The 115,343-nt window shown below is 41.9% G+C and carries 95 protein-coding genes (2 of these 95 only partly in view); 31 read left to right on the top strand and 64 right to left on the bottom strand.

The features are described from left to right. Both METVE_RS0106525 and METVE_RS0106520 read left to right on the top strand, forming a co-directional pair. Nucleotides 1-382 carry the 3' portion of a family 2A encapsulin nanocompartment shell protein gene (locus tag METVE_RS0106525; protein WP_020167656.1) on the top strand. Its footprint begins 536 nt before the window's first position, so 382 of the gene's 918 nt are visible here — the last part of the coding sequence; the start codon falls outside the window, past its left edge; the stop codon is at nt 380-382. Beyond that, nucleotides 369-2,267 carry a family 2A encapsulin nanocompartment cargo protein cysteine desulfurase gene (locus METVE_RS0106520; RefSeq protein WP_020167655.1) on the top strand — a complete coding sequence of 633 codons (1,899 nt, stop codon included), beginning with the start codon at nt 369-371 and terminating at the stop codon, nt 2,265-2,267. The genes METVE_RS0106525 and METVE_RS0106520 overlap by 14 nt, the downstream gene beginning before the upstream one ends. Nucleotides 2,268-2,504: 237 nt before the next feature. On the opposite strand, the gene METVE_RS0106515 is transcribed toward METVE_RS0106520, so the two are convergent. From METVE_RS0106515 to METVE_RS0106495, 5 genes are all read right to left on the bottom strand, one after another. After that, entirely contained in the window at nt 2,505-3,185 is a 681-nt protein-coding gene (locus METVE_RS0106515; protein WP_020167654.1) for a peroxiredoxin, read from the bottom strand. A gap of 156 nt (nt 3,186-3,341) precedes the next feature. After that, nucleotides 3,342-3,659, bottom strand: coding sequence for a DUF2325 domain-containing protein (locus METVE_RS0106510; RefSeq protein ID WP_020167653.1), 318 nt, complete (start codon nt 3,657-3,659; stop codon nt 3,342-3,344). A 141-nt stretch (nt 3,660-3,800) separates the two neighbouring features. Next, nucleotides 3,801-4,808 (bottom strand): sulfate ABC transporter substrate-binding protein, encoded by a 1,008-nt coding sequence (locus METVE_RS0106505; protein ID WP_020167652.1) that lies wholly within the window; start codon nt 4,806-4,808, stop codon nt 3,801-3,803. A gap of 27 nt (nt 4,809-4,835) precedes the next feature. Continuing rightward, a complete protein-coding gene (locus tag METVE_RS0106500; RefSeq protein ID WP_020167651.1) occupies nt 4,836-6,551 on the bottom strand; it encodes an alginate export family protein in 1,716 nt (571 codons plus the stop codon). A gap of 117 nt (nt 6,552-6,668) precedes the next feature. Beyond that, nucleotides 6,669-6,995 (bottom strand): YezD family protein, encoded by a 327-nt coding sequence (locus METVE_RS0106495; protein WP_020167650.1) that lies wholly within the window; start codon nt 6,993-6,995, stop codon nt 6,669-6,671. Nucleotides 6,996-7,298: 303 nt separating this feature from the next. Between METVE_RS0106495 and moaA the strand changes: the two genes are divergently transcribed. From moaA to lplT, 9 genes are all read left to right on the top strand, one after another. Further along, nucleotides 7,299-8,297, top strand: a complete 999-nt coding sequence (gene moaA, locus METVE_RS0106490; protein WP_020167649.1) for a GTP 3',8-cyclase MoaA — start codon at nt 7,299-7,301, stop codon at nt 8,295-8,297. 8 nt (nt 8,298-8,305) lie between these two features. Continuing rightward, nucleotides 8,306-8,899: a molybdenum cofactor guanylyltransferase MobA gene (gene mobA / locus METVE_RS0106485; RefSeq protein WP_232415417.1), complete on the top strand. Its 594-nt coding sequence runs from the start codon at nt 8,306-8,308 to the stop codon at nt 8,897-8,899. Between the two features lie 8 nt (nt 8,900-8,907). After that, on the top strand, nt 8,908-9,459 hold the full coding sequence (mobB, locus tag METVE_RS0106480) for a molybdopterin-guanine dinucleotide biosynthesis protein B (RefSeq protein WP_020167647.1): 552 nt from the start codon (nt 8,908-8,910) through the stop codon (nt 9,457-9,459). A gap of 9 nt (nt 9,460-9,468) precedes the next feature. After that, nucleotides 9,469-10,752 (top strand): molybdopterin molybdotransferase MoeA, encoded by a 1,284-nt coding sequence (moeA, locus tag METVE_RS0106475; RefSeq protein ID WP_020167646.1) that lies wholly within the window; start codon nt 9,469-9,471, stop codon nt 10,750-10,752. A 161-nt stretch (nt 10,753-10,913) separates the two neighbouring features. Continuing rightward, a complete protein-coding gene (locus METVE_RS0106470; RefSeq protein WP_020167645.1) occupies nt 10,914-11,666 on the top strand; it encodes an energy transducer TonB in 753 nt (250 codons plus the stop codon). Between the two features lie 50 nt (nt 11,667-11,716). Next, a complete protein-coding gene (locus METVE_RS0106465; RefSeq protein WP_020167644.1) occupies nt 11,717-13,159 on the top strand; it encodes a sensor histidine kinase in 1,443 nt (480 codons plus the stop codon). Between the two features lie 188 nt (nt 13,160-13,347). Beyond that, nucleotides 13,348-13,803: a peroxiredoxin gene (locus tag METVE_RS0106460; protein ID WP_020167643.1), complete on the top strand. Its 456-nt coding sequence runs from the start codon at nt 13,348-13,350 to the stop codon at nt 13,801-13,803. A gap of 27 nt (nt 13,804-13,830) precedes the next feature. Next, nucleotides 13,831-15,309: a PhoH family protein gene (locus METVE_RS0106455; protein WP_020167642.1), complete on the top strand. Its 1,479-nt coding sequence runs from the start codon at nt 13,831-13,833 to the stop codon at nt 15,307-15,309. Between the two features lie 47 nt (nt 15,310-15,356). Next, complete coding sequence (gene lplT, locus METVE_RS0106450) at nt 15,357-16,523, top strand: lysophospholipid transporter LplT (RefSeq protein ID WP_020167641.1); 1,167 nt, start codon at nt 15,357-15,359, stop codon at nt 16,521-16,523. Nucleotides 16,524-16,614: 91 nt separating this feature from the next. Here the strand turns inward: lplT and METVE_RS0106445 are convergent, their stop codons facing one another. From METVE_RS0106445 to METVE_RS0106425, 5 genes are all read right to left on the bottom strand, one after another. Continuing rightward, nucleotides 16,615-17,937 (bottom strand): NAD(P)/FAD-dependent oxidoreductase, encoded by a 1,323-nt coding sequence (locus tag METVE_RS0106445; RefSeq protein WP_020167640.1) that lies wholly within the window; start codon nt 17,935-17,937, stop codon nt 16,615-16,617. An 87-nt stretch (nt 17,938-18,024) separates the two neighbouring features. Then, nucleotides 18,025-18,567: a c-type cytochrome gene (locus tag METVE_RS0106440; RefSeq protein WP_026362039.1), complete on the bottom strand. Its 543-nt coding sequence runs from the start codon at nt 18,565-18,567 to the stop codon at nt 18,025-18,027. 121 nt (nt 18,568-18,688) lie between these two features. Continuing rightward, nucleotides 18,689-19,204, bottom strand: a complete 516-nt coding sequence (locus tag METVE_RS0106435) for a c-type cytochrome (RefSeq protein WP_020167638.1) — start codon at nt 19,202-19,204, stop codon at nt 18,689-18,691. Nucleotides 19,205-19,464: 260 nt separating this feature from the next. Then, nucleotides 19,465-20,352 carry a quinoprotein dehydrogenase-associated putative ABC transporter substrate-binding protein gene (locus METVE_RS0106430; RefSeq protein WP_020167637.1) on the bottom strand — a complete coding sequence of 296 codons (888 nt, stop codon included), beginning with the start codon at nt 20,350-20,352 and terminating at the stop codon, nt 19,465-19,467. A gap of 290 nt (nt 20,353-20,642) precedes the next feature. Further along, on the bottom strand, nt 20,643-22,520 hold the full coding sequence (locus METVE_RS0106425; protein WP_020167636.1) for a PQQ-dependent dehydrogenase, methanol/ethanol family: 1,878 nt from the start codon (nt 22,518-22,520) through the stop codon (nt 20,643-20,645). Nucleotides 22,521-22,808: 288 nt separating this feature from the next. On the opposite strand from METVE_RS0106425, the gene pip reads away from it, so the two are divergent. From pip to METVE_RS0106390, 6 genes are all read left to right on the top strand, one after another. Further along, nucleotides 22,809-23,795 carry a prolyl aminopeptidase gene (gene pip / locus METVE_RS0106415; protein ID WP_020167634.1) on the top strand — a complete coding sequence of 329 codons (987 nt, stop codon included), beginning with the start codon at nt 22,809-22,811 and terminating at the stop codon, nt 23,793-23,795. 49 nt (nt 23,796-23,844) lie between these two features. After that, complete coding sequence (locus tag METVE_RS0106410; RefSeq protein WP_020167633.1) at nt 23,845-25,206, top strand: YhjD/YihY/BrkB family envelope integrity protein; 1,362 nt, start codon at nt 23,845-23,847, stop codon at nt 25,204-25,206. A 116-nt stretch (nt 25,207-25,322) separates the two neighbouring features. Continuing rightward, entirely contained in the window at nt 25,323-26,861 is a 1,539-nt protein-coding gene (locus METVE_RS0106405; protein WP_020167632.1) for a tetratricopeptide repeat protein, read from the top strand. Nucleotides 26,862-27,124: 263 nt separating this feature from the next. Continuing rightward, nucleotides 27,125-28,195 (top strand): HD-GYP domain-containing protein, encoded by a 1,071-nt coding sequence (locus METVE_RS0106400; protein ID WP_020167631.1) that lies wholly within the window; start codon nt 27,125-27,127, stop codon nt 28,193-28,195. Between the two features lie 28 nt (nt 28,196-28,223). After that, nucleotides 28,224-28,664: a response regulator gene (locus tag METVE_RS0106395; protein WP_020167630.1), complete on the top strand. Its 441-nt coding sequence runs from the start codon at nt 28,224-28,226 to the stop codon at nt 28,662-28,664. A gap of 9 nt (nt 28,665-28,673) precedes the next feature. Further along, nucleotides 28,674-30,911: an ATP-binding protein gene (locus METVE_RS0106390; RefSeq protein WP_020167629.1), complete on the top strand. Its 2,238-nt coding sequence runs from the start codon at nt 28,674-28,676 to the stop codon at nt 30,909-30,911. Between the two features lie 42 nt (nt 30,912-30,953). Here the strand turns inward: METVE_RS0106390 and METVE_RS0106385 are convergent, their stop codons facing one another. Then, nucleotides 30,954-31,853: a crotonase/enoyl-CoA hydratase family protein gene (locus METVE_RS0106385; protein ID WP_020167628.1), complete on the bottom strand. Its 900-nt coding sequence runs from the start codon at nt 31,851-31,853 to the stop codon at nt 30,954-30,956. A gap of 288 nt (nt 31,854-32,141) precedes the next feature. On the opposite strand from METVE_RS0106385, the gene METVE_RS0106380 reads away from it, so the two are divergent. Further along, on the top strand, nt 32,142-33,377 hold the full coding sequence (locus tag METVE_RS0106380; protein WP_020167627.1) for an OmpP1/FadL family transporter: 1,236 nt from the start codon (nt 32,142-32,144) through the stop codon (nt 33,375-33,377). 83 nt (nt 33,378-33,460) lie between these two features. Here the strand turns inward: METVE_RS0106380 and METVE_RS0106375 are convergent, their stop codons facing one another. The 29 genes from METVE_RS0106375 to epsA all read right to left on the bottom strand — a co-directional run bounded on the left by METVE_RS0106375 (nt 33,461) and on the right by epsA (nt 77,732). Then, nucleotides 33,461-34,951: a choice-of-anchor I family protein gene (locus METVE_RS0106375; RefSeq protein ID WP_020167626.1), complete on the bottom strand. Its 1,491-nt coding sequence runs from the start codon at nt 34,949-34,951 to the stop codon at nt 33,461-33,463. 135 nt (nt 34,952-35,086) lie between these two features. After that, nucleotides 35,087-36,193: a glycosyltransferase family 4 protein gene (locus tag METVE_RS0106370; protein ID WP_020167625.1), complete on the bottom strand. Its 1,107-nt coding sequence runs from the start codon at nt 36,191-36,193 to the stop codon at nt 35,087-35,089. Between the two features lie 4 nt (nt 36,194-36,197). Beyond that, a complete protein-coding gene (locus tag METVE_RS0106365) occupies nt 36,198-37,445 on the bottom strand; it encodes a glycosyltransferase family 4 protein (protein WP_020167624.1) in 1,248 nt (415 codons plus the stop codon). 10 nt (nt 37,446-37,455) lie between these two features. Continuing rightward, nucleotides 37,456-39,768, bottom strand: coding sequence for a cellulase family glycosylhydrolase (locus METVE_RS0106360; protein WP_020167623.1), 2,313 nt, complete (start codon nt 39,766-39,768; stop codon nt 37,456-37,458). Further along, a complete protein-coding gene (locus METVE_RS0106355; protein ID WP_020167622.1) occupies nt 39,765-40,685 on the bottom strand; it encodes a glycosyltransferase family 2 protein in 921 nt (306 codons plus the stop codon). The genes METVE_RS0106360 and METVE_RS0106355 overlap by 4 nt, the downstream gene beginning before the upstream one ends. Before the next feature lie 25 nt (nt 40,686-40,710). After that, nucleotides 40,711-41,922 (bottom strand): glycosyltransferase, encoded by a 1,212-nt coding sequence (locus tag METVE_RS0106350; RefSeq protein ID WP_020167621.1) that lies wholly within the window; start codon nt 41,920-41,922, stop codon nt 40,711-40,713. Continuing rightward, a complete protein-coding gene (locus METVE_RS0106345) occupies nt 41,923-43,461 on the bottom strand; it encodes a hypothetical protein (protein ID WP_020167620.1) in 1,539 nt (512 codons plus the stop codon). Beyond that, entirely contained in the window at nt 43,458-44,585 is a 1,128-nt protein-coding gene (locus tag METVE_RS0106340) for a glycosyltransferase (protein WP_232415415.1), read from the bottom strand. Before METVE_RS0106340 ends, METVE_RS0106345 begins: the two co-directional genes overlap by 4 nt. Before the next feature lie 26 nt (nt 44,586-44,611). Beyond that, a complete protein-coding gene (locus tag METVE_RS0106335) occupies nt 44,612-45,664 on the bottom strand; it encodes a polysaccharide pyruvyl transferase family protein (RefSeq protein ID WP_020184207.1) in 1,053 nt (350 codons plus the stop codon). Continuing rightward, nucleotides 45,661-47,238, bottom strand: a complete 1,578-nt coding sequence (locus METVE_RS0106330) for a lipopolysaccharide biosynthesis protein (RefSeq protein WP_081621896.1) — start codon at nt 47,236-47,238, stop codon at nt 45,661-45,663. Before METVE_RS0106330 ends, METVE_RS0106335 begins: the two co-directional genes overlap by 4 nt. Before the next feature lie 36 nt (nt 47,239-47,274). Then, nucleotides 47,275-47,988: an exosortase-associated protein EpsI, B-type gene (gene epsI / locus METVE_RS0106325; RefSeq protein ID WP_020167616.1), complete on the bottom strand. Its 714-nt coding sequence runs from the start codon at nt 47,986-47,988 to the stop codon at nt 47,275-47,277. Beyond that, a complete protein-coding gene (xrtB, locus tag METVE_RS0106320) occupies nt 47,985-48,875 on the bottom strand; it encodes an exosortase B (RefSeq protein ID WP_020167615.1) in 891 nt (296 codons plus the stop codon). The genes epsI and xrtB overlap by 4 nt, the downstream gene beginning before the upstream one ends. Further along, nucleotides 48,876-49,829 carry a polysaccharide biosynthesis tyrosine autokinase gene (locus METVE_RS0106315; protein WP_020167614.1) on the bottom strand — a complete coding sequence of 318 codons (954 nt, stop codon included), beginning with the start codon at nt 49,827-49,829 and terminating at the stop codon, nt 48,876-48,878. A 4-nt stretch (nt 49,830-49,833) separates the two neighbouring features. Beyond that, on the bottom strand, nt 49,834-51,279 hold the full coding sequence (gene epsF, locus METVE_RS0106310) for a chain length determinant protein EpsF (RefSeq protein ID WP_020167613.1): 1,446 nt from the start codon (nt 51,277-51,279) through the stop codon (nt 49,834-49,836). A gap of 55 nt (nt 51,280-51,334) precedes the next feature. Continuing rightward, a complete protein-coding gene (locus tag METVE_RS0106305) occupies nt 51,335-52,426 on the bottom strand; it encodes an SLBB domain-containing protein (RefSeq protein WP_232415413.1) in 1,092 nt (363 codons plus the stop codon). A 100-nt stretch (nt 52,427-52,526) separates the two neighbouring features. Next, nucleotides 52,527-53,576 carry an EpsD family peptidyl-prolyl cis-trans isomerase gene (locus METVE_RS0106300; protein ID WP_020167611.1) on the bottom strand — a complete coding sequence of 350 codons (1,050 nt, stop codon included), beginning with the start codon at nt 53,574-53,576 and terminating at the stop codon, nt 52,527-52,529. Nucleotides 53,577-53,787: 211 nt separating this feature from the next. Next, complete coding sequence (epsL, locus tag METVE_RS0106295; RefSeq protein WP_020167610.1) at nt 53,788-55,002, bottom strand: XrtB/PEP-CTERM-associated polysaccharide biosynthesis outer membrane protein EpsL; 1,215 nt, start codon at nt 55,000-55,002, stop codon at nt 53,788-53,790. Beyond that, nucleotides 55,002-55,673: a CAAX prenyl protease-related protein gene (locus METVE_RS0106290; protein WP_020167609.1), complete on the bottom strand. Its 672-nt coding sequence runs from the start codon at nt 55,671-55,673 to the stop codon at nt 55,002-55,004. The genes epsL and METVE_RS0106290 overlap by 1 nt, the downstream gene beginning before the upstream one ends. A gap of 96 nt (nt 55,674-55,769) precedes the next feature. Further along, complete coding sequence (locus tag METVE_RS0106285) at nt 55,770-56,465, bottom strand: hypothetical protein (RefSeq protein ID WP_020167608.1); 696 nt, start codon at nt 56,463-56,465, stop codon at nt 55,770-55,772. 87 nt (nt 56,466-56,552) lie between these two features. After that, a complete protein-coding gene (locus METVE_RS0106280) occupies nt 56,553-58,166 on the bottom strand; it encodes a putative porin (RefSeq protein ID WP_020167607.1) in 1,614 nt (537 codons plus the stop codon). A gap of 62 nt (nt 58,167-58,228) precedes the next feature. Next, nucleotides 58,229-58,942 (bottom strand): TonB C-terminal domain-containing protein, encoded by a 714-nt coding sequence (locus METVE_RS0106275; RefSeq protein ID WP_020167606.1) that lies wholly within the window; start codon nt 58,940-58,942, stop codon nt 58,229-58,231. A 46-nt stretch (nt 58,943-58,988) separates the two neighbouring features. Then, complete coding sequence (locus METVE_RS0106270) at nt 58,989-59,393, bottom strand: ExbD/TolR family protein (protein WP_020167605.1); 405 nt, start codon at nt 59,391-59,393, stop codon at nt 58,989-58,991. A gap of 124 nt (nt 59,394-59,517) precedes the next feature. Further along, entirely contained in the window at nt 59,518-59,928 is a 411-nt protein-coding gene (locus METVE_RS0106265; RefSeq protein WP_020167604.1) for an ExbD/TolR family protein, read from the bottom strand. 3 nt (nt 59,929-59,931) lie between these two features. Further along, nucleotides 59,932-61,581: a DUF2341 domain-containing protein gene (locus METVE_RS0106260; protein ID WP_026362037.1), complete on the bottom strand. Its 1,650-nt coding sequence runs from the start codon at nt 61,579-61,581 to the stop codon at nt 59,932-59,934. A 261-nt stretch (nt 61,582-61,842) separates the two neighbouring features. Then, nucleotides 61,843-72,072: a filamentous haemagglutinin family protein gene (locus tag METVE_RS0106255; RefSeq protein WP_020167602.1), complete on the bottom strand. Its 10,230-nt coding sequence runs from the start codon at nt 72,070-72,072 to the stop codon at nt 61,843-61,845. A 123-nt stretch (nt 72,073-72,195) separates the two neighbouring features. Further along, nucleotides 72,196-73,926 carry a ShlB/FhaC/HecB family hemolysin secretion/activation protein gene (locus tag METVE_RS0106250; protein ID WP_020167601.1) on the bottom strand — a complete coding sequence of 577 codons (1,731 nt, stop codon included), beginning with the start codon at nt 73,924-73,926 and terminating at the stop codon, nt 72,196-72,198. Nucleotides 73,927-74,160: 234 nt separating this feature from the next. Beyond that, on the bottom strand, nt 74,161-75,633 hold the full coding sequence (locus METVE_RS0106245; RefSeq protein ID WP_020167600.1) for a hypothetical protein: 1,473 nt from the start codon (nt 75,631-75,633) through the stop codon (nt 74,161-74,163). A gap of 92 nt (nt 75,634-75,725) precedes the next feature. Next, nucleotides 75,726-76,535, bottom strand: a complete 810-nt coding sequence (locus METVE_RS0106240) for a PEP-CTERM sorting domain-containing protein (protein ID WP_020167599.1) — start codon at nt 76,533-76,535, stop codon at nt 75,726-75,728. Between the two features lie 375 nt (nt 76,536-76,910). Beyond that, nucleotides 76,911-77,732, bottom strand: a complete 822-nt coding sequence (gene epsA / locus METVE_RS0106235) for an XrtB/PEP-CTERM-associated transcriptional regulator EpsA (RefSeq protein WP_020167598.1) — start codon at nt 77,730-77,732, stop codon at nt 76,911-76,913. A gap of 215 nt (nt 77,733-77,947) precedes the next feature. Between epsA and METVE_RS0106225 the strand changes: the two genes are divergently transcribed. Beyond that, complete coding sequence (locus tag METVE_RS0106225) at nt 77,948-78,568, top strand: lytic transglycosylase domain-containing protein (protein ID WP_232415411.1); 621 nt, start codon at nt 77,948-77,950, stop codon at nt 78,566-78,568. 11 nt (nt 78,569-78,579) lie between these two features. On the opposite strand, the gene METVE_RS0106220 is transcribed toward METVE_RS0106225, so the two are convergent. The 23 genes from METVE_RS0106220 to METVE_RS0106110 all read right to left on the bottom strand — a co-directional run bounded on the left by METVE_RS0106220 (nt 78,580) and on the right by METVE_RS0106110 (nt 101,397). Further along, nucleotides 78,580-79,335: a type II secretion system protein gene (locus tag METVE_RS0106220; RefSeq protein ID WP_232415552.1), complete on the bottom strand. Its 756-nt coding sequence runs from the start codon at nt 79,333-79,335 to the stop codon at nt 78,580-78,582. After that, complete coding sequence (locus METVE_RS0106215; protein ID WP_020167595.1) at nt 79,271-79,681, bottom strand: prepilin-type N-terminal cleavage/methylation domain-containing protein; 411 nt, start codon at nt 79,679-79,681, stop codon at nt 79,271-79,273. The genes METVE_RS0106220 and METVE_RS0106215 overlap by 65 nt, the downstream gene beginning before the upstream one ends. Next, nucleotides 79,668-80,171, bottom strand: coding sequence for a type II secretion system protein (locus METVE_RS0106210; protein WP_020167594.1), 504 nt, complete (start codon nt 80,169-80,171; stop codon nt 79,668-79,670). Before METVE_RS0106210 ends, METVE_RS0106215 begins: the two co-directional genes overlap by 14 nt. After that, nucleotides 80,168-82,153, bottom strand: a complete 1,986-nt coding sequence (locus tag METVE_RS0106205) for a secretin N-terminal domain-containing protein (RefSeq protein WP_020167593.1) — start codon at nt 82,151-82,153, stop codon at nt 80,168-80,170. Before METVE_RS0106205 ends, METVE_RS0106210 begins: the two co-directional genes overlap by 4 nt. 48 nt (nt 82,154-82,201) lie before the next feature. Beyond that, entirely contained in the window at nt 82,202-82,888 is a 687-nt protein-coding gene (locus METVE_RS0106200) for a hypothetical protein (RefSeq protein WP_020167592.1), read from the bottom strand. After that, nucleotides 82,879-83,511, bottom strand: a complete 633-nt coding sequence (locus tag METVE_RS0106195; protein ID WP_020167591.1) for a hypothetical protein — start codon at nt 83,509-83,511, stop codon at nt 82,879-82,881. The genes METVE_RS0106200 and METVE_RS0106195 overlap by 10 nt, the downstream gene beginning before the upstream one ends. Continuing rightward, nucleotides 83,511-84,062, bottom strand: coding sequence for a hypothetical protein (locus METVE_RS0106190; RefSeq protein WP_020167590.1), 552 nt, complete (start codon nt 84,060-84,062; stop codon nt 83,511-83,513). Before METVE_RS0106190 ends, METVE_RS0106195 begins: the two co-directional genes overlap by 1 nt. Beyond that, complete coding sequence (locus METVE_RS0106185) at nt 84,059-84,907, bottom strand: hypothetical protein (RefSeq protein WP_020167589.1); 849 nt, start codon at nt 84,905-84,907, stop codon at nt 84,059-84,061. Before METVE_RS0106185 ends, METVE_RS0106190 begins: the two co-directional genes overlap by 4 nt. Next, nucleotides 84,888-86,630 carry a GspE/PulE family protein gene (locus METVE_RS0106180; protein WP_020167588.1) on the bottom strand — a complete coding sequence of 581 codons (1,743 nt, stop codon included), beginning with the start codon at nt 86,628-86,630 and terminating at the stop codon, nt 84,888-84,890. Before METVE_RS0106180 ends, METVE_RS0106185 begins: the two co-directional genes overlap by 20 nt. Beyond that, entirely contained in the window at nt 86,630-87,811 is a 1,182-nt protein-coding gene (locus METVE_RS0106175; protein WP_020167587.1) for a type II secretion system F family protein, read from the bottom strand. The genes METVE_RS0106180 and METVE_RS0106175 overlap by 1 nt, the downstream gene beginning before the upstream one ends. Before the next feature lie 54 nt (nt 87,812-87,865). Next, complete coding sequence (gene gspG / locus METVE_RS0106170; protein WP_020167586.1) at nt 87,866-88,303, bottom strand: type II secretion system major pseudopilin GspG; 438 nt, start codon at nt 88,301-88,303, stop codon at nt 87,866-87,868. Between the two features lie 120 nt (nt 88,304-88,423). Beyond that, nucleotides 88,424-89,563, bottom strand: a complete 1,140-nt coding sequence (locus METVE_RS0106165; protein WP_020167585.1) for a sugar phosphate nucleotidyltransferase — start codon at nt 89,561-89,563, stop codon at nt 88,424-88,426. Nucleotides 89,564-89,748: 185 nt separating this feature from the next. Continuing rightward, nucleotides 89,749-90,309, bottom strand: a complete 561-nt coding sequence (locus METVE_RS0106160) for a DUF4114 domain-containing protein (protein ID WP_020167584.1) — start codon at nt 90,307-90,309, stop codon at nt 89,749-89,751. A gap of 172 nt (nt 90,310-90,481) precedes the next feature. Further along, nucleotides 90,482-91,870, bottom strand: a complete 1,389-nt coding sequence (locus METVE_RS0106155; RefSeq protein WP_020167583.1) for an undecaprenyl-phosphate glucose phosphotransferase — start codon at nt 91,868-91,870, stop codon at nt 90,482-90,484. Nucleotides 91,871-92,022: 152 nt separating this feature from the next. Further along, nucleotides 92,023-93,396, bottom strand: coding sequence for a glycosyltransferase family 4 protein (locus METVE_RS0106150; RefSeq protein ID WP_020167582.1), 1,374 nt, complete (start codon nt 93,394-93,396; stop codon nt 92,023-92,025). A gap of 143 nt (nt 93,397-93,539) precedes the next feature. Further along, the gene (locus tag METVE_RS0106145) at nt 93,540-94,301 is read right to left on the bottom strand and encodes a hypothetical protein (RefSeq protein ID WP_020167581.1); all 762 of its coding nucleotides are present in this window, start codon (nt 94,299-94,301) and stop codon (nt 93,540-93,542) included. Between the two features lie 175 nt (nt 94,302-94,476). Further along, nucleotides 94,477-96,021: an alkaline phosphatase gene (locus tag METVE_RS0106140; protein WP_020167580.1), complete on the bottom strand. Its 1,545-nt coding sequence runs from the start codon at nt 96,019-96,021 to the stop codon at nt 94,477-94,479. Nucleotides 96,022-96,081: 60 nt separating this feature from the next. Further along, nucleotides 96,082-96,861 carry a PEP-CTERM sorting domain-containing protein gene (locus METVE_RS0106135; RefSeq protein WP_020167579.1) on the bottom strand — a complete coding sequence of 260 codons (780 nt, stop codon included), beginning with the start codon at nt 96,859-96,861 and terminating at the stop codon, nt 96,082-96,084. Between the two features lie 233 nt (nt 96,862-97,094). After that, complete coding sequence (locus tag METVE_RS0106130; RefSeq protein ID WP_020167578.1) at nt 97,095-98,432, bottom strand: sensor histidine kinase; 1,338 nt, start codon at nt 98,430-98,432, stop codon at nt 97,095-97,097. After that, nucleotides 98,429-99,121, bottom strand: a complete 693-nt coding sequence (locus tag METVE_RS0106125) for a response regulator transcription factor (protein WP_026362035.1) — start codon at nt 99,119-99,121, stop codon at nt 98,429-98,431. Before METVE_RS0106125 ends, METVE_RS0106130 begins: the two co-directional genes overlap by 4 nt. Before the next feature lie 17 nt (nt 99,122-99,138). Next, nucleotides 99,139-99,417 (bottom strand): PepSY domain-containing protein, encoded by a 279-nt coding sequence (locus tag METVE_RS0106120; protein WP_232415407.1) that lies wholly within the window; start codon nt 99,415-99,417, stop codon nt 99,139-99,141. A 106-nt stretch (nt 99,418-99,523) separates the two neighbouring features. Next, complete coding sequence (locus tag METVE_RS0106115; RefSeq protein ID WP_020167575.1) at nt 99,524-99,865, bottom strand: PepSY domain-containing protein; 342 nt, start codon at nt 99,863-99,865, stop codon at nt 99,524-99,526. A gap of 158 nt (nt 99,866-100,023) precedes the next feature. Beyond that, nucleotides 100,024-101,397, bottom strand: a complete 1,374-nt coding sequence (locus METVE_RS0106110) for a diguanylate cyclase (protein WP_020167574.1) — start codon at nt 101,395-101,397, stop codon at nt 100,024-100,026. A 449-nt stretch (nt 101,398-101,846) separates the two neighbouring features. Between METVE_RS0106110 and METVE_RS0106100 the strand changes: the two genes are divergently transcribed. Then, nucleotides 101,847-104,648 carry a YadA family autotransporter adhesin gene (locus METVE_RS0106100; protein ID WP_020167572.1) on the top strand — a complete coding sequence of 934 codons (2,802 nt, stop codon included), beginning with the start codon at nt 101,847-101,849 and terminating at the stop codon, nt 104,646-104,648. Between the two features lie 42 nt (nt 104,649-104,690). Beyond that, the gene (locus tag METVE_RS0106095; protein ID WP_020167571.1) at nt 104,691-105,605 is read left to right on the top strand and encodes an OmpA family protein; all 915 of its coding nucleotides are present in this window, start codon (nt 104,691-104,693) and stop codon (nt 105,603-105,605) included. Nucleotides 105,606-105,706: 101 nt separating this feature from the next. Here METVE_RS0106095 and METVE_RS0106090 read toward each other — a convergent pair whose 3' ends face one another. Further along, entirely contained in the window at nt 105,707-105,916 is a 210-nt protein-coding gene (locus tag METVE_RS0106090; RefSeq protein ID WP_020167570.1) for a hypothetical protein, read from the bottom strand. A gap of 270 nt (nt 105,917-106,186) precedes the next feature. On the opposite strand from METVE_RS0106090, the gene METVE_RS0106085 reads away from it, so the two are divergent. From METVE_RS0106085 to METVE_RS0106040, 10 genes are all read left to right on the top strand, one after another. Then, the gene (locus METVE_RS0106085) at nt 106,187-106,453 is read left to right on the top strand and encodes a phosphopantetheine-binding protein (protein WP_020167569.1); all 267 of its coding nucleotides are present in this window, start codon (nt 106,187-106,189) and stop codon (nt 106,451-106,453) included. Between the two features lie 60 nt (nt 106,454-106,513). Continuing rightward, nucleotides 106,514-107,221, top strand: coding sequence for a hypothetical protein (locus METVE_RS0106080; RefSeq protein WP_020167568.1), 708 nt, complete (start codon nt 106,514-106,516; stop codon nt 107,219-107,221). 62 nt (nt 107,222-107,283) lie between these two features. Further along, complete coding sequence (locus METVE_RS0106075; RefSeq protein WP_020167567.1) at nt 107,284-108,666, top strand: AMP-binding protein; 1,383 nt, start codon at nt 107,284-107,286, stop codon at nt 108,664-108,666. A 6-nt stretch (nt 108,667-108,672) separates the two neighbouring features. Beyond that, nucleotides 108,673-109,038, top strand: coding sequence for a hypothetical protein (locus METVE_RS0106070; RefSeq protein WP_232415551.1), 366 nt, complete (start codon nt 108,673-108,675; stop codon nt 109,036-109,038). After that, nucleotides 109,035-110,036, top strand: coding sequence for an LpxL/LpxP family acyltransferase (locus METVE_RS0106065; RefSeq protein ID WP_020167565.1), 1,002 nt, complete (start codon nt 109,035-109,037; stop codon nt 110,034-110,036). Before METVE_RS0106070 ends, METVE_RS0106065 begins: the two co-directional genes overlap by 4 nt. Before the next feature lie 79 nt (nt 110,037-110,115). Then, on the top strand, nt 110,116-110,682 hold the full coding sequence (locus METVE_RS0106060; protein ID WP_232415406.1) for a LolA-related protein: 567 nt from the start codon (nt 110,116-110,118) through the stop codon (nt 110,680-110,682). Nucleotides 110,683-110,711: 29 nt separating this feature from the next. Then, nucleotides 110,712-113,129 (top strand): MMPL family transporter, encoded by a 2,418-nt coding sequence (locus METVE_RS0106055; protein WP_020167563.1) that lies wholly within the window; start codon nt 110,712-110,714, stop codon nt 113,127-113,129. After that, nucleotides 113,129-113,848 carry an alpha/beta hydrolase gene (locus METVE_RS0106050; protein WP_020167562.1) on the top strand — a complete coding sequence of 240 codons (720 nt, stop codon included), beginning with the start codon at nt 113,129-113,131 and terminating at the stop codon, nt 113,846-113,848. Before METVE_RS0106055 ends, METVE_RS0106050 begins: the two co-directional genes overlap by 1 nt. Beyond that, nucleotides 113,841-114,653: a polysaccharide deacetylase family protein gene (locus METVE_RS0106045; protein WP_020167561.1), complete on the top strand. Its 813-nt coding sequence runs from the start codon at nt 113,841-113,843 to the stop codon at nt 114,651-114,653. Before METVE_RS0106050 ends, METVE_RS0106045 begins: the two co-directional genes overlap by 8 nt. A gap of 52 nt (nt 114,654-114,705) precedes the next feature. Then, nucleotides 114,706-115,343, top strand: partial view of a beta-ketoacyl-[acyl-carrier-protein] synthase family protein gene (locus tag METVE_RS0106040; RefSeq protein WP_020167560.1) — the 5' portion only. The gene runs 589 nt beyond the window's last position; 638 of the gene's 1,227 nt are visible here — the first part of the coding sequence; its start codon is at nt 114,706-114,708; its stop codon lies off the right edge, out of view.

Raw genomic sequence — 115,343 nt, 5'->3', positions numbered from 1 at the left:
GCATCCACAAGCGATTGCAGCGTTCGGTCGTGAGTGCACACGTCGTGGCGTGCCACCACCAACAGTCGCATTATTTGGCTCACAATTCATCACTTGGCGCGGCGTTCCTATTATTCCTTGTGACAAATTAAAAGTGACTAAAGGCAAAACCAACATCTTGCTATTACGTACAGGCGAAAGTCGTCAAGGCGTGGTCGGTTTGTATCAACCAAATCTACCAGGTCAACAAACTATGGGCTTGTCAGTACGCTTCATGGGCATTAACCACAAAGCCATTGCATCTTATTTAGTCTCACTTTATTGCTCTCTAGCAGTGTTAACAGATGATGCGATTGCAGTATTAGAAAACGTCGATGTAGGCAACTACTATGACTACAAATAATATTAATCAGAGCAATGGTTTTAATTTGGCCAGCGCACATGATTTATCTTCATTTGAACCAGAAGCTATTCTAGCGGCTATTCCAGGCGAGCATCCGCGTGCAGGTACAGCATTGGCATTAGGGCGCGAAGCGAGTCAAACTGGCCATTTAGATGTGGCTGAATTGTCGCGTATTGCCAGTGAGATTTATGCGGAAGGTTTCCCTGCAGGTGCTTTTGGTAATCCATCGACAGAGATTCCTTCTACGGCTTCACTTTCAGATGCACGCGAGTCAGAAGCAAGAATTCCTGTCAACAAAGTGCATCCTTATGCTGTGCCTGATTTAAAATCATTTGGGATTACGCCAGATGTTGAAGCATCGCCTTTTAATCGGAATGTAACGCAAGCGCTGGATCATGCAGGCTTAGCAGATTTAAGTGCGGCTTATTTGCAAAATGCGCCAAATTTGCAGAATCAAGTGGAAGTCAGTCAATTGTTAGGTGGTATCGATGTCCCATATCAGTCGCAACTGAATGGCTTATTAGCTAATATTAATACCAGTTCGGCAGGTAGCAAGCAACCTGAAAATAGTAGCTATTACTTTCTGCAAGGTTTGCCTTCAGCTGATTATAGCCCTGCCACGCCTAATCAAGCATTTGCGACATCGGCGCATCCAGCTTTTAATGCCGACTTGGTACGCAAAGATTTCCCTATCTTAAACGAGCAGGTCAATGGTCGTCCGCTGATTTGGTTTGATAACGCGGCGACTACGCAAAAGCCACAAGTGGTGATTGATAGATTGGCCTACTTTTACGCGCATGAAAATTCTAATATTCACCGCGCTGCGCACGAACTTGCAGCGCGCGCGACGGATGCTTATGAAGATGCACGCGAAACTGTGCGCAGGTTTATTAATGCACCTTCAGTGGATAACATTATTTTTGTGCGTGGTACGACTGAAGCGATTAACTTAGTTGCAAAAACTTGGGGCAAAAAGCATTTAAGCGCTGGCGATGAGATTGTGATTTCGCATTTGGAACATCACGCCAATATCGTGCCTTGGCAGCAACTTTGCCAAGAAACAGGCGCCAAGCTAAAAGTAATTCCAGTCGATAATAGTGGACAAGTGTTGCTGAATGAATATCAGAATATGCTGACCCCAAAAGTCAAATTGGTGTCATTCACGCAAGTGTCTAATGCATTGGGAACAGTCACACCAGCTGCACAAATGATACAGATGGCACATAATGCAGGCGCGAAAGTGCTGTTAGACGGCGCGCAATCTGTTTCGCATATGCGTACCGATGTACAAGGTTTAGACCCTGACTTTTTTGTGTTCTCAGGCCACAAAGTTTTTGGCCCAACTGGTATTGGTGTGTTGTATGGCAAGCCAGAAGTATTGAATGATATGCCAGCCTGGCAAGGTGGCGGCAATATGATTCAAGACGTTACTTTTGACAAAACCGTGTATCACGAAGCGCCAGCCAAGTTTGAAGCCGGCACTGGCAATATCGCAGATGCTGTTGGTTTAGGAGCTGCACTGGAATACGTTGAGCGTATTGGCATTGATAATATTGCACGTTATGAACACGAGTTATTAGTGTACGCAACGGCAGCATTAAGCAAAGTGCCAGGTTTACGCTTGATAGGCACAGCGCAAGACAAAGCCAGTGTGTTGTCTTTTACGTTGAACGGTTATAAGAGTGAAGAAGTCGGCGCTGCGTTGAATCAAGAAGGTATCGCGGTACGTTCAGGCCATCACTGCGCGCAGCCTATTTTGCGTCGTTTTGGTGTTGAAACCACTGTGCGTCCTTCGTTAGCGTTTTACAACACTTATGCTGAGATTGATGTGCTGACCAATGCGCTGTTGCGTTTGAGTTCGCACAAAACGCCTAACGGTTTATAAAGCGACATTTTATAAACTAGCAGTAAGTAAGTTAAAAGACTTGTAAGTTAACCGCTTACAAGTCTTTTTTTGATTTTTTATTCGAACCTGTAAAAAATCCGGCTCCTTTTTAAAGGTCGCCGGAAAGAGGAGAAGTTGTTTTCAGCTAATTAATCTTTAGAATTACTTACGGTATTAATCGTTTGAAATAAATAGCCTTGAAATATTAAAAAGAAATTTGATAAGTTTTATTTAATATCATTTTTCAGTTGGTAATGATTTTTTGCTGAAATACCAATCTGTCGTTTCATAACCTTCACTGGCACGCGATTCAGCATCTTTTTGCGTTGTTGGCGCAGGCACAATGACTTTATCGCCTTTTTGCCAGCCTTCTGGCGTGGCTACTTTATATTTATCTGAAACTTGCAACGCCTCAACGACGCGCAGAATCTCTTCAACAGAGCGACCAGTCGTCAGTGGATAATAAACAAAAGCGCGTATCAAACCTTTGTCATCGATAATAAATACCGCGCGCACTGTAGCGGTTTGTGATTCACCTGGATGAATCAGGCCGAATTTAGCTGCCACATGCCCTGCGCGGTCATCAATTACTGGAAATGGAATGCTGACGCCAAAATTTTGTTTGATATTAGCGATCCATGCCAAATGACTGAAATTACTGTCTTCAGAAATGCCCAATAATTGCGTGTTAAGTTGTGCAAAATCGTCCGCTTTTTTGGCAAAGCCAATAAATTCGGTAGTACAAACGGGCGTAAAATCTGCTGGATGCGCGAATAAAACTACCCATTTCTTACCTATGTAGTCAGAAAGCTTGATAACACCCTGCGTAGAATTTGCCTCAAAATCTGGTGCTAGCTCATTAATTCTTGGAATACGGGGTAACGATTCCGCCGTATTATTTAACGCTGTGTTACTCATAAAAATACCTTCAATCAATTTAACTTAAAATATAAAAATTAGTGCTGGAGTTGTATTTACAAAAACAGAATCTGTTACTAAAAACTGGTTAACCTAATTAATCAACTAAAATTTAGACAACTTGAATTGGATTAAGTTAATAATATTTTACCGTTGCTAATGAATCGCCTCAATACTCAGTAAGCGATTATGCAAAGCAGCAGAACCATTTGGCGTGTAAATCACTTTGATACCACGCTTCATCGCGTTCTTTTTTACCTTGTGGGTAATCGAGTGGCTGATCCAATTAGTAATCAACACAATAAATTTCGTGTCATGCGGAATCACTTTATTACTGTCACCCACTTTGCGGCCAGACCAATGATTGATTTCTGTAATACCGTGGTTATTTAAGACTTGTTTGATGCCGTCAATCTGGTCACCACCGACAATTAAAGCGGAATTTTTTAACTTTGAACTATCTACTGAACTCATGATAAGAGCCTCCTTTAGTATTGCAGAACCAGATTTTGTCTGGCCCTGCAAAGTTTTAAACTGAACAATTAGTAAAACGGTATAACTTTAAAACTCAAACTATTTAACTTAACGAACAAATTAGGTTAATAAACAAAATATTTACTTTTGGTAAATTTTGTCGAAAGTACCACCATCAGAAAAATGCTCTTTCTGTGCTTTTGCCCAACCACCAAAATCTGTATCAATCGTCACCAATTTAACTTTTGGAAATTGATGCTCATATTTCTTAGCAACAGACTCTAAAGTTGGACGGTAATAGTTTTTAGCCGCAATCTCTTGGCCTTCTTCGCTATATAGGTAATCTAAATACGCTTTAGCAACTTTTTCAGTACCGTGTTTTTTAGCAAACTTATCAACAACGGTCACTGACGGCTCAGCCAAAATAGATAATGAAGGCACAACGATTTCAAATTTACCAACGCCTAATTCTTTTTGTGCTAAAAATGCTTCATTTTCCCAAGCCAACAACACATCACCAATACCGCGCTCGACAAAAGTAGTAGTCGATCCGCGTGCACCAGTGTCTAAAACCGGTACATTTTTAAATAACTTGGCGACGAACTCTTTCGTTTTCGCTTCATCATTACCGTACTTTTTCTGCGCAAATGCCCAAGCAGCCAAGTAATTCCAACGTGCGCCGCCTGAAGTTTTTGGGTTTGGTGTAATCACAGCAACACCTGGTTTAATCAAATCATCCCAATCTTTAATACCTTTTGGGTTACCTTTGCGCACCAACAAAACAATTGTAGATGTGTAAGGTGAGCTGTTATGCGGCAAGCGTTTTTGCCAATCAGCAGGGATTAACTTACCCTTTTCAGCAAGCTGATCAACGTCATAACCCAAAGCCAGTGTCGCTACATCCGCATCTAAGCCGTCGATAATCGCACGCGCCTGTTTACCAGAACCGCCATGAGAGGCTTTAACTGTGACTTTATCACCAGTTTTTTCTAGCCAATATTTACTAAACGCCGCGTTAAAATCTTGATAAAGTTCACGCGTTGGATCGTAAGATACGTTTAGCAGATTAATATCTGCTGCCCAGCTGGCTAGCGGCACTAACAGCGCGCTAATCAGCAAGGTTTTCTTTAATAATTTCAATGTTTTCATGATGTTATTTTCTCTAATTTCTAAGGATTAAAAGCCTAATAAAGTTAACTCTGTGTAGAAGAAGTTGGATGAATCTGAACGAGTAGCATCGTTGTTGTTAGCTGGCAGTTTAACGGCGTCTTTTACAAAGTCGCCTGCCCAAAAGTGTGCGTACCCAATGTTCAGTGATGCATATTGGTTGATTGGGAAGCGCACACGTACATCGATCTCTTTACCCAAATCGTTGCCACTTTTACCTGTTCTATCACGTAAGTTAGAACCTGCCTGCCAGCGATCTGACGCGTCGTCTAAACGGTACCAACTAAAGCTTGTGTCTACTTTAACGTTTTCCAAGAAAGCTACTTTCGGCTCAAATTCTAAGTGTAGTTTCGGTGTTCTGATGTTTTCCATCTGAATATAATCGTTGTTTGACCAAGGACGTGCAAAGCCGAATAAACGCTCAAAACGCTGGTTATCAGTACGGTCTGTTCCAGTTGCAGGTGTGCTATCACCGGTAGCGACACCATAGTAAGCGCTGACTCTGGTTTTCCAAGAATTCTTAAATGTGTAACCGAGCTCTGCACCATAAGAATAGGCATCGTGGTCAACATTAATTTTACCCAGTGCATTACTTAAGAAACGGTCTTGATCACCCCATTGTTTGGCATAGCTTGTGTCATAGTCCCAACCGGAATTAAATGCACCATAAGCACGTAAACCTGCGGTATGGATTTCACGATCGATTTGCACTGCGCTAAGCGCTGCACCTGTTAGCTCTCTACCATTGGAATCATATTTGACCTTGCCTCCGTCTTGCTTCAGCAAGAAATAATATGGTTGCAAAGTGACATACTGAGACCAACCGCGCCAGTCACCAATCACGCCATAGAAATCTTGTGAGTGATCAACTTCATCTAATCGTGTGGTGAAGCGTTGCACTGGTTTTACGGCAAAAGCTTCTAACTGCCAGTCATTCTTTTTCTCACCAATGTTTGCGCGTACGCCTTGAAACGAGTTAGTCGTGTTACGCCATTCATTACGTGCAATCAAACGACGATCTAAAGATTCCCATGCTAAGCGACCAGCTCTTACCCAGAATGGACGGTTATTACCTAAATCATCTTTACCAAAAGGCGTCTCTTTAAAATACAACTCTGCATAACCTTGTACCACATCAGTCTGGTCAACATCGCGTGTATCAAACTCACGCGTGTAATCACTGTGATTGCGGCGTGAATCCTGCACCTCAATCGCTAAACGCAATGGATCCAGAATTTCTTTAATGCCAACGTAAGCACGTGTGCGTATTAAAAATGGCTGATCAACATTTTCAGTGTTACGACGGAAGTCATTATCACGTATTTCATAACGTGCACGATATTCAAGACCTAAGTCCAACCAATCCACATCGGCAAAAGCATCGTAATCTTTTAACCATGTTTTGTTCGCTTGTTTAACGTAACGTGGCGGTTCGGTTTCTTTTTGCGTACCATAACTTTTACGCTCCACGTAATAACCATTTTTAGCAACGTCAGCAGCTTTTGCTGCCGCTTTTGCTTCTGCATCAATTTCTTTTAAACGTGCCGCAACTTTTTCTTGTTGAATCCTATCTTCTTCTGATAATTCTTGTGTAGGTGCACTCAAGGTCGCTTCTGCTTCAGCTGCGTACGTAAAACCGCTAGACAGAAACAGACTTCCCATTATTAATGGATAAGCTAGTTTTTTCTTATTGAATAATTGTTGGTGTAGTTTCGCTTTTTTCACGTTTTTTCCCTTGAACCTAATAGTTAATTTTGATTTTTAAATGTAATTGCGTGCTGGTTGTCCAAAACAATTACATCTATTTAAATTGATGGTCGCCTTCTTTTTATTGCTGCAAAGTTAATTGTGTAAGGCGGTAGACAATTCGCTTTTTTGTTTATTGATACTGAGAGTTTCTAAACTTTGTTTATGTGAACTTTGCTTTTCTAGATTTTGTCTATCTAAGTGATGCTTATCTAAACCTTGTTTTTCTGACTTATCGTGCGTTATACGAATTTTTTCCCGCTTCTCAATTTGAGTCACGCGGCCTTCATGTACTGTAATCTCAATAGAGCCAAAACCCGTTTCGCGTTGTACCGATATCACCGCACGCAGAATAGCTTGAAGCGTTTCATCATCGTTATCTAACTGCTTGTTATCTAGCGATTTGTGTTTAATTTGGCTCATGCATTGACTCGATACGTTTCTGAGGAATGTGTGCACTTTATCAAAGCGCTTAAATAATTAAAAAGAATTTGTAATTATATTTAAATCACTTTTAATTATATAAAAGTCATCATTAACAAAACTGCTACAAGATGCAAAAAATGCATGCTAAAAATCGGTTAAGTGTTTGCAATCAAATGGTTTTTTAAGCGGATTTTTATCCTGCGCTCAATTAGCTACTATTAATTTTGTAATCAATCGAATGAACGAAGAGTTTGTATAGATTTGATTGTTAACTCACGTTATAAGACTTAGAATTAGAAGATGCCTGTGAATCAAAAATTAATAGACCAATTTGGTCGGACAGTCGATTACATTCGACTCTCGATTACGGATCGTTGTGACTTCCGTTGCGTGTATTGCATGTCTGAAGACATGACTTTTTTGCCGCGTGATGAAGTATTAAGTCTTGAAGAATGCGCGCGATTGGTGAAAGTATTTGTCAATTTAGGCGTGAGCAAAGTACGCATTACTGGCGGTGAGCCGCTGGTGCGTAAAAACGCTTTATGGCTATTTGAAGAAATCGGCCAATTACCAGACTTAAAAGAGTTAGTACTTACTACGAACGGCAGCCAATTAGAAAAACAAGCAACAGCGCTTAAAAATGCAGGCGTCAAACGCATCAATGTTTCAGTAGATAGCTTGCAACCCGAACGATTTAAAAGAATCACCCGCACTGGCGATTTAGCCAAAGTGTTAAATGGATTGCAAGCCAGCATTGATGCAGGCTTTGAAGGTATTAAGTTAAACACCGTTTTAATGCGCGGAAGTAATGAAGATGAAGCGGTCGACTTAGTACAGTTTGCTATTAATAAAAAAATCGACATCAGCTTTATTGAAGAAATGCCGCTGGGTGAAGTAGATCACACACGCGATTCCACCTTTGTGAGCAACACCGATACGCTTAAATTATTGCAAAGTAAGTATTTACTGACACCCAGCTTAGAAAGCACAGGCGGCCCAGCGCGTTATTGGCGTGTGGCTAATTCCGCTACCAAAATCGGCTTTATTTCGCCGCATTCACACAACTTCTGTGAATCGTGCAATCGCGTGCGTATCACCTGCAAAGGCGAGCTGTATTTATGTTTAGGGCAAGAAGACAAAGTCGACTTAATGCCACTTTTGCGTGAATATCCCAACGATGATGCGCCATTGATTGCCGCTATTCTAGGCAGCATGGCGATTAAACCTAAAGGTCATGACTTTGATCTAAAACGCGCACAACCAGCCGTGATAAGGTTTATGTCGCATACGGGCGGTTGATTTTTCAATTGGCAATATCCAGCATTATTCTTTCTGGCGGTCGCGCTACGCGTATGGGCGGCGTTGATAAAGGTTTGGTCACATTGCAAAATCAGCCATTGATCCAACATGTGATTAAGCGCTTAACACTTCAAGTAGATGAAGTTTTGATTAATGCCAATCGTGAGACACTTCAATATCAGGCTTTTGGTTTCCCCATTTTACAAGATGTGCATGCCGATTTTATCGGACCTTTAGCAGGTTTTAGTTTGGGTTTGCAGCACGCCAAACACGATTACCTATTAACTGTGCCATGCGACTCACCTTTATTGCCGCTAGATTTAGCGCAACGTTTATTGACACATCTAACCGAAAAAAATGCGGATATTGCCGTTGCAAGCAGCGATGGCAACGCGCATCCTGTTTTTTGTTTGTGCAAAAAAAACGTGTTTCCATCATTGAATCAGTATCTGGCATTAGGTGAGCGTCGCGTGAGTGCTTGGCAAAAAAGCCTTGCTTATATTGAAGTTGATTTTAGCGATAATGCAGACGCGTTTATTAACTTGAATACGCTTGAAGATTTGGCTGCGCTTGAAGTTAAGTTAACCACATATTCAAGTTAAAATCAGGCATGCAAAAAATAATTCCGATTTTGGGCATCGTTGCCAGTGGCAGTAATGCAGGCAAAACCACATTAATCACGCAACTTATTCCCGAATTGGCAGCGCGCAATATTCGCGTTTCAGTGATTAAACATGCGCATCATGCATTTGATATTGACCATGTTGGCAAAGATAGTTACAAAATTCGTGAATCAGGCGCAATACAAACGCTGATTGCCAGCGGCAAGCGCTGGGCATTGATGACTGAAATGCATCGCTTATCTGAAGTAGAGAATGAGGCAAATTTGGTCGACTTAATTGCGCAAATTAACCCCAATTATGCCGATTTGATTCTGGTCGAAGGCTTTAAAAACGCAGTGATTCATCAAAGGTCGTTTCCCAAAATTGAGGTTTACAGATCTAGTCTTGATTCACCTCTGCTAGCGTCAACCGACAGTAGTATTATTGCGGTTGCCTGCGATGAAGATTTAGCGCTTAAGATTCCCACACTCAATTTAAATAATATTAAACAAATCGCCGATTTTATTGTCCATAAATTGATGGCAGTTAACCCGAATTAATCTCTAAAAATGACCAAAACGACGCTTACGCAAATTATTTCCGACCCTTCTTGCATGGATGATTACGATCCAAATGCCATGTCTGTGATACAGGCTAGGGCTTTTATTCAACAATTTTTAACGCCAGTTATCGAAACTGAGCAGTTAGCTGTGATGCATAGTTTAGGGCGTGTATTGGCAGCCGATATCGTATCACCCAGCAATGTGCCAAATCACGATAATTCTGCGATGGATGGTTATGCATTTAAATTTATTGATGCAAATGAAAGGTTAACTATCATCGGCACTGCATTTGCGGGTAGACCGTTTGAGCAGGAAGTTAACGCTGGAGAATGCGTAAAAATCATGACCGGCGCAGTTATACCGAAAGGCGCAGATACAGTTGTGATGCAAGAACGTATTAGTTTGGCCGATGGAAAAATTACGCTTACTGATGCAACTTCAATCACACATGGCGCCAACGTACGTTTAGCGGGTGAAGACTTACAGCTAGACCAAACTGTTTTGGCAAAAGGTCACTTATTGCGCCCTGCTGATTTAGGTTTGATTGCGTCTTTAGGCATTGGCAAAGTACATGTATTTCGTCAATTAAAAGTAGCTTTTTTTAGCACTGGCGATGAGTTAATTAGCGTTGGAAAACCATTAGCATCAGGCCAAATTTACGATAGCAACCGTTACACACTTTTTGGCATGTTAAGTAGACTAGGCGTTGTTATTAGCGATTTAGGTGTAGTGCCAGATGATCCAGCATTATTAGAATTCACATTATTAAAAGCTGCCAGTGAAAACGATGTAGTGATTACCAGCGGCGGCGTTTCAGTGGGCGAAGCGGATTATATGAAAGATTTATTGACCAAACATGGCCAAGTGCTATTTTGGAAAATCAATATGAAACCTGGCAGACCGTTAGCTTATGGGAAAATAGGTAATAACGGCCGCGAGGCGCATTATTTCGGGCTGCCTGGCAATCCCGTTGCTACCATGGTCACGTTTTACCAATTTGTGCGCGAAGCGTTAATCACATTAATGGGCGGCGCGCCTAAACCGTTGCCATTATTTAATGTGGAATGTACAGAGCCGATTAAAAAAGCCACAGGCCGCACCGAATTTCAGCGCGGCATTTTATATATGATAGAAGATGGAAGCTGGAAAGTGAAGCCGTTGGCGAATCAAAGTTCAGGCGTTTTAAGCAGCATGAGTGCCGCCAATTGCTTTATTGTATTGGACGACACTGTGGGCAACTGTACCAGTGGTGAAATGGTGCAAGTGCAATTATTAGAAGGCTTGGTTTAACGCGTTTATTTAACAAACCATTTAATAAGCAATTTAATAAATATATTTAACATAACATTGAATTAATGGTTTAATTCAGCCAAAATCAGCTAATACCAATTCAATTAAACCTATAGTATAATCAAGAGCTTAGCTTAATATGTTTCCTTATTGATCGCATTTTGGACGTCTCTATTAAAAAATCTAACTTTAACGAAAGCACGCTTATTTGGGCGATTATTTGCTCTATTTTATTGCATGCATTATTGGCGATCACCTTACCCAATCTAAAGTTTGACACACTTAAAAAACCCGTTCCGTTAGAAATTGAACTACAAAAACCCGCCGCGCCAGAGCCAGTTGCAGAAGTTCAGCCGATTCAACCACCAGAACAACCTAAACCCGAAGTTAAAAAACCTGAGCCGATTAAAAAAATAATCGAGCCTAAGCCAATCACTAAAACCGTAGAAGCGCCAAGCCCGGTGACAGAAGTAGAACAAGCAGCGCCACCAGTTGAAATGCAGCCAGCACCTACTGTTATTGCAGTTCAACCTAAAACAGATACTGCGCCAGTGGCTGTTGTTGTTGCGCCGCCCGCACCAGAAGTGGCTAAAGCACCAGAACGCAGCCCCGCTGAAGTGGATAATGCGCTAGGTGAATATGGCAATTTATTAGGTCGCGCGATTGCGAAACACAAACAATACCCAAGAATTGCGCAAACACGCGGCTGGGAAGGCGAAGTATTATTGGATTTAAAATTGGATGGTAACGGAAAAGTGTTATCTGTGAGCATTAAGCAAGGCAGTGGTTACGATGCCTTAGACAAACAAGCATTGGAAATGGTACGCAAAGCTTCCCCCTTCCCCGCGCCGCCCGAAACGCTTAGAAACCGCACCTTTAATATCACAGTGCCTGTTTCGTTTAAACTCGAATAATCGACTCAATCGATTTTTGATTTCGCATCCTAATTTAAAAAATATTTGCCATGCGCACCACTAAAACGCTACGTGATTTACTGTTAGTGCATGAACTGATCTTTATCGCGCTTATTCTTCTCGCCTTTGCCAGCGGCCTTTATGGCATTCACATTTGGGATAAAGCATCTAATGAATCGCAACGCATCAATTTATTAGTGCGTGAAATCCAGCAGACGCGCGGTGACTTATATCGGCAAATGAAAGAGTTATTTGACTCGTTTTTTTTGCAAGATAATGAAGCGTTAACCGAGTACAACACCTATACACAATCCATATTAAAACACTTTGCTGAACTACAATCTTTAGCGGTAGGCGTACAAGAAAAACAGGCGATTAATGAGTTGGAAAACAACTACCGTATCTTTGTGAATGAGGCCCCCAACTTGTTTTATCGCTATCAGGCCAAGCCAGACAAAGATTCACAAAAATCGCTGTATAAAGACATCGAAACAGGTATTTTCAGCCATTACGAAAGTGTATCGAAACGGGCAGAAGATTTACTGACCTTAAAACAAATTGAGTTAAAAACGCGTTTAGTGGAAGCAAAAGAGTCTGCGATTGCGGTATTGATCATTCCGATATTGTTGGCTGGATTATTATTATTTTTGTCACGCATTTTCTTAAAACGCGCCATCGTTAGTCCGATTAATGCCGTGATGAAAGCAACCGCTGAGATTAGCGCCGGTAATCTACAGCACAAAGTGCCAGAAACTGGCGCAGCTGAGTTGGTGACTTTATCAAGAGAAATCAACAAGATGGCAGATGAGTTACAAACCAGCCGCGATGCGCTGGTGCGAACGGAGAAACAAGCTGCTATGGGATTGTTAGTGCCAATGTTGGCACACAATATCCGCAACCCTCTCGCCAGTATCCGCGCTACCGCGCAAGTGGTCGATGTGCCGAGTCATGATATTGAGACACGCGAATCGCTGAATGGCATCATCAATACCGTAGACAGGCTTGAGCGTTGGACTGGATCATTGTTGGCTTATCTATTACCGATTAAACCACAGTTAAAACTAGTGAAGTTTGCGCCTATTTTAGACGGCGCACTGTTGCCATTAATGCAAAAAATACGTGATAAAAATATTCAAATCATCAAAAAAATAAGTACTGATATCATGGATATTCGAACAGATGAACATTTATTAGAGCAAGTTTTTTATAATCTAATATTAAACGCTATTGATGCATCACCTAAAAATAGCCAAATTACCATTACCGCGCAGATTATAGAGGGTATTTTCAGTAGCAATATTCTTGATGAAGGCGCTGGCATGCCTTTTATACCAGACCCTCACGCCGCTAGCGCTGGCCCTAGCACCAAGCGTTTTGGCACTGGCTTGGGCATCCCTTTTGCGTTTAAAGTCTGCGAAGTATTAAGCGGCACCATTCTGTTTGAAACCGTTAAGCCAAAAGGCACATCCATCACCCTTACTTTGCCGCAATAAACAGTCAGAAGCATTTTTGGCATTTTTCGCACGTTAAGTATTCATGCTTGTCTCAAATACCTGTCTTAAATATTAGTGCAATTTAAGCTTGCCTTAATGCCGTTTTTTTACAACAATAGGAACGTAGTTAAATAACTCTTATCCGCACGATAATTAACACGTTAAACCAATATACTAAACCACCAAATATGTTAAACCAGCCCGTTACTGATTTTGAATTACCTGCCACTAGTGGAAAAACTTTTAAACTATCTGACTATCTAGGTAAAACGCTGGTTATTTATTTTTACCCAAAAGATTCCACACCAGGCTGTACTACGCAGGGCATGCAATTTCGTGATCACTATGCGGATTTTCAGGCAGCGAATACTGAAATTGTTGGTGTTTCGCGTGACAGCTTAAAATCACATGAAAACTTTAAAGCTAAATTCAGCTTTCCGTTTGAATTATTGGCAGATACAGAAGAATTGGCCTGTAGCCTTTTTAGCGTGATGAAAATGAAAAACATGTACGGCAAGCAAGTGCGCGGCGTAGAACGCAGCACATTTGCGATTGATAAAAATGGTGTTTTGGTAAAAGAATGGCGTGGCGTAAAAGTAGACGGGCACGTGCAACAAGTGCTGGATTTTATTCAAACTTTATAATTAATTTAAAAGACTATTTTAAAAACTATGGCGAAAAAATTAGCAGAAAACGCATCATCCACTTCAAGCACTGGTTTGAAATCAACAGCTTCTAAATCGGCTGGTTCCAAATCAGTCAGCTCTAAAACCAGTACTAAGCTTTTTGTACTGGATACCAATGTATTGATGCACGATCCTTCAAGCCTATTTAGGTTTGAAGAACATGATATTTACTTGCCAATGGTTACGCTTGAAGAACTGGATAACAACAAAAAAGGCGTGACCGAAGTTGCACGAAATGCACGCCAAGCCAGCCGTTACTTAGAAGAGATTGTCGGCACTGATTTGACGAATTTGGAATTAGGCTGTCCTCTAGCCATTAATGGCAATAAACATCTAGCCGGCCGCTTATTTTTACAAACGTCACAAGTAGATATTGAGCTGCCCGGTTTGGCTGGTAGCAAAGCTGATAATCAGATTATCAGCGTCGTATTAGGACAACAAAAACAGCAACCTAATCGCCAAGTTATTTTAGTCAGCAAAGACATCAATATCCGCATTAAAGCTCGTGCAATGGGCGTGATGGCACAAGATTATTTTAATGACAAGGTGCTTGAAGATACCGATTTACTTTATAGCGGCATGCGTGAATTGCCGCAAAATTTTTGGGATACGCACAGTAAAGCGATGGAATCTTGGCAAGAAGCTGGTCGTATGTTTTATCGCATCACCGGCCCGTTGGTCAAAACGTTTTTAATCAACGAATTCGTTTTTTATGAGTTCGATAAACCTTTTCACGCCATTGTGCGTAAGCTAGAGAATAATCATGCTGTATTGCAAGTTGTGCATGATCACATGAATCCTAAACATAATGTTTGGGGCATTGTTGCGCGTAATCGCGAACAAAATTTTGCACTTAACTTGTTAATGAACCCTGATATTGATTTTGTGACGCTGTTAGGCCAAGCGGGTACAGGTAAAACCTTATTGACCTTAGCTGCAGCATTAACACAAACATTGGACAAAAAAATCTATTCTGAAATCATCATGACGCGTGTAACAGTTCCAGTTGGCGAAGACATTGGCTTTTTACCTGGCACTGAAGAGGAAAAAATGGCGCCATGGATGGGCGCGCTGGAAGATAATCTAGACGTTCTGAATAAAACCGATGAAGATGCTGGCGAATGGGGTCGTGCTGCGACGCAAGATTTGATTCGCACACGTATCAAAGTAAAATCACTTAACTTTATGCGTGGCCGTACTTTTTTGCATAAATTCTTAATCATTGATGAGGCACAAAACTTAACACCGAAACAAATGAAAACGCTAATTACACGCGCTGGCCCTGGTACTAAAGTAGTCTGTTTAGGCAATATTGCCCAAATTGATACACCTTATCTAACTGAAGGTAGCTCTGGTTTAACGTATGTGGTTGATCGCTTTAAAGGCTGGGAGCATAACGGTCACATTACACTCGTGCGTGGTGAACGTTCTCGCTTGGCAGATTTTGCGGCAGAAGCTTTGTAATAGCGCTCGATTTAAATCACTCATCAAAATTAAATGCTTACGCGTTAATGTCTAAAGGTTTTTACACCCTTCTAGTTGCTCAGTTTCTGTCAGCGCTAGCCGATAATGCATTGTTATTTACAGCGATTGCTTTGCTGCAACAAATGCATGCACCTGAATGGCACGAGCCTCTGCTTTTACAATTTTTTGTGATTTCTTATATCGTACTCGCGCCATTTGTCGGCTCATTTGCCGATGCGCTGCCAAAAGGCCGTGTGATGTTCATTGCCAATGGCATCAAATTTTTTGGCAGTATGGCGATGATATTTGGCATGCCGCCACTCTATGCTTATGGCATTGTAGGCGTTGGTGCTGCTGCGTATTCCCCCGCTAAATATGGCATTTTAACTGAGCTATTACCGCCTGAAAAATTGGTCAATGCCAATGGCTGGATGGAAGGTTCTACCGTTATTGCGATTATTTTAGGTGCAATTGTTGGCGGAAAAATGGCCAGCATAAGCCCACAAGGCGCAATGATTGCAATCGCGTTTATGTATCTAGCCGCTGCCGCATTTAATATGTTTATTCCTAAGTTGCCGATTGATCATGCCATTGAAAAGAAAGATCCTTTATATATATTAAGTGATTTTTATCGTTCATTTATTGCACTTTGGCGTGATCCACAAGGGCAAGTGTCCCTTTCAGTGACTACACTTTTTTGGGGCGCTGGCGCCACCTTAAGATTAGTGGTGATTGCCTGGGCTGGTATAGTGCTGGGCTTTGGCTTAGACCATGCGACACAATTAACTGCTACAGTTGCAGCCGGTGTAGCGTTAGGCTCAATTATTGCTGCCCGTTACATTACACTTGAGAACTCGGTAAAAGTACTGCCAGCTGGGATTGTGATGGGGATTCTAGTTATCATAATGGCGTTTATAACAGAATGGCATTTGGCCGCTTTCTTGTTGTTTATTATTGGCGTACTAAGTGGTTTCTTTGTCGTACCGCTCAACGCATTACTACAACACCGAGGTCATTTACTTATTGGTGCAGGCCATTCGATTGCCGTACAAAACTTTAATGAGAATTTGGGTATTTTATTGTTAAGCGGTGCTTATACGTTGATGGTGAAAGCGAATTTACATATCAACCATATCGTGGTCATCTTTGGCTTGTTTGTGATTGTTTCAATGAGTTTGATTAATCGACTTTATCGCCGACAGATACAAGCTTAATTATAGATTTCAATAAACGCATATAAAAAAGCCTCGACATATCGAGGCTTTTTACTTTAATGTGAACCTAATTTATATTTAATGTATTGAGTTAATGTAGCTTTACTTGCGCTTCTGTTCTACGTGTAATCAATCTAGCGACCGTCTGCAAGATCACTTCAAATACGCCATGCAAGGTCATTAAATGCATTTTATATAATGATTGATACATTAATCTAGCAAATAAACCCTCAATGTACATGCTGCCGCCAGAAAGCGTACCCATTAAGCTACCCACCGTAGAATAGCGACCTAAGTTAACTAACGATCCATAATCAGTATAGTGATAATCAGGTAAATTCGTTTTATTCGCTACGCGTTTTTTCATCGTTTTAAACAAAAGCGATGCTTGCTGGTGTGCTGCTTGTGCTCTCGGTGGCACGTTACCATCGTGACCAAGCCAAGGGCAAGCAGCACAGTCACCGAAGGCAAAAATACTATCATCAATGGTCGTTTGCAACGTTTGCTTAACTAATAATTGATTAATTCGATTTGTTTCCAAACCGCCTAGATCTTTTAAAAAGTCTGGCGCTTTAATACCAGCGGCCCAAACAACCAAGGCTGAAGGAATAAAACGACCGCTATGTGTATAAACGCCTTTATCTGAAACTTCTGTTACACGCTCACCAGTATAAACATGCACACGTAATTTTCGCAATTCTAAATCGACAGATTGAGAAAGTTTAGGCGGTAATGCTGGCAATACACGCTCACTGGCTTCAATAATTGAAATCTTAATATCGCGATCGGCATCAATCTTATCTAGGCCGTACGCCGCTAATTCACGCGTCGTATTATGTAACTCTGCTGCCAACTCAACACCTGTCGCGCCTGCACCAACAATAACCACCTCTAGCTGACCAGCCTGCACTGGTGTAACTTGCGTTTGTGCGCGCACTAAAGCGTTATGCAAGCGGCGATGAAATTTTTCTGCTTGGTCTTGCGTATCCAATGCAATTGAATACTCGCGGGCACCTTTAATACCAAAATCATTCGTGGTACTGCCGATTGCAATCACCAAACTATCATATTGAAAAGTACGCCGCGAGATAACCTCAATGCCATCTTCATCAAAATAAGGTGCAATCGTCACCTCTTTTTTAACTCTATCTAAGCCATCCATTCGACCAAGCCTAAAATTAAAATGATGCCAATGTGCTTGCGCCAAATATTCCAATTCATGTTTGTCCGGGTTCATACTGCCAGCGGCAATCTCGTGCAGTAATGGCTTCCAAACATGCGTTCTAGTGCTATCGATAAGGGTAATAATGGCCTGTTTCTTCTTGCCCAGCGAGTCACCTAAACGCGTCGCAAGCTCTAACCCGCCTGCGCCACCGCCTACGATAACGATATGATGTAAATTTTGTGTGTTCATTCTAAATTTTACTTAATAATTAAATACATGTTTTTAAAATAAAAACGCGCCTGCTGAAACCAGCAAGCGCGTTAAATCGATACAAAATCACTCGTTTCCAGTAACGCTACTCATGCTACGTACCCAAGCAATAATCTTTAGCAATTCATCTGGTGAAATACCATTTTTAGGATCGGTAGGATCCATTAAACCAATACCTTTTGCGCCCATACCGCCATTTGTACCATGCCAAACAGTTTCAAACATACCTTTATTAGTTGCATCCTTAGGATATTTGTAATCAGGGCCTGTTAAACCAGGACCTACTTGACCTTTTGCTTCTGGACCATGACATTGTGTACATGAATAAAGCTGGAATACTTTTTTACCTTTAGCAATTGCGTCTGCATTGCCAATATAGGTATTTTTACCCGTCGCTAAAAACTCCTTTGCGGCTGGTGTATCGAATAAAGCCGCATCAATCACTAAAGGCTTGCTGTCTTGCGTAGTGACAAACTCTATCGCTTTACCTGCACTTACTGCAGGTGCTGCAGCTGTGCCACTTGCAGCAGCTTTATCATCTGATTTGTTACAAGCTGTTAGGCTAGCTGCTAGTAAAACAACTGCTAAACTCAATTTAATGCGATTCATTTTTATCTCCATGAATATATTACTTTTAGTTTTTTGTATTTTAATCTGTAAAAAAGGCTACTGCAATTATACAGTAGCCTTTTGATTTTTTGACTTTTTAGTTAAATAACAAGCTTTTGGCTTATTTTAACCAAGGTGTCTCGCCGCCGCCTTTATATTGCGTACGCAACCAGCCGATTACTTTCAAGATATCATCGGTTGATAAATTTTCTGGGTTACCTAATTGTTGATGCCATGCAAACATACCGCCATTTGAACCATGAGCAATAGTTTCGAACATGCCTTTATCTGTTACATGTTTTGAATACTGCCAAGTACTGTCAGTAATAGCTGGGCCTACTTGACCGCCACCATTAGGACCATGACATTGTGTACATGAATAGTAACCAAATTTCTTTTTACCTGCTTTTGCTGCTTCTGGATCTTTTGCATACGCTTTTGTGTATGGATTGATACATGTCTCTAGAAACTCTTTCGCTTGTGGCGTATCTGCTTCAGTTGCTTTAATTACGAATGGGCTGCCATCTTGTGTTGCAACAAAATTACAAGCAGCGCTTGCCTGAGATGATAGTGTAAGTCCTGCTAATGCCAACATACCAACAAATAAAGTTGATTTTAATGCTTTATTGCCTAACATGTTTTCTCCTAATTTATAGAATATGAGCAACGTCCTATTTGCATTCTTTTACTTAATTGCAACAATTAATTAACACCTTGATGTTCAATTAATCCTGTTAAATCGCAGTTAATTTCAGTGCAGTTTAGAACATATGACCAATTAACGAATACTATTTCTACTTGGTTGACATAATTTACTTGCGTCATTCTGCCATCAAACGAACGCGTGATTCTACTTGCTTTTGCAAATTATGTCACCCTTGTGACAAGCGTTTTTAGTTATTTCTTAAAGACGGTATCACCTGCTAAAACTGGGACAGTAGGAATGCCGTAATCCGCTAAAATTTGTGCGATTTTGTCTTTATTTCGGGCTAAAGCAGCATTAATCACTTCCATACGCTCTTTGTCTTTTTTGCGCACTCCCACAGAAATATTCCAATATTCCTTACCCTGTAAATTAACTTTATTGTATTCAGGAACAAAAGCCATTTCTAATGGCACTTTAGACTGTTTCATATAGTAACCAGCTATTGGTCCCCACATAATCGCCACATCAATATCGCCTTTGGCTAAGTCGTCAATCAGGAAGCTAGTAGGTAAATTCAAATCACGCTGTAAGCGATATGGTCTTGCATTTGCCATTAAATCATTATCATTAAGTGGCACTGTTGCTGGACTTTTATCCACTATGCCGATAATGCCTTTACGCAAGTCTGGTGACTTCCAATCAGTGATTTTAAAGTTACTCTCTTTACGCCAAACAAATACATGACCTGATCTGTAATAAGGTTCTGACGTTCTTAATGCGTCGAAGTCGGATGTTGTGCCAATAATTACATCGCAGCGGCCAGCATTAATCGTATTTCTTAAAAAACCTTGGCGATTATAGGCATAGGCATAGCTTAATTTTTTACCAATATCTTTAGCCAATACTTCTGCAATTTTGTCTTCAAAACCCTCACCTCTAATATTTGAATAAGGCATGTTGTCAGGGTCTGCACAGACTTTAAATTCGGTCCCGTCATCTACTCGACGCACCTCACCAACACGGCCTTCATCAGCACTTAATGACGGAACATCCTTTATATCAACCGGTTCTCCTGCAGCTGATGCATAGCCAGACACTAATGCAAGGCACACAGCCAACCCTTTTAATTGTTTTAACATTTTTTATTTCCTTATTTAAAAACGGGACAAATTCTCACTTGGTTCGCTCAACTTACTATGGTAAGAGTAACTCAAACTGGCAAAAGTTCTTTAATGAAAACCATGAAACTTTCCTATTGTAACTAAATTGTAATTGTTTCGTTTAGCTATCTGGATATTTCTGTCTGTACATAGCTATTACAATTTGATTAAGCTGCGCACAAATAAAAACACCTCGCCGAAGCGAGGTGTTTCTTTTGACATTAACTAACAGTTAACTGGTATTTTCTTACAACTAATCTTCCGATTAATTATAGTGAGAATACTGTTAATGCACCGCCGCCAGGAGCAGCATTGTATTTAGTTAACTCTTTGTAACCACCAGCAGCACCAAGTGCGTCTGTGTCGTTAGTCATACCAAGGTTCATCGCCACACCAGCCCAGCCACCAATACCTGATAATACACCAACGTATTGTTTGCCTTTGTTGCCGTATGTGAATGAGTTACCAATCACGCCAGAACCCACTTGGAATTTCCAAAGTTCTTTACCTGATTGTGCATCAACCGCTTTTAACCAGCGATCTAATGTACCGTAGAACACTAAATCAGTTGCAGTTGTTAAAGCACCACCCCAAGCAGAGAATTTCTCTTTGTTGTACCAAACTTTTTTGTTAGTCATTGGGTTGTAAGCGCCGAAGCCACCCATTACGCCGTCAGGACCAGCAAACATCGTTAAAGTAGCACCAACCCAAGGTTGACCAGCCACGTATTTAGACTCAACTGGCTCGTATGTCATACAAACGTGGTTCAATGGTGTGTACACTAAACCTGTTTTTGGTGAATACGCAGCAGGTTGTTGGTCTTTAGTACCCAATGCAGCTGGGCAGATGCCTTTTGCATTGTAGTCTTGGTGAGTAGAATACTTACCATCTTTAGCTGGAACGCCTGTTTTTAAATCAACACCAGTTGCCCAGTTAACGAATGGATGTACTTTCTCAGCAGCAACTAATGTACCGTTACCAGCTTGCCATGTATAAGCGAAACCGTTACGGTCATGATGCCAAGCGTATGTTTTACCGCCTTTGTCGAACAAGATCACTTCGTTAATACCATCGTAATCCCACTCATCATGTGGCGTCATTTGCATGCCCCATTTAGCGATACCAGTATCTAAATCACGAGCGAAAATAGTCATTGACCATTTGTTATCGCCTGGACGGACATCTGGGTTCCAAACTGATGGGTTACCTGTTCCGTAGTAAACCAAGTTTGTACGTGCATCATACGGCCACCAGCCCCATACAGAGCCACCACCATGTTGCCAACCATCTTTAACTGCTTGTGGTTTCAACCATGTACGTGTGCCCAATTCTTTTTCGCCACCTTTGATCGATGCAGCATCAAGTGTTTTGAAAGAACCGCCTTGTTTGTTACCACCATTTACATCAGCGTAAACTGATAGTGCATTGTATAGTGGGTTTGCTGAGTTGAAATCAGAACCAAGCATAACTTCAGCATCAGGACCTGTTGAGTAAGCTTTCCATGCCAATGAACCGTCTTTTAGGTTGTAAGCAGCGATAAAGCAGCGAACACCGAATTCAGCACCAGAACAACCTGTTAATACTTTGTCTTTGATTACGTGTGGTGCGTTAGTGTTTGTCGCGCCAACTTTTGGATCGTTAACCAATACTGACCAAGCTTTAGCACCTGTTTTAGCATCTAAAGCAACCAAGTTACCATCATTTTGTTGTAGATAGATTTTGCCGTCGCCGTAGCCTAAGCCACGTGAAACGTTATCGCAACATAGTACAGCTTGTACTGATGGATCTTGTTTTGGGAAATAAGACCAAACGATTTTTTGGTTATCGTTTAAATCTAATGCGTATACATTGTTCGGGAATGCAGTGTGTAGATACATCATGTTACCAACAACAACTGGTGAACCTTCGTGACCACGGTTTACACCGGTTGCGAATGTCCAAGCTGCTTTAAGGTTTTTTACGTTACCTTTGTTGATTTGTGAAAGTGTGCTGTAGCCTTGGTTATTGTGTTGGCCACGTGGATGTGCCCAGTTATTTGCATCTTTCATTGCCGCTTCTTGATCTGCTGCTGCTGATGCAACCATTGGCATTGCCAATGTAGCGCCTGCAACTAGACCTAGAGCCAGCTTGATTGTATTGAATTTCATTTTTATCTCCAAAGTGATATTACTAAGGGTTAATTAAAAGTAAACTCTAACTTTAAGTATTTATGCACAATTATTTTAATAACCGCTGCGCACTGAATACAAAAATTAAACTTTAATTTCTCCACATTTTTCATGTGAGATGTGCAATATAAAACAACTAAATCTTAATTGCAACAATTTAGTTACAATCTGTTAACAAATGTTCAAATTATTTTATAACTGTTGATTAATTTTTTTAGTTTTAAATAAAATACTTAACAAAATCAAATAGAAAGAATGTAAATCTAAATGTCAGAAACTCTTTACAATTTGTATCCAGAATTAGAGCCTTTTAACAAAAACTGGCTTAAAGTAAATGATTTTCACCAGATATACTATGAAGAATGCGGAAATCCTCATGGCATACCTGTGATTTTTTTACATGGTGGACCAGGAAGCGGCTGCAACCCAACGCAGCGGCGTTTTTTTGATCCTAAACATTACCGCATCGTTCTGCTTGACCAGCGAGGTTGTGGTCGCAGCTTGCCGGTTGGCGAAGTAAAATTCAACACCACAGATGATTTAGTCGCTGATATTGAAAAATTGCGCAGCCATTTAAGCATTGATACTTGGCACGTATTTGGCGGCTCTTGGGGCAGCACTCTGGCTTTGGCATACGCAGTTAACCATTCAAAACAGGTTATTTCTTTAGTGCTACGTGGCATCTTCTTAAGTCGCCCATCTGAATTAAATTGGTTTTTGGGTGATGTACAACATTTCTACCCAGAGGTTTGGTACAAGCTCATCAGCTATTTGCCTATTGAAAAACAGAATGATGTGTTGAATGCGTATGCAGAATTGATTTTTAACGATGATATGCATATTAATACAGCGGCGGCAGTGCAATGGAATGCTTTTGAAAGTGCGATTATGCGGCTGAAACCTGCAACGAACGATTCGCCAAAAGAGGATGTCATTAAAACCAAAGAACAATTGCAGCAAGAACAAGCGACAGAAGTCGCAAGGGCGCGCGTGCAGATACACTATATACAGCACCGATGTTTTATTGATGGCGAAGCACTATTAAAGCAAACGGCAATATTGGCAAATATTCCGACCATCATTGTGCAAGGGCGTTATGATATGGTGTGCCCGCCGCAAACCGCTTGGGCGTTGCATCAAGTAATGCCGCACGCACAATTGACGATGGTGGCAGATGCAGGACACTCTGCCATGGAACTTGGCGTGACTAGCGCTTTAGTGGCAGCTACAGAGCAGTTTAAATCGCTTAAATAAGTGAATTAACTCGATACAAACTATATTAATAATTTTAAAGAAAGTTTAATTGGCTAAACCTTTACCGCAAGACTTTAAACCCGCTTCAGCTGAAAAAATTTCAGTTGAAGATAATCTTGCATTGAATAAAGCCATGGCAAACAAGTTATCCAGAATTAAAAATCTAGCGCAGCATCCTGCTTTTTTAAAGCCACTGGCCGCCTATTCTAACCATGAATACGCGACACCTTTATTTGTATTACGCGAAACACTCGGTGGATTTACGCGTCACAACATATTAAGTTTATCGGCTTCGCTATCGTTTTATGCGCTGTTCGCGTTAATACCGTTAATTCTGTTAATTTTCTTCTTGTTAAGCCATCTGGTTTTTTCTTCCGATTACGCCATTGTCAAACTGGCGATTCTTACTGGTAATTTAGTGCCGGAATTCAGTAATAAAATCATGACCGAAGTTTATAGCGCGACGCAAACAAAAGCCGCTTGGGGGGCGCTGGGCGTATTTGTGCTGTTATGGACCATCACACCGCTAGCATCCAATATGCGCTCCGCCTTTTATACCATTGCCACAATGGTAGAAGCGCCCTCTTACTTTAGACGAAAAATTAAAGATGTTTTGTCGGTATTAGGCATCTTGTTATTGTTTTTTCTATTTACCTTTGCTGGATTTATGATTGAAAAAATCGTGCGTTTTTTAGCGCTGCATTTACCTGTCTTAGAAATCAATATTGTCGGCTCAATCAGCACGTTGTTATTGATTACGCTTTTAATCGCCGTGTTTTATAAAATATTTTTTCCGATGCGCATCGCTTTTACGCACCTGTTTTTAGGCGCCAGCTTAACCGCTTTATTATGGCTATTAATGCGCCCTGCATTTGGCTTATTTTTATCCATCAACGAAAACTATGGTGCGATTTTTGGCAGTATGAAAGCCATGTTTGTGTCTATTACTTGGCTGTATATCAATTTTGCGGTATTTTTATTGGGCATAGAACTCATCGCCACCTTGCGTAAAAAAGATGTGTTGTTATTGAAAGGCCTATTTAATGGCATGCCCAACAAATCCAATTATATTGAAACCTTAATGCGCCGTTATGGACATACATTACGCCAAGGTGAAACGATTTATGCACGCGGCAATACTGAGCGCAACCTATATTATGTGGTCGACGGCAGCGTTAATCTGGTTGATAACGGTAAAGTTGTGCGTGAATTAAACGCTGGCGACTATTTTGGCGAAATGGCTATGTTAAGTGAAAAGCCAACCATGGCGGATGCGATAATCGCTTCACCCGAAGCGCGTATCATCGTGATTTATGCGGAATATGTTGATACGATGATGTCCGACGAACCAAGAGTGGCGGTGCAATTATTAAAACGCATGGCGGCAAGGTTACAAAATAGCTTTAATTAAACTAAGGTCTAAATTAAACAAAGACTTAACCCCTTAAATGACACAAAAAATAAGACCAAAATTACTTAACCCACTCTAACTTAAAGCAACTTAACACAATAAAACAGCGCAAAAGTATGGCAAATTCAGGCAAATCTGCATTCAACTCACAACCGACACAACAAGAAATCCAACAATTGATTGGCTTGCTTAACAACAATCAATTGGTGCAGGCAGAAAGCATCGCTAAAAAATTAATCAGCAAATACCCCAATATTTTCATCTTGCATCATGTATTAAGTTTGGCTTTAGATGGTCAACAAAAGTTTGCCGAATCAGTCGCCAGTTATAAAAATTCACTTAAATTACAACCCAATACGCCGGATTTGCTTTTTAACTTAGGCATTGCCTTAACGCATATTCAGCAATTTGACGACGCGATTGCGACTTATCAAAAAGCCATTCAACTTAAGCCAGATTTTTTTGAAGCTTATGGCAATTTAGGTACGGTTTTACAAACGCAAGGGCAATTAATCGCCGCGATTGAAAGCTACCAAAAAGGCTTAAAAATCAATCCGCAAGATGCGCGTGGTTATTTTAATCTGGGCACTGCTTTACGCGATAACGGCGCATTAACTGAGGCAGTTAGCAGTTATAAAAACGCTATTTCTCTATTCCCCAATTACACAGATGCACACAATAATTTAGGTGAAACACACCGCGATTTAGGCGATATGAATGCGGCCGTAAAGTGTTATCAAGCAGCACTGGCGTTAAATCCCAATCACGCACAAGCCAATTACAATATGGCGGAATTCTGTTATTTGGCCAAACGCTATTTGGATGCAATTCCTTATTTTGAAGCGTCACAATTAGATGACTGGCAAGAACGGCGCTTGTATTGCTTATATAAAGCAGAAAAATTCGAGGATTTTAAAAGCCAAAGAGATGCGCTAATTATTAACAGTAAACATACGTCACCTTTTTTGGCCACTTTATCCACCCATTACAGCATTAACTTTCATGAGCTAGATCCGTATAACTTCTGTAAAAACGGTTTAGATTTTGTCTATCGAAAATCCATTCCAGAGTTGGTTAATACGGATTTATTGCAAGCATTATTGAATGACATTAATACGGCTGATATTGCTGAGCGCAAACAAGGCCGACTGACTAATGGACAGCAATCCGCCGGCAATTTATTTAAACGCAATGAAGCCTCCTTTCAAACATTAGCAGGCCTGATTAAACAACAGTTTTTAGCCTATAAAAACCATTTCATCGATGCCGATTGTGAGCTGATTGAATCATTCCCGGATGAATTGGAATTCACCAGTTCTTGGTATGTAAAAATGCAGCAAGGCGGACATTTAAGCGCGCATATTCACGAACTTGGCTGGATAAGTGGCGCAGTCTATTTGGCGATGCCCAGCATCAATGGGCTTGAAGGTGCATTTGAGTACGGCACGCATGGCGACGATTATCCCATCATGGATATAGTAAATCACACGCAATTTCCCACCGCACAGATTATCCCGAACGTAGGGGATATTGTGCTATTTCCGTCTTCGCTTTTCCATCGTACCATCCCTTTTAACAGCAGACATAACCGCATTTGTATTGCGTTTGATTTAAAGCCAGCGGTTCAGAATAATCCCAACAAAAAAGCAAAATAGTGTTATTAATTGTTGATGTAGTGTGTCAAAATTAATGACTTAGTTGACGAAGTTTGACCATCAAATTTCAATACAAACAACAAAAACGTCCAACTATAAAAATGCAACTGTGTTTAACGCAATTAAAAATTTCTTAACGATTGATTTTATTGAGGTTTTTAACTACTAGCAGAGTTTACTTTTTATGTCGCCAATAGTTAGGTTATTGGCTTAAATATTGCTTATTCACTAAGCGGTGATTGCACTTTTAAGGTATTTAAATAATGAAAAATGGACAAATGTTTGATGATTGCTCTGTATTGATTGTGGATGATCAATCGACTAGCAGAACGATTCTCTCGCATGTGATTAAAAATATTAATCCAAAGACCAGAGTAATTGAAAAACATAATCCTGAGCAGGCTTTGGAGTGGGCAACTGAACATACCGCAGATTTAGTGTTTGTGGATTATGTGATGCCTGAAATGAATGGTATTGATTTTATTCGCCTACTCAAAACCTTACCTAAGTACGATGCTGTTCCGGTAGTGATGATTACCATTAAAAAAGATGCCGAAACGCGTTACTCTGCTTTGGATGCAGGCGTGGCAGATTTTGTTAGCAAACCGGTAGATGTGCATGAATGCACTGCGCGGGCTCGCAACTTGTTAACCATGCGCAGCCAACATATTTCATTACAAAACAAAAGTACGTTGCTTGAAAGTTTAGTCAGAGCCGCCACTGCTGAAATTAAATCACGCGAAAAAGAAACCTTGATGCGCCTTGCCCGTGCCGGTGAGCATAAAGATTACGACACCGCTTTGCATTTGCATCGCATGTCTTTATACAGCCGCGCAATCGCAGAAGCGATTGGCCTGAATGAAGAAGAGGCCGAAATTATCGAGTTATCATCACCATTGCATGACATTGGGAAGATTGGTATCCCAGACAGCATCTTGCTCAAAAAAGGTCCTTTGGATGAACATGAATTAAAGATCATGCGCAGACATCCACTGATTGGTTATGAGATTCTTGAAAATAGCCCTTCTAAATATTTACAAAAAGGTGGTGAAATCGCACTGTCTCATCATGAGCGCTATGATGGAACTGGCTACCCATATGCACTTAAAGGCAACGATATTCCTTTATCAGCAAGGATTGTGGCAATTGCAGATGTATTTGACGCATTAACCAGCGTGCGCCCTTACAAGGAAGCTTGGAGTATTGATCAGGCGTATGCATATATTGAAAGCGAAAGTGGCAAACACTTTGACCCTGAAATGGTGGCTGCAATCGTATCGATTCGCAGCAAGATTGAAAAAATCCTAAACGAGCATGCAACTGCAATTCATTAAACGTTTGATGAAAGTTTAAACAAAATTCATGTCGGTTAGCAATATTAGAAGTGCACCAAATTTTAAACAAACGGCTCTGTTGATTGATGACCAGCCGACTGTTTTGGACATTCATGCGGCCATTTTAAAATCACTAAAAATGAACTTAAAAATCGTCACCATGACCAACCCTGTGGATGCATTGGCTTGGATGCAAAATAAACAAGTCGATTTAATTATTACTGATTTTCGCATGCATCAAATGGATGGCATGCAATTTGTACAAGCAATCAAAAATACCAGCAACGTGCTGACCAGATCTATTATTGTAGTCACCGTATTAAAAGAAATTAGTATTCATCAAGAGTTGCTAGCTGCAGGCGCTTCTGCCTGTTTAACTAAACCAGTAAGAACACAAGAGCTTGCAAAAATTGCTAAGCAATTATTAGAGCAGAGCAAAGAATATTACAGCCTTGGGTTAATTGCTTAGGCACAAAAAATGATAGTTACTCAAATCAAAAATTGGTATCGAAGTTCAGCAAGTCATTGTGACCCATTAGAGTTGGAACAGGCGGTCACTCGGCTAGCGATTGGTACGTTTTTCACCCTATATCTGCTAATCTCTTTAGCGGTTGGCAAGAGCATTTCGCATGGTGAGTTAATCGGTTTTTATTGTCTGGCCGTGTTTGAACTAGCCACGCTGATACTGTTAATTGTTGTCAGCCGAGCAAAAGAAAAATCACCCAAAAGACGTTTATTAGGTAATTGGTTAGATGTGATTGGCACATCAACTTTCTTATCACTAAGCGGTGATATTGGCGTGGTTTTAATTGGCGTTTATTTATGGGTTACCTTTGGCAATGGCTTTCGCTTTGGTAAAAAATATTTATACCATTCTCAAGCCATCAGCATCATTGGGTTTTTTATTGCCACACTGGTCAATCCGTTTTGGGCTGCACACAAGCCAATCGTTTACGGTTTCTTTTTAATGCTGATTGCATTGCCAATCTACGTCGCCAAACTGATTGAAAGACTGAACGAGGCAAGAGATAAAGCTGAAAAAGAGAGTATTCGAGCAGCCGAAGCGAATATTGCGAAAACACAATTTGTGGCGAACATGAGCCATGAGATTCGTACGCCGTTAAATGGCATCATCGGCATCAGCACTTTATTTAAAACCACACCGTTAAATACTGACCAGCGAGATTTACTTAAAACGCTAGACAGCTCATCTAAATTATTACTTTCCTTACTCAACAATGTACTGGATTTTACTAAAATTGAAGAGCGCAAATTCACTATTGAGCACATTGATTTTTCTGCGGAAGAAGCAGTACGCGATACGGTAGAAATATTCCGTTCTCAAGCCGCCACAAAAGGCATTCAGGTTGGCATGAGTATTTCTGATGCATTACAAGCGGTTAAGGGTGATGCTTTTGTAATTCGCCAAGTGTTGGCCAATTTAATGGGCAACGCCATTAAGTTTACCGAAAAAGGTAGCGTAACACTTTCGGCGATTACGCTGCAAGATGATGATGCACATATCGTTGTGCGTTTTGAAGTGGCCGATACTGGTGTCGGTATTCCTCAAGATAAGCAAAGCAAAGTATTTGAAAGCTTCACTCAAGCAGATTCTTCTACTACCAGAAAATTTGGTGGTAGCGGCTTAGGTCTAACCATTGCCAAACATATGGTAGAAGCTATGGGCGGCAATTTACAATTCCAAAGTACCGAAGGTGTTGGTAGCCGTTTCTGGTTTGATTTGTCATTGGAAAAATCGGTTGAAAATCATTTGCCTGTAAACGCAGAGTTAGCAAAATCTGTAGCTGCAGTTATTCAACAAATTGCTAAGCCGACAGACAGCATTAACACACAAAATAGCACTAAAACTGCGAAGCGTATTAACGCATCTGGCAAGCTGAATATATTAGTGTGCGAAGATGAAGCGACTAATCAAAAAATCATCATGCGCTTATTATCGTTGCCAGGTCACCAAGTAGAAATCGCAGAAAACAGCGATGAAATGCTAGATGCACTTGAACGCAGCCGATTTGATTTGGTGATTACCGATTTAAATATGGCCGGCATGAATGGCGCCGATGCGTTAAAACTTTATAAATTCACCAACCCAGAAGATACCGACACACGTTTTATCTTGTTTACTGCAGATGCAACATCTGGTGCACGCGACATTGCAACAGAAGCAGGATTTGATGCGTTCTTAACCAAACCGATCGAAGCCGCCACTTTATTTAATACCATCGAAAATATCATGAATCTACCTGCTAATACTGCAGATACATGGATGGCGAATGCGCTGAGTGTTCAAGTAAATGTTGAATCTGACCTTGATGTGAATAACACGGATCTTGATATAAACACGCTGAAAGAATTGGAAAAAATTGGCGCTGGCGACGATTTATTTATGCATCGTTTGCTGAGGAATTATCTAAGTGATTCGGTTAAGTTGATTTATAAAATTGAAACTGCGGTCAAACAAAAGCATTACGGTGAGATGCATGATTTCTGCCATGCGCTTAAAGGCAATAGCTTAAGTGTGGGCGCAATCAAATTGGCGACTACAACAGAGTTAATCAGCAAATTGAGCCGATCTGTTACTGTGACAAAAAGTGCAGAAATGCTAGGAACGTTGAATGCTGATTTTACGCATTTAACATTGGCGGTAGAAGATTACCTCAGGCGGCCTATGAGCAAAGCCACTGAGGTAAATTATTAGCAAAAATTAAATACTGTGAATAAAAGATTTGGGCAAAAAAATTTATGCCGTTTGTCTTTCACTCATTTGCACTGGCTCTGCACTTACTTTGGTATTTTGTGCGCGCACTAAACGCTCCATTATTTTCAAATTACGCTCATCTAAACGTAGCGCTGCATTTACCCAAATCTCAGTAATGTCATATAACTCTTCATAAGTGAGTGGATTAACGCGTTGTTTAGCACGATTAATCGCCTGGAATGAATTAAGGGAACGGTGATTCTTTTTAATCCAATTACTCAACGCATATTCGCCTTGACCATCTTCCGCCAAAACATCTACCACGCCTAGTTGGTAAAGCTCTTCACCTGTGTATATTTTGCCAGAACGTACCATTTTCTCTGCCGCTGGCATGCCAATTTTGCGCGATAAAAAGCTTAGTGCGCCCATACCTGGGAATAAATTAAACAACACTTCAGGTAAACCCATGATTGCACTTTTCTCTGCGACCATAATATGTGCAGCGAGTGCAGCCTCAAATCCACCTCCCATTGCTTGGCCTTGCACTAAAGAGATTGTCGTCACTGGCGCTTGCATATTATAAAAAGTCCAAACATTGTGAATGCACAATTTGGCGTATTCTAATAAATGCTCACGTGCCTGCGTGCGAATCAATTCTTTGAACACAGACAAATCGCCACCTAAATTAAAAATACCTGGAATATCAGAAGCCAAAACCAGGTAATTTGCTTGATTCAGCGTGTTATTTGCTATCACCTGACCTTGCATTTTTTCTAAATCGGACTGACTTTGATTTAATTCGGACATGCAAATTTTATTAAAACACGGCCTTGGTGCTGGGTTCATGTAATAAGTCATTACCCCAAACTCATCATCAAAATGGGTCCTAACTTGTTCTAAATTAGGACTGTTAAATTGTTGAAAATCTACGACTGTATTCATAAATGCCTCCGGATGAGTTTAAGGACTTTTTTCAAATAACCATTTAATCTATAACGATAAATTAAACAATTTTTCAATAGAAGTATTGATGATTAGGACTATAAGCTTAATAATTTATGCTCTCAAGTGAATGTTTTTTGAAAAGCAACTGATTATTATGCAAATTGTTGGTTTATAACAACAAAATTAAAAATGACCTTCAATACTTCACACGAAAACAATCCGATAAGTTATTGATGTGATATTCTTTTTTGAATTTATTCTAATCGCACAGTGAAAGTATTTGTTATGCAAAAATTATTTTTAGGTTTTGTTATTTTTACAACACCATTCGCGGCGCAAGCGGCTGGATTCGCGCTTGCTGAGCAAAGCGCTAGTGGCTTGGGCAACGCTTATTCTGGTGCCGCAGCTATTGCAGAAGATGCCAGCACCATATTCACAAATCCGGCTGGCATGACTTATATTGAAGGTACACAAGCAGTAGGCGCTCTACACTTAATTAAACCGAGCGCGAAATTTAATAATCAAGGCTCAGTAGCCGGATCAACTAGACCGTTGGGTAATGAAGGTGGCGACGCGGGTGATTTAGCTTACGTGCCTAATTTTTATTTTATGACACCGCTAACTGAAAACATTAAATTTGGCTTAGGCATTAATGCCCCTTTCGGCTTAAAAACGGAATATAACAAGGACTGGATTGGACGTTTTCAAGCAGTTAAGTCGGAATTAAAAACCGTTAATATCAACCCCTCTCTGGCATTCAAGATAAATGACCAACTTTCATTAGGCTTTGGTGTATCTGCTATGTGGGCACAAGCGGAGTTAACGCGAGCAGTCAATAACCCGCTATTGCCAGTTGAAAGCAATGTCAAAATCAAAGGTGATGACTGGGGATTCGGGTTTAATGTTGGTGCAATTTATCAAGCCACAACAGATACGCGTTTTGGACTTGCTTACCGCTCTAAAGTTGATCAATATTTGAAAGGGGATGCAAAGTTTGCTGCACCACTTGCTGGTTTAAGTACCAATGTAGAGGCAGACGTTACGTTACCTGAAACATTATCTTTCAGTGTATTTACAAAACTAAATGGTACCTGGGATTTATTGGCAGACGCGACTTGGACACGCTGGAGTCAATTTAAAGAGTTACGTGTGGATTTTAGTAACTCACTCCCTGATGCGGTGACTCCTGAAAATTGGAATAACACCATGCGATACTCAATCGCCACTAATTACCATTACAACGATAATTTAAAGTTTCGTGTAGGTTTTGCCTACGATGAAGGCCCAGTTGATAATCAATTTAGAACAGCACGTATTCCTGACAGCGACAGAAAATGGTTATCTTTTGGTGTCGGATGGCAAACAACGCCTACGACTAAATTAGATGTTGGTTACGCGCATTTATTTATTAGCGATTCAAAAATTGATGATAATCAAATTACTACAGCAAATGGTCGCATTCGCGGCGATTACGATGCAAGTGTAGATATTCTAAGTATGCAAATCACACATAATTTTTAATCTGCCTTAACAATAAAAAAGCGCGCAAATGCGCGCTTTTTTATTGTTAAGTATTGTATTAATTAAGTTTACATAATACTTAACTATTTACGACGCCTCACTTTGAAGCCCATTAAACCAAGACCTGCTATTAATAAAGCATAAGTTTCAGGTTCTGGTACAGGCGCCAAATTATACAAAGTAGTTGTTTTAGAGGTCTCATTTGCAATGGCTAGATAATAATTGCCGCCCATCATAAAGCCTTCCAAACCTTCTGGTGCCAAATCGCCATCGGTTACTAACATACTTAAAAAAGTAGAGTTGGCTGGATCAGTAATATCAAAAATTGCAACGGCGCTTTTGGTTGTGCGCTCTAAACCAATAAATGCAAAAGTCTTTCCGCCTATTGTCATTAGCTCTACACCTTCAGGTTCCACACCTTTATCACGACTTCTGCTATCGTCGTAAATGCCCAATTCGGCTGCTTTTTTATCTAAAATATCGCCGCTGCTGTAAACAATACTGCCGTCAACATTGCGAATTGTAAAATCACGCGTGCCAGCTGCGAATAAATTGCCTGGCGATGAATCGGTATTCAATACGCGTAACGGCGCTAAATCGCCTGTTGCGCCCAGCGTGCTGGCAGCAGAGCGATCTGCATCATCTTCACGGAAATCGCCTTCATTTGGAGTCACTAAGTAAGTAACGCCAGCAGCTTCATAAGCTGCGATGCCATCTGGCATATACAAACCCTTGACATTGGCAGAGCCGAAACTGATGATACCGTTATTATTCGTATCGATTGTATTACCTGGCTGGCTAAAATCTTTTGCGCCTAAACCGACTATTTTCTCAAAAGAGTTCGTGTTTAAATCCAGTACGCCAATCGCATTTGCTTCTTGCAATGTGACATAGGCTTTTGTACCAGCAGCATTTACCGCAATGTATTCTGGCTCATAATTCATGCCAGTATTGGTGCGAATATTGCTGCCTGTAGTCGGCACGCCAACCAAACCAGCCGTAGCCGTTAAAGTACGTGTATTCATATCAATAATACTCACGCTGCCAGCTGGATCAACCGCCGCTGAGCCATAATTTCTTGGTGTTGTGCTGCCGATTCTAGTGCCGTAAACGTCCGGTGTACCTTCGTTAGCCACCAATAATTTGCTGCCATCTTTGGTAAAAGTCAGCATATCTGGCAGCGCACCAACGGTAATAGAATTGACACCAGCGCTCAAACTTCTAGTGCTGGTATCATAAAACTTTACAGTGCCTGCATCAGTTCGGGTGCTGGATTCGATTGCAAAAGCGGCTACGCCGTTATGGATCGCTACACTATTAATGCTGCCGAATGATGAGGTATCAATATGTTGAATTAAGCTTCCATTGCTTGCATTTAACACATCAACACCCGCAATACCCGCCACCCATAACGAATTAGTTAACGAGTCAAATGCGGCAATCTCAGCCGTTTGTCCAGGTGATGTATGCGTATACGTCCAGGCCTTAGTCAAATTAGCAAATGGATCATCAGCCAGCGCGGCTATCGGGCTAAACATCGCGGCGATTAATCCAGCGATTAATGTGTTTTTCATCTAGTCATCCTCTGTTATACGTTTTGATTTAAAACTTAAACGAAAATGTTAACTTTGGATTATTAAACTGTGATGACCGGGTGACTAGAGAACGGCTGATTAAATTGGGTTAATATTGACAAAAAACATTGAAAATTAAGGCAATGTCATTTGCGCCAAAACTTGTTTAGAAAGATGCGTCCAATCATAGTTATTTTGAATGTGCGTTCTTTGAGTATTAGCCAGTGCTGGATCATGCTCCACTTTTTTAAGCTGTGCCAAAATAGCAGAAACCATCTCATCAGTTTGATTAGGCTCAACTAACATACCCGTTTGATTGTGTATAACCAATTGTTTGTAGAATAGAAAATCCCACACCACTGCTGGCAAACCCATAGCCATGGCTTCTAAGCATGTGCCGGGCAGACCTTCATAATAAGAAGTGGAAGCATATAATCGGCTTCGCTGATAATAATTTTGCATGTCTGCAAACCTTGCTTTGCCCGTAAGCCTAATATTAGAATTTGCTGCTAATTGTGTGTTAACCCATGCATCGTCATCACCATAACCAACAATCAATATGCGAATATCTGGCTTTTGTACGACCAATTGCTGACATACTTCCACCATTGCGCGACTGCCTTTGCGACGCTCAATACGACCGCAAAACATCACATCATATTCTTTTGCAACAGATAAATTAGGTACAAACAATGCGATATCAACACCATTAGGAATCAATGCGATTGGCTTCTTAAAGCCATATGTAAGCACTTCTTGTTTTCCCTGTTCAGTCAGCGTAATAATTTTATTAGCACGCTGGAATATTAAGTATTCCATCACTCGCTTCACACTTACTTCTAATCGGCTCCATTGGCTGACAAAATAGTTTTTTTTATAAAACAGCCCAGACATACCAATATAAGTCGTGTGAGCCGTAAGTATCAGCGGTATATGCCTTGGCAATAGTAGACCAGGAATGAGTGGCGGAATATGCAAGTTAATCACGCTGATTTTTTTTTGTTCGTGTAATTTCGTTAATATTTTTCGCGCTTTAAGCATCCAAAAAAACAGACTGAAACGATTAGAATTAAACGGGATATGAATGATTTCTACACCGTTGTATTGACGTTCCACTTGATGCTCATCGCCTGTAACCACGTAAATGGTTGGGTGATTTTCTGGCAGATTGACCAAAAATGAATCCAAGTAGCGCGCAATGCCGCCAACGCCGTAAAACTGTGGATAAACGATTGCAATCATAGTGTTATATAGGCTGAGTTATAGGAGATAAAAGGGTTTCGAGCTTTTTTACCAAATGCTGCCACGCGTAAGCTGACTCAATTTTTTGACGTGCGGCTTGTTCTATTTGGGATTTTTTTTCTGGTTCATTCAATATCGCTAACAGGCATTGCGTTATTGCATGCGAGTTATTCGCTTCAACCAGCATACCGTCTTTACCGTTTACAATAATTTCTGGTATACCGCCTACTTTTGTTGCCACCAAACAAGTACCTGAAGCCATGCTTTCCAATACCACCAGCGGACAAGGATCTTGCCAAATTGACGGCAACACGACTAAATCAGCGGCGGAGTATAAATATCTAAGCTTTTCATGCGGTATAAAGCCAGTAAATACAATCGCGTGACTGACTGGTTTGGCGTGCGAGATTAACGATTGTTGATACGCAGTTTTTGTTGCGCCTTCAAAGAAAGAGCTGCCTGTAATAATCAATCGCGCATTTGGCATGCTTTGCAATAATTGTGCAAATGCTTCAATTAATATATGTACGCCTTTTTCTGCGGTTAGGCGTCCTACATAGAGCAAATAGATTTTATCGTCTTCAAAATTGATAATGTTGTTGATTGCTTGCTTCGCTTGCTCACCATAAGGCTTAAATACTTCAGGATTGGTCGCATTAAATAGCACCTCAAATTTATGTGCATGCTCAGGGAAAATCTGAGTAGCTGAATTTTTAATATATGCGCTGACGCAAATCACCAAATCGGCTTTGCGCAATGCGCGACGGTATAACCAGCGAAATGCGGCGTGCGTTAAATGCTCATTGTGCATATGTAAAATCAATTTTTGGCTGGGCAATTTTCGCAAAAATAGCAGTAAATTTGGCTCATTGTGAATCACCACAATATCAAACCCTGCTACTTGTTTTGCAACGCGCAAGCCGTATGAAGCTACATTTTGGATTTTTGCTAAATAGCGTAATGGATTGCGCCAAGTAACGCGCTCTTTTAACCAATAGAATGCTTTTTCTAAACGCGTCCAAGGGATACCAATATACGCAATTGCGCCTTCACTCTGCCCACCTGAAGGTCTTGAGATGATAGTGATATCAAACTGTTCAGCGTTTAATCTGCCCGCCACCTCATGCACCCAATGCTCTACTGCGCCACCTTTAACTGGTGGTACTGGCAATAGCTCTGGCACAACAATCGCTAGGCTTTTCTTAACACTTTTTTTCAGCGTATTTTTTAAATCGCTGGATTGCTCAACCACAATAAACCCCTTAAATACTTATTTCAAAATACGTGGTTGCACCATGCGACAACTTGCTAATATCCATCTCAAATTCAATAGTATTTGGAGTTTGTTTCACTGGTATGGCATCTACTCGCTGCCCACGCAAATTGGTTGAAAATACTTTAAGCTGCTTTTGATTAGCGTTACGTAATGCGACTTTAACTTTGTTGGCGCGTACCAGCACAGGCGACTTACCCAATTGCGTGACGGTTTCATTGGTAGCATCGCTAAATTGCATATCACTATTTCTCGCATCGGTAGAAAGTACGACTAGCATGCGTTTACTGCTGGCCAAAGGTTGATTATCCATAGCAGAAACAGCGACCAAAGCACCGCTTTCGGCAGATAAAACTGATAGATAATTGAGTTGAATAGCTTTGGGTTCATCAAACACAACAGCTTCGGTTTTGGGTGTAATCACCGTTATGCGTTTTTGCTCAGCATCCAGCAATATTTCACCCGTATCACTTTGATAAACCTCTGTATCGGCGCTAGATTGGTTGGCCGAAGTTAACCAGTTTGCATCTCTTAAATTTTGTAGTCTAGCCGCCCAACGCTCATCGGCAATCAAGCTGACTTTGCTGGCTTTATAGGCAATTTTTTGTGCATATTTCTGCACGAACCCATCTATTTTTACAGCCAAATTACCGCTGGATTTAACTGGCTGCAACACGCCGTTGCTAAACAGTTTTAAGCCAGGCTGATTAAAATCGACTTGTCCATCATATTGAGTTTGTTTCGCTTTTCCCAACCAATCCAAACCAATTCCGGTTACTAGACTAAGCTTTGAAATATCCGATGGCGTACTGCCCAAATGCGCACTTTTCACAAATGCATCATCTGGACCAAACTTGACACTTAAACGGTGTTTTGCCGGCGCAACATCGCCACGCAAATATAGCAACGCGGCTAATGTTTCTGTCGCACGCGAAATAGGATCAGTTCCAACGGCAAATGGATTGATAAAGTTTTTGCGCCCAACAGATGGTGCATAAGTTAAATCGACTGCACCAGAATGTTGGCAAATACCATCCCAACTTTGAAAAGCCGCATAAGTAGGTAACGCCAGCCCGCTTTCACGACGATATGGATTCCAAAATACTTGGCCGTGCTCAGACACCGTAAATGGTTTGCCGATGTGCTTGGTCACGGCAAGTTCGCGGATATAGCTAGCACCATCTTTTAGCATGCTGTCTTGACGCACTTTCATATTGCCATTTGCTGCGTATTCAGGATGTGCAAAATAATGATGCATATCAACCCAAGGTAACTGACCGCGACTAGCATTGGCTGCAGGCGAGTGCCATAAATTGTAACTAGATGCCAAACCTTGATAACCTAACCCGCGTAGATAGGCAATCATCCAAGCAGCGGTTTTATTTTCCGTTTCAGAGAAAAATTGCTGTACGTCGGCCATTCTTTTTGATGTCCAAGCATCTGGCGCAGAGAAATCAATTTCGCCCAAATCAATATTTTCAGATGACTTTAACTCATTACCCCAAGCGGTTTTTAAGGCGGCTTGTCCGCCATATTTCGCTTTTAACCATTTAGCAAAATGTGGCTTTAATGCAGGCGAAACGCCATTGCGATGCATAAATACCAAATTACCTTCATTCACCAGAATCAAGCCAGCTAAGGTCGGGTCTTTCAAAATGCTCACGCCTGTATAAGGATTAACGGCACCATACATAGTGGCGATTAATTTTTTCCAGTGCGCTTGTTTATCCGTCTCAAAGTACACGCCAGCTTGCAGACCTTTTTTGCCTATCCAACGTTCTTCAACGTTGCCATAACCACCGTTGCTGTTACTTAACCCATTTAAAATCAGATAAATGCCATTTTTTTTAAGTGCTGAAACTAAGTAGTAAAATCGATCCAATTGCTCAGGGTTATAATCAAAATCACCTTTGCGCCCTTCCATCAAAATCGATTCAACAAAATCTAAACGCACCATGTTATAGCCATGCATTCGGTATTGTTTGATGTATAAATCCGTTAATTCATGGCTAGGGAAGCTGCCCAAATTGACACCAAAACCCAGTGATCCAATTAAAAAACGTTGTGCTTTTTCTGGTTGGTTGTCAGTCGTCAAATGTCCTTGGCTATTCACAATGATGCGCGCTTGAATTGGCTTGGCTGGCGGCACTAAAGCGGAAAAATCTAAAATGCTGCCTTCTTCTACCATCAACGAAATATCTTTTACTGGCACCCAACTATCAGCCGCCAAACTAATGGGCGCCTGAAAAAAACCAGCCAACAATAATATTGCGGCAAATAATCTCTTTAAAACTGCGGTCATATATTGGTTATTCTACGAATGTAATCGACACCAAAAACCGCGAACCCAGGTAATACAGCTAAGCAACTTAAGAGATAGGCGCCCATGTTAGTGAATTTTTTGGGATTCATAAAACCTACATCACCAGCATGAAAGCTATAACGCACGTACAAAACAGTCCATTTAAAAAAATTGACTGGATCATGCAAAAAATAATCGAAATCGCGGTTGATGATTTTTAATGAATAATTTCTGTGTAGTGCTTTTTTGCGCGGATCTCCCTTGCTCAGTTGATTGCCTGAATCTTGGTAATACACGCGTAATGCATCATTAATACAACGAATTTTGTATTTTCTGGCGATGGCGTCCCAAATGAGATTCTCTGGAACATATCTTAAAGTCGTATCTTCAGGGAACGGGTACGCTTTCATAATCGAAGTACGATGAAAACCCCATAGTTCACCTCTGATTTTGTACTTAAATCTTAAGTCTAGCGCATTAGTATCTAGTGGATTGGGGGTAAAGTCTGGCGTGCAAGGTTTACCATCTTCCCCTTGGCAGCGTGTCACAACGCCCGTAAAACTATGACGTTGATCTGCAGGAATGTCTTCCCATGCCTTTAGCATCACTTCAATTGCATTTGGCGAAAAACCATCATCTGAGTCAATCACAAAAAACAACTCACCCTTAGCTAGGGCAACCGCACGATTAAATGCAATATGCCTCCCACTGTTGACCTGATATTGGTAAGTCACTGGAAAATCGGCTTGCGCTTTCCATGTTGCAATTAATTCAGCCGTTTTGTCTACTGAACCATCGTCGATCACTATCCATTCAAAATCACGATAAGTTTGTGTTTGCAGGCTATCCCAAACGCGATGAAGTGTGTGCGCTCGGTTATATGCCGGTGTGAATACGGTGAATTTCGGTTGCTTCATCTCTAAACCTTTTTTCAGTCCTAATTTAAAAATTCTGGGTAGAAAATAATATGTTGCGATAATTGATAGAAAGCGCCTCTGCAAGCTGCTGATAACCTCTGACATGACTGACATAAGTAATGCCTTTTTCACGCATGGTTGCCTTAGCCGCATCATTATTGAGCAAATTAACGACCGCATCCGCAAACTGCTCGGCATTTAATGGCGTACATGTGGCCGCACCACTTTCTTGCGCAACCGATACCTGGTCTGGGTTATCGTTCATGATGACTGGCAAACCAAGCGCCATATATTCCACCGCTTTTGTTGGTGATGCCATATCCAGCAAATAACCTCTTGGAAAAGGCGATAAGCCAATCTCAGCCGCGGCCACATAACGCCATGCTTCAGTCATTGGTAACCAGCTCGTCCATAAAATATGTGCCGATACACCCAATTCTTCAGCTTGCTGTTTTAGCCAAGAGCGATGCGTTGCGTCTTCGGTATCTCCTGCCAAAACCAATATGGCATCTGGCACTTGCTTAAGTACCAAGCGCAACATATCAAATAGAATTTCAATTTGTCTTACCTTATCTAAAGTACCCAAATAAACTAATACACGTTTATCAGCTAAAAATGGATGGTCGATTGGTACAGGTTGCTGCTGCATGGCTTCTAAATCTACGCCCATTGGTACTGGTGTCATTTTTTCAGCTGGCACGCCTTTTTTCGCCAACATTTCCAGCATATTTTGGCTTTGCACAAAAACATGCTGTGCATTGGGCAGAATGACTTTATAGAGTAGTTGCTGGCCAACCCAACCTTGCAATAGCGGAAACCAATAACGCATTCCCGCCTTAATGCCTCGCGCTTTGGCGCGTTGCATTTGCCCTTCAGATTGCGGATAAGATAACCAGTAATAAAATGGGCGTTTTTTTAGTTTGCTCATCAAAATCGCGACTAATGCGATTAATGTCATATCACGCACTTGTATCGCTTGATAATTAGCGTAATCGCTGGTGATTAACACTTTGCATTGATGCAAAAATTTGACGATATATTGCCCAGCGCGATTTTTGGGCACTGTGCACAATAGCGCTTTTCCTGCTGACCAATCCACTTGTTTATTGTTGGTCAAATCTTGCTCTGTGACTAAATCGCAAGTCACACCAAAACGCGGTAAATATTTGCCAAATAATATGGTTAAGTCTGCCCTAAAAGTGGGCCATTGCTCTGCGGTTAAATACAAGATATGCATTTAACTGACAACCTGTTCGACTTTAAACGGTGCTTCTTGAAAGTCTTCTTGACGCTGCTCTTCAAGCTTTTCTGCAAGTGTTTCTTGATATTGTTCTTGGTATAAAAAAGCGGCATATCCCAACATGACAGCAATAATAATTTCATGCACCAGCAAATTCACTTGGCTATCTGAGTAGATAATAAACAGGAAAGTCAGCGCGATTCCTGCCTGAATCGCCATGCAATCTGCCTTGATTTTTTTGCTCTGCGTTCTCTTCCAAATATTGCCGACCTGTACCCATGCAGTAAAAAATACGCTGGTATACAAAACCAGTCCAGCCAAGCCTAAATCCCATAATATGCTTGAAATAGTGGTTAAGTTAATGCCATAACCTGGGTAAATTTGCGCCATATGACCAGCAGCTTGGCCAGAACCATAAGAGCTGCCCAAACCGTGCCCCAACATAAATGTCATTGGGTCTGCCCAGCCATGTAATCCCCACCAAAATGTCATGGCAGTTGTTCGATTCAGTAGCAGTTTTCCATAACCGACAGTGCCAACGTTGTATGAAATGATGCCGTTAAAAGCTTCTACAAAGTTGCTATCCAACATGTAATACACATAAATATAGGCCAATGCCAACGTGAGCAATAACAAAGCTAAAAATATGGGCAGGTACTTTAACGGCTCTTTTTTAATATCTTTGCGTAGCAAAACCAGCGCCATAATAGGTAGCATAACCACGACCACTTTAGTTTCACCTAATATCAACGGTGTTAACAAAAGTACACTCAGTAAAAATAGTCGCGATGTATCGATTAATTTTTCTTTCCAGCGCGCAAAAACAAAAGCAAATGCAATCAGTACAAAAGTCACCATAATCGCATTCGGGCTGCCACCTTGTAGATTTGCACCCATCGTGCCTGCGACCACATCAGTTGCCTCGCCGCCAGCAGCCATACCACCTCTTAACGCGACTAAAACAAAACGTTCAAATAGGGCAAACGGTAGTTGTAACAGCGCAATACCCAACAATAGTTTTAGCCAACCATCCATATCTTTTCTGGTTAGCATCATTGTGGCCAACACCAGCATCAAGCCAAATGCCTGAAAATATCGTTTAAAGCCACCTGATAACTCGCTAAGAGAGTGCAGATTAAGTACAGAAGAAATCAGTGCGTAAATGACAAAAGCCCCTGCCATCCAAATAAAAAAGGGCACATGTTTTTCCTTTATAGGATTTAATCGGATTAAACAAAAAATGCCTGGAACCCATAACAACAAAGCCAGCATTGAGATTGCCCATAACATTCTAGAGAATCCATGCCCAGCCATATCTAACAAAGCGGGCGTTGCAAGCCCCATAAAAATCACTAACCAAATAATTTTTTTAGGCATAGCGAGCAAAAATATACCCAACACCATGCCCACAGCTAAGCCGATAAAAATAGGATTATTGGTGACAGAGATTAAGCCGAAAACAAGGGCTAAAAAACCAGAGAATGCAATAAATGTGAGTTTAAACCAAATGTTTTGTGGTGTTTTAGTCAGCATCATACAGTCGCTGCCTTTCTAATTTCACCCAAAAATAGCGGTTCTAATGTAGGCCATAAATATTGTTGACCTGACTGCAATGCCTGCTGCTGCATAAGTGGTATCGCATCGATTTGATTATGCAAATGCTCTAAAACCATTGCCAATGCACGTGCGTCATAGGCGAAAATAAACCCATTATGTCCATCCTGCACATAACGTGTATGCGTGCGGATATTGCTGGCAAGCACTGGCAATCCAGCCACTAGATATTCAAACAGCTTAGTGGGTGGATTAAATTGATTCCATGGACTGGCTTGCCATAAACAGATTGCTGCATCGGCTTGCGCGAGATAATGCGGGATTTCATTTCCTGATACTTTACCGATAACTTTTACATAGGTTTGGAGTGATAACGCATCAATGCGTTGCTGACAATATTGCAACTGCTCTGGGCTCGCACCAACAATCGTCAAATGCAGTTTTAACTGCTTATCTGCAATTAACTTCATCGCATCTAACATCACGTCGCGCCCGCGTGATTCGCTGACAGTGCCAACATAAATCAGCTTAATTGCGCTGCCGTCATCGCCAATTTTGGCTTTTTCAATCGGGTGATTTTCCGGCAAAAAGTCTGCCGAAACGCCCATATAAATCATATTAATTTTCTGAGCTGAAACGCCGTGTTTAATTAAATCCTCTTGATGATCTTCACCAATTGGCATCACTAAAGTCGATTTTTTTGCACCAAGGAATATTAATTGATGCAAAAAATGGGTTAACTTTGTGCTAATAGGCGAAAATTCTGCGGGCAGATGCATTAAGTTGCTTGGATGTTCATTCCAGTACAAACAAGTAGGAATCTTGCCCACCAATAGCGCAACAGGTGAAACTGCTGAATGCAGCAACATAACGACATCTGGCTTTTGCCGTCTGATGAGTAACGCGCATTTTACGATGTAACGTAGCCAGCCCAGCTTTCCATTACGCTTATCCACAATTCTGTAAATAACGTTTTGCAGTAATAATTCTGGCTGCGCAATCTCACCGTGGCTCACAACGGTTAATTGATATGCCGATGCAAGCGCTGTAATACGATAAGAAAAATCCAAATAACCTGGCTGATTTTCGTCAAAACAAGTAATCACAACGCAATTTTTTAAGTGACGTTCAATCACTTAACGGCGTTCTCATTAACAGGTAACACAGTCAATTCATTAATCGCTAATTCTATGGAATCAGAATTGTTCGCTAACTTTGCATAGCCATAATCAAACGTCCAAGTGTTATAAAAAACTTTCAGCTTTCCATAATTATTGTCTATTAATACATTTGGCTTGTTTAGCAAGATACTTAAAACATGCGCATGCAGGCGGTCTGTGACAACAAAACGCCCTCGGCTTAGCATGCGCACGCCTCTTTTTAATCGTTGTAAAGAAAGATAATTCCATAACAACAATAGATACTGATTGTCAGGGTCGAACCACTTTCTTAACAGCGTGGAACACATTTCAACTTTATAAAGCAGTTTTTCTAACAATGTAGGTTCAAGCCAATCGTCTACTTCATAAGTCAAATTTTTGTTGATGCTAACTGTATATTTATCCAGCTCACCTGACGATTCAATATCAGTTCGCGCCAAAACATATCGATCTACTTTTTCTACTTGTCGATGAATATGTCCAATAAAAAATGCCATATCTGGACATAAATACACAGGTGTAGCAAAGCTCTTTTTTGCAAATTCATAACTAGGTTGACTGCGCGCAAGCAAGGTGTAGTTGCCTTGCGCTTTGATGGCTTCACTCATCACGTCGACTTCTGACTCATCCTCAAAATAGATTGTTTGTGGCAATTGGATAATGGGGATATTAGGTAAATCACTTAAGACTTTCAGCCTGAATGCATGGATTGTTTTCCACACTGTTCCAAAATTACCGCCTCCATGCATCAATACGACACTTTTTTTATTCAGCACTTTCTTTACGGAAGCCAGGTTGTAATTATCGACATCGCAAACATAGCTAATTTTTAATTTTCTACTTTTTAAGTAAGCAATTTCTCCCAACCAAATCAGACTGTCACCGACATTCGTGGTATTGGGATAATCCAATAAAATAATATCGGCATCATTTGGAATAAGACTATCCAATACAGTGCGTGCTTTTTGCTGGATTTCTGGCAAGAATATATGACTGTCTTTAGGTTGTTCATTTTTAGTCATCATGACGACCTTTTCATTAATAATGATTTTACAAAATGTAATTCATCGCTATGAATCACTTTAAAAAAATACAAACCAGGCAGATAAACTAAAGCAATCATTAGCCCACTGATTAGAGAAATGGCGGTTGCACTTTGTATATAGCTAGACAACTGTGCGCTGAGTAAAAACACCACCACAAAGGCAAGCAAGCCCGCAAAGCCGATGCCTGAAAACAGGCGTAAAGCCACGTTATACACATAACCTGTATTTTTAAGAGCGCGCATAATGTAAGCATTGCAAATAAGTGAAAAAACTAGCGGCCCCAATAGCAATAAATTGGGATGAATAAATTGAACCAGCGCCCAATACACCAGCATGCCTAATAGACTATAAAAACCTGCATGCACCAATAAAACGCTCTTACCAACAGAGTTAAGTATCAGTTGCAATAACACCACATGGCTGCCTATAGTGAGCTGCAGCATCACAACTAATAATATCCACAAGTCATCATGGTATTTTCCACCGGTTAGTGCGGCGATAATAAATACGCCCGATGCGGCAATCCAAGCGATGGCTGGAATGAGAAATAACAAATTAGACTTATATAACCATTGGCAACGTTTTGTTAAAACAGAAAAATCTTTATTCTTTAAATAATTGCCCACCATCACTGGCTCAATTAAGTTATACATAAAATGTAGCGGAATATACTGCCTTGTTTTTTCGGCAATGCTAATAAAAAAACCATAAGCTGCGACCATTTGTGTGGGCAAAAATGCGGCTGCCAGCATTTTCATAAAATAGCCTTGTGGCGGTGCTGCTAATAAGGTGAAACCATAATTATGCGCAGACATTTTGCTGATCTCTGTCCAATCAGGCCATATTATTTTCGCTGGCTGTGATACCGGATTCTGTAAATCTACATCTGGTAGCGATTGTAATTTCAATTGAACTCTTAGCATTTTCAGATGCTTTTTTTGTGTAATCACAAAGGCCATCAGGCCGAACATTTCAGGCAAAGCCATAATCCATAATGCTTCTTCCAACTGAATATGGTGACCATCACGCAGCGTGATAAAAATCATGATAAGTCGTCCCGACCATTGAACGACTAAAATTCGCGTGAGTGCTTTTTGTTGAATTAACGCTTGAAAAACCGACGAAAAATGCTGAAATAAAGTTTCTGCCACAATAAAACAGGCCAAAGAGATGGGAAAGTAAGTCAATTTCACATCGCTAAAAATGGATAACACAAAGTGCCAAAATGCAAACAAAATGACACAAACCAATAATGACGCAGCAAATTTAACCGCTGTTAATTGCCAAATAAAATGTTCTAACTCGTCAACACTGCGCTCCAATCTGGCTTCTGGTAAATACCGCGAAATGGCGCGTTCTAAACCCAAACCCGCTAAAATGCCGGCGAATGAGATCAAACCAGTCAGCGCCGTAAACCCAGCGTAGTTAGTTACATCCATATAGCGCGCCATTAATATGACCGTTGCAAATCCTGCCAGCCCTCCAAGTCCTCTGCCTAAGAGGTAATGTAAGAAGCCTTGCCGAACGCTATCTTTTGAATAGGGCGAGCTCACTGTAAGCTACTGGAAATAAAAATTGACATAGCAATACTAGCGCTTGGTACTATCGCCGACCATTTGCAATTGGTAGCTGGGTGAAAGCGCTTTTAGCATCTCTGCGATAAATTGTGCTTGTAATGCATAGGCACGTGTCGATTCCGCATAATCGTTGGATTCCACCAAGTTAGACACACGCACCAGCAAACCATCGGGAATGCTGCCTTGCAGCGCATATTTCATTTTTACTAATTTGGTATCCCAATCTGGATAGGCAACTTCATGGCCTGTTCTGAGAAAATAGGTAATCGGCTCGATACGGTTACCTTTTACTGCCATTAATCTGGTGACTGGAATCTCACTTCTAGGCGCGGTTGAGCTTGATGGCGTACTTAAATGCGTTCGCGCAATATTTGAGATAGTGAATCCTTGTCCGCCATAGCAACCTTCTGGTAAATGCGCGCCCACGCTATCGCTTTGGTCTTCGCCATAAGCAATCGACAGCATGATTCTTTCGCCTTTATCGTTCACATAGGTGCGTGATAAAGTTTGTGCATATATCTGATTAATTGCCGCTTCCGTTTGTGGATTCACCAGTTGTGCGACCGCATCTTCCATGTGCCAATTGGCAAAGTTGTGCGGGATTAATTGTTCTAATTGGATTTTGGCGTTTTCACTGGCCATCTTATGTGTTGGCCGCAACGTCATGCCCAAAATAGAAGCCAGAACCATCAGCCCAAGTGTGATGTAACTAAGTTTAGTTTTCATAGCCGATTTTTCTGCCTAAACTTAACCAAATATTGCAGGCCAGAATCCACACTCATAATAAAAATCAGCGCGATAACAAAAAGAAACATACCCGCAAAACCATGCACAAAGCCTTGCCCGACTTCATCGCCAAAGTAATAAGTGATCAGCGTTAATGCGATAACGCGCACCACATTGGCTGTAAATGAAATGGGGATAATCAAAATCGCCAATGTCACATTGCGCAAAAGCGAATCATGTTTGACTAAATTCAAGTAAAGCAAACCCAGCGCTTCCAGCGAAATAAGCGTATGCATGCCAGCGCATGCATCTGCTACCAATAACTGATATTGGCCGATATATAAAATAACGCCAGAACGTGCAATGGGATAATCGAACCAAAATAAAACATGTTCAGTGACGTAAGAAACCGCCATTTTCATCGGCATGGTGATGCTGTCTAACGGCAACGGCAGCATGAATATAATAAAAAATAGTGGAAACCAAGCGGCTCTTAAAGCTGGCATGCCAGATGTGAGTAGAAACAAGCCAGCCAGCACAGGAATCTGTGAGCCGATATCTAACATCATGATATCTTGTGAACGCCCAACGACGTAACAGAGCAAGCCAAAAATGAGTGAAATCCAACCGAGTATTGGCTTGGCGCGACTGGCGTTAAAATGAATGAATGACGCCCGCGCCTGCCAAAGAAGATATAAAACAACCAGCAGCACAATCGGCCCATGCGCTTGATCGGTTTGCTGCCAAAGCGTTTGCGACAATCCATAATAAGTTGGAATGTACAGCGTCAGTAAGCCGACAATAACCGGCATCCATTTGATTAGCGGCTCAGGCAGCTTGTTTTGGCCAAGCTTGTTTCTTCCGAAATTGAGTGCAGGACTTAACACTTAAAACTCCTGAAGAATACTGCCAATCACCTTGGCGCCAGTGGTGCTTAGTTGCGCATTCAATAACTGCAAATCGGCTGCCATCGTGTAATCTTTACGCGCCACAATAATGGCCGCTTTAGTTTTAGAAACCACCGACAACATATCTGAACCTAAACTTAACGGTGTGGTATCGATTAAAATGATGTCGTAGATGTTTTCTAAATCCGTTAACAAGCTTGAAAATGCGTCTAAACTCAGCAACTCTTGCGGGTTAGGCACTTCCGTACCTGCGCTCAATACTGCTAAATTAGGCAATGACTTTTGACGCGTTAACTCATAACTGCCTTGTTGGTTACCCAATATATTGGTTAACCCTAATTTTGAATCGATACCAAATAATTGATGCTGATTGGGTTGGCGTAAATTCGCATCAATCAATAAAGTTTTTTTATTCAGTTGCGAAAAAGTAATCGCTAAATTGGCAGCAATCAAATGCGCATTTTCATCACTGTTAGATGACGCGATTGCCAAGGTTTTATGTCCTTGATTAAACCAGCGCATCATCAACTGGCCTCTTAAACTGCGCAAACTCTCTACTTCCGTGGTAAACGGCGTATGCGCTGCAGTTAACAATTTGCTAATGCTTGAATTCGTTTCACGGATATAAGGATAGTTAAATTGTTGCGCCAACACATGTTCAATATCTGCCGTCGTCACTAAACCCAGATTTTTAGCCGCTTCGCCAAACAGTATTTTCTTATCTTTTTGCAAGTGTAAAATCCGCTCAACATCATTGGCGTTTAACTTTGCATGCGCAATCAAGGCATCACCAATTTTCTTGGAATCTAAGGGTTCAGTAACAGACAAGTTTTTCATACCGTTTGGATTTACATTACTTTCAATAGGATCTTGGTCAAGATTGCTTTGGTCATGATTATTGTGGTCATGCAAGTTTTTTAATTCAGCGTTCATACATTCATTTCACGAAAAATGGATGAGTGGGATTTGTATTTTTAACTTTATTTTTCTTGCTAAAAAATTCATGCAACGTAGTTAAAAATCCTGCGGCTTTTTTCTGGTTTTGACTAATAACGCCCAACACTGGCAAACCTAGCAATTGCACTAAATCCTCTGCAATTCTCACGCGTCTATCCAGCATTTCTGCGGCGATTGCAAAACCTACCGCCAATAACGAGCCCAACAAAATCGATAGCACAATATTGATGGTAATTTTCGGGCTTGAATGTTTGATGGGCGGCGTGGCTGGATTCAAGATAGAAACATCGGTTTGGCCCGATTGACTTTCCATATTAGTTTGGCCGAATCTTAGCAAGGCGTTGTCATACATACGTTGCGCACTTTCCACCTCACGCACCAATACGGCCATTTGATCATGCTGATCTTTTAACTTAAGCACTCGTTCTTTTTGCTGTGCTAAAGAAGCCTTAATTTCACCTTCTCTTTGTTGTGAAACGCGCGCAGTCTGACCGACACTACTGCTGGTTTTTGCCGTCTCAACACTGATTAAGCTTCTTAAATTACTCACTTCTGCGACTACTGCTTGATATTGTGGATGATTCACGCCTAGTCGTTGCGATACATCCGATAACTTTGTTTCAGCCTGTGCGAGTTGAGACTTTAATCCTTGAATCAATGAGTTAGATAAAATCTCTGGTGACTCACCCGCATTACCGCGTTTTAATTGGTTTTGACGCGAGTTACTGTCAAAAGTCTGCGCTTGCGCTGCAACCAATTGGCTAGATAATTCGCCTAAACGCGCCGCTTCCGTATCTAAACGTTCATCCGCAAAAGCAATGCCGTTTTCTTGTTGATACGCAGATAATTTTGTCTGCGCCTGCTCAACATTTTGACGCAAACCTTTTATTTGCTGATCAAACCAAAGCGCCGCTTGTTTGGCTGGCTCAATCTTTAATTGCAAGCTGGTATCAATATAAGCTTCGGCAAAAGCGTTAGCCATCGCGGCAGAAAATTGTGGGTCTGCACCTCTATAACTCACTTCAATGACACTACTTTGTAGAGATGGATTCACTTCCAGATTCTCTATAAATTGATCAGCAAACCAATGTCGAATATCGCCCTCACCTTGTGTGGCTTTCTCAAACTGCGCTTTTGCCGTTGCATTGTTGGCAATGCCTAATTTATCCACCACTTTTAACGCCACATTACGGCTTTGTATAATATCTACTTGTGTCGCAATGTAGCCGGGCATTAAAGTCGCTGGCAACATAAACCCTGTTACCGGGTCTGCGCCTTTTGAGTTAAGCACCAAAGATGCCGTTGCGCTGTAAGTTTTTGGCAGTAAAAAACTCACGACTGTCGTCACCAAAACAGTGATTGAAAATACCCAAACAAATATCCATTTGCGCGCCAATAATATGGATAATAATTGTGAAAAACTCATGTGTTATCGCTTCATTTCTGGATTAATTGATTTCTTTTAACGGTTTAATTAAGCGTTAAAACAAACTTTCACTCACCACGACAATATCGTCTGGTTTTAATAAATCGCCCGCTGATGCATCCAGCGTTTTAAGCTTTCCATCTACATTACGTTTAACTTTAATGCCACGTTCTGTGCCTCGTGGCGACAAACCACCGCCAGTAGATAAGGCTTGTGCGATATTCATATTGCGCTCTAACCTAAAGGCACCCGGGCGCTGCACTTCACCATAAATGTAGAAAACAGAAGTTCTCGGCACGTAAATAGAATCGCCATCAGCCAATTCAAAATTCGCTGAGGTATCACCTTTGCGATACAGTTGATCAATATCAATCTCACGTTTTTCTGTTTTTCCATCGCGCTTGGTAATAATAATGATGCTATCCGCGCCCCCAGCCGAAACACCGCCCGCTTGCGACAAAAAGTCGATAACGGTGCGCACGCCGCTGGCGACTGAATATTTGCCAGGACGATTCACTTGACCTAATACAGATACTTCACGCGCATTCACATAAACAATGTCATCGCGTTGCAATTGCGGATTGCTGGCTGGATCTTCCTTATTGATTAAATCTCTTAAATCATAAGTTTGCTTAGTGGTTTTGCCTTCTGTGATACGAATCAAGCTAATCAAATCAGAGCCGTTCGGCGTTGTGCCGCCTGCCATTGCCAACACATCAGAAAGCGTGCTTGGTCTATCTAAAGAGTATTTTCCTGGCTTGTAAACATCACCCAAAACCGAGATATATTGGCTTTGAAATTGCAACACAACCAAGTTAACTTGTGCCTTTTTAACAAAGCCGCCTTTTTCCAATAAATCGGCTAGCTTCTTTTCAGATAAAGTCGGGCTTAAGCCGCCCAAAACCACCTCGCCAACTAAAGGAAAAGTGATAGAGCCTGTAGCTGAAAGCCTCGCTTCAGTGAGTAAATCTTGATTGCCGTAGACGTTGATTCGAACCAAATCACCAGCGCCCAAATTATATTCACGATTCACTTCGCCCTTGATAGGCTCGTTTTTGCTCTCTTCGGCCATGCCAATTGTGCTTGTCAGCAACAGCAATATGCCGCTCAACGCTAAACTTAGCCAACTTAAAATTATCCGTTTCAAATCATTACCTTTGCTATGTCTATTTAGGCTTATAAATTCGAGGGCTTTTATACTTAACCAATTTTATGGCCCAATAATTAATCGCTTACTCGTTTAAGTTCTAAAAGCCCGCCAAACCTTTATCCATATTGGATTGTGTAGAAGTAGATTTACTTTTATCCGCTTCTGCTGTCTTAGCTACTTGCTGTGTACTTTTTGGCGCTTCGTTTGTTACTACGCCGTTACTTTCAGTACTTGATTGCGTGTCAGATTTTTTGATGGCGACTGGTGCGGCTGGTTGCCCTTTTTTCATATCCGCAAAGGCGCCCACAAATTCGATCTTGGCTTTTTCAGTTAAAGTTGCCATTTCTTTTTTCGCCAAAGCCGATTTACTTTGATTCAAGAAATACTGCTCAATAATTGGCGTCGCTTTGTCACGCGCAATCGGCATAGATTGTGATGCAGCGATATGTACAATATTGATGGATTGATTAGTTTGCACAATCACAATCTCACCATCTTTTAACGGTTGAATCTGCTTCAGAAAATCTAACGGCAATTGCTCCGCCGCACGCACGTTGCTGTTGGCATTAAATGGATAGTTTTGCGTTTTTAACCATGCTGCAACTTCGTTAATATTTTTTAATTTTTTTGCATTCTCTTCAACTTCAGCATACTTATCTTTTGGCACATTCACCGCTAATTCCTGCAAACGGAACACGCGTCTATTTACAAATAAAGCAGGATTTTCTTTATAAAAAGTATCAATCTGCGCGGTCGTTGGTTTAGTGGCTTTTGACAATAATTGCTCTAAATAAGCCTGCGCTAAGATTTCACTTTTTGAAGTTTCGATGACTTGTAAAATTCTAGGATCACGGTCAAGCTTTGCTTCAATCGCTTGCTGTTTTAATAATTGTTGATCCACCAAACGCGTTAATATTTGTTTAGCGGCTTCTTTACTTTGTGCTTCGTTTAATGGCTTTTGTCCGCTTTGTGCTAAGCGCCCTAATTGAAAGTTAATTTGATGAATCGAAATTTCATCGTTGTTCACTTTGGCAACCACTTGCGTATCTGCCTTAGCTGACTCCGCCTGATCTTTTTTGCCACAAGATGCCAGCGTGAACGCCGATATAATCACTAACGATAACAACCATTTATTTGTAAAAATCATACTTTTCTTTCTATCCAAATTAACTTAATCAATCTAATAATTAGGTTGAAGTATATGTATTTAATACGTCAGAATTAAGTCGATTTTATGACAGCAATGTTACTAGTCACCAACCGAAATTTTCCCACTAGTTTATTAACAGATTTTTCCTAAATACTTGAAATGGTATGCAATTTAAACGAGGCATAGATCGACACTGAAAATGAGCAGTCTAAAAACTATATCGACCAGTAAGGCTGATTGAATTAAATCGATAACTTTGAATATCGGCAGTGGAATCGCGATCTTCGCCTTGATACTGCAATTGCAGCAACGATTTTTCAGTGGGCGAATAAATTAAGCCCAAGCTGGCAACTTTAGAAGTATCACTGCGTCTATCGCCTAGAAAGAAAATTCCTGCACCGACTGCGCTTCCCAAATAATCTCTATCTTCATAACTAAACCCTGCTCGCAGGGCTAGCTTGCTGGTCAGATTCCACACAGGGTTAAAACTGGCACCAGTGATTTCTACGTAAGTCGATGCGATATCATCGATAGGCGACACTTCTTTATAAGCGGCAGCATTCAGGTTGATTTTTGCAGTGAGTGCATGGCTAATATCCCAACGCTGGTTAAAGCCAGAAAACGTGCGTTGCGGTCTATTTTTATAATCAATACTCACTTGCGATAATCGCGTACTGATTCTGGTTTTAGGACTTGGCAGCCATGCTGCTGTGGCAATGAGCGATTTTTGTCTGCTTTCATTGCCAAAAAAGAATGCAGAAAAACCTGTTCTATTGGGGTTATCTGATTCAATCAAACGATAAGATAAGCTAAGTTGCGTACCGAGTGGATTTTGATAACGCAAACCACTTTCAGTAATCACATCCTCACGATCCAATGGTTGAAAAGTAACGATTTCATTTTCAGTGTCCACACGTTCCTGCGAAATGAATACCGCCCAATCTGGATGAAAACTCCAGTTCGCACTCGCTGATTGCCTATCGACTATTCTGGTATTTTTGACAGGATTTCTAATCTCGTTAAAACCGGCTATCGATTCACTTTTGCTTTTGCTCAACGTGCCATAAACATCATTACCTAATCGCCAGCTCCAAGATAATCCATAGGATTTAGCCGTGTTATCCAGCAGGTCGAATCGGTTGTATTTACTATCGCTGATAGCGACATTTAAATTAACTAGTTGCCGACTTAATCTCAAATTTACATCAGTACCAAAATCCAGCCGCTTAATCACGTCAGACATTTCAGGTGAGCCGAATGCCGCATTGGCACTCGCTTCAGATGAAAAGCGAAATACGTTATCGTCATATGTGATAGATGGGCTGATGTAGGGCTTAATGTCGATAATGCCCTCTGCATTTGCATACGAAGCAAAGCACAGCAGACCCAAAACGGCTGTTTTTTTAAGATGACTTTGTCGCATTACCAGTACTGCCAATTACCCGTAAACACAATCCAAATACCTAGCAAACCATTGGTGACAGCATGCGCGAAAATAGGTATCCATAAATTTCTGTAGGTTTTATACAGTTCACCATAGACCAATCCTGCAAACAATCCTGCCAGCCATAGATGATGCTCTAGTGCAAATAAGCATGCACTGCCCACATAAGCGTAACCTGATATTTTTTCTGGCAATACTTTTAAAAAATCTGCTTTATCAAACCAGCGCATCACAAAAGAGCGCCAAAATAACTCTTCCATCACTGGTACCAATAAAGCCGCACCCATAATACGAGTAGACATCCAAAACAAAGCGGTTAATTCAGTTTCGTTTTGTAGCGGATTAAACCCTTGCGTGTCACCGCCGCCTAGCCAATCGGGGTAAGGGAATATCCAAATGACAAGCACCAATAAGCCAGCAATACCCGCGTATAAAAAGTCTGAACGGACAGGTTTACGTTTTAATTCGGCGTAATCGCGCCAGAAATAAAGCAGCAATGCTGCAACCACAGCGATTCTTAAGATATATAGCCATTTCACATCAACGTTTAACCAGTCACATAATTGGCTAAGCGGCTGATTCAGGGCTAAAAACAGAATATAAACAGCAAAGGGTAGCGCTCTCGCAAGCACTGCACGGTCGAATGTCATGTTTGGCTCACAATGAAAACAAACATGTTACGCAAGGATTATGACGATTTTATTTCGTTGTCATATTTGATAGATATTGCCGCCATTATGATGGAATTAGTTAACCGACTGTTTAGCTGAAAAACGTTCTTCATCCAATTTATCTTGTTGATTTTGCAGTATATTTTCCAGTTCCACACGTTTTAACTGAAAAAACTGCTCTTTACGCATGACCGCTTGGTACTGACTAGGCTTGTCATAAATTTGAATCAATTCAGAACCAAATTGATGTAACTTAATATTCTTGGCAGCACATGTATTTAACTGTTTAGTGGCATCTGCCAGATTAGTCGATAAAGTTTTACGCTGATTATCATTGAATTTTAAATCGGCCAGCGCCTGTGTATTTTGCGCTTGTAAATTGGTTAAGTTACTTTGGGTGACATCTAATTTACTTTGCGTATCTGCCAGTTTTGTTTCAACAACCACTTTTTCATCCGTGGTTTTTTTCAATTGCGTGCCCAAATTTTTGACTTTACTTTCAGCCGCTAATAATGCGCCATCGGATTTTTTTAGCGCGTCATCTTTCGCCAACAACTGATCTTCTAAGACTTTTTTTTGCACATCAAACTGCGTTTGCATACTGGCTTTTTCAACTTCCATATCCTGCTTCAGTTTTTGCATCATCAACGCTGCACGTTTGGCGGCTTTGTCTTTTTTCTCAGCTGCCACGCTAGGTAGCGGAAAAGCCAAACTGAATGCAAGGCAAGCCATTAAAAAAAAACCTGCTTTGTGACGCAAAAATACATGCATTTAAAATCCTAACTTGCTTATTTTCAAACTACTTAACCATTTAATTAAAGTCATATTAATTAGCGACATATTAATAACATCAATTGATTAAAATTTAGCCACGAAATCAATCAAGAACACATCAATACCTAGCGGAGGTCCTGAAATGCTATCAGTACTGAAATAGCGCGCTGCTAACCATGCGTTTTTATCAACCGCATAATTAGCAAACAGCATCCAGCCTTTTGCATCGGTTCCACCTAAATGAAAGTTAGAGTCGGTGTAGCCATCCAACATAGAGTCTGCTTCTACATATTTATAAGCCAACGATACTTGCCATTCACCTTTTTTCACATCTACGCTGTTATCCAACAGGTTAAAACTGTTCTGACCAACATCCAATCTAACTTGATACGCATCTGTTTCCTCTTTGAATAAACTACCAGTGCGTCTAAATACTTCACCTTGATCAAAACCAATATTTTTGACGTAATCTCCGGTTAAAGTCACATGCACTGGATCAAATTTGAGCAAATCAATTTGTCCAGTTAAATTAACTTGTTCAAATTTTGATGCCAGCGCATTAGTGGCCGCTGAGGGTTTAATAGTGCCGTTATTTCGGCTATTGATATCAAACGTGTTATTACCTTTTTGCCTAAAAGCAGGGACAGTGGCATTAAAACTCTCGAGTCCAGTCGGGTTCTGCCTGCCTTCTACGTTTTTATAATCGTTATAGCCAACTGCCAAGCGCACGCTGGATTTATCTTGTGCTTGCCATTTAATGCCCGATTGAATGGCATAAATCCACTTATCTTTCGCCCTGTTTTCCTCTGAAGACTGCACTTCTTCAATAGGAAAAGCACCCAGCGTAGTGAATGACGACCAGCTATCATTGAGTTTAGGTTTGAACGTGGCAGCAAAGCCGTCAAAAGCTAGATCAGGATCCCACAACAAATCAGTGCTAAAAAGTGGATTGGCGAAACGACCGCCTTCCACCATCAACCACGACGTTGGCGTCGCTTTTAAAAACGCTCTATCCAACCCAAATTGATATTTACCCTGCGCGATACCCTCGGTTTGATTCGGCGTTAGCGGCGTGTTTAAAAGGCCTGTGGTAAATTGCAAGCCGCCTGTCAGCCAATCAGTCACTTTTACATCTGCCCCCAATCTGGCTCTTACACGATAGCGCTCACGCTCAGAAGTGGAGTTTGCAATATTAGAAAAGCGCGCAACATCGTTTAAAGCCCCAATGGGTGCGTTGTTATCCGAAAAGCTGTCATTCTGATAACGCAAACGCATATCACCTCTAAAAGCAATCCTATCCAGCCAACTTGGCAACCCTAAACGCTCGCCTGCCTTGTAATTCAATTTAGCCATCACGTCTTTTTTGATTTCTTCGCGCATTTCTTTCTTAATATGCTCTGGCACATATTGCACGCGCACCGATTTCTCATCCTGCACCAAACCAGCTTCTGCCTCAGCAGCATTGGTTTCTTGCACTTTAGCTTGCTTCACTTGCCTTGCAGCATCTGCAGTAGCTTTTTTAACTAGCGCATCCGCTTTATCTTTATTCAATACGCCTTCTTGTACCAATAAATCAATCAAATTGGTGGTGGTCGCTTTTAGCTGCTCTAAAGATTCACGCTCATCTGCTTGCGCAAGATTGCATTGTGTCAGCAAAATAAGCGTTAGCAAGCTGGCTAATTTTGTCGGTTTTATCATACTTAAATCTCACTCATTTTAATTAATGACTCAATATATCTAACGAATACTTAACCATTTTTTTAACCAAATTTTCGCGCGGTAATGCGCAGCTTAATTGGTTGTGGCATACCTTCTGGCGGCGGTTCGCGCAGAGCGGGCATATTATCTAAAGCGGCTTTAACCGCCTGTTCAATATTGGCGTTCGCGTCCGATTGCGACCATTCCAATTTTTCAATATCGCCATTCTTGCGTAGCCAAATACTCACGATTAACTTGTATTGACCTTCGGCTAATTTTTTGTCTTTTTCTAATGCCGCTTCTATTTGATTTTTAACAATGCCGGCGTACCAGTTAAATTTAGCGCCGCCGTCAGAGCCGATGGTTTTCACTTCGCCGCCTTTGTAATCATTATTCACTGCACCTGCCTGAAAAGCACTTGGGCCATCGCCAGCTGGGCCTTCCATTTTCAGTTGCTCTGCTGGTGGCGTTTCTGCAGGTTTTGGTTGCTCAATTTTCACTTCTTTAGGCGCATCAGGTTTTGGCTGTTCTTTTGGTGGTTCTTTGGGCGGCGGTGGAGGTGGCGGCGGTGGCGTATCGGGAAGCAACTTAATCGTTGTCACCTGCTTCTTCATCGACGCTCCGCCAGACATCAAGCTATTAAGACCATATCCAATACCAGCCAAGACAATCAGCCCGATGACAATTATCGCGACACGTTTAAGCCAAACACCAGATTTCGACTGTGGTTCATCATCGTCTAAAACTGGGTCGTATGTTGTGTGCATATCTTGCATAATTAATGGCTAAATTTTGGTTAAGTCTATTTGTTAAGTTATTTAGTCAAGTACCTATGCGACCCGTCACCAAACCCACATTTTCAATTTCCAGCCTGTTCACCAAATCAATCACACCCACCACGCCTGCATAAGGCGCCTTGGCATCGCCTTTAATCATCACATTAAATTTGGGGTCCGCCGCTTTTGCTGCGTTCAATTGGCTTTCAAGCTCTGCCATACTCACACCCGCACCATTAATCGTCACGCCACCACCCTGCTGAACTTGTACGATTTTCACGTCATGTTTTTCTGTGCTGGGTTTATTGGATGGCTTTGGCAGATGCATGGTTAAACCCTGCACGCCAGCGGTTGTCATCAAAATAAAAATCACCAGCAACACATACGCCAAATCCAACATCGGTGTGATGTTGATGGTGTCGTATGGCTGTGCATCATTTTGAACTTGCATTTAAAATCCCGTCTTGCGTCGTTATGCTGCGTTACTCACCAAAAAATTGGCCTTACATATCACCCATATACCGCGTCCATTTTTTTGGTTCGCGCCTTGCCTAACTTAGCAATACAGGCTTGTATTAACCAGCCACTTTTTTCGTGACCAAACCCACTTCGGTAATGTCCAGTTTTTTACAAATTTCCAATACTTCAGATACTTTTTCGTAATGCGCTGCCGCGTCACCTTTTAGCACAACGGGCAAATCAGGATTACCGCTCTTAAACTCGCTTAACCGCTGCTCTAGCGTTGCCATATCTACTGGATAAGCATCCAAATACACACTGCCATCGCTTGAAATGGTAATCGCGCGCGTCTGCGGCTTCGCCAAACTTGCTGAGTTAATCGTTTGCGGAATATCGACTTTTACGCCCTGCACAGACGCGGTTGTCATGATGATAAAAATCACCAGCAACACGTACGCCAAGTCCAACATCGGCGTGATGTTAATCTCGTCATAGAGCTGGTTCTCTTCTTTTATGCCTTCTGACATGGTTTACTCTTTGCCAAAAAGCTCGGCTGAACGCGTCACAAACTCGTCCACGAAAATCTGCATGGCAATAGTGATATTTTTGATGCGACTGGCTAAATAGTTATAGCCAAACAGCGCAGGAATCGCCACTGCCAAACCAGCAACAGTTGCCAGCAAAGCAGCTGCAATACCTGGCGCGATGGCGTTTACGTTTACATCACCTGCGGCGGCAATTGCGGCAAAGGTAATCATCACGCCAACCACAGTACCCAGCAATCCCAAGAAAGGGCCGCCTGAAATCGCAATCGTCAGCAACACCATGCCCGCATTTTGGCGTTGCGTTTCGCGCACTAAGTCTGCATCAATCGCCGCTTTAATCGCATCCATCGAAGCGCCGCTTAATGATAGTTTCTGGCCTTCATGCTGACGTTTTTTAATCTCGCGCAAACCTGCTAAATACAATTTATACAAATTAGAGTGTGGATATTTGCCACCTTTATCTAATTCTAATAAATCATTTTCATTGGATTTTTGAAAGCGCGCTAAGAAGCGTTTATTGTCTTTATCGGTACGTACTACCAGCATCGCTTTAGACCACATTACCCACACACTCACCGCAAACATCACCGCCAAAATACCGATAACGATTTTTGCATCGATGGTTAAGCTGTTAACTAAAATAGCTAGATAATTCGCTTCGCCTTCTTCCTCTTCTGCACCATCGCCTTCGGCAATTTTTAATAACTGGCTATCTACACCTTCGCTATTAAAAATTAACTTAATAAAGTCTGCATTGCGTGCCACATTAGCGATTTCTAACTCATCAATTTCGCCAGTAAAACCCTCACCAATCTTAATATCGGTTGCCGTGTCCACCGTTGGCACATCGCCTGTTGCAACTTCAGCACCGTTTAAATATAAAACCGCTTTGCCAGCGCTTAACGTAAACGCAACATATTGCCAAACTGCTGGTTTCAACTCACCGCCACTGATGGCGACATCGGCAATTTTGAGCGTGAGTTTTTGTGCATCAATAGCTAAATTCACATTATTTTCTTGGCTATATAAACTGGCTGTTTGCGGCAAGGCTGAAGGCTTAACCCATGCAGACCATGTAAAACCGGCGCTAGCATTGGTGGCTGCGTTAGCTGGAATCACTAACGGTTCGCCAGTTAAGATAGCGCTTTCGCCGATTAATCCCGCTTTTTGTGCGGTGATTTTGCCTGTTGCAAACAAGCCAGAAGCGCTGCTATCTTGCAATAATGCTTTGTCTGAAAACTGGAATTTTGCGACTAGATGCGCATCCAGCATGATTTTTGGACTAGCGGTAGAAGTCGCTTTTTCATTACCGGAATACAACCAGAAATGCGCATCTTTATCGGCGCCACTGATTTGTGGCACTTGCACCCAAATGATGGCTAATTCGTTCACCGCATCAAATTTTTCAATAAAATATTTCAGCTCAGTTTTATCATCTTGGGCAATAAAACGGATATCAGATCCATCGACATTCACGCTGGTAAAGTCGAAATTGCCTGAGTGCAAACGCACCACAACAGATGGCTGAGAAATCGCTTGGCTGATACCGACTGCATTAATACTGATTTTTTTGCGTTGCGCCCAATCGGCATTCCATTCGGCATGTGCCAAAGTTGGCAATAGAAAAAATGCCATCAAAAATGTGATTAAGTATGTGTAAAAACGATTATTTTTGAAGAGTTTGGATAACTGCATAAAGACCATTTTTGAAGTGATGTATTTAATAAAAGCGTGAGTGTAACTAGCGAATATGTCAGGCAGATTAAAAAAGAACTAGTCTTAAAAACTAGTCTTTTTTAGGGTGAAAATACTAAAAATAAAACCTCTATTTCACAGCATGAAATAGAGGTTTTGGTATGGCGATAAATGAATCAAATACGATTAGTTGTAGCTAATTTATTGACCGATACTAATCACATCAACTGAAATAATGGATGGCAGGACGGGTTTAAGCATAGATTGATTGGCTGACTGCGCCACACTCTGCGCAACTGCAGCAGTGGCTGAGTTAACCGAATCTGGCGATAGCCCAGCATTAACACCTGCCAAGTTAGAAGTCGCTGCAATTGGTACGCCTGATGATGCACCCTGTACTTGGATATTGGTCGAGTTCAGCACAATAGGCGCGACAATCACTAAATCACCCGCTTCAATACCCGCTTCACCTGCATCAACAATTGGCGCAACCAAATACACATCACCTTTTTTGGGCTCTTCTTGTATACCGTTTGGACCATCCGGATCATAACTTTGCGCGCGGATTCCGCTGCCAGTTGCGGTGCCTCTTACTTCCACCGTGGTATTGCCAAAAGCATCTGTTTGTACGATACGCTGTGGCGTAGAAGTGGCAGATTTAGCACCCTTACCTGCATCAATCGTACCTTTGTTAGACCACATGACAATATCGCTGCCAAATTGGGTAATTACTTTAGATTGATTGACTTCGATATTTTGGTCAGCCAGCATACGAATCGGCCCGCTTTTTTCGGTAATCACGCCAATATCTTGACCAGCGATACTGCTGCTACTGACGCCTGGCGCACCTACAATTATTGCCCCGCCTGGCGCTAACATATCAATACTGCCGCCACTATTGGTAGAAACCTTACTGTTAAACAATAAAATATCTCCCACATTTTTAGTCGGAAACAACGCCGCAATCGCCGTATCGCCACGATCATGATTACCCGCTTTGGCAAAACCTAATGCAGAAGCGACCAACTCTGAACTTAAATGCCGATTTACAAAAATAGTCTTTGATTCAAGGCCAGATTGATTGAATGCTGCCAAAGCCATTGCATCGGTATAAGGCGTATCAGTCGGTTTTTGCGTCTTGCGCATATAGTCGGTTAATGCCGTGCTTGTGGTTGAATGATATGCAGCCAATTCGCCTACATTATCTTTCAACACACTTGGTCCAGCACCTGTAGGCAGAATATATTGGTCGATATATGCTTGTACTTTTGCGCCATCACCTAAACCTGCCTGCAAAGTAATGGATGCACCATTCTCTGGCAGCGCTGCATTTTCTGTATTACCAATTGCAGTAATGGTAGTAGGCAAAGTACTGACTAAATCAATATTGCGCGAAGCCTGTACTAACAATTCACCTGGCCCGCTCACAGTGATTTCTTGCGTTTTAACATCATTACCGGCTTTAACTAAGCTGATGTCGCTATTATTGTTGTGCTGAATATTGAGCTTGATACCATCAATATCATTGCCCGCAACGATTTTTGCGAATTTAGGCAAATTGATGCTGACATCAATATCGCTACCAGTAATATTGCCGTTGTTAGCAACAATTAACACTGGGTCTATCGCATTTTGATACGGTAACGCGGCTGCATGGCTTTTAAGCACGTTTTCAAATTCAATATAGTTGGTTTGATTAAGCGGATTATTGATACTGGCTATGCCAGAAATATCCGCATCAGACATCAATATGCCGTAAGTTTGAATATTATTAGCTGCCAGCAATTTCAAATCACCCATTGCCGATGGCAATAACACGATGGCTTTTTTGTCTTGATTTTCACCAAAACGAATATCGCCGTTAAATGCTATCGCATTCACTTGGCTTGGGTAATAACGCACACCCTCTCTTAAAACAGCGTTAGTTTTAAAGTCTGCCAGTTTTGTACCGATGTCATTGACTGGCGTTTGACCAAATACGACATTACCCAGCAAACCAGCCACGTTAACTTTTGCAGCATCAGAATACGAATTAAAGTAAGTGCTAATACCCAAGTTTGCATTGGTATTATCATTTCGCGTAGATTGCGCCAGCAATGTTGGATTCACAACAGATTCAATATAAGCGTTATTGCCCGCGTTGACTTTAAAATTACCATCTTGCAGCGCCAACATAGTGCCAAAAGTATTGGCGGTATTGCGAATATCGTTGCCTGCATTTAACACGCCATCACCTTTGGCAACATAATAAACACCGTTCACAATATCGTTGCCCGCGTTTACAGTCACATCGCCACCTCCGCTAACCACTTGATTGTTGCTAGTTCCATTACTATCAAATCGCGCAGTGGTTGGTGCAGAGGCTGAAAAATTACTGATATTGCCCACTGCATCTATATAAATATCGCCACCACCCAAAGTAGCGGTACTTTGTTTAAATAAATCGGGTCGCACCCACCAAGTAGTATCACGGCTATCTCTACCGCCACCTTGCCTGAACAACCAGTTATTAATCAGTTGGCGATTGCTAGTAGCAGACTCGCCGCCCACAATATTACCTTTAGTCGCAATATGAATATCACCACCATCGGTTAAATAGAGCGGTGCAAGGCTGCTTGCGGGCGAATCAAAACCTGCTAATCCAGCCGCATTACGCCCAGCGGTATAAACCACTGAGCCAATACCCGCCATAGTTAAGTTGCCTGCCGCTGCAATATTGATATCGCCTGTGCCAGTACGAATACCTTTGTTATTGGCAACGGTGATATTGCCTGCCAGATTGTCATTAGTAGTCAGCTGGTTAGCTGCGCTGAAATCTGCGCCCGCAACCAGGTTATAAGTCCAAGATTGCAAACCTTGCACACCAACTGCATCTTGCGCTTCCATTGCTGGAATAGCTGGCGTGACTAGATTGCCATCGGCATCCAACACTTCAGGAATTTCAGGCGTTGCTGCTCTAGCAGGCGTGCTGACGACGGTTAGAGTAGCGTTGCTGAAACCATCACTTAATGTACCGTTAACCGTAATATTTTGGCTGGCACGCAAGCTTAAAGTACCTGCTAACAATTCTCCATTGGCATTAAAGCCCTTTTGCAAGTCGGCTGTATCAGTAACACCAGCGCCAGTTTTCGCATCAAAACGCCAATCATACAATGACGTATCTGACGCTAATGTAAGACTGCCATTTTTATTTACTACTTCAACTTCTGGCGTGATATTAAATTGAGCGTTTCCAGCCAAATTTAGACGGCTAAGCCCATGTGCAACGTCGCTGTAAACGCTTTTCATAAAGCTTTCAGTTTCTTTGTAAAAACCTGTAGTGGTGCTTTTAGAAAAATCAGCAGCATTCAAGCTAGCATTAGTACCAGTTTTAACATAGACTTTCTCGCCTACCAGTTTGACTACGCCATTGACGCCAGTAAATGTCGTGCCCATTTGCGCGATTTCAATGTCTTTATTATCCAGCGTGCGCGGTGCGGTAATGGTGACATCGCCACCCAAACCACCAACTCCACCGCTGACATCTACTTTTGAGCCTGTTTTAAAATCCAATAGGTCAGGTGTGTTATCCAAATTAGCCGCAGTACTGCTGATTTGTACTTCGCCACCTGCTTCGCCGGCTTTAGTGCTATTTGCCTTTAAATTTGCGGTGCTTTCTAACGTAACGCCGTTGCCTGCAAATAGCGCGATGCGGCTATTCTTTGGCGCGGTTGCAATAATGTCACCTGAAACGGTGATTTTGCCTGCATCTGCACTTACTTCAATATCGCGACTTTTTAATGCATTAACGCCCGTGGCGGCAATATTTACATCGCCCTCGCGCACGCGATATTGGCGTTTTTCATCAAATCCAGCTGCTTGATTATCCGTTGTATTTAAATTGGATAGCGTTTTAACATCTACCGCTAGCCGACCACCTTTGCCAGTGCCTGCCGCTGCGCCTTTTAATTGGCCTGCGATATTTGCCGTGCCTGAAGTTGCGATGACTTTAACCAAACCTGCATCTGCAACGCCCTGGCTGGTTACATCAACAACTGCGCCTGCTTTAACATTCACATTGCCAGTGGTTGAAGCCAAAGTAACGCTGCCCGCATTGGATTGCACGGCGGTATTGTAGAAATTAACCGTATTAGATGTAGCGCTAATATTTGCCCCATTTTCAATGGTTAAGTCGCCGGTTTTTGCAGTCAAACTTAACTGACCAGAAGCCAGATCAATATTACTGGCGACAGTTAGATTATCTGCTGCAATGCCCAGCTTGGCACCAAAGCCTGCTTTTTCCGTTATTTTGGCATTCTCTAGTTTGTTAACACTCAATTGCGTGGCATTTATTTTATAGTCTGCAGCAGTTTCTGCACTGATGCGACCCGTGGTTACTGTGGTATTCGCCACGTTAAAGTTTGTTTCGCCAGCATTGGCTACACGCACTTCATCGGCATTAATCGCCACATTGGTATAACCTGCAATTTGTGTTTTGCCCGCTTCAGTATTAGTATTGCTGGCTTGTTTGCCTTCTAATTTAACCGTATTTGCTTGAATGTTTAATGTGCGATTCGATGCTTCTAATGGGTCTGTTAATGTCGCACCAGAGGTATTTTTAAGCGTGAATTGGTTGGCAATAAATACGACGGGCTGATTATTGGCCAGCACACTGCCCGCTGTTTCACCTGCGACTAAATTACCGGCAATGCCTGCGGCGTCAATGGTTAGATTTAAATTACGATTACCAAAATTAACCGCGCCAAACGTATCTACATTGCTATAACTGTTTAATGCCAAAGATTTGAGCTGGCCCAATGCCGCAAGGCTAGCCGCATTGACATTTAAACCAGCAGTGCCAATTGGCGCGTTACCTAATAATATACGGTTTGCACCCAGCGTTGCGCTACCGCCATCTTGCAATGTCACATTGCCATCTAAATGGGCGATTTGTGTGGCATCTAATACCACTGAATTGCCCGCTTTTATCGTGCTGTCTGCTTGAATATCCAGCACACCTTTTGTCGCATTGGCACCACCAGCCCGGCTATAACTGATATCACTGGCAGAAGAAGCGGCGAATAACGCGCCTTCTCCATTGCTAGCTACAACGGTTTTTGTTGGCGTTTTAGTAGCAGGGCCTGTATCAATTACCGCACCAGATTTTACGGTTACGATGTCACTAGCAGTCGCGATAAAAGTGGGTGTTTTAATCGCATCTGCGCTGCTATTTTCAATGCTGACCGTTTCGGCTTTTGTGGTGATTTGTTTAACGCCAGCACTATCTAGTCTACTGGTGCCGCCCAGTACAAGACTTTCAGCATTCAGTTTATTTAAGCTGTCGGCAGTCAACTGCAAGCTGGTTGTATCTGCTGCGTCTTTATTGCTAACTACACGAATCTGATCAGAAGCGATATCAACTTGTAAGCCTGAACCACTTTTGCCATCTTTTGACACGCCTTTATTCGCAACAATAGTGGCATCAAGATTCAATTTTTCAGCGTCTAAACTTAACTTGCCTGCATCAATTGGCAGTGCAACCGTTTTGCCATCTGTATTAAGCGGATTACTGTAAAAATCGGTTAAATCAGTTAACAGATATTGCGAAGGTGATTTTGAAATGGTGCCAGCCGCTGGGCGGAAAATTGCACCATCGGTCACTTTAAACGTGCTCCAATTGGCATCGCGCGCACCAGTGCCTAATTCTGAAAAATAGCCCGTGGCTAAATGGCTGCCATCCAATTGTGGTGTTACTGCACCAGCTAATAGGTTACCCGCATTTGCTTGCACCATAAACGCACCTGGAACTAATGCATATCTGGCTGGTAAAAGTGTATACATGCCAGAAGCTAGCCCTGGCACGCCAGTCAGATAGACAGTTTTGCCAACGCCAACGGCTTGCGCCGCATTATTGTAAGCAATATCCACAGGCGCAAAACCGTCACCAAAATTAGGAATAACGGCATAAGTGTTTGGCTGAGCCAGCACGTCATTACTGCCGCCAATACCCTTGATAAATTCATAAGAGAATAATGAGCCGGTGGCAGATAGATCTAATACCGCATCTTTTTGTAAATCAACGGATTTTGATTGAATCTCGATGCGCTTTTCAGACAAAGTCACATCTAAAGGAACCGTATCTTTGCCGCCTGTTTGCGTTTGCAGATAAGGAATCGTCAAACTATCGGCCGAAATAGACGTTTTACTGCCCGCAACCAGCGTGACAGATTCTTTGCCTTCTAATTGAATGCTGCCAAACGGCGCAGTTAACACTCCGTTTTGTACAATATTGTCAGCCTTAAATTTCAACGTGCCCGCTGCAGATAACACAGGTTTTGCTTTTTGACCGCTGGAATTAATGGTGATTTTGCTGCCATCACCCATCGCTTCAAAACTTAATGCATCTGGAATCGTATCATCTAGATAAGCGGTATTCGGGTAAATCTGGCGTGCGGTGATATTAATATCGCCATTGGCTGCCAGTGCGCCTTGGCCATGTACATCCAGCACATTATTGATAATCGTTTTATTGACACCTACAATCGCAATCGCACCATCAATATAAGTCTGGCTAGCTTGCGTTGTTAGCTGACCAGTGCCCGCGGTAACCGCAGCTGCATCAACCACTGTATTCAAACTTTTAAAGGTAATATGGTTAGCGGTCAATTTGGCGATGCCATCATCTTTCACTTTAACCACTGGCGATTCCAGCGTTAAATTGCCAGCCACTTTTAAATCGACGCCATCTGCCAGCTCGATTGCGCTGGCTGGTGTTGCGGTACCACGGTATGACTTGATTTTTACATTAGCAAAATCACCTGCTGCGATTTGCTGGGCTGAAACTTGTGCTTTTAGGTATGCCGTATCGCTATTATTAATCGGTGCATTAGAGTCGGTCAGTACCGTTTTAATCGCATCGCCGCTATTAAAATTATCCGCTTGCAGCTGCTTTTGTTGCGTCACTGTAAAAGTGCCACTGCCATTTGGATACAAACTCTCTGGGTGAGTTTCTGGACTGAATTCTTGTGCTGCAAAGGTTAAGTTCAACGACCCATCTCTGCCGCTACCTGTTGCCGCGCCTTTAAAATCGCCATCTAGCAGCATGCTACCAATGCCTGTTAGCGAGATAGTGCCGGCATCACCATGCAAGGTAGCACGCTCAAGACCCCTTACCGTATTCACATCATTCACAATAGAAGCGCCTGATACATCCAACACTGCGCCTTTTTTGATAATTAGCGCGCCTTTTTGTATTTCCGATTCTTTTGCAGCTTGGTTGATCTTGATGGTGCCAGCATTAAAAACTTGGGTATGTAGCAGGTTCGCTTGTGAATCGGGCAATGTCAGCGTTGTGCCTCGCGCACTTAACACGGATTTTTCACCAATAAATACCGCTTGCGTCGCATCTTGCGGCAAGGTCACATCGTCATCATTAATGTGAATATCGATATTGCCGCTTGGCGTGGTGATGTCACCCAGTACATTAACCTGCTTGCCCGCGCTTAAGCTGACATTGCCACCTCTATCGGTGCGTAACGTGGTATTTTCTGCCAGCGTTAACACGCCGCCTAACTTATCGGCACTAAAATTCAATGAAACCGCTTGGCGCGTATCTTCTGGCAAAACAACGGTTGAGGCGACAGTAGACATCGCTTGGCCGCCTACTTCGTTAGCAAAATTTGGGTTAATTTGCCAAGTTTGCGCGGCCGTATAGATTTCTTGTGCAGGGCTATTATTGGACGTGTCACCGATATTGACCGTTAAACCAGATAGTTTATATTCTGAAAAACCGCCTTTATTAAAAAATCCACGCGCGATATCAATATCCGTAGCACTTGCGTTGGCATTGCCGGCAATATTCACTTGCTGTTGATCAAAATTAACAGCCAATTTTCCGCCATGGTCAAAGCCATACGCTTGCAAAGTCACGCTATCGTCTATTTTACCGTTGCTAATAAATCCGATATTGCCAGCAGAACCTTTTTTCAGCTCTCTCTTGTTCGTCACATGCGCACCGGCTGATGCGTCCAGCACGGTATTTTTACCAAGTGCCAGAATACCTAGTTGAATGCCGCCGGCATCAGTATTTTCTGCCACGCCGCCATTAATAGCCGCTTCAGTTGAATATTGCCCAGCAATACCAGGCGCATCATTGGTAAAAGTGCCCGCTGTACTGATGCGCACATTGTCCGCAACAGTGGTTGTACTGATGTTGGATGCGCTGATGTTGCTGCCTGGTGCGATAATATCTGCGTTGATTTGATTGTTTAAACCCAAAGTTAATGCACCATTGGGCTTGATATTCAATGTGTCGTTGACTTCTAATTTAACAACTTTCGTTAGATTGATCTTGTTAAAACCATTATTAGTAAAGTCTGTACTAATCACAGATTGAAAGTTTTCAGAATCCGCCAGCATTTGATTTGGCTTGAAACTATCTTCCAGCTCTTTTGCGACTTTAGTCAAAATCAATTGATTGGCACTGATAAGAATCTCGCCGCCATTCGGTATTTTGTGATCAATTAATTGCTGTGTACCCACTTTGGTATTGGCGATTAATTGACCTGCCAACACTAAGTTTTGCGTAAACGCGTTGTCACCTGTTACAGTTAAATCAAGCTTGCCCGCATCGCCACCTTCTAAATAACTGGCGACTTGCGTACCAACCACAAAAGTTTTTAATGTTTTTGGCGTGCTGTCTTTGCTAATTGAACCCCAGCCTCGGTTATCACTACCGCCCAACGCCCAAACTTTCGCATTACCTGTGCGTTTATCAACATCCACGTACACATCGCCCACCTGATCATAAGGCACGCCTTTTTTAGCTTCTGAGATAGGCACCAATTTTCCGTTATAAAAAAGATTGGTCTCTTTAATCACGCCCGCTTCATAAGTGGTCGATCCACCAGACACATCCAGCACCGCGCCTTTGCGCACGATAATATCGGCTGGCGTTGATAATTTAATCGTACCTCCATCGGTTAATGCCTCTGCCAGCGTCACAGTTTTTAACTTTTCAAACGGCAGCGTGTCGATTAAATCGGTGCCTTTTCTTAAATCGATATAAACCTGTGCTTTGTTTAAACCGCTGTCGCGTAGTATCGGGTTATCTTTGTTTTGGTCAGAGAATAATTCGGGGTCGATTTGATTGCGCGACATTGGCGCAACAGCATCTACACCAGAAACATCAATATTGGCATTTTCACCGATATAAATGCGCTGTTTCGCTTGGTTAGCTGCAGCCAATACTGTCGCAGCATCGTTTAAAGTTGTCGCTGATACTGTGCCACTTTTTGCAGTTACTTTGCCATCGATATTAATCAGGCTGGCTTCCATTTTAATGACTGATTTTTTTAACGAGCCAGAAGTGATGTCATCTGCATATTTAAATGCCTGTAATCTGGAAATCTCTTCTTTGTCATCTAGTTCAGGTTTTACTTCAGTCACACTACCAGTTGCCAATGCCACAATACCATCGCGTAAACCAGTTACTTGACCAGCAGTGATATTCACTTTTTCTTGCGCCAGCAAATGGATCGAGCCATTTGCGCGCACTGAAGTGGTGGCAGTTAACGTACCTTTCTGATTCACCGCCAAACCCATCATCGTAATATTGCCGCGCTCTGCCACAATCGTACCCAAATTAGTTGCTGTGCCTCCGCCGTCAACTTCTACCAGAAAACCAGCTGGGTCTTTGCTACTGGCTAAATATACTTTTTTACCAGCCGCTAAAATCGTTTGTCCATCTGGGGTATTAATCACGCCGCTGTTGGTGATATCTTGCGCGAATAACACCACTTTTCCGCCTTGCGCCGTATTAATTTTGGCGCCAGCTTCAACTACCATGCTGGCTGGCGTGGTGATTTCGCCCACTGCGGTAAACACTTCTTTAAACGTCGCATCTGAATTAATAAAGCCGTTATTGAATAAATCATCCGTCATATCTAATGTGCCGGCGTATAACGAACCCACATTAAATTGCGCATTGGCACCAAAAATAATGCCGTTGGTGTTAATAAAATAAATATTACCCGCTGCGTTTACATTGCCATCTAACAAACTGGGGTTCATATCGTGAATGCGATTTAGCATGGAATAGGATTTCAGCATATCCACATTAAAATTTTGCCCTTTGCCTAAATTCAGACTGTTCCAATCGACGATTGCTCTTGGTACGAGCTGTTGAAAATTAATATTATTAGCGTCAGAACTGGTGACTCTGATTTGAGTAGGATTAATAGTACGAATATCTAATCCTGCTGGCAGCACAGTTTGTGCAAAGGCACTATAAGTATAAGAAAAACTGGCTATCACGGTAAAAACCATCGCGCTCTTAGCTTGCTTGCGATTGCGCCGACTACCTTTACCACCGCGACTGCGCACTGCTTCTGATGCTGGCACAAACATGTGCAGCACTTTGCTATAGACTAATTGATAGATACCTTGATTCATCACGTACTCCTATGACTTGCTTTGCCAGATGACTGTCTTTGCTGGTTTTTAACTAAATTTATTGGTTAACTAATTTTGACTATTTTTAAAAGATGCGAGTAAAGCGTTACCACTCATCACGTTTTACCACTCATAACCCAGGCGAAAATGCAGTCTGTTATCACCTTTTTCCACGTCACCTGCCTCGCGTAGCGCATGTGCGTAATCCAAATTAGTGAATACCCCTTTGCTACTTTTAAACTTAATACCCAAGCCCAACGACAATAAGTCGCTGTGGGTAATTTGGCCAGGCAACGCATCTTGCGTCTTCACATAGCCCGCATCAATAAAACTAAAGGCATAAAATTCTTTGGCGTAATCTTTTACAAAATCGCTATTGATCCATTTCATTAATGGCGGCGTGCGTAGTTCTAATGAGGTGAATACGCCGCTATCTCCCAACGATTGTGATTCCACATAACCACGCACAGAATCCGCACCACCAATGGTAAATTGCTCTGCAGAAATCAGTTTGTCGTAGGATAGTTGAGCGGCTAATCTGGCCTGAATCGCCCAGTTAAGCGGTAACTTTTGCGTATGTTTGATATCAGTGCGCAAATAAGCGTAATTCGCTTCAGCAAAAGAACGCTTGGCGCGAAACTCGTCTGCGTTATTACCCAAACCTCTTGGTGCAAAATTCAGCGTCAGATTCATCTGCGTTTGTGATGATTGGTTTTGCAGCGTGCCGTCATAGCCTAAACTAAATGCGCTATAAGAAATCGGCGTTTGAAAGCTATCTGCACCCAGCAAAATTACCGACTCTTTAAAATCTTTGTAATCTGCACCCAATGTCAGGCTGTGATAATAATTATCGACCAATGGCAGCGGATGAATGTAACGTGCGCCAACAATCGTACCTTTACCCACCACGCTCACATCGCCAACCGCACTGATATCACTATCTGAAAGCACGCCGTAAGCGGCGAAATAATCGCCGTTTAATCGCGGGATAACATAGGTGCCCGAAAGCACTTTTACTTCATTTAAATCTTCTGGTGAAAGCTGAAAACTAACACCGATACTGTGGTCTTTTTGAAATAGATTTTCGTAACGCAAGCTGCCGTTCAAGCGCGTTTCCGTAGTATTTTGTGAATATCTATCGTTCAATTCCAAGCTACCGTGCAACGGCAATTTATCTTGCACTTTTAAATCCACTTCTACTTTTCCGGGCGATTGTCCTGCTCGTAAAATAGGCGTTACTTGTCTATTCTGACCGCGATTCACCGTACCTAACTGCTGTTGCGCAGTGGGGAAATGCGGTACTTTACCTTCATTAAATTCCGCCACTCTGGATTTCACTTCTGCCAGAGAGGTGTATTGCGAATCCGTTACACGTAGGCGCTCCACCCTGCCCTCAGTTACTTGCAATTTCACAATGCCCGCATCTACTTCTTGTTGTGGAATGCTGACTGAAACGGTTAAATAACCAGCATCTTGATAGGTTTTTTCCAGTGCACCGCGCGCTTTTTCTACATCGTCAATCGTTTTGGCTTCACCCAAAAATGGGTAAACCGCTTCTTCAATCTTGCCAATCTCTAAGACCGTGTTGCCGTCTACTTTTATTTCAAACACATTAAATGCAGGACTTTCTTGTGCTGATTTTTTTTCTGCGAGCTTGTCTGATTGTTGTGCGTCTGGCTGTGCTACATCTGGCTGTTGCTGGCTTGGTTGTGCTGTCTGAGCTTCTGGTTTTGAATCAGCTGGTTCTGGGGATTGTTCTGCAAAAGCAAAAGGCGCAAAAAACAGACTGACCAATGTGTAGCCAGCTAAAACCTGTCGCTTAAATAAATGCTTGAATACGTCATGCAGAATCATAAAAAACCACTAAAAAAACTTTTGACCATGTTAAAAAACAAATATGGCAGGCACATGAATAAGTACTAGTAAATAAGTATTAAGAAATGCCTGAATGACTTAACCACTTTTTACATCTAAAAAATTACATCCAAAAAAACTTAAGTAAAACCAATTGCTATAAACCAAAAAGCACACTCCCTTTTGAGGAGTGCGCTATGTGTTTTCAGGTGTTCTTAACACCCAAATATTGGATTACTGTGTTAATTGAGCTGCTGAACAATTGTTGCCCAAGTTAGTACCTTTAGCTACTTGCACGCCAACTGTGCAGCTAGAGCCACCTAGTGGATTCAATGTTAAGCCGCGTGGTAAAACTGCGCATGCTGATGTTGGTGGGCTTGATAATGATGCAGTGATTTGGTTTACAACTGCTGCACCAAAACCTGTTGCAGAGTTAGCAGTAAAGTTACGTAATTCCATGTGGAATGGATACGCGCCAGTTGCTGCAGTTACACGTGCATTGGCAATATCACCAGTTTCAGGATGGTTACCATCAATCTTGATATAACGGTAGCCAGCTGAAGCAGGTGCATCTGCACGCCAATCATTTTCAGCAGAGATCACACCGATTGCAAAATCACCTGCCGTTGTAGCTTGTGATAAACGCGTTTTTACGTTACCTGTACCACTACCTTCAAGTACTTCAAAAGTTGGTGATGAATCAGCCACTGTTGCAGGCAATAAAGAAGCATTCACACCAGATGCACATGGATTTTTTAAGAAAAATGCATTTGAACTAGCTTGTGAACCAGATGTTTGTACACGGCGTGCCAAAATCACTTTCTTACCATTGCCTGCCGCACCAACGATTGGTGACCAGTCAGTTTGATAAGCACCACCTTGCGCAATTATTGAAACATATTGTGCGCTGGTGATATTAGGTGCTTTTACTGGATCATAAGTTGAACCATCTACATCTGAAAGACCTTGTGCAGTCTGTAAAGCGCGGTACAAAGGCGTGCTAACTACTACGCCAAAAACCTGACCTACGTTTGCTTGGCCTTCAGTGCCTTTAGATGAAACATCACCACCACCGATTGGAGCTGGAAATAATGAAGCTTCAACATCAGAAAAGCCGCCTACTGGTAATTGTGGTGCTAAAGCATCAGCTGCTACCGCCGCTGCATTGGTATTATTGCTGGTAGAAGTAGGACCAGTGCCAGGCAATGCAATACCTACAAGAGTGCAACCTTTGTAAACTGCAGCATTGTTACGCGTATTCGTTGTATCTGTATAAGTTAAAGCAGTCGCGCCACAACCGTTAGCAGTACCGCCTACATATTTAACGCGGGCTAATTTAGCACCGATTGTGTGTGGTGCATAAGCTAACAATGAACCGCCATCAATCGTGTGGTACAACACTGAAACAACACCGCCGCGCGTACAGGCATAAGCATTAAAGTTACCTAGTGAACCAGGTGTTACTGCTGTACCGGCCTGGTTTGAAAAAATAGTATTTGAATTTGCGTCACAACCTGCGCCAGTACCATTACCAACCCAACCTTCGTAAATACTTTTTGTTGGTGCAGAAGCACCAGAAATCCACGCTTGTTGTAATGTACCAGCTTGGCGTGCACTTTCAATTTGTGCTGCCGTAACTGGTGCTGCAAATGCTTGTGCTGTGCCTAAAAGACAAGCCAATGTTAATGCGATTTTTGTCAATTTCATGATTTTTTCCCTAAAAAATCCTTAAGGCAAGAGGCCGAAGCCTCTGCCAAATGGTTAATACCAAATAAAAAGATGGATTAAAAACGAGTGAATTAAACTGATTTACGACGTGCGATAAAGCCCATAAAGCCTAAGCCTAATAACATCATGGCCCAAGTATCAGCTTCTGGAACTGCTGCGATAGTGCTGTAGACAAGTGCGCCGTTGCTAGCTAAATTAAATTTAGCACCGTTACCGAAAATAGTAACTGGGCTAGTTGCAAATGAACTTGCAGCAGATAAGTATTGCAATACACCTAAATCTGTACCAATTGCGCCAACAGCTGTGGCACCAACTGCATTGTTTTTACCGCCACCGTAAAACTGACCAGCAAATGCAGCACCTGCATTAGCTACGCTACTACCGTTTGCTACAACTGTATGATTCTGAAATAAAGCTGCGCTAGATGCACTCTCGCCTGTGTAAACATCGAAAAAACCTGCCAAGCCTTGTGCTTGTGTTGATGTAATATTATTTCCAACAACAGAGTAAGTTGTAATAAAACCACGATTGCCTGCGCCTGCGCCTAAATTATCACCAGCACCGATTGCAAAAACTGTATTTGCCAAAGTTGCTGTGCTAAAGAATTGATTCCAAGCAGTAGCATAATCACCAGTGCTTAAATCCCAAGAAAAATTTGTACCAGCTGCGGCTGCACCACTATTGGCAAAAGAATTACCAGCAATAGTGAAATCACTATAATTTTTACCTAAATCAAAATTGGCTGAAATATTTGCAACACGGTCAAACACAGATAAAACCAACGAGCCATTACCTGAAGCAGCTGTATCAATAGCCGCGTGTGCCGGCAAAGCGGCAGCTAAAACAACTACAGCAGCTAATGCTTTAAATTGAACTTTCATGTGAATCTCCTAAATTAAAATTACTTAAAAAATCGTTAAAATCTAAACTTCAAAACGCCTAATAAATTTAACCATTAAGCGACGTTACTAATTTAAAGAGTGTTTGTTACATACCAACCAAAACACATAGTCTGGATAGACTATTTTCTAAACAACTTAACCAACTAAAAAGCCCAATAAATATTGGCCGTTTTTTAAGGTTAACTATTTAGCGGCATGTATTTAAAAAACATACACACTCTTTTTACGATGGAAATTTTGCTGGATGCGGATGAAAAGCTAAGTTTTATGTGTAGTCCGAACGGACTATAATTTGTTGCTGATTTTGTCTATTAACGATTTGCATGCGCAAATAACTTGTATTGAAGAAAATAGTTATTTAAGCACTTTAACCAAACCAAGTTTTGCCGCTTTAACCGCTGCTTGGCTGCGGTTTTGTACATCTAATTTGCGTAAGATATTCTGCACATGATTCTTAACAGTGAGCGGGCTGATACTTAAAATAGAGGAGATTTCCCAATTGGTTTTTCCCATATGTACCCACTGCAAAATCTCAGATTCTCTGCCAGTGATTTTCTTGCTGACTTTATTGGTATGAATCAAATTAGTGCGGTTGCTGGTCACGCGAATCAGCCCACAATGCAGGTGCGGCATAATCAGTTCTAAAATACGCGCGTGGTTATTATTCAGCTGTTTAGATAAGCGCGCGAATATCACAAAAGTTGAAATACGCGTGTGATTATCGCCAAAACCATGTGCAACAAAATCGCCTAATTCAGAAGCTTTCAGCTCCGATTGCGCAATATTTAATACAGAATAATTACCGTAATCGGATGCTGGCAAATGATTGGTCACAAATACCGGCAACGCTGTTCTTTGCCACACTTTAAGTGCTTGTGTCACTAAACCGTTTTCTCTATCGATTACCTCATTAAATCGATTCTCATCAAAATAGCGTGAGCTAGTAAAATAGCCAAAATCATACTCATCTGTCTCGGTTGATTTAACGCCGTAAATCATCACCTCGTGTGGTAATAAATATTGAAAACCTGCTTGCAGCCAATTAAATAAATGCGTGCGTTGCGATACGCGCAGCGATTCTTCAATCACTTCCATAAAAACCACGCGCTGCTCATCATCTAAGCAGATATCGGCTTTTACAGGTTCATCGATGGTAAATTGGGTGCTGATGATCATTGGTTTTTATAAGTTGATATTGCTTAATTAGGTTAAGCATATTTTTTAAATTAGCGTGATTTTCGACTGGTTTAGTGACAAGCTGATTAAAACTAAATGGCAGTTTGTTGACAGTTTTATAACAACGGACTACTTAATAATAAGTAAAAATGATTCAGTCATGTTGATGAACAGGTTTACCAAAAACTGTCATATTGCGCATGGATAATAGCGCTATGAAAAATTTCAAGCGTATTTGCTTCCTGCTGATTGCGATGCATCATGTGACTGCTACGGCAGATGTTTTTATTAATATGGAACAAACGGATGAAATCAGCATCAGCAACACGCAAGTTAACCAACCATTTACGCTAAAAATTGTAGAACCTGTTATTACAAAGGCTATTACACTTGCCACAACTAATCACAAAACAAATAGTTTTAAACAGAGTAATTCTGCACAAACCGCTTTATTGCCTTATCACGATGAAGTATTGCAAGCCGCCAATTTGACGTCGCTAGAACCTGCATTGATTCACGCGGTAATTGCGGTGGAATCTAAACACAATGCACGGGCAACATCGCAAAAAGGTGCTTACGGCTTAATGCAATTAATGCCAGCAACCGCGCGGCGTTTTCATGTAAAAGATAAAACCAATGCAGCGCAAAATATATTGGCTGGATCACAATATCTGCGCGAATTATTAACGCTATTTAATGGCGATTTAAAGCTGAGTTTGGCGGCTTATAATGCTGGCCCAGGCGCGGTGCAAAAATACAGTAATCGTGTGCCGCCTTATCGCGAAACCATGCATTACGTGCCAAAAGTGCTGCAATATTATCGGCAATATTCCTAGCGTAATTAATCTTAGTTTGCGGGTTGTGCAGCTGAATTATCTATCGCGTTAATACTAGGCGGCAACGTTTCAAACGGCATGCTGTTTGATGGCGGAATTTCTGGCTCACTGGTATTGGGTGCATTAATACTGGGCGGAAGACTGTTGAATTCATTATTACTAGGCTCATTACTATTACTCTGACTGTCTGGCAAATTGTCTGGCTGATTAGCATTTTGTATTGGCGCGCTACTCGCCAAACTGCCAGGCGCATAAATAAATCGCCAATCGCTGTAAGATTCGGCTTCACTAAAACTTTCTTCTGTACTGGCAAAGCCGAATTTTTTAATTGGCTTTGCTTCTGCTGTACTGTAGACGCCTCTAATTTGGCCTTGCTCTAACACCAAGTTCCAAGATTGATTATCTTTTGCAAACGGGTCAGCATACAGTTGTCGTATGTGGCGTTTAATATTGGGGAAGCGTTTATCTAATACTAACTCTTGCAAGGTTTGCGGATATTGTTTGATGCCGCCCGGGCTACTTTCAAAATAACTGCCAATCGCTTTGCGATACTCTGCGCCAATAAACAATAACTCTTTTTCTCGCTCACGCTGCGATTCTTGGTGCCACACAACGCCCACACCAGCCATTGCGATGCCCGCAATCGCCACGATCATTAACAAACCCATATAGGTAAAACCCGCTTGTTTGTTCATAGGCCAATTACCAATCGGCATATTGGCTGCCATCTTGCGCCAGCCCCACTGCGCCACTGTGAATATCGGCAATATCGCCTTCTAATGGCGGTTCTGGCGGTGTGATTAGCCAAGTCACGCTGCTATTAGTGATGGGATCGAATGGCAGTTTGCGGATATATTTTTTATCCACCAAGTCATCTAGCGTTTTTGGATACTGCCCCGTATCTGCATAAAATTTATCGAGACTTTCGCGCACCGTTGTTAAATCTTGCTTTAATGCCGCATCTTTTGCGCGGTCTATACTACTAAAATATTTAGGCGCAGCAAGTGTTAACAATAATGCCAAAATCGCTAAAACCACCAGCATTTCAACCAGCGTAAAACCTGAAACAACAGCCTTTTTGTTGTTCACTTTAACTGCTTTACCATTTGGCATAAGGCACACCATTAATGCCAATTTGTGCGCTAAGTGAATACACATCGAATACATCATCCCCAGCAACAGGCTCGGCCGCATCGCTCTCATAACTGCGTAAACCCCAATTATTCGGCAGCGCTTCGGTTTCTGCATTGGTAACGCTGGTCATCGGATCTAGCGGAATTCTGCGCAAAAACTTGAGCTTTCTTTTACTCACATCTTTTTCATCCAGCACGCCATTAACCAATACTTCTAAGTTGGGCGGATAACCATTCGCTTCAATACTTTTATTTATTCGGCCTTCATCGGCCGCTTTTTTATACGCGTCAATCGCTTCGCGAATTTGGCGTAGATTCGCACGCAATTCAGTTTCTTTGCTGCGTTGTACGGTCATTTTCAGCATCGGCATCGTCACACTGGCCAAAATAGACACGATAGTCACCGTGACAATCAGCTCAATCAACGTAAAGCCTTTTGAATGGCGCTTTATTTCAAAAGGTGGCGTCATTGCGTGGCAGGCCTTAACCTGCCAGATGAATCAATCACCGAAGGTATGGCTTCGGGTGCGGCAATCGGATTTGTCGCTGGCGGCTGAATCGAGTCAGTCGCTTGCTGCTCTAAAACGCCTCGCCCATCTTGTGAGGAGTTTTGTTGCGGGATCTGTTCTGAAGTAGTTTCTGGTATTGGTTCTTGAGCAACTGGTATTTCTTGATTCTCGTTCAATTGCAATTGGCGTAAACGCATTTGCTCACGAATTCTATCCTGTGGATTTTCTGAGCCACCAGTTGGCGGAAAATTAACTTGCGGTTTATCGCTGATTAAACTTTCTGTACCCGACCAATATTCGGTAATTTCAACTTGCGGGCGCGTGATATTACCAATGATTCTTGGTGTAATTGCTAACACGATTTCGGTCTTACTTTTCCTATCTTCCTGATTTGAAAACAATCTACCAATCAGTGGTAAATCGCCTAAACCTGGTAATTTGCTAGCGTTTTTGCGCTCATCATCCAAAATAAGCCCTGCTAATACCTGTGTTTCGCCATTTTTTAAGCGCAAAACTGTACTGGCGTTTCTAGTACCAATGGTATAAACAGTCGCACCGTTTCTGGTTACTGTCCTTTCACCCAGTGAACTTACTTCCAGCCCAACTTTAATATTCACAAAGTTATCCAGCGTCACACGTGGCTCTACATCTAGCTTTAAGCCCACATCTACATACTGCACATTTTCAGAAATACCCACGTTAGCGGTTGAAGTGGTGGTGATAATCGGCACTTTATCACCGACCAAAATTTTGGCTTTTTCATTATTTTTCACCCGAATTCTAGGGTTAGATAATAAATTCACATCACCTGTGGTCTTTTTAAAATTAATCGCAGGGTTAGGTGATACGCCAATATTGGCTGATTTAATCGCCTTAAGTGATTCCAGCGTTAACGCATCCGCTGTCACAACAGATAATTGATTCGGATAAATAATGCCCAACTCTTGCAAACGGTTACGACTGACTTCCAACACTTCGATATCCAGCATCACCTCCGGATCTTCTAAGTCATTGGCGGCAATCAATTTTTCCGCAATCTTAATCACCTCTGGCGTATCGCGCATCACCAGCATATTCAAGCGTTCATCCACAAAAATATCTTTGGTTTTCAACATGGTTTTCAGCAAAGCTGATACTTGTTTTGCGTTGGTATTGGTAAAGAAGAAACTGCGAATCACCAGATCTTTATAGTCTTTAAATTTTTGCGGCGTGCTGGGGAAAACCAAAGCGGTGTTATCTGACAGCGCCTTTTTCTGCAAACCATTGCTAGAAAGCACCATATCAATTGCTTCATCAATGCGCGCTTTTTTAATGAAAATAGTCGCTTTAGTATCGGGTTTGATATCTTTATCCAATATAAAGTTAATACCTGTGGCGCGTGATAAAGCCTCAAATACCACTTTAATATTCGCATCGCGTAATTCCAATGAAACCAATTTATCAAACGGCGGTTTTAAGCTGGGCGGCGTGATTTTGACTGGATTAATTTGCGCCTCTATCTGCTTTTGTAATTCAATGGCTTTAGCTTGTTGTGGATTTTCCATCAGCACTTCACGCACTTTTTCACTCGCTGGTTCCACTTTTTTTTCTGCAAACAATTCAGTCGCTTGCTGCAATTTTTTATCTTGTTCTTTTTGCTGATTAATCAGCGCTTTACCTTTAATCGCGTTGGGATCTTCAGGCAAAAAACTCAAAATTCGATCATAAATAATGTCCGCTTCGTCATATTGACCTTTTTCTTTAGCCAAATCCGCTTGTTCAGCAAGCTGCTTTACCGCAAGCTCTTTAGTCACCAATAAATCTTTACGCCTGATGGTTGTTTCTAATACCGCATCAGCTTTCACATCTGCACGTTTTTGTACGGCAGCCACTTTTTCTTCTGGTGTTCCGCCTTTGGCTGGCGACTTTTCCCATGGCGCATACGCACAACTGGCTAACGCCATTGTGAGTAACAATAGGTAACTATTTTTAACCTTCATACTACTTTCCTTTTACAAATTCATTTCTGCTGCTGTAGGCGATACAGCATTTGCTGAATCAAACGATTTCGCCGTTTTTGATAACACTTGCGGCAGATTAAGCGGTAAATATGTCAACTGGATGTTATTTAAATCATCACCATCCAATCGCCATTGCGCATCGATTTTTTGACCTTTTAACGTGGTATATAACTGGCCATTTCGTAGTAAAAATAGCTGCGTACCTTGCGGTGAGTTCTCTAATTTACCCATATAGGTAAATGGCGCAGGTGGCGCAACTGGCGGCGGCGGTGGCAACGCTTTGGTTTTCACAGGCTTAGGAACAACCAACCATGAATGCACTTTAAATACGTTATGCGGCTGGTTAAGTAACGGCTCACGTTGCAGTTTCTGCCATGCAATCAAACGCTTATCGTTTGATGCGTTTTGTGTAGTCACAATATTGATTTGTTTATTTTGCTGCGGGTTTTTAGCAGAATTCAAACCTGTTCTTATATGCGTTTGATGATTGTTTTTAGATGAAACAACGGCTGAATCCGCCAGTTCAATCGTATCTGTATCTTCCGTATTGTTTTTTAATAAAGTCCAAATAGTTAAAACAGCAACAATCAATAACATCACAAGTAATCGTTTATTGGATGGATGTTGTTTGGCTGTTTTTTCAACGGCGGGCGTGCTAATTTTCGCCTTTATTGCCATGACTCACCTTTCAGCAATAGCACAAATATCAGTCTGGCTTCTACCGTGGGGCTTTGTGCGTTTTCGCGTTTAATGTGCAACTCACTTAAGGCTAACGCTGGTAGATCGTGTAAAACTTGCGCAATAAATTGGCGTATCTGCGTGTACTGTCCTGTGACTGGCAATACGATTTCATAGCGCGATAATGGATGTTTGGTATTGGGTAATGGCGCCATTTTTTGCGCTTTAATTTGGGTTAACTTGTAATCGCCACGGTTTAAAACTAAATGTTGTTTAACTGCATTTTCATCGATTAATCGCAACCATTTTGGCAAACTTTCACCATTCGGAAATTGTGCATAAAAACGCTGAATATTTTCCTCTGAAGTTTCAGTTGGCGTTGCATTTACCGCTGATTGTTGTGAGTTACCCTGTTTTTTCTGCTGATTATTCAAAGCAGAAATAGCTGATTCCGCCTCTATTTTTTTTTGCTGAATCGGCACGATATTAAACGCATAGAACAAGCAACAGCCTAGCGCAATAGCTGATCCAAGCAATCCGAATAATCCTAATTTTTTGGTTAAATCCGTTATCCACCAAAGAAGATAGTGTTGGTTAAAATGGCGTCGATTCAATTTAAACATTATTCAGCCATTTCCCACTTTGCCAGCGCACTAAAACGCACGGGTTTTGAGACATCACTCTCATCCATCGTATGTTTTTGCAAATACACTTCGCTCAAGTTTGGCTGTGTTTCTAACTGCTGAATATAACGCAATGCAACTTGTAAATTTTTCGCTTCGCCCGTGAGCAAAACCTGCTGTTTTTTGATATTTGGTTCAACACTTAACAAGGCAATATCAGGCAAATCGGATTGTTCAATCGCCTGCAATAAACTATCCCACGGCGTAGTTAACACAGTTATTGTGCTATTTATTTGGTTAACTTCATTGGTAGATAATGCGGTTACGACAGATTTAACCACCGCCTTTTTAGGTTTATCTTGTTGATTTAATGAAGTAATTAACTGCTGATAATCGCGTTGATTATTCTGGTGTAAATTCCACAAAATGACGCTAGCAATCAAACTGATAACGAAAATAATTAGCCCCGACCAAGTGACATTTAAAAACGAAAATGACCCCGGTCGATTAAATTCTAAATCTAAACGTTGTGAATAAAATCGCTGGCTCATAAAACGCTTTCCAGCATATAAAATGGCGCTTCTAATTTTGCTTTATTTGCATGCCCAATACGTTGCACATGCCAGCCATCGATTGCATTTAAGCTGGTATTTTTTTGTGCTGGTGCATAAATAAACAGGTTTTTATCTGCCGTATTGAGTTGCTCATTCAATAACAATTCACGGTTAAGCGCATTTTTTAAAGCAGTTTGCCAATCTTGGTTAACTGTCACCGTTTGCAGTTGCTGGCAGACACCTTGCTGACAATAAATCAGCAATAACTTAGTGTTTTCTAATAAAACTAAATAGCCATTGGCTTTGTGAATCGAGTGATTTAACGCATTAAATGCCGCCATTAAATAAGGTTGTACTGTATTTAATTTAAGTTGATACTTGCCTGCCAAATGCTCTAACGATGCCAACAATTGCTTATCTACCGCTGCGGCAGGCGTGTTTTGATGCGGCGCTGCTGAATGATATTTAATATACCAATCATTAGCCGCCGCGCCGTAAATCTCTCTAAATACCGCATTCACGTAAGCACTTTTTTCAGCCGAATTCATAGCGACTTGCTGTGCTGGCAACATGATATAGCGCACATAATCGCTACTTAGTATCACATTCATTTGCGTGTTTTTATTTAGCGAAGCACTGCTTAAGTATCCATCTAATTGATTAACCAGCAACTGCCAATTCGGCGACTCTGCAGGATGTTTTTCTGTATGGCGCGTTTTAATAAATTGCTGGTCAGTGATACGTTTATTAAAACCACGCGTTTGCTGAACAATTGCAAGTCCATCTGCTGCAAAAGTGACCCATAAAGTATTGGGGGAAAAACTAGGCCACAAACGTAACACGATTGATCTCTTGTAAAGTGGTCATACCGTTGGCTACGGCTTCGATTGCGGATTCACGAATGGTGCGCATGCCACTGCGTTTTGCGGCTTCTTTTAATTTGCGGATAGGTTCGCGCGCGACAATCATTTCGCGCAACTCGTCGTTTAATATCAACAATTCCGCAACGGCTTTACGGCCTTTATAACCGGTGCCACGACAATGCCCACACCCTTTTGCAAACTTAAAACGCATACCTGCAGCCATTTGTGGCGTGATGCCAGAATCTTCCAGCAATTGCGCATCAGGAAAATCATCCTCTGCACAATGCGGGCAAATGCCGCGGATTAAACGCTGTGCGATGATGCCGTTCATGGCGGAGACGAAATTGTAAGGATCGACACCCATGTGCATAAAACGGCCAATCACATCTAATACATTGTTGGCATGCACGGTGGTGAAAACCAAATGTCCCGTTAACGCTGCTTGCACGGCAATTTGTGCGGTTTCTGCATCGCGAATTTCACCGACCATTATTTTGTCAGGATCGTGCCGCAGAATAGAACGCAAGCCGCGCGCAAAAGTTAAGCCTTTTTTCTCGTTAACTGGTATCTGCAACACGCCTGGCAATTGATATTCCACTGGATCTTCAATGGTAATAATCTTGTCGTGGCCAGTATTAACTTCAGAAATTGCCGCATATAGCGATGTGGTTTTGCCGCTACCAGTAGGGCCAGTTACCAGCACCATGCCATAAGGTTCGCTGGCTAATTTGCGAAACTGCGCAATGGTTTTAGCATCAAACCCTAATGCTTGCAGGCTTAAACCTTGCGCTTGTTCGGATAATGCTTTTCTGTCTAGCACACGTAAAACAGCGTCCTCACCAAATACGCTTGGCATAATGGATACGCGAAAATCGACTTCGCGACCTTGAACGGTCACTTTAAAGCGGCCATCCTGCGGAATGCGCCGCTCAGAAATATCCAGCTGCGCCATCACTTTAACGCGTGAAATCGCCTGATCTGCGCTATCCGAGCCTTGCACGCCGCCAATACTTGCCATCACGCCGTCAATGCGATATTTAACCGCTAGCCCCACATTTGAACATTCCAAATGAATATCACTGGCACCTACTTTTAACGCGTCGTACAAAGTGGAATTAATCAGCTTAATAATCGGATTGGTATCTTCGTTGATCGACTTCAGCGATAAGTTGGCAACCGCTTCATCGGCATCTGCATTGTTGGTTTGCGCCGCCTCATGCAAACCATCCATCGCGTGCATGGTTTCTTCATGCTTGGCCAAAAAAGCGGCAATATCGCTTTTGTGCGCCAGCCGCCAAGTAAAAGCTTGTTTAACTGACTCCGCAGCCCAGTCTTGCAAACCATCATTAAACGGGTCAGCAAATACAATGATTAACGCTTTATTTTCATCATAAAAAGCCAAACATTCTTTCTGTTGCGCGGTGGCAAATGGAATCACCTCAAAAGCTGCATGCAAGGCGTGCAGCTCTTTCATGTAGATAGCAGAAAAATGTAAGGCGCTGCTAAAGTGATGCAAAAACTGCTCTTGATCGCAGTTTAAGTTTTCTTCTAACACCTCTATCACACGCCGTTGTTGCAACTGTGCTTGCAACTTTGCCTGCTTAATCAGCGCAGCATTGATGGCTGGCATTGTAGTTAACGCAGGTATTGCCGTTAAATTTTGTGATGCTTCGGACAATATTGGGACTGCTTGCAACGTCATTATTGAACACTCCCTGCAAGTTCAAAAATCGGCATATACAGCAGTAGCACCACTACACCAATCACCAGTCCGATAAACAACATTAATAACGGCTCAAATAACTTAGTAAACCAATCGATCCAACGTGCCAACTCTTCATCGTAAAACGCAGCAACACGTTCCATCATGTCACCGATTTTGCCACCACGTTCGCCCACGCGCAGCATGCGCAAAGCCACAGGCGTGGTTAAGTCTGCTTGTTCCAATGCGACTGAAACTGGCTGTCCTTGTTGAATCGCCAAGATAGCCTGTTGCATTTTTGTTTTTAATGCGGCATCTAATAAGCCAGCAACTGAAGTTAATGCAGCAACAATCGGCGTGCCGCCTTTTAATAACATACCCAATGTACGATAAAATCGGGCGAGTTGAAAAATACGCAAACGCTCACCAATCGCAGGAATTTTCCAAAACAGTTGCATAAGCCACTTTCTAACATTGGCCTGACTTAACGCATAGAAAACAGCAAAAAAACTTGCGCCTAAACCGATTAAAAAAGTCTTGCCGTGATTATCTAAAAACACACCCCATTTCAATAATATTTGCGATAAAAAGGGTAAGTTACTGCCAGTATCTTCATAGATTTGACTGAATTTTGGCACCACAAAACCCATCAAAAAGAATATAACTAAGCCGCCCACACTTATTAGTAAAATCGGATAAATCGACGCACTGATGATCTTTTTCTTCACTAATCCAATTTGATGTTCATAGCTCACATAGCGGCCTAGCGATTCGGCCAAATCGCCCGTTTTTTCACTGGCGCGCACGGTGGCAATATATAAAATGGGAAAGATAGCCGGTTGTAACTCTAACGCCGCTGAAAAGGTTTGACCTTGATATAAAGCTTGTAATAATGCATCCAGCGCATTTTTTACGTTAGTACGCTGTTCTTTTTCCGCCAGCGTTTCAATAGATTCCACTAAATTTAAACCGGCTTCTAACAAGGCCAATAGTTCTTGGCTAAACAAAGCTAATGGGAATTTTTTGCTGGTTTTAGCGTTAAGTGCAAGGCTTTTAGCGTGAATAGAAATGGGCTGAAAACCTTTTGCTTTTGCTTGTGCAGAGGCATCGTCGGCATGCATCGCAACAATATTCAGCAAAATAAGCTCACTGCCGCGCAATGCTTTTACTTGATATTCCATGACTTGAAAATACCTAAATAAATGTCAGCAATGTTGAAAAGACTTGTCCGCACATTACCAATTCACCACATCTGTGGCTTCTTCAGTGCCGCCAAGTTGACCATCTTTACCTAGTGTAAACAGATCGTAATCGCCATGATCGCCAGGCGATTTGTATTGGTAAGGCTTGCCCCAAGGGTCATTAGGAATCGTTTTTTTAAGGTAGGAGCCATGCCATTTCGGCACATTGCCTGGATTTTTATTTAAAGAAATCAAGCCTTGCTCAGTCGTTGGGTATTGGCCGACATCAATACGATATTGATCTAATGCTAGTCCCAATGAAGCGATTTGCGCATCGGCAGTTTTAGTTTCCGATTTGCCAATCTGCATAAATAATTTAGGCGCGGCAATACTGGCAAGTAAGCCGATGATCACAATCACCACCAGCAACTCAAGCAAGGTAAAGCCTTGTTTTTTATGTTTAAGCTGATTTTTTTTAAAGAAATTTTGCATCTCTACAACTTCACTGAATTAATTTTAGATGACAATTTTAGTCAATCTAGTTTTCAGTAAAATTGCAGTTTTGTGACAGTTTTGTCACAAACCACTTTTCTAGTTTTACGTCATCAATGCTTAAATCTTGGCTTGTGCATAATTCATCGGATAAATGACTTTTTCGCGCGCATCGCTCCAAATCAAATCGCAATTATCATCATCCACATGCATCATGCGCCCATGTTTATCCACGCAATATTCGCCGCACACAATCATTTCTTCAAAACTATAATCCTGACCAACACGGGTATATTCAAACAATACGCTCCGCACGACACGACCGCCGCGCTGTATATGGCAGCCATCACTGATCCATGTAGGCCCGATAATCTCGGTACCTTTATCAATACGCGTGCCAGACCCAATGTAAACTGGCCCAACTATATTGGTATTATCCCAGTCGATATGCACGTTTAACCCAACCCAAACGCCCGGTTTTATTTGCTTGCCAGGCATATGCATCGACGGCACTTCGCCGCGCATCACTTGTTGCATCACTTCCCAATAATCAGCGACCAGACCAATATCGATCCAATTAAACGGTAAGTTAATGGCATAAAACGGCAAGTTTTTTTGGACTAATAATGGAAATAAATCTGAGCCAATATCAAATGCACTGCCCGATGGAATTAGATTCAACGCTTCTGGCTCGAAAATATAAATGCCTGTACTGGCTAGATTAGAACGCGCTTCCGCTTGGCTGGGTTTTTCCTGAAATGAAGTGATTTTTCCATCATCATCTGTGACAACGATGCCGTAACCAGAGACTTTATCCATAGTCACCTGTTTAGCAATCAGGCTCACCAATGCGCCTTTGCGACGATGTTCTGCCAACGCTTGCGTAATATCTAGGTCAATAATGGCATCGCCGCAAATCACAATCGTGGTTTCATCAAAAAAACCACCAAAATCTTGAATTTTTCGCATGCCACCAGCAGAGCCGACTGGGCTGGGAATAATTTTCCCATTACTAATATCGCCCTCGAACGAGTAACCAATACGCAGCCCGAAGCGATGACCATCACCAAAATATTGCTGGATTTTTTCGTGTAGATAGCTAACATTCACCATCACTTCTTTGATGTTATGTTTGGCTAGATGTTCGATTAAATATGCCATTACAGGCTTGCCCAAAATAGGAATCATGGGCTTAGGTAACTCGTAGGTTAATGGTCGCACGCGCGTGCCCTTGCCCGCGGCTAAAATCATGGCTTTCATTGATGGTCTTTCAAAATGGCCCGTTCAAAAATACTTGCTTAATTTTTTAGTATAGATTTTAATTATTAAATAATAATGACGATTGAAATGGCATTTAAATTATTTGCATTAAATTGCTAGCCTCAATAAAAAAGCGGCCGTTAAGCCGCTTCTTATTGCATTCAACTAAGTCATTGAATTCAGTTTTACTTTAAATTATTTTTACGGCGTATTGCAAAGCCTAACAAACCTAAACCTGCCATTAACATGCCCGCCATTTCAGGTTCTGGCACAGGCGTTATCGGTGCTCCTGCGCGAATATTACTCACCGAAAACACTAAATCGTTGTAATCTTTATCGCTAGGAAATGCAAGGTCTTCAAAACCCACAATAATAGAGTTGCCTTGTACTTGATAAGTCGCGTGTTCAACGCCATCAAAATTGCGACTGGCTAAGCCGCTATAAAAAACATTACCGCCATTTACAACTATTTTGAAAATCAATTCTGCGCCAGCTTCAAAACTGCCTAAAGAATAAGTGCTACCAACGGCAGCAGTTTGATTATTCAATATTAAATTGGAAGAGCCGTTTAAAAAAAGATCATTTGAAAACGATGCTTCTTTAGATAAGAAAGTGACGAAAACTTCGCCCGCTGTTGCAACATACAAACTATCTGATGTTGGTGTAAGATTTGGAGACTCAACCGCGCTGACTAAAGTTGATGTCAACAGTAACGCACCCATGATTAATCCGTTTAATTTCTTCATTTAAAACTCCTTAAAATAACTAAATTTAAGCAACCTATTATGTGCTTCGATCATGACGTCATGATGTAGTTTTTATTAAATAAATAGTTCTTTCGGACTAGATTAGTCCGAACGGGCTACTTGATTGATTAACCTTGTCAATAACGTCAATCAATTAATATTCACCCTGTTTTCAATAAGCTTTTGAATCTTTAAAAACCAGTAAGATTGTTTTCAGAATAATGCGGATATCCAGCGAGAGTGACCATTTTTTCAGATACTCCAGATCGTAATCAATCCGATTTTTCATGGATTCGATTGTTTTAGTTTCGCCTCTATATCCATTTACTTGCGCCCAACCAGTAATACCAGGTTTTACTTTATGACGAACCATGTAACCTTTGATCAGTTTGCGGTATATCTCGTTATGCGTAACAGCGTGCGGACGTGGGCCGACAATGCTCATTCTGCCCTGTAACACATTAAAAAACTGTGGCAGCTCATCTAAAGATGTTTTACGAATGAACTGCCCAAAAGGTGTCACTCTTTTATCGTTAAGCGTTGCTTGCGTGACGGTTGCGCCATCTTCAGTCACTTTCATTGACCTGAATTTATAGACAATAATCTCTTGTCCATCTAAACCGTAACGCCTTTGTTTAAATAGTATTGGTCCAGGTGAGCTGAATTTAACACCGATGGCAACAATAAGGATTAACGGCGAAATCACGCATAAAATTATAGAGGCAATCACAATATCGCTTAATCTTTTAACGATGCCGTTAAAACCAGTAAAAGGTGTTTCGCACACTGCAACCACAGGCATGCCATCAATTTCATCAATTCTGCCTTGAATTAGATCAGCCATAAAAAAATCCGGCACAAAATAAATGGATGCCGTTGTATCTTTTAAATCATCCAGCAAAGCCATTATTTGGATATGCATAGAAGGTGGCAATGTAATATAGATAATATCAATCGCCTGTTGCTTCACAAAACTAGCAATCTCGCTTATATGAGCAACTTGCTGATTATCTGGTACAAACGTAGATGACCTAGTGACTGATAAGTCATCAAAATAGCCTTTCACTTCAATTGCCAGCTGGTTACTATCCTTAATTCGGCTGCACAACTGCTGGCACAACTCATTTTGACCAACAACCACAGCTGTTTTTTTGATGTGCGTTAAATAGTGCTTACTGACAAAATACCGGCTGATTAACCAATGCATAATAATCAAAATTACCGGCGTAATAAGCACCCAAGCAATAACCACTTGCTGCGAAAACATAGGTAAATAAGCGGTGGCATATCCAAAAAAAAGTAATATGCCCACCACTAAAAACCACTGACTTAACGTTGCCATTACGTCTTTGGATAAGCTTTGTGCATTGCCCCAAGTGCCAGGAAAACTCAGTGCGAATACCATAATCGACAGCACGATATAATGCGAACCAAGCCTACCTTCGTCCATTAATGCAAAGAAAAAGAGCATGGCAATCATCAATACTGGATCAACCAATATCTTAATGATTTGATTCAGGCTTAACGATTTATTAAAACTAAGGCTTTGCTGAAATCTCATTCGGAATAGGCATAACTAATTGGCAAATAGCCTATTAAATTACATGATTAATATGACATTGATATGTACAAGAAAATGTGGATTGCCCACTTAGTGGCCCAGCGAAACTACAGGCAACTATAATAAATACAGTTTTGTCTTAAACGATCTTTTTAATAAGCTTTAAGCGAGTTTTGATAAGCTTTGATGGTTTTTTCTGCAATATTTTTCCAGTTATATTGACTGTTCACCCAAGCTCTTAATTGCATTCTTTTGTCTAACTTTTCTGCCGATGACAATGCATTTTGAATATGGTGTACTAACAAATCCGCTATTTCATCTACTTGACCCATCTTGAAGTAACTCGCGTCATTCAAGCCGACTTCCAGATTCGCTGGAATGTCGCTGGCAATCACAGGCAAGCCATAACTTAACGCTTCCAGTAATGAAATCGATAATCCTTCATGTGATGAAGGCAACACAAACAGCGCGGCATGTGCGTATAAACTGCGTAAAGCATCACCTTTTTGATAGCCAGTCAGTACAATATTAGGATTAGCGACAGTCGCGTTTATCAAGGTTTGAACATAAGCATCAGGATGATCGGACGAACCGACTAATGCTAACTTGTAGCCGGATAAATTGGCTTGATTAAAAGCATCAATCAAATCCATATGGCGTTTTTCTGGCACCAAGCGACTCACTAGCAAGATGTACTTATTCTGCTCTAGACCAAATTGCGCCAAATGCGCACTAGAAACATTTAAATCTGGCAGCACAACGCCGTTATGAATGAGCGCAGAATTAACGGTATGTTTTTGTGTCACTAATTCGTGAATGACAGATGAGATAGTGATTCTATGGTTTGAAAAACGCATGCCAAACCACTCGCCCAGCAATAAAGTAAAACGTGCCAGCACGCCCCATTTTTGGCGATTGTAATCTTGCCCATGATGCGTAACAACCACACGCAAACCTAGTAAACGCGCTAATGGCGTCATTAATGCCGGGCCAATTGCATGGATATGTAGAATGTCTGGACGCTTAATTGCCGCATACAAAACACCTAAAAAGGTATGCATAAGCGCTTCAAAAGCTTTGGATTTTGGCGCCCACAATGTGGTTAACTTGACGCCATTCCAGTGCCTGCCTACATGCGGTTTTTGATAAGCGCTGCGTGCAAGCACTTCTAAATCACAACCTAAACTCACTAGCATTGGTGCTAAATGTTCAGCGTGCGTTTCAATGCCACCTTGCACATCAGGGAAACCCCTTAAACCCACCATCATGATTTTTATCGGTTTGACTGAAGCGTCGTACGCCCGATTTCCACCATATTCAAAGCGCTGGTGTATATCAGAATTGATCATAAACGCTTTTGCAGAGTCGAATTCCGAATGGGCTGAATGTTGCGATAGATTAAGTTTTTGATACGAAAATAGTGTTAAGTCGAAGCTGTTGAAAGTGTTTGTTAAAGCGTTAATCAGGCTTTTTAATGCACCTGCTTTTAATAAAAAAGCGCGATATAATTTAGTCAAAATTTTCACGCAAACTCCTCACAAAAATCAATCTTTTATTCTGTGACTTATATTATTTAAGCGCAGATATTATGTGAGCTAGCATGACTGAAATGCGTGGCATTAAGATGACGATAAATGGGGCTTATCTAGTCCGAACGGACTAGATACAATTAATGCTGATGGCCGTAAGTGTGAACGCCTGGCGCGTCGTGCGCTTTAGATAACCAGATTTTTGCGGTGGCAGAATGTTCCATATCACCGATATCGGCATAATCTACTTGCTGATACGTTTGCAATTGCTCGGCAGTTGTCGCGTTTTCAGGCTTGGCATTTAATTGGGTGAGATTGACTGTTAACTGTTGTTTAGGATAAACATAAGTCATGCTGAGGGGAATTTGCAGCGCGTCAATCCACGTAATATCGGTTTTGATACCATTCAAACTACCGCTATATTGCGTTAACGCTAAGCCTTGATACTGCTTTTTAAGACTGACTTTTTTCATACTAGCCAAATCTTGCGGCGTGACTAACTGAGTAATCGCTTGCCATTTAGCCATATCAGTTTGCATACCTAACATGGTTAAATCAGTATGTGAATATTCAATCACACGCTTTTCGTCATGCAGTAAAAACTGATAACTTAACTGTTTATTTTCATCCATTTCCCACATTTCGCTATTATTGGCATTCGCTTTCCTCAGCTCCACTTGAGTAGGCGTGCGCCACATCCACCATGTGGTTTTTTTATTTGCTACGCTCGTTTTTTTACAGGGCAACGCACATTCTGTCGTTTCAAATTGTGCGTTTAAATTGGTTAAGTTGATGTTAGTTGAGTTTTGCGCAGTCGAATCATTTTGCGCCGCATAACTATTTGGCACGTCGATATTGAATACCACGACCAAAACGATGAATAACTTAATAGACCAGTGCATATTCGCTCCTTTACTTAAACCTTAACGACTAGAATCTTTAGAAAATACGAAAAAAAACAGGGCGGTATTGCATTGCAATATCGCCCTGTTACTTTAACAAGCTAAAACGTCAGTTTTATGACCAACGTTTTAGTCACTGCTTTAACCTCAGTTTAACCTCAGCAAATTTAACGCATTAATTAAAACCGAATGCATCTTTCATCACGTGGAAAATATAGCTTTGTTCTTGCACACCATGAAATAGATACGCTTTAGGGCCGCCTGCAAAAACCTGCACATCTTCTGCTGCATGCGTTTCAGCGCTTGCTGGCACCAATGCTTCTTGGTGGAAATCAGGGTCAGTCGTATCAACTGTCGTCATATCTGCAGGACGACCTGCCACCGTTGGCAAGTTGTAAACGCCCTCACCCGCTGAACCTACATGGTAGCCTTTACCATTCGCATAACTCACAGTGGTGTAAGGCTTGCCATCTTCAGCCAACGCAAATGCTGTTTCACCTGGGTTAATCACTTTGCCCAATACAGGATTACCACGTGCTGGGTAACCCGCCATCGTCATAGTATGGCTATGGTCAGCCGTCACGATGATTAAGGTATCTTTTAAATCCACTTTTTCAAGCGCTTTTTTAACCGCATCGCTCAACGCAACCGTATCAGACAAGGCGCGGTATGCATTACCGGCATGATGGCCGTGGTCGATACGGCCCGCTTCTACCATTAAGAAATAACCGTTTGGATTCTTTTTCAGTACATCAATCGCTTTATCAGTCATCTCGGCCAAACTCGGTTCTTTAGCCGTATCCGTAGGGCGGTCATGCTCAAATTCCATATGTGAACGCTCAAACAAGCCAATCAAACGATTAGTCGTTGCTGGATTAATCGCATCGAACTGCGCTTTATTCCACACATAATCTGCACCAAATTTAGTTTGGTATTCGGTAATTAAATTTCTGCCATCCGTACGTTCACCTTTTCTGCCTGCATCTTCTGGATCATCTACAGTGGTTGGTAGAAATTTAGTACGACCGCCACCTAAAAACACCTCTATGCCGTCACCTACTTTACCCAAGCCAAAATTATCAATCGCTTGTGCAGCAATATCATTCACACCAGCCGCTGGCGTAGTGGCCGTTTTGGTTTCCCAATCACGTGTTGATGTGTGTGCGTACGTTGCTGCTGGCGTTGCATGCGTAATACGCGCTGTAGAAACCACGCCAGTTGAACGGCCATTTTGTTCAGCCAACTCTAAAATAGTCGTCAATTTATTGGCCTGAATTGCTGCATTATCAGTGCCGCCGTTAAATACATTTTGATTAACAGATAGCACGCCATCATTGGTTTTAACACCCGTCACCATTGCTGTCATCGTTGGGGCTGAATCGGCAGTTTGTTGGTTAGTAGAATAGGTTTTCGACATAGCAACATAGGGTAATTTTTCAAATGACAGCAAATTACGCTCACCATCAACACCTCTTAATTGACCTTCAAAAATACGAGCGGCAGTTACCGTTGAAACGCCCATACCATCGCCCACAAACAAAATAACGTTTTTAGCGCGTTTTGCATTTGGCACGATTTGTTTTGAAGCCGCCAAAGCCGCTTGACCATCTTGATACCAAGTAGCGGCATCTTCTGCGTACGCAGTTTGTGCGCCCAATACACACATCACCGCTAATGTTGTCGCTTTTAGTACGTTAGTTTTAAATGACTGCAATTTCATTTTTAATCCCTTAAATATCAGTAGTAATAAACAAAGTTAATGGCTGGATTAGGCTAGTTTTTAAGCTAGCTTGCGGCGACGCGCCACAAAACCCATTACAGCAAAACCAGCTAACAACATGGCAGAAGTATCAACTTCTGGCACTGCGGCTACTTGCAAACTCACGTTGTCAATGCCCAATTGCAATTGACCTTCGTTCGCAACGCTGGCAAAGCGCAAAGTGTATGTGCCACCAGCGGCTAATAATGAGGATAAATCGAATGAATAGTTGGTATAGCCATTAGCAACATCGCCACCAATCACGCTATTGCCGGTTGAGCCGCCTAAATAAAAGCTTTGTGCAATATCCGCACTGCTAGTAGAAAAAATACTTGCGCCTGCATTTAACAAGTCTACGCGTACGTGTTGGTTCGCCTCGAAACTGTCAGCAGATGTGTAATCTAAACCTGCCGCATGGATTTGTGTACCGTTGCTACTTTGGTTATTCACAAACAAGCTAAATGATAATGTTGCTGAACTTGTTGTTGCGTTAAAAGCGCTAGCAGTAAATGTTTGATAAAGTGCCTGATTGCTGATGGTAAAAGCATCCAGCAATGCATAGTTAACGCCACTTGCTGGGCCAAATGTATTGCGACCGCTGGCATCGGTAAGCGTATCATTTTCTAACAACACAGAACCAAATGCACCGACTTCTGCTGAATTCCAACCTTGAATATCATAGGCATCTGCGCCTGAAGTTTCAAAATTACCGTTGACAATCAATTCATCTGCCATTGCATGGCTGGCGAATAATGCGCTACTAGCCAACAACCATGCCAGGCTGCTTTGTTTAATTTTCATATCATCCCCAAAAACTATATAAAAAAACAAGTTAACTACTAGAATTCATGCAAAAAAATGCATGCTTTAATACGCTATGTAATTTAACGGTTGAATATGTTGCGAAAATGACAAAGCATGAGCCGTTGTGATTAGATAAACAAAAAGGGTTTAGACGTGAATCTAAACCCTTTCATAGTATGAATAAAGCTGCAGTCATTCAATAACGATTGCCTCTAATCACAAGTAAAGTCTTAATTAGGTAGCCATACGCACACGCGCAATCCACCATATTTTACGGATTGGTCAAAGGTTAACTTACCGTTATAACTCTCCACAATATCATGCACGATAGCCAAACCAAGCCCGCTTCCAGGCTTTGTTTCATCTAACCGAAAACCGCGTTGCGTTAATGCATCCAGCTTATCCAACTCGCATCCGACACCATCGTCTTCCACCATAAAAATCATACCCTGCCCTGATTCAAAAGGTTCGGTTTTAATGGTTAAATGCACTTGTTGATTACACCATTTACAGGCGTTATCCAGCAGATTACCTAGCAACTCGGAGAAGTCTTCTTGGTCGCCGATATAGCTAATATTGTTATCAATTTGATAGGTAATGATGGGTGTTTTTGCAACATGCATTAACTGCAAAGTTTTCACCATTAAGGTCACTTCCTCCTGCACATCCACGCGTCTACCAGGCAATGTATTACCAATCAAACGCGCCCGTTTTAATTCGCGTTCTACAATATGCCGCATGATATCGGTGGTTTCATAGATGGTGGCAGAAAATTGTTTATTTTCAGCGACTGAGAACTGCTCTGCGGTTTGATTCAATATCGTTAATTGTGTTTTAAGCGCATGCGCCAAGTTGCCCAAAGCTTCGCGAGAACGACGACTTTGGTTGCCCATCATTTTCAGTAAGCGATTAAATTCAGCAATCACTGGTGAAATTTCCGCTGGACCTAATGATTCAATTTGACTGACTTCGCCTGACTCAATGCGCAATAAATTATCGCGAATCACTTGTAATGGCTTAAGGCTATTGCTGACAATTCGGCGCTGAATCAGCAATAACGCAAGCAATATCAGCAAAGATATGCCACCATAAATCCACTGAAATTGGCGTAAGGCTTGATTCACCTCAGTTAAATCTTCTGCCACGGCAATGGTGATTATTTGCTGATGTTTTTTATACAATTGCACAGACATTAATAAGATCTGACCTTCAGGACCTTTTGTGCGCAAAGTCGTTACCAAGCCTGTTTTTATTATCGGAATCGCTAGATTATTATCCCAAAGTGAGCGCGAGTATTGGTGCTGATTAGCCACATTAATCACATAATAATGTCCAGATAATGGCCGCTGATAAACCGCGCTTACCCTTTGTGGATTGAGCAATAATTGACCTTGTGCATCAAAGCTGATGCCGGAAAGTAAGCTTTCACTATCTTGGTCTAAGCGATTAATTAACTGTTTTTCAGACAACGTACTAAAAACATAACTAATCACGCCCCACTGCAAACCGAGCAATACAATCAGGCTAAAAGTTAAGCCATAAGAAAGCCGTTTATTCAGACTGATCATGAATTATTTTGGTCCGAGCTCAAACTAGACTCTGGATTAAATACGTAACCCTGACCGCGCCTAGTTTGAATAAGCTCTTCACCGATTTTTTGCCGCAGACGATTCACATAGACTTCAATCACGTTGCTGTCTTTATCGCTATCGTATTCATACACGTGTTCGGTTAACCTGGTTTTTGACAGTACTTTGCCCGGATTCAACATAAAGTAGCGTAATAATCGATACTCCGTACTGGTGAGCGTATAGCGTTGTCCGTCTGATTTAATAAGTGTTTGTGTATCTTCTACCAGTTCGATACCGCTAAAAGCAAATGCAGTCATCGGGTTGTTCTGGCTGCGTTTCAACACTGCGTTCAGCCGCGCAATCAGCTCCTGCATTTGAAAAGGTTTGCCAATGTAATCATCTGCACCCAGCTTAAAGCCTTCTATTTTTTCTTGCCAAGTGTCGCGCGCAGTCAAAATAACCACTGGTACTTGATTGCCTTTTTTGCGCCAATTAGCCAGCACCGTTAAGCCAGATTGCTGCGGTAAACCTAAATCTAACACCACAATATCGTAAGGCTCAATATCGCCAAAGGCTTCGGCTTCCAAACCATCCAACGCTAAATCGACCGCGTATCCAGCGCGCTGCAAAGCTGAGCGCATAGATGGCCCTAGAACCGCATCGTCCTCAACTAATAAAAGTCGCACTGTTTAATCACAATCGTTTAATCGTCAATTTCAATCTTGATTAATTGTCCTGTTTTTGCATCCAGTTTTAATTCCCACACTTGGCCTTTAGCATCCAGAATTTCTACTTCATAAATATAGCGACCATTTTTTTTTTCAAACTCAGTTTCTAATACTTCACCGGCTTTTTTTGCGCGCGCGAAGGTCAGGATTCTTTCTAAAGGCAAAATCTCACCTTTTTCTCTGAGCTTTTTTGCCAGCTGATAGTCTTCTTCTGCAAACACGCTAGTCACGCCTAGCAAATTGCTGCTTAGCAAACATGCTAACAAAATGCTATTGCAATATACCTTCAGAAAAACCATATCAGCTGGCTACCTTTATATTCAGCTTATGCTACTAATTAATATTAAAACTAAGTGAACACTAAAACCAATCGCGCGACACTTTACGTGTTTCGCCAGTTTTTGCGTCAATATTCACATCCCATTCGTTGCCCTGTGCGTCGATTATCTCAAACTCGTAATCCCAGCCTTGTGGCCATTTACGTTTTTCAAGCTCAACCTCTATGACCGTACCAGGTTTTGCGGCCAGCGCTTTTTCAGTCGCTTGTTCCACAGAAATCAATCCAGCCGCTTTTGCGGTCAATAACATTTTTGCCGGATCGTCATCATCTGCGATTACATTTCCGATTGTGAAAACATTCAGGCTTGCAACAGTTAATGTCAGCATGATGGCCTTGTTTAAATGTGTGTTTAAGTGCTTCATTTTAATCTCCTAAATAAAATTTTGAACGAAAATTTATTGTTGCTACGGAGACTACTTTAATGACCGAACCTTAAACCAAACTGAATTTTAGATTTAATTTAAACTTTGTGACTTAAATCAATATGACTCAAAAAATGTGATTTAAGTTTTTTGAAAGTTTAGGATTCTTGATATATTTTGTAAGTGTTTCGACCTGAGCCTTTGGCTTCATATAACGCGATGTCGGCTTTTTTCATCAAGCTTTTAAGCGTTTCCTCACTCGCATGATTGTAGCTAGCAACGCCGATACTCAACGTCACTTTGATACTTTTATGCATCACAACGATGTCTTTTTCAACTGCTGCCATAATTTTTTCTACGATTAAATTGGCATCATTTAAGTGGTTAAGTTCGTCCAGTACAATCACAAATTCATCGCCACCAACGCGGCTTAAAGTATCTACATCGCGAATACAGTGATTTAATTTCTTGGCAACCGCTTTCAGCAGCTCATCACCCACATCGTGGCCATAGGTGTCGTTTAGTCTTTTAAAATGGTCGATATCGATATACATAATCGCCATGATTCGGTTGAATCGTTTTGACTGCGCAAACGTCTGGGCCATTCTAAATTCCAGCAATCGCCGATTCGCTAAACCCGTCAAACTATCTTCCATCGCTTGCGAAGTTAACTGTTTGCGCTCCCTCAAAAAGAAATACGCGAGTGTTGCCATCAACAGACTGATCACCACACTCATTAATCGGGTGATCAATATCAGGCCAGATTTTTTTTCTGTTTTTTGTAAAATTGCCCATTGCCATTGCACATTAGGCAAATCACTGTCAGAAATCAACGCTTTCGGATGTTCAAATAAACTGGCATTACCGTAAAAAACATTAGATGAATCTTTTACGCGAATCGCAAAATCATAGTCACTATCGACCAAATTATTAAAGGCGGCTCTAAAAAAAGAATCGGTATTAATGACCGTAGATAACAATCCCCAATATTCACCATCGATAAAAATAGGGTAACGGTAAATCAGTCCTCTACCGCCTTGCACCAAATCTACCGGGCCCGATAGCACACCTTGATGCGTTCTAACTGCTTGCTGAATTTGCGGCCATTGCTCTGGCAAATCATGATAATCAATGCCGATGGCTTTTTCGTTAGATTTGAGGGGATAAATATAAGTGAGTTTGTAACCGATCGCTACTCCCAAATTGCGAACGTGTTTGGTTGTGACGTATAAATCCGCCAACATCGCCATCAATTTTTTGCCATCGAGCTCTTGGTGATAAACCGTTAAGTAACTGGACAATCCATTTGAAACGAACAATAACGCATTCAACTCTCTATCCACTTTTGTTTTAAGCGAGTTAGCGTAATCGGTCGCTTCGATGGTGATTCTGCTCTCCGCTTTTGCATACTCCGCACTCACTAGCATCTCAAAAATAGAAATAAATAGAACGAAAGTTAGACAGGCATAAGTGAGCGATGCAGAGTTACTTTTTAGGTAATTGACATATTTCATCAAATGGTAAGTATTCATACTTTGATTATAAGCATTTTGCTAAAGCATCTCACGTTATGGCGATACGCTATTTTATCTAGTTTGTTGATTGCAGTTAATTTAGTGCTTTTAGCCTAAATTTATCGCTTTAACCCTAAAAAATCACTTAAAAGTACGTATTAAGTTGTCAAAAAATTTACATGCATGATGACTAACTGACGATTTCCATCATAAAACTAAAGTCTATTCTCATCCGCACTTATCCACTTTAGTCGCAAGAATATTGAAGAGAAATGACTGTGCAGCAGAGTAAATTAGCGTAAATACGTACTTTTACTTATTGCACTTAACCTAAAAATATGATTTAAAAACCCCCACCAAAAAATTTGGCACGATGTATGCGCCATTCATTTCATCAACAAAAAAAAGTCTTAAGTGTTTATTTTTTAAATGGTTACGTCGATTGACGGCATTTGAAGGAGCATGAAATGAAAACTACACAAACCGAGGGGATTGTATCGCCAATGGGAAAATCATCCGTGATTTTTCAAGCTTTACATGTGTCAATTAACGAAAATGGGCTAGTAACACAAAATACTACGTTTACGGCAAAATCAGCCGCAATCAATCACCGACGATCAGTTTTGGCTGCAAGCATTTTAGCGGCAACCATGATTAGCAATACACAATACGCAAATGCTGCACTTGTCAGCGCTTGTTCTGGCGTCAGCCTTCCCAAATCTGTAGTGACAGATATTGTAGGTGGTGTTTTGCTGCCAATCACAAATATTTTAGATTTAGGTGGGCTATTAGGCTTAGGCACCACCGTGAATACCACATTAACTAATATCGCTGGCGGTGCTCCCATTAATCTCAATGTGTTAGACACGAATGGAAACCTTCTTTCCCCTGCTGATCAATGCGTAACAACTGCAGATGGCTTTAGCTTAGATACGCCCAAAGGCATATCCATCGGCGGCAACTCTATTACAGGGTTGGGTAATGGCACTGCGGCCAGCGCTGGCGAATTAAACTCTATCGCTTTTGGCAATGGCAGTATTACAGATACAGCAGCAATCAATTCAATGGCTATCGGCCCAAATGCCTCGATTGGCGCGTTAGGGTCTAATTCTATGGCGCTTGGTAGTGGCGCTAATACCAATGTGGCAAATAGTATTGCCTTAGGTGCTAACTCAACGGCAGGACTTGGCGCACAGACCAATTACATCGCTTATGGATTAACTGCGCCACAAAATAGTGTGGGTGAAGTGTCGCTTGGATCGGCTGGCAATGCTAGAAAAGTAACCAATGTTGCAGCAGGTAGTATAGGCACTGATGCGGTCAATGTTTCTCAATTACAAGCAGTAAATGATGGTGCGGTTAAGTATGATCCATCTAGCTCACTAAGGACTGCTACTTTAGGTGGTCCGCTGTCAACCGATGGCGGTACAACGAACGGCACGCGCATCACTAATCTTTCTAAAGGTGCAGTGAGTGTAAATAGCACTGACGCGGTGAATGGCGCTCAATTATTTGCAGTGAACGATGGCGCGATTAAATATGATATTGGTACACCAAGGTTAAAAATGACGGCTACTTTGGGTGGCGATCTGTCAACAGATGGCGGCACCACGAACGGTACACTTATCACTAATCTTTCTAAAGGTGCGATTAGTGCAACCAGTACTGACGCTGTAAATGGCTCTCAATTATTTGCGGTTAGAGATGGTGTCACCCTTAACATGGATGCGTTAGGCCAAAGCATGGCAACTAATCTAGGTGGTGGTGCGGCATACAACTCAAGCACTGGCGCTGTTTCTTCGCCTACTTATAATGTTTATGGTAGCTCTCAAAATAACGTCGGTTCTGCAATTACTGCTCTGCAAGCCAATGCGCCGCTGCAATATTCAAATGCTGCTGGTGTGGCAACACCTAACACACCTTCAAACCACGTCACTTTGGTCGGTAGTACAGCAGGCACTCCAGTGGCTATACATAATGTCGCAAATGGTGTTATTAGCGCGACCAGCACAGACGCAATTAATGGTTCTCAATTATTCGGCATTACCTCTGGTATGACAGCCAATACGGATGCGCTTGGTACAAGTATGGCGACCAACCTAGGTGGTGGTGCAACTTATAACTCAACAACTGGTGCCGTTTCAGCCCCTAGCTATAACATATATGGAACGACTGAAAATAGTGTGGGTACTGCGATTGCTGCATTACAGAATAACGCGCCGTTGCAGTATTCTGACGCTAATGGTGTGCCGACACCAAACGTGCGTTCTAATGATGTAACACTAATTGGTGGTGCGCTTGGTCCAGTAAGAATACACAATGTCGCTAATGGCGATGTTAGCGCAATCAGCACAGATGCAATCAATGGCGCTCAACTGTATGCAACCAATCAATTGATTGCCAACGTAAGCAACGGCGGCGGTATAAAATACTTTCATGCTAATTCAACGCTAGCTGATTCCAGCGCAACTGGTGATGACAGTGTCGCCGCAGGCTCTCGCGCACTTGCCAGTGGCGATGGCAGCGTTGCAATGGGCGATAACAGCCAAGCAACTCAAACTGGTGCAATCGCGATTGGGCAAAACTCTGCCGCCACAGGTGTTAACTCTATTGCCATTGGTGCCGGTGCATTAGCTACTGGCTCAGTGGCGGTTGGCGTAAATGCGCAAGCTGGTAATGGTGGTGCTGCATTTGGTGATAATACCGTGGCATTAACATCGCAACAAGGCACGGCTTTAGGCAATGCGGCAAACGTGACAGCAAACCGCGGCGTGGCATTAGGTGCTGGCGCTCAAGCAACTCGCGCTGGCATGAACGGTGCAACTGAGAAATACAGCAATGTTGCGGTCACATCCACTGAAGGCGCAGTTTCAGTTGGTTCAGCAGGCAACGAACGCCAAATCACCAATGTAGCGGGCGGCACTGCCGAAACCGATGCAGTGAATGTCAGGCAATTGGATGCTGCAATCGCGCAATCTGGTGCAGATATTAACAATAGACTTGGTTCATTACAGTCTGAAATCAGCAGCGTGAGATCGAATGCAAACGCTGGCGCTGCCTCTGCAATGGCGATGGCGAGTATGCCGCAATCGGTTGTTCCAGGCAAAGCGATGATGAGTGCAGGCGTTGCAAATTATCAAGGTCAATCTGCCATGTCTGTGGGTATTTCTAATTTTTCTGAAAATGGTCGTTGGGCGATTAATTTCAATGGTTCTGCCAATACGCGTGGCAAAGCTGGTGCCGGCGTAGGTGTTGGAATCTATTGGTAATCTAATTTTTGATAATCGCACTATTTAATAGGAACAACTATCATGAAAAATCATCGCAGTATTAAAAATAACCACATGCAATACATCGTATTATCTGCGTTAATTTCATCACTCATTTTGCTGCAAGGTTGCGCGACTTCTGTCAGTCGACTTTCTAACGACGGAAAAAGTGATGAGATTATTTTCCCGCAAATTGAAAAGAATACGTGGATGAAAGAAGGCACTTTTCCTAATCTCGACAACCTGCGTAACGTGGCGCCTGATATGACCAAAAATCAAGTTTATGCGCTATTGGGTCATCCGCATTTTTCAGAAGGAATCGGTAAGATAAGGGAATGGGATTACATTTTTAATTTCCGTGAAAATGACAACAATTTAATCGACGGAAAATCCATACAAACTTGTCAATACAAGATCATTTACAACCCCAGCATGCGTTTGCAAAACACGTATTGGAAACCTGAGTCTTGTGCACAACAGTTAAATATTGCTACCGCTAAAACTGATGATGTTGTTTTGAACACAACTGAAGTGAAAACAATTGAAAAAATCGTGCCAAGCGCTGCCTTAACTAAGCTGCAACTAAGTGCCGATGGCATGTTTGATTTTGACCGATCCGCCATGGTTAACTTAAGACCTGGCGGCGTTGAAAAACTGGATCGCCTAGCTAGCAATCTTTTAGCTGGTGGCGAAATCACCACATTAAATATCATCGGCCACACCGACCGTTTGGGTGACGATGCATACAATGTCAAACTTTCACAAGCGCGCGCAGAAACGATTAAACAATATTTAATGAGCAAAAACATTCCAGCTGAGCGCATATCAGCATCGGGTGCAGGCAAGTCGATGCCCATCGTTGAATGCAACCAAAGCAAACGCGACGATAAGTTGATTCGCTGTTTAGAGCCTAATCGCCGATTTGAAATTGAAGCTTGGACTATTGATAAAACTTAAATACTGGCTCATACAAAATCGTGATGCAATTAAAAAACCGACTTAACACCTCAGTTAAGTCGGTTTTTTTAATCAGGCTATGTCTTAATAGCCTTTAGTCATTAGTGATCTGTTTTGTCTTCAATCTTGTCACCAGCTTCTTCAAGTTTTTCGCCTGCTTTGTCTGTTGCATTTTCAATTTTATCACCAGCTGTTTCAGCTGCATTATCCATTTTTTCGCCCGCTTTTTCAGCAGGGCCTTTTTCACAGGCTGTTAATCCAACAGCAAATAATAGTGCTAATGCTGCGATAGAAAGTTTGTTTGTATTCATTCTGATGCCTCCCTTTATTTTATTTCAATAAAAAAACTCTATGTCTCAAATGTTAGTAGCTTTGAGCAATGTGCAAATATTAATCAATAGATATGGCCAACAGCATCATCTTAATGCTGAATTTTCTGTCAGAAATAACTGACATGATTAAATCCAATATTCATATAAAATAGATGCTATAAGTTATTACCCAAATTAACTACTCTCGTTCTTAACATTTTAAGTAAATGAATACTTGTGGATGGAGTGCATTTTTAAAAGAAAATCATGATGGAAAATAAAACGAACTTACAACTAGAAATAGCTGAACTAATGGTGCAAGCATTGAATTTAGACACCACTGCCGATGAAATAGCCCCTGAAGCACCGTTATATGGTGATGGGCTTGGCTTGGATTCTATCGATATTCTCGAAGTGGCTTTGGTCGTTTCAAAACGCTACGGTTTGCAGTTGAAAGCGGATAGTGAGAATAATCATCAGATTTTCAGTTCATTGCGTCATCTTGCAGATTATGTTGCTGCGCACAAAACAACCTGACCGATAGATTAAGCCAGCATATCCAGTGACCGATTTAAATGATGAATCTCTAAGTTAACAATGTCTGGCCACTCAATTTCCAGTTTTATCAAAATCGCACGTGGCGTTGGCGTTGCTGCAATCATTGTGATTTACGCGCTTTTAGTACATCACGTTAATACGCTAATTCAATCTAATATTACTCAATTTAACGTGAATGGATTTGGCGTTATTCAAACCAGTACATTGGGTGCGATATTGGCATTGGCGCCTTTATTTTTATTGGTGATCACTTACGCTTTCAATGCCACATCACGCTTAATTGGCATTGGCTCATTGCTGATTTTCTGTGTTATTGCTTGGATATTATGGCCATTTATAAAACAGCATACTGGCTTGATATTTTGGTTATTGGATGTCGGTTTAATATTGGCGCTATTAATAACTTTTGCCCAAACTTTAATCGGTGATCGCAAACCTTTGTGCGTGCATTTTGCCGAAATCATCAATGGCGGACAGTTGCCAGCAGATCATGAAAGTTACGCGCGCAAAGTGACTATCGCTTGGGTTGTCTTTTTTGCACTCATTATCGTCATTTCAACTTTATTGTTCTTTTTTGCGTCATTATCAATTTGGTCATTTTTTGTGAATTTCTTAACGTTACCGCTGGTTGCACTTATGTTTGCAGGTGAGTTTTTTGTGCGTAAGCGCTTACTAACAGATTTGCCCACAGGCAACGTGATGGATGCAGTACACGCTTATTTAGATAAATCTACAAGCGCACGATAATGGTTTTCATAGCCAACTTAATATCATCGTCAACTTAACATAAGTTTCAGCGCTAATTTTTCATGCAAAATCACCCGTTAATCACTCACAAGTCTTTGGATAGCACTATCGCTTGGCGTAATGGTGCGGCGATTTCTGTCGAAAAATTTCTGACTGATGTTGATTCGTTGGCGACTTTGCTACCTGCTGGCAAATATATATTGAATGTTTGCCGCGACCGTTATCATTTCACCGTTGGTTTGGCTGCGGCCATTATCAGCAGCAAGATCAGCGTGTTGCCGCCTACGCACACGCCAGAAATGTTGCGGCAACTGCAAATTTTTGCGCCAGATGTATTTTGCCTGCATGACAATCCTGATTGCGATATTGCATTACCGCGAATAAGTTACCCGATAATGCCTGAATGCGCTGTTAAGCAATCCGCTAAAAAATTAGCCATCCCGCAGATTAACGCTCAACAATTAATCGCAATCGTATTCACCTCTGGCTCAACTGGCGCGCCTATTCCGCATCAAAAAACTTGGGGTGGGCTGGTGCGTAACGTGCAAGCGCAAGCAGCGCGACTTGGGTTAACAGCGGATGCTGATTACAGCATTGTCGGCACGATACCGCCGCAACATATGTATGGCTTCGAATCCACCATATTGCTGCCTTTGCAAACAGGCAATGCCTTAAGTTGCGCACAGCCATTTTATCCGGCAGATATCACAGATGCTCTGGCATCAATTCCCGCGCCGCGCATGTTGGTTTCTACGCCTTTGCATTTACGATTATTGTTAGATGCCGAACTCAATTTACCAGAGTTAGCGCTCACATTATCTGCAACTGCGCCTTTATCAACGGCGCTTGCGCATAAGATTGAAGACACGCTTAAAACACCGTTAATTGAAATATATGGCAGCACAGAAACCGGCCAAATAGCCACGCGCCGTACCACGCATAGCGGGGCATGGCAGTTATTGCCGAAGATAAACTTAACCCAACGTGATGAGCAAACTTGGGCTGAAGGCGGGCATATTGAATGTGCAACTGCGCTTAACGATGTGATTGAACTGACTGATACTGAGCATTTTTTATTGCATGGTCGCACGCAGGATTTGATTAATATTGCAGGAAAACGTAGTTCACTGGCTAATCTTAATCATCATTTGAACAACATTGAAGGCGTGATTGACGGTGCTTTTTTTATGCCAGATGAACATTCGCATGATCACGTGACGCGTTTAAGCGCTTGTGTGGTCGCACCTGGTTTGACTGCTTCAAAGCTGCTCGCAGCACTACGCTCAAAAATCGACCCGGTTTTTTTGCCTAGACCATTGTTATTCGTCGAATGTTTGCCAAGAAACGCGACTGGTAAATTACCGCGCGAGGCATTAAAAAAACTTTTTGCGGTCTCAGTTAATAAAGACTTAAACAATAAAAATTTTAGTGATGCGCAAATCTAAAAACAGATGATGAAAAAACAAACTCCTTTAAAAATCCCTGTTAATCATCCTGCTTTTGCTGGGCATTTTCCAGGCACGCCCATTGTGCCAGGCGTTGTGTTATTGGATGAGGTTTTGTATGCAATTAGCCTAGATACTGGCTTGGATGAAATCGCTTGGCAAATCAGCTCAGTCAAATTTTTAAGCCCTTTAAAGCCGGGTGAATCAGTGATAATTGAACATGAGCAATTGGCCAATGGAACGATAAAGTTTCTAGTTTTTAAATTGCCAGATTTGAAAACTGAAACGCCTGAAGAAAATCGTCAGATTGTAATGGGTAGCCTTGTCGTCAATCAAATCGCCTCACCAAATCAGAATGACAAGTTAACATGACAGACTTACTCAAAAAAGACAGTCTCAAAAAAAATGGTGCAAAAACGGCTGTTTGGCTTAAACGTCAAGAACGTAGCAATGCGTTAATGTTGCACATCATGACTTGGATATCGCTACGTTTAGGCCGCACAATTGCGCGCTCAGTACTGCATTTGATTGCGCTATATTTTGTATTATTTGCGCCAGACAGCCGCCGCGCTTCACTTAGTTACCTGCCACGCGCATTAGGGCGCCCAGCGACTTTCTTAGATTTGTATCGGCATTTTTTCTATTTCGCCGCCACCATACATGATCGGATTTATCTGATTAACCGCCGTTATGATTTGTTCGATATCGATATACAAGGCCAAGAGAATATCTTACCGCTTATAAACACAGGCAAAGGCGTGTTTCTAATGGGTGCGCACTTAGGCAGTTTTGAGGTGATGCGCGCGATTGGGCGACAAGTACCAGGCTTGCGTGTGGCGATGGTGATGCATCAAGATAATGCACAAAAAATAAATGGCATGCTCGCCACTATTAACCCAGAAGCATCTATGGATATTATTCCATTGGGGCACATCGACTCGATGCTGCAAGTGCAAGAACGGCTAGATGATGGCATGCTGGTTGGTATGTTGTCAGACCGCACATTGGGCGATGAGCCGATGACGGAAATCAATTTACTGGGTGCAAGCGCTGCTTTGCCGACTGGCCCTTTTCGCATGGCGGCTTTACTGCGCCGTCCAGTGGTATTTATGGTGGGATTGTATATGGGCGGCAATCGTTACCAAGTGCACTTTGAAACGCTGGCAGATTTTTCCGATATCCCAAAAGGTCAGCGTAGCCAAGTTGTAGATAATGCGATTGCGCGTTATGCAGAATTGCTGAACCATTACACGCGTTTAGCGCCTTATAATTGGTTTAATTTTTTCGATTATTGGCAATCGGTGCCTGCATCTTTAAATGAAAATTCGAATCAGAACTTAAGTAAAAAATTGGGTGAAAAAAATGGTTAAGTTATTGATGAATATATGGACTAATAGGCGCAACTCAATCTGCGCTGACTGTTTAAAATTGGTTAGTTTTTCAAAGCTGATGCTAGGCAGCTTACTACTGTTAAGTCTGTTCAGCAGCTTTAGCCACGCGGAAAGCAATTGGAATATCGAACAACTGATGCAATCTTTGGCGGCTACCACTTCTGGTCATGCCAGTTTTGTTGAGAAAAAATCCATCGCCATTCTGGATAAACCAGTGGAATCTTCGGGCGAATTGTTTTACAACGCGCCAGACCGTTTAGAAAAACGCACATTAAAACCAAAGCCTGAAAGCATGTTGCTGGATAAAGATAAATTGACTGTAGAGCAGCGCGGCAAAAAACGTGTATTGCAGTTGCAAAACTATCCCGAAGTCGCCGCATTTATCGACAGTATTCGTGGCACATTGGCAGGCGATCGCAAAGCACTTGAGCGTGCTTATCAGTTAAGTTTAACTGGTGACGAAAAAAACTGGAATCTGACTTTGCTGCCCATAGAAGACAAAATGAAAAAGATAGTCGCCAAGATTAGCATCGCTGGTTCGGGCAATGCATTGCAGACCATCGATATTTTACAAGCCGATGGCGACAGTTCGCAAATGACCATCACACCAATACCAGCGCTTTAAGCGAGCATTTCTTGAGTGCCGATTATCTAATGAATCTATCAGCATTTCAGCGTCGTCGTGGCGCAATCGCAATCTGGTTAATGATGCTTATCGTTAGCTTAGTGATTATTGCGCGCAGTCACTTTACGGCTGATTTGAGTGCTTTTTTGCCTAGCAGTCCGACTGCTGAACAGCAGTTATTAATGGATCAGCTAAAAGACGGTGTCGCATCACGGTTGATATTGGTCGGCATTGAAGGCGCTAATCCTAGTGCTCGCGCGCATTTATCTAAAACAATTGCAGCATTTTTGCGCGAGAATAATGCATTTGTCACCGTTAATAATGGCGAGCCGATTAATACCGAAAACGATAGACGCTATCTTTTTGACAATCGCTATGTGTTAAGTCCTGCTGTCACACCAGCGCATTTCAGCGAAGATGGCTTGCGTGCGGCGATTAGCGATAGCATCGACCAAATCGCTTCGCCCGCTGGCTTACTTTTTAAGTCTTTACTGCCGCATGATCCAACAGGTGAAATGCTGCAATTATTGGACCAGATGAATGCGGATAGCCGACCAAAGTTAATAGATGGCGCTTGGACATCGCGTGATGGTAATACGGCTTTGCTATTGCTTCAAACGCGGGCGCTGGGTTCAGATACCGATACACAAAAGCAAGCGATGCAATCGATACAGAAAGCATTTAACGCAGCCAGCGAATATATGGTTGGTGAATATAAGCCAACATTATTAATGACTGGGCCAGGCGTATTTTCGGTCGTTTCGCGCGATACGATTAAAAGCCAAGTACGCTTGATATTTGTCGTCAGCACATTATTGATCGCCGCCTTATTACTGGCTGTTTATCGTTCGTTTTCTGCGCTGCTGCTGGGCTTTTTACCTGTGGCGACTGGCATATTGGCAGGCATTGCATCGGTTAGTTTAAGTTTTGGTGTCGTGCATGGCATTACGCTGGGGTTTGGAACGGCGCTGATTGGCGAAGCGGTTGATTATTCCATCTATTTATTTATGCAATCCGATTACGCATCTGACGGCAAAAACGAACAGAATCGCAAAAAATGGGTAGCGCAGGTATGGCCAACTGTGCGACTGGGCGTGTTAACTTCAATATTCGGATTTGCCGCGCTGTTACTATCTGGCTTTCCTGGTTTGGCACAACTCGGTTTGTATTCAACCGCCGGATTAATTGCTGCGGCGGCGATGACGCGTTATGTGCTGCCGCATTTATTGCCAAGAGATTTTAAGATTCAAGATTTAAGCAACGCAGGCTTAAAAATTTCGCGTTTTGCTACGTATGCCACGCGCTTAAAATGGCCAGCAATCGGCCTAATTGTGGCTTCAAGCGTTGTTGTATATCAACATCACAATCATTTATGGAACACCGAAATTGCTGCCCTAAGCCCAGTTTCAGCTAAAGATATGGCACTAGACAGCAGGTTAAGAGCAGGAATGGGCGCGCCAGATGTGCGTTATATGGTGGTCGTTTCTGACCGCAGTCAAGAAGCCGTATTGGTCGCGACTGAAAAAGTATCAGCCGCGTTGCTGCCATTAGTTGAAACAGGTGAGTTAACCGCGTTCGACAGCGCCAGCCATTATTTGCCTAGTCAGGCTACCCAGCAAGCGCGATTAGCCAGTCTGCCCGATGCCGACGAACTAAAGCCTATATTAGAAAGCGCCATTAAAGATTTACCCGTTCGCGCGCAAGTATTTGCGCCATTCCTGCAGGATATTCAAGCCGCGCGCAATAAACCTTTGTTGCAACGTAGTGATCTGAACGGCACTTCGATGGCGATGGCAGTCGATGCGATGTTATTGCAACAAGACAAGCGCTGGAGCGCATTGATACCGCTCACTGCGCCAGAAAGTGGCAATATCGATGCAGTAAAAGTACGTGCTGTTTTAGAAAAAGCAAAGGTTTCAAATGCGTTATTTGTGGATTTAAAAACCGAATCGAATCGTTTGTATTCGTCTTATATGCATGAGGCTATTATGCTGTCGCTGGCTGGATTAATCGCGATTGTGATATTGCTGTTATTCACGTTACGATCAGTTGCGCGCGTGATGGCGATTATTGCGCCGCTGGCTGCATCAGTGTTAACTATCACAGCAGGCTTGGCTTTATTTGGTCAGCAATTAATCATCTTGCACTTGATTGGTTTATTGCTGATTGTGGCTATCGGCTCTAACTACGCCTTGTTTTTTAATCCGCCGCAAAATTCTATTAACCAACCAGTTCAAGCAATTGCGCCACGCACTTATGCGTCTTTATTATTCGCCAATGTCGCAACGGTGCTAGGTTTTGGTCTGCTGGCATTTTCAAGCGTACCAGTTTTGCAAGCAATGGGCGTCACTGTGGCGCCGGGCGTTGTGCTTGCGCTGATATTTTCAGCAGTGTTTGCCCGCCCTGAGTTTATAAATGGTCAGCTTGTGCATAAGGTTAAAACTTAATGCGTTATCTCAGCCATTTTGCACAAACTGACTCAAAGCAATCTGCAGAACAGGCTGATACATTAATCATCCTTTTGCCAGGCGCTTATCAGCAGCCAGAAGATTTTATCGAACAAGGCTTTGTGCGCACTGTGCAAGAACGTGATTTGCCAATAGATTTAATCATGGCTGAATTGTCGTTTAGCCATATTGCGGATAGAGCTGCGTTAACTGAAATTCACAGTGATTTGATACAGCCTGCAATCAACAAAGGCTATAAAAGTATCTGGCTGGCGGGTATTTCCATAGGCGGTTATGTGGCTATCGACTATGCCAACCATTATGCGCAGCATTGTGATAATCGACTGTCAGGCTTGTTATTATTAGCACCATACCCTGGCAATCGCATAACGACTAAAACAATCGCTTCGGCTGGCGGTATTCAGTCTTGGATGCCAGAGTCGATTGCTGATGATGAGTCGGAATTAGCTAATTGGCGTTGGCTAAAAACGTGTACAGATTCCACGAATATTGAAGTATATTTGGGTTATGGCGAAGATGATCGTTTTGCAGATGGGCACTTGATGATGGCGCAAGCTTTGCCAGAAAATCGAGTCAATAAAATCGGTGGTGAGCATACTTGGCCTGTTTGGCAACAGTTGTGGTGTCATTTTTTAGAGTCGCGTTTCGGTGAACAAGCACTGACTAAAACGCAATTTGTTAAAGCAATCCATGCATAGAAAAATTCAATTGCTATGGCATTCCACATGGCTGATTAAACTATCCATCATTTTGCATGTGCTTATATTGATTGGCTTACTCGTTACTCCATATCTTTGGCCATGGCTGTTAGCTGTTTTTATTCTCAATCATTTGATTATTGCAACGGTCGGCTTGTGGCCGCGCAGCAACTGGCTTGGGCCAAACTGGACGCACTTACCGATTGCGGCGATTAGTCGTAACGAAATCGCACTGACGATTGATGATGGCCCTGATGCGCTTGTAACACCACAAGTGCTGGAAATGTTGGATGATTATGATGTTAAGGCTACATTTTTCTGTATTGGCAATAAGGCAATACAGCAGCCAGAATTATGTCGTGAGATTGTGCGCCGTGGACACAAAATAGAAAACCACAGCCAGCAACATCGGCACAATTTTTCGTTGCTAGGAATTGCAGGATTCAGCCGCGAAATTGAAGCGGCACAACAGACCTTATTCAATATTACAGGTATGCTGCCTAAGTTTTTTCGTGCGCCGGCTGGCTTGCGTAATCCTTTTCTACAACCAGTATTGAGCCGTTTAAATTTAACGCTGGCAAGCTGGTCAGTGCGCGGTTTTGATACGCAAGTAACGGATGCTGAAAAAGTGAGTAGAAAATTGCTGGCAGGTTTACGCGCAGGTGCGATCCTTTTGTTGCATGATGGCAATGCCGCCCGCACAAAAGACAACATTCCAGTTATTTTGGCGGTATTGCCTGCTTTGTTGCAAGCCGCCAAAAAGCAAAATTTGCACTTTGTGACATTGCAAGATGCAGCCTTATGAAATCAATCATGCATAAGTTAATCTACAATATTAGCGCATTAAGAGGTCTGCATTGAAACCTTTATTACTCTCACATTTCACTGCCACAAGTTGCATTGGGCAAGGCTTGCAGAAAACCTTAGAAGCGTTACAACAAGGTCGCAAAGCGTTAAAACCCTGTGATTTTGAAACCGTAGAGTTAAGCACTTTTATTGGTGAAGTTAATGCTGTAAATACGGTAAAAATGCCAGCAGATATGGCGGATTACAATTGCCGAAACAATCGTTTGGCACGGCTAGGTTTAGAACAAGATGGTTTTAACGATGCGGTGAATCATACCGTAGAAAAATATGGCCGCGAACGTATTGGCGTATTTATTGGGACCAGCACTTCTGGTATTTTGGAAACCGAGTTATCTTTTCGCAATCGCGACCCTGTGACTGGTGCACTACCTGCCGATTTTATTTATAGCAAATCTCAAAATACCTATTCGGTCGCCGATTTTACACGGCAGTATTTCAAGCTGGCTGGTCCCGCTGTTGCCGTATCTTCCGCCTGCTCGTCCAGCGCAAAAGTGTTTAGTGTCGCGCGGCGCATGATAGAAGCTGGCCTAATAGATGCAGCCGTAGTCGGCGGTGTCGATACATTATGTTTAACGACTTTGTACGGTTTTAATTCTTTGGGTCTACTTTCAACACAAGCCTGCCGGCC

Source organism: Methylotenera versatilis 79, assembly GCF_000384375.1.
Taxonomy (GTDB): Bacteria; Pseudomonadota; Gammaproteobacteria; order Burkholderiales; family Methylophilaceae; genus Methylotenera_A; species Methylotenera_A versatilis_B.
Note: the sequence above shows the minus strand (reverse complement) of the source record. Positions and strands in the feature narration are given on the sequence as shown.

What these genes read in the sequence shown, in the direction of transcription:
- METVE_RS0106520 (WP_020167655.1), top strand. Translation starts at nt 369, where the DNA reads ATGACTACAAATAATATTAATCAGAGCAATGGTTTTAATTTGGCCAGC.
- METVE_RS0106515 (WP_020167654.1), bottom strand. Translation starts at nt 3,185, where the DNA reads ATGAGTAACACAGCGTTAAATAATACGGCGGAATCGTTACCCCGTATT.
- METVE_RS0106510 (WP_020167653.1), bottom strand. Translation starts at nt 3,659, where the DNA reads ATGAGTTCAGTAGATAGTTCAAAGTTAAAAAATTCCGCTTTAATTGTC.
- METVE_RS0106505 (WP_020167652.1), bottom strand. Translation starts at nt 4,808, where the DNA reads ATGAAAACATTGAAATTATTAAAGAAAACCTTGCTGATTAGCGCGCTG.
- METVE_RS0106495 (WP_020167650.1), bottom strand. Translation starts at nt 6,995, where the DNA reads ATGAGCCAAATTAAACACAAATCGCTAGATAACAAGCAGTTAGATAAC.
- moaA (WP_020167649.1), top strand. Translation starts at nt 7,299, where the DNA reads ATGCCTGTGAATCAAAAATTAATAGACCAATTTGGTCGGACAGTCGAT.
- mobB (WP_020167647.1), top strand. Translation starts at nt 8,908, where the DNA reads ATGCAAAAAATAATTCCGATTTTGGGCATCGTTGCCAGTGGCAGTAAT.
- moeA (WP_020167646.1), top strand. Translation starts at nt 9,469, where the DNA reads ATGACCAAAACGACGCTTACGCAAATTATTTCCGACCCTTCTTGCATG.
- METVE_RS0106465 (WP_020167644.1), top strand. Translation starts at nt 11,717, where the DNA reads ATGCGCACCACTAAAACGCTACGTGATTTACTGTTAGTGCATGAACTG.
- METVE_RS0106460 (WP_020167643.1), top strand. Translation starts at nt 13,348, where the DNA reads ATGTTAAACCAGCCCGTTACTGATTTTGAATTACCTGCCACTAGTGGA.
- METVE_RS0106455 (WP_020167642.1), top strand. Translation starts at nt 13,831, where the DNA reads ATGGCGAAAAAATTAGCAGAAAACGCATCATCCACTTCAAGCACTGGT.
- lplT (WP_020167641.1), top strand. Translation starts at nt 15,357, where the DNA reads ATGTCTAAAGGTTTTTACACCCTTCTAGTTGCTCAGTTTCTGTCAGCG.
- METVE_RS0106445 (WP_020167640.1), bottom strand. Translation starts at nt 17,937, where the DNA reads ATGAACACACAAAATTTACATCATATCGTTATCGTAGGCGGTGGCGCA.
- METVE_RS0106440 (WP_026362039.1), bottom strand. Translation starts at nt 18,567, where the DNA reads ATGAATCGCATTAAATTGAGTTTAGCAGTTGTTTTACTAGCAGCTAGC.
- METVE_RS0106435 (WP_020167638.1), bottom strand. Translation starts at nt 19,204, where the DNA reads ATGTTAGGCAATAAAGCATTAAAATCAACTTTATTTGTTGGTATGTTG.
- METVE_RS0106430 (WP_020167637.1), bottom strand. Translation starts at nt 20,352, where the DNA reads ATGTTAAAACAATTAAAAGGGTTGGCTGTGTGCCTTGCATTAGTGTCT.
- METVE_RS0106425 (WP_020167636.1), bottom strand. Translation starts at nt 22,520, where the DNA reads ATGAAATTCAATACAATCAAGCTGGCTCTAGGTCTAGTTGCAGGCGCT.
- pip (WP_020167634.1), top strand. Translation starts at nt 22,809, where the DNA reads ATGTCAGAAACTCTTTACAATTTGTATCCAGAATTAGAGCCTTTTAAC.
- METVE_RS0106405 (WP_020167632.1), top strand. Translation starts at nt 25,323, where the DNA reads ATGGCAAATTCAGGCAAATCTGCATTCAACTCACAACCGACACAACAA.
- METVE_RS0106400 (WP_020167631.1), top strand. Translation starts at nt 27,125, where the DNA reads ATGAAAAATGGACAAATGTTTGATGATTGCTCTGTATTGATTGTGGAT.
- METVE_RS0106395 (WP_020167630.1), top strand. Translation starts at nt 28,224, where the DNA reads ATGTCGGTTAGCAATATTAGAAGTGCACCAAATTTTAAACAAACGGCT.
- METVE_RS0106390 (WP_020167629.1), top strand. Translation starts at nt 28,674, where the DNA reads ATGATAGTTACTCAAATCAAAAATTGGTATCGAAGTTCAGCAAGTCAT.
- METVE_RS0106385 (WP_020167628.1), bottom strand. Translation starts at nt 31,853, where the DNA reads ATGAATACAGTCGTAGATTTTCAACAATTTAACAGTCCTAATTTAGAA.
- METVE_RS0106380 (WP_020167627.1), top strand. Translation starts at nt 32,142, where the DNA reads ATGCAAAAATTATTTTTAGGTTTTGTTATTTTTACAACACCATTCGCG.
- METVE_RS0106375 (WP_020167626.1), bottom strand. Translation starts at nt 34,951, where the DNA reads ATGAAAAACACATTAATCGCTGGATTAATCGCCGCGATGTTTAGCCCG.
- METVE_RS0106370 (WP_020167625.1), bottom strand. Translation starts at nt 36,193, where the DNA reads ATGATTGCAATCGTTTATCCACAGTTTTACGGCGTTGGCGGCATTGCG.
- METVE_RS0106360 (WP_020167623.1), bottom strand. Translation starts at nt 39,768, where the DNA reads ATGACCGCAGTTTTAAAGAGATTATTTGCCGCAATATTATTGTTGGCT.
- METVE_RS0106355 (WP_020167622.1), bottom strand. Translation starts at nt 40,685, where the DNA reads ATGAAGCAACCGAAATTCACCGTATTCACACCGGCATATAACCGAGCG.
- METVE_RS0106350 (WP_020167621.1), bottom strand. Translation starts at nt 41,922, where the DNA reads ATGCATATCTTGTATTTAACCGCAGAGCAATGGCCCACTTTTAGGGCA.
- METVE_RS0106345 (WP_020167620.1), bottom strand. Translation starts at nt 43,461, where the DNA reads ATGATGCTGACTAAAACACCACAAAACATTTGGTTTAAACTCACATTT.
- METVE_RS0106335 (WP_020184207.1), bottom strand. Translation starts at nt 45,664, where the DNA reads ATGATGACTAAAAATGAACAACCTAAAGACAGTCATATATTCTTGCCA.
- epsI (WP_020167616.1), bottom strand. Translation starts at nt 47,988, where the DNA reads ATGAAAACTAAACTTAGTTACATCACACTTGGGCTGATGGTTCTGGCT.
- METVE_RS0106315 (WP_020167614.1), bottom strand. Translation starts at nt 49,829, where the DNA reads ATGAACGCTGAATTAAAAAACTTGCATGACCACAATAATCATGACCAA.
- epsF (WP_020167613.1), bottom strand. Translation starts at nt 51,279, where the DNA reads ATGAGTTTTTCACAATTATTATCCATATTATTGGCGCGCAAATGGATA.
- METVE_RS0106300 (WP_020167611.1), bottom strand. Translation starts at nt 53,576, where the DNA reads ATGATTTTTACAAATAAATGGTTGTTATCGTTAGTGATTATATCGGCG.
- epsL (WP_020167610.1), bottom strand. Translation starts at nt 55,002, where the DNA reads ATGCGACAAAGTCATCTTAAAAAAACAGCCGTTTTGGGTCTGCTGTGC.
- METVE_RS0106290 (WP_020167609.1), bottom strand. Translation starts at nt 55,673, where the DNA reads ATGACATTCGACCGTGCAGTGCTTGCGAGAGCGCTACCCTTTGCTGTT.
- METVE_RS0106285 (WP_020167608.1), bottom strand. Translation starts at nt 56,465, where the DNA reads ATGCATGTATTTTTGCGTCACAAAGCAGGTTTTTTTTTAATGGCTTGC.
- METVE_RS0106280 (WP_020167607.1), bottom strand. Translation starts at nt 58,166, where the DNA reads ATGATAAAACCGACAAAATTAGCCAGCTTGCTAACGCTTATTTTGCTG.
- METVE_RS0106275 (WP_020167606.1), bottom strand. Translation starts at nt 58,942, where the DNA reads ATGCAAGATATGCACACAACATACGACCCAGTTTTAGACGATGATGAA.
- METVE_RS0106270 (WP_020167605.1), bottom strand. Translation starts at nt 59,393, where the DNA reads ATGCAAGTTCAAAATGATGCACAGCCATACGACACCATCAACATCACA.
- METVE_RS0106265 (WP_020167604.1), bottom strand. Translation starts at nt 59,928, where the DNA reads ATGTCAGAAGGCATAAAAGAAGAGAACCAGCTCTATGACGAGATTAAC.
- METVE_RS0106260 (WP_026362037.1), bottom strand. Translation starts at nt 61,581, where the DNA reads ATGGCATTTTTTCTATTGCCAACTTTGGCACATGCCGAATGGAATGCC.
- METVE_RS0106255 (WP_020167602.1), bottom strand. Translation starts at nt 72,072, where the DNA reads ATGAATCAAGGTATCTATCAATTAGTCTATAGCAAAGTGCTGCACATG.
- METVE_RS0106250 (WP_020167601.1), bottom strand. Translation starts at nt 73,926, where the DNA reads ATGATTCTGCATGACGTATTCAAGCATTTATTTAAGCGACAGGTTTTA.
- METVE_RS0106245 (WP_020167600.1), bottom strand. Translation starts at nt 75,633, where the DNA reads ATGAAATTGACAAAAATCGCATTAACATTGGCTTGTCTTTTAGGCACA.
- METVE_RS0106240 (WP_020167599.1), bottom strand. Translation starts at nt 76,535, where the DNA reads ATGAAAGTTCAATTTAAAGCATTAGCTGCTGTAGTTGTTTTAGCTGCC.
- epsA (WP_020167598.1), bottom strand. Translation starts at nt 77,732, where the DNA reads ATGATCATCAGCACCCAATTTACCATCGATGAACCTGTAAAAGCCGAT.
- METVE_RS0106225 (WP_232415411.1), top strand. Translation starts at nt 77,948, where the DNA reads ATGAAAAATTTCAAGCGTATTTGCTTCCTGCTGATTGCGATGCATCAT.
- METVE_RS0106215 (WP_020167595.1), bottom strand. Translation starts at nt 79,681, where the DNA reads ATGCCAAATGGTAAAGCAGTTAAAGTGAACAACAAAAAGGCTGTTGTT.
- METVE_RS0106210 (WP_020167594.1), bottom strand. Translation starts at nt 80,171, where the DNA reads ATGACGCCACCTTTTGAAATAAAGCGCCATTCAAAAGGCTTTACGTTG.
- METVE_RS0106205 (WP_020167593.1), bottom strand. Translation starts at nt 82,153, where the DNA reads ATGGCGTTAGCCAGTTGTGCGTATGCGCCATGGGAAAAGTCGCCAGCC.
- METVE_RS0106200 (WP_020167592.1), bottom strand. Translation starts at nt 82,888, where the DNA reads ATGGCAATAAAGGCGAAAATTAGCACGCCCGCCGTTGAAAAAACAGCC.
- METVE_RS0106195 (WP_020167591.1), bottom strand. Translation starts at nt 83,511, where the DNA reads ATGTTTAAATTGAATCGACGCCATTTTAACCAACACTATCTTCTTTGG.
- METVE_RS0106190 (WP_020167590.1), bottom strand. Translation starts at nt 84,062, where the DNA reads ATGAGCCAGCGATTTTATTCACAACGTTTAGATTTAGAATTTAATCGA.
- METVE_RS0106180 (WP_020167588.1), bottom strand. Translation starts at nt 86,630, where the DNA reads ATGACGTTGCAAGCAGTCCCAATATTGTCCGAAGCATCACAAAATTTA.
- METVE_RS0106175 (WP_020167587.1), bottom strand. Translation starts at nt 87,811, where the DNA reads ATGGAATATCAAGTAAAAGCATTGCGCGGCAGTGAGCTTATTTTGCTG.
- gspG (WP_020167586.1), bottom strand. Translation starts at nt 88,303, where the DNA reads ATGCAAAATTTCTTTAAAAAAAATCAGCTTAAACATAAAAAACAAGGC.
- METVE_RS0106165 (WP_020167585.1), bottom strand. Translation starts at nt 89,563, where the DNA reads ATGAAAGCCATGATTTTAGCCGCGGGCAAGGGCACGCGCGTGCGACCA.
- METVE_RS0106160 (WP_020167584.1), bottom strand. Translation starts at nt 90,309, where the DNA reads ATGAAGAAATTAAACGGATTAATCATGGGTGCGTTACTGTTGACATCA.
- METVE_RS0106155 (WP_020167583.1), bottom strand. Translation starts at nt 91,870, where the DNA reads ATGAGATTTCAGCAAAGCCTTAGTTTTAATAAATCGTTAAGCCTGAAT.
- METVE_RS0106145 (WP_020167581.1), bottom strand. Translation starts at nt 94,301, where the DNA reads ATGCACTGGTCTATTAAGTTATTCATCGTTTTGGTCGTGGTATTCAAT.
- METVE_RS0106140 (WP_020167580.1), bottom strand. Translation starts at nt 96,021, where the DNA reads ATGAAATTGCAGTCATTTAAAACTAACGTACTAAAAGCGACAACATTA.
- METVE_RS0106135 (WP_020167579.1), bottom strand. Translation starts at nt 96,861, where the DNA reads ATGAAAATTAAACAAAGCAGCCTGGCATGGTTGTTGGCTAGTAGCGCA.
- METVE_RS0106130 (WP_020167578.1), bottom strand. Translation starts at nt 98,432, where the DNA reads ATGATCAGTCTGAATAAACGGCTTTCTTATGGCTTAACTTTTAGCCTG.
- METVE_RS0106115 (WP_020167575.1), bottom strand. Translation starts at nt 99,865, where the DNA reads ATGAAGCACTTAAACACACATTTAAACAAGGCCATCATGCTGACATTA.
- METVE_RS0106110 (WP_020167574.1), bottom strand. Translation starts at nt 101,397, where the DNA reads ATGAATACTTACCATTTGATGAAATATGTCAATTACCTAAAAAGTAAC.
- METVE_RS0106100 (WP_020167572.1), top strand. Translation starts at nt 101,847, where the DNA reads ATGAAAACTACACAAACCGAGGGGATTGTATCGCCAATGGGAAAATCA.
- METVE_RS0106095 (WP_020167571.1), top strand. Translation starts at nt 104,691, where the DNA reads ATGAAAAATCATCGCAGTATTAAAAATAACCACATGCAATACATCGTA.
- METVE_RS0106090 (WP_020167570.1), bottom strand. Translation starts at nt 105,916, where the DNA reads ATGAATACAAACAAACTTTCTATCGCAGCATTAGCACTATTATTTGCT.
- METVE_RS0106085 (WP_020167569.1), top strand. Translation starts at nt 106,187, where the DNA reads ATGGAAAATAAAACGAACTTACAACTAGAAATAGCTGAACTAATGGTG.
- METVE_RS0106080 (WP_020167568.1), top strand. Translation starts at nt 106,514, where the DNA reads ATGTCTGGCCACTCAATTTCCAGTTTTATCAAAATCGCACGTGGCGTT.
- METVE_RS0106075 (WP_020167567.1), top strand. Translation starts at nt 107,284, where the DNA reads ATGCAAAATCACCCGTTAATCACTCACAAGTCTTTGGATAGCACTATC.
- METVE_RS0106070 (WP_232415551.1), top strand. Translation starts at nt 108,673, where the DNA reads ATGATGAAAAAACAAACTCCTTTAAAAATCCCTGTTAATCATCCTGCT.
- METVE_RS0106065 (WP_020167565.1), top strand. Translation starts at nt 109,035, where the DNA reads ATGACAGACTTACTCAAAAAAGACAGTCTCAAAAAAAATGGTGCAAAA.
- METVE_RS0106060 (WP_232415406.1), top strand. Translation starts at nt 110,116, where the DNA reads ATGCTAGGCAGCTTACTACTGTTAAGTCTGTTCAGCAGCTTTAGCCAC.
- METVE_RS0106055 (WP_020167563.1), top strand. Translation starts at nt 110,712, where the DNA reads ATGAATCTATCAGCATTTCAGCGTCGTCGTGGCGCAATCGCAATCTGG.
- METVE_RS0106050 (WP_020167562.1), top strand. Translation starts at nt 113,129, where the DNA reads ATGCGTTATCTCAGCCATTTTGCACAAACTGACTCAAAGCAATCTGCA.
- METVE_RS0106045 (WP_020167561.1), top strand. Translation starts at nt 113,841, where the DNA reads ATGCATAGAAAAATTCAATTGCTATGGCATTCCACATGGCTGATTAAA.